The organism is Luteimonas sp. RIT-PG2_3 (genome assembly GCF_054902115.1).
In genome coordinates this window covers 1-114,750 of record NZ_JBUBPF010000002.1, presented here as the reverse complement: position 1 = coordinate 114,750, position 114,750 = coordinate 1, and the positions used below count along the sequence as shown (strand labels likewise).

Genomic DNA, 114,750 nt, shown 5'->3' with positions numbered 1-114,750 from the left:
GTCGGGCGGCAACTTCCACGCCGAACCGGTCGCATTCGCCGCCGACATGCTGGCGATGGCGGTCTGCGAAATCGGTTCGATCAGCGAACGCCGCACCGCGATGCTGGTCGATCCGGCACTGTCGGGCCTGCCCGCGTTCCTGACCCCGAAACCCGGCCTCAATTCCGGCTTCATGATCCCGCAGGTCACCGCCGCCGCGCTGGTGTCGGAGAACAAGCAGCGCGCCTATCCGGCCAGCGTCGATTCGATCCCGACCTCGGCCAACCAAGAAGACCACGTCTCGATGGCCGCGCACGGCGCGCGCCGGTTGCTGGAGATGGCCGCCAACGCCGCGCATGTCGTCGGCATCGAACTGCTGGCCGCCGCGCAGGGCTGCGACTTCCATGCGCCGCTGCGCTCCAGCGCCGCGCTCGAAGACGTGCGCGCGCAGCTGCGCCGCCAGGTACCGACGCTGCAGGACGACCGCTATTTCCACCCCGACCTGCTCACCGCCACCGCACTGGTGCGCAGCGGCGCGCTGACCCGCACGCTGCAGCCGCTGCTGCCGGAGCTGCAGGCATGAACGCGCAGCACGCGCCACTGCAGCACGACTGGCTGGAGATCCGCCGCGGCGACGCCCCGCTGATCGTCAGCTTCCCGCACACCGGCACCGACCTGCCCGACAGCCTGCTGCCGGACTACGTCTCGCCGTGGCTCGCACGCCGCGATGCCGACTGGTGGATCCACAAGCTCTACGACTTCGCGCACGACATGGGCGCCACCACCCTCCGCACCGCGATCTCGCGCTCGGTCATCGACGTCAACCGCGACCCCAGCGGGGTCTCGCTGTATCCCGGCCAGAACACCACCGGCCTGTGCCCGACCAACACCTTCGACGACACCCCGCTGTACCTGCCCGGGCGGGCGCCGGACGACGCCGAGGTCGCGCGGCGGCGCACCACCTGGTTCGACCCCTACCACGTCGCACTCGCGCAGGAGATCCGCCGCCTGCGTGCGCTGCATCCCGGCATCGTCGTCTACGACGCGCATTCGATCCGCTCGCGCATCCCGCACCTGTTCGAAGGCGAACTCCCGCAGTTCAACATCGGCAGCAACGACGATGCCAGCTGCGACCCGGTGCTGACCGATGCCGTCGAGCGCATCTGCGCCGGCAGTGGGTACAGCCACGTCCGCAACGGCCGCTTCAAGGGTGGCTGGATCACCCGCCAGCACGCCAACCCCGCCAATGGCGTGCATTCGATCCAGATGGAACTCGGCTGCCGCGGCTACATGCCCGAACCCGGTGTCGTCACCGAGGCCAACTGGCCCCCGGCTTTCGACCCAGCCTACGCCGCCCCCCTCCGCAACACGTTGCAGCAGGTACTGCACGCCTGCCTGTCATTCGCCTCAGCACAAAGGACGTCCGCATGACCCGCCTCGATGCCAGCCGCACCATCATCGCCCCTACCGGCAGCACGCTCACCGCCAGGAGCTGGCTGACCGAAGCGCCGTTGCGGATGCTGATGAACAACCTGCATCCCGACGTCGCCGAGCGCCCGCATGAACTGGTCGTCTATGGCGGCATCGGCCGCGCCGCGCGCGACTGGGAAAGCTACGACAGGATCATCGAGACCCTGACCACGCTGGGCGACGACGAAACCCTGCTGGTGCAGTCCGGCAAGCCGGTCGGCGTGTTCCGCACCCATGTCGATGCGCCGCGCGTGCTGATCGCCAACTCCAACCTCGTCCCGCACTGGGCGACCTGGGAACACTTCAACGAACTCGACCGCAAGGGCCTGGCCATGTACGGCCAGATGACCGCCGGCAGCTGGATCTACATCGGCAGCCAGGGCATCGTGCAGGGCACCTATGAAACCTTCGTCGAGATGGGACGCCAGCATTACGGCGGCAACCTCAGCGGCAAGTGGATCCTGACCGCCGGACTCGGCGGCATGGGCGGCGCACAGCCGCTGGCCGCATCGCTGGCCGGCGCCAGCAGCCTCAACATCGAGTGCCAGCAGCGTTGCATCGACTTCCGCCTGCGCACGCGCTACGTCGACGAACAGGCCAGCGACCTCGACGACGCACTCGCGCGCATCGCCCGCTACACCGCCAGCGGCGAAGCCAAGTCAATCGCCCTGCTCGGCAATGCCGCCGACATCCTGCCCGAACTCGTGCGCCGCGGCGTACGCCCGGACTGCGTGACCGACCAGACCAGCGCCCACGATCCCGTGCACGGCTACCTGCCGTCCGGCTGGACCGTCGAACAATGGCTGGCGGCGCAACAGTCGGATCCCGACCGCGTCCGCGATGCCGCCAAGGCCTCGATGCGCACCCACGTGCAGGCGATGCTGGACTTCCACGCCCGGGGCATCCCGACCGTCGACTACGGCAACAACATCCGCCAGATGGCGTTCGATGAAGGCTTGAAGAATGCCTTCGATTTCCCCGGCTTCGTTCCCGCCTACGTGCGCCCGCTGTTCTGCCGCGGCATCGGCCCGTTCCGCTGGGTCGCCCTGTCCGGCGACCCCGAAGACATCTACAAGACCGACGCCAAGGTCAAGGAACTGATCCCCGACGATGCCCACCTGCACCGCTGGCTCGACATGGCGCGCGAGCGCATCAGCTTCCAGGGACTGCCCGCCCGCATCTGCTGGGTCGGCCTCGGCCTGCGCGACAAGCTGGGCCTGGCCTTCAACGAAATGGTCCGCAACGGCGAACTGAAGGCGCCCGTCGTCATCGGCCGCGACCACCTCGACTCCGGCTCCGTTGCCTCGCCCAACCGCGAGACCGAAGCCATGCTCGACGGCAGCGACGCCGTCTCCGACTGGCCCCTGCTCAACGCCATGCTCAATGTCGCCAGCGGCGCGACCTGGGTCAGCCTGCACCACGGCGGCGGCGTCGGCATGGGCTACAGCCAGCACAGCGGCGTCGTCATCGTCTGCGACGGCAGCGAAGCCGCCGACAAGCGCATCGCCCGCGTCCTCTGGAACGACCCCGGCACCGGCGTCATGCGTCATGCCGATGCCGGCTACGAGATCGCCAAGGCCTGCGCAAAAGAGCAGGGGCTCAACCTGCCGATGGTGTGAGTGCGGGCGGCAGCACGCGTCAGGATGCCGGCTCCCCTACGGGGAGGCGGCACCTCGAACGGGACCACGATGCTGACCGGCACAGGCTGGAACCGAAGGCGGGCTTCAGCGATCCAACGGACTGAGCACCCCGCGCGCGCCGCGATTGAGCACATGGGTATAGATCTGGGTAGTGGTCACGTCCTTGTGGCCGAGCAGCTCCTGTACCGTCCGGATATCCGCACCCGCCTCCAACAGATGGGTCGCAAAGCAGTGGCGCAACGTATGCGGTGTCACCGGCTTGTCGAACCCGGCCTCAAGCGCGGCACGGCGCACCGCTGCCTGCAAGACCTTCTCGTCGATATGATGGCGCCGGCGCACACCATCGCGAGGGTCCAGCGAGATGCGCGTCGCTGGAAACACATACTGCCAGGCTGTCTCGGCCGCTGCATTCGGGTACTTCCGGGCAAGTGCATGCGGCAAGTACACCCGTCCCAGTCCGCACGCCAGGTCACGCGCGTGCAGCAGGCGTACCTCGACCAGCTGCCGCGACAAGGATTGACGCAGTGCGCCGGGCAGCACCGTCATCCGGTCTTTGCCGCCCTTGCCATCGCGGACCGTGAGTTCATTGCGCTCCAAGTCCACATCCTTGACGCGCAGACGCGCGCATTCCATCACGCGCAATCCGCTGCCGTAGAGCAGACCCGCCATCAGCGCTTCCCGCCCCGCCAGACGCTCCAGCAAGCGTGACACCTGTGCCCGCGACAGCACCACAGGCAAGCGTTGCGGCCGCTTGGCCCGGACCACGTTCTCCATCCATGCCAACTCCAGCCCCAAGACCTCCCGATACAGGAACAGCAGCGCCGACAGCGCCTGGTTCTGGGTACTGGCGGCCACGCTGTCCCGCGTCGCCAAACCTGAAAGAAACGCCTCTACCGCCTTGCCGTCAAGATCGCGCGGATGGCGCGGCAACCAGATCCGGATATACCGGCGAATCCAATACACATACGCTTGCTCGGTCCGCAAGCTGTAATGTTTGAGCCGCATCCGGGCCCTTACCTGCTCCAACAACCGCGGTTCGCGTCCCTGCACAGCTTGAGCCGATATTCGGGTCTGCTCGCCGTCATAAGACATATCGGGGCCTCCTTGCCGCCTATATCGTCATTTTGAAGACGACCTCCTGCCGCTGTCATGGGATAACGCCATGATGTCGTTCGGATTTTCCCGCGTTGACGAGCGACCGCCCGCGAAGCAAACTCCGATAGCACCCCGGCTTGGGGTCTACTAGTAGTTAGGCGTGTGGCTTTTCACTGGTTCGGCATCGCGGCTTGCGGCCTAGCGCCAGCCAGCTGAAACTTGGCGAGTCACCGCATCGGAGCGTCCACGTGGCAAGCCCAGCATCGGAAGCATCGCAAGACAATCAGCTTGTCGACTTGCCAGCCCTGCTGGCAACCTTCGTTGGGCTATCCAGGCCTAACAATTTGCTCAAGCCGAAGCCGCTTCGCGGCTCGGCTTAGCTCAGGTGTTAGGGTCCAATGGGAGCACTCGACCACTCCGTAGCAACACTTCGATTCTTCGGTGATGACCTCGTCCCCGAGAGAGTCAGTGCATTGCTTGGTGCTGGTCCGACCGAGTCGTGCTGCAAGGGCCAGGAAATTGTGGGGCGCAACACCGGGGCTGTGCGCATAGCTAAGACCGGCAGCTGGCGCCTGAGCGTGGCACGCCGCGAGCCCGAGGACTTGGAGGCACAGATCTTTGAGATCCTCGACCAGCTCACTCACGATCTTGGCGTTTGGGAGTCCCTGACCTGCTATGAGCCGGATCTGTTCTGCGGCATCTTTATGACAGGCAGCAATGACGGTTTGCCTCTCTCGGCAAAAGCACTGCTTGCCCTGGGCCAGCGCGGCATTGCACTTGGATTGGACATTTATGATGCTGGTAACCAAGAGCCGGGCGTTGGGCCCTAACAATTCATTCAAGCCGAACCAGCTTCGCCGGTCGGCTTAACTCAGGCGTTAGACCCCAATGGCGACAGTATCGGCGCACCAGCACAGCTTTCTTCCGGACGCTTGGCCATTTCAATTGGCAGAGAACACGCTTGCCTATACGTCCAATCGCGTACTGGATGACGCAGCGCCTATTGTCCTGGTATTTCATGATCATGACAGCGAGTGGCAGTTCTTACACGGCGAGACCGGGGCAACTGATGAGTGCAAGATCATCTGTATGGGCTGCGCCTATGAACTTGATCGCTCCATTGGGATTCTTGCGGATCTTCCGCCGGGCACAATGGCGTACAGAAACTCCACATACGATTCTTGGCAGAGTGAACCGTATGCAGACGAAACCTCAGTTGAGGTCTAACAATTCATTCAAGCCGAACCCGCTTCGCGGGTCGGCTTAATTCGGGCGTTAGACCTGCCATGAGAACAATCTGCAATTTGGTAGTTCTCTTTCTTGGCATCACGCTTGGCGCATGCGCTGCTGCCGCGCCACTCCCGACCTGTTCTTCTGGGCTTACTCCTGCATCGACGGTTCCACCAAAGCTGCCGCCCCGGCTGCACAACGAGTTCTCTGGCAAAGCCCAAGTCTCGTTTGTCATTAGCTCCGCTGGTCAAGTGCAGTCACCCGTTATCGTCTCAACGGAGTGGCATCCTGTCGGTCATAGCGCCGGTCAACCCATCGGATACAACGAGGCCATTCTTTCTGCCGTTGCCCAATGGCGCTATCCGCGCAGACAGCATGCCTGCCGCCATCAAGTTCCGGTAGAGTTTCAAGTAGGCAGGGCTGGACCCACGGCTGGCAGGTCTAACAATTCATTCAAGCCGACGCCGCTTCGCGGCGCGGCTTAATTCAGGCGTTAGGCACCGCATGGAAGATCAACGCGACTTTTGGGAGTGGTTCGAACGGAACGAAGCCAAGTTCCGTGACATACAGTTGCCGCGTGATGAAGAACTGCTCGATGAGATACAAGAAGCTTTGCATGCCTACTGCTCGCATCTGTGGTTTGAGACAGGACGAGCGGACGATGGCTGCAATGAACTGATCGTGTCAGCTGAGGGACGGACAAGCTACTTCTCGGCAGTCCGTTCCTTGGTCGCATCCGCTCCGCCTATTCCTGGATGGAGATTCATTGCGTTCAAGCCAGCTCAAGGCTTTGATTTTGACACCTCCTACGCAGGAATAACTCTCAGCCCAAAGGCAACTTGGTACATGCCTCTCCAATCATCGGCTGACCCAAGTGCCTTGGGGCTTCGAATTGGCTACGCTCATTACGATCCAGCGCAAGAGCAAGAGTTTCTTGCAGGGACATTCATCATGCTGGAGTGTGCGCTTGGAGAGCTCGCGCTTGCCGAGCAAGTCCAGCACATTGAGGTTGTGGCACTGCCCTCCAGCCCAGAGTCCAGCGGATACTCACTCCTGCCGGAGCTTGCTCAGCTGATTTATGAGGGCGGCGCCTAACAATTCATTCAAGCCGAAGCCACTTCGTGGCTCGGCTTAATTCAAGCGTTAGGGGGCTTGGAGAGTGTCATTGTCGCTGAAGCCGCTGAAATCAGTGGCGCACAACGTCTGCCATCAGTTCGCCAGCACGCTCAATTACTGGGCTGGCGATTACGGCATTAATCACTTCGCGCGCTCGGTCGTTGCTGCCGGCGGCTCCGTCGCCGTGGATCTCCTTGCTGGCACGTCGCGGCCGCCCTTGGCCGGAGAAGGCGCCTTGGGCGTGCGGCAGCTGGCTTCTGCTCTTCCGGTCTTGTTGGCCAAGGAAGGCTTCGAGACCAGCCTGCTGTCCTCCGCCGTCGCCAACTACTGGGTTCGCGGCCCGTTGCCCGAGCCCGGCGGCAACGTAGCGTACGATTGCCGCGTAGAGTTCAGTACGGCCGGGGGGCGCTTGTACGTGGTTGAGCTGTCCGAGCTCAACACGCCGTAGCAGCCCCCTAACAATTCATTCAAGCCGAACCCGCTTCGCGGCTCGGCTTAACTCAGGCGTTAACCGCTAAATCGCATGATCACGAAAGAGCAAGCCCGAGAACTCGTTGCTACCTCAGTCTGTAGCAGGCCAGAATGGCTTCCCGAGGACGATGAGATCGTCATCCTTGATGCCCACACCATCGAAAAGCCATGGGGATGGGTGTTCTTTCACACCTCAAGAAAGTGGCACGAGACCCGAGACACTAATTATGCCATTGCGGGTAACGCACCCATCCTAGTCGAGAGGCTCACTGGCAGGCTCCTCGTTACTGGTACCGCGCAGGGGATTGAAAGCTACATTAAAAACTATGAGCGCACAGGCAACCCGCACGGCTAACAATTCATTCAAGCCGAACCCGCATCAGGTTGGCTAGCTGCGTCGGGTTCTGGGTATCATCGGCTTCGTAACCGCCCCGCCGCGGGTCGGCTTAATTCAGGCGTTAGGCGGCATTGACAGATCTTTGATGGCTGGATAAATGGCAAAAATTCTCTTGGAGCGATTTACCAACTTGCACGGAACGGCTTGGGTAAGATCCCACGGCATCGGATCCGAGTGTTTTGCCCTCTGCAGCTCAGAAGTTCACCCGGACGCAGACGGCATTGACGAGGGCATTGGCCAAATCACCTGCCCGGACTGCATTGCGGTAGTCCAAGCGTGCCGAGCAATTCTTGATGCAGACTTGGCGCCCGAGGACAACAATGAGCTCTTCAACAGGCGGCTGGACAATCGCTGATGCCGCCTAACAATTCATTCAAGCCGAACCCGCTCCGCGGGTCGGCTTAATTCAGGCGTTATGTGGCAAGGACAGTTTATGGCCCACCCAAATCTAGTGAAGAAAATGCAATTTGCGGCGAAAGTTCTTTCCGTTTTGATCATGGCAGCATCCCCTTGCGTTCTCGTTCAGGCAGCCCACGCAGATCAAACCGCTCCCGCCTATGCCAACACATTGCGCCGGGCGGTGGTCTTTGAGAACGGTTCTGACAGAAAGCTATCTCTTGCCGAGCGCATGGAGCGATGGAAGGTCCCAGGCATAAGCGTCTCAGTCATCAACAACTGCGAAATCGTCGATAGCCATGGCTTCGGCATCACTGGCAAGAACGGCATCGGCGTACGAAGCGATACGCTTTTTCAAGCCGCATCGGTGACAAAGCCGGTCGCTGCATTGGCCGCTCTACGACTGGTGGAGCAGGGGCTGCTCTCGCTCGATAGTGATGTGAACGCTGAACTTCAAAGCTGGAAGGTGCCTGCAAGTCCATTCGTTGATGGGCACCCGGTTACGCTGCGTGGCATTCTCAGCCATAGCGCCGGCTTGGTTCCTGGCGGATATGGCGGGTATCCCCATGGCGAACCTGTGCCAACACTGATCCAGACTCTTGACGGAGTCACGCCGGCACGGCCGAAACCGGTTCAGGTCGCTTATGTGCCCGGCTCGGACTGGCGCTACTCGGGGGGCGGCTACTTGGTTGCCCAACTTTTGATGACCGAGAAAACAGGCAAGAGCTTTGAAAGGATCATCGACAGTGAGGTCTTGGTCCCGGCGGGCATGGCCCAGAGTGGTTTTGCGGAGCCTTCCGTAGGTGGGAATGTGGCGTCAGGCCATGTTGCGGATGGCACGATGGTTCCGGTTGGGTGGCATGTTTATCCGGAACTGGCGGCTGCCAGCTTGTGGAGCACAGCACCCGATCTGGCGAGGTTCGGCCTAGCTGTGCGAAGGCTGTTAACGAAGAGCCCGATGCCATGCTTGAGCCGGCGCTCGCCAGCCAGATGGCGAATGCACATATCGGACCGCGCAGCATAGGATTTGTAGTGGGCGGCGAGGGAAAGTCCCGTCATTTCGGACACGATGGTGCGAATGAAGGCTACAACTCGTCCCTCATCCTCTATCCCGAAACATGCCAAGGTGCAGCCATCATGGCCAACTCGGACAACGCGAAGCCTCTCATTGCGGAGCTTCTTCGCAGCATCGCCGACCACTATCACTGGCCTGACACCATGCCCTCGACAGTGATGAAGCGCGATCAGCAAGATCCTGCCGTTGCTGCGAATTTCGAGGGCACCTACCGCTTCACTGATATCGCCGGTGTCGCGCCTTTCAGGATCAGCTCGGCCAAGGACGGCAGCCTCATCTTCGACCGAGGAGACGGACATCGAGAACCACTGTATGTGTCAAACGATGAACTGGTAGGCCCCGATAGCGGAATCATCATCAAAACCATTTCATCGCAAGATGGGGCAGCCGAGGTCATCACCTATTCCCGGATCGGCGGCCGTGGCACTGCCGAGGCTAAGCGTGTGGGGCAGGAGCACTGATTGCAGGCGAGATGCCGCGGAGCAGTTCACTCAAGCTGACATTGCTTCGCGTGTCAGCTCAACCCAAGCTTCTGGCCTTACAATCAGCACAATGAAAACTCCACTCCATATTGGCATCGTTGCATGTTCTGCCGAAGGTGCCGCACTTTGCTATCGCACCATCTGCGCAGAAGGTGCGCCCCTGTTGGGGCCGCACGCCCATCCCGAGGTCTCTTTGCACTCGGCCTCTCTTGCCGAGTACGTGGCATGTCTGGATGCCGGCGATCTTGATGGCGTCGCAGCGCTGATGCTTGCTTCAGCCCGGAAACTTGCCGCCGCAGGGGCAGACTTCCTGATCTGCCCGGACAACACCATCCACCAGGCGTTCGCACAGGTTGCCGCAGCATCTCCGCTGCCCTGGCTGAACATTGCACAGGTTGTGGCTTCCGAGGCCGCTGCAAAGGGCTACGGCCGCCTTGGCCTTACAGGGACCAAGTGGCTGGTTGCCAGCAATGTCTATCCTGAGCAGCTGCACGCACAGGGACTGGAGTACGTGCGCCCAACCGACGCCGAGCGCGACGAGATCGGTCGTTTGATCATGGATGAGCTGGTCTATGGCGTCTTCAAACCGGAAACTACCGCTTATTTTCAGCAAGTGATCCAGCAGTTGAAGCATCGCGGCTGCGACGCAGTCGTTCTTGGATGCACGGAGATCCCGCTGATCATCAACGACGGCAACTCCGCGCTTCCGGCATTGGACTCGACGCGACTTCTCGCTCGTGCGGCATTGCGCAAAGCGGTCGAGAACGCGCGGTAGAGCCCAGCCATTTGTTCACGCCGACTCCGCTCGCGGCCTAGCTCAACGCAGGTGCTGGATGGATCTGACAGAAAAGTGGGATTGAAAAACATGAGCCACTACATCCTCGCTGCCGTCGCTTTCAGCCTCATGTTGGTGACGAACTCACTGCCTGCGCAGAACGTCTCGCAGCCAGCCGCGGATCGAGCGCTTCCGGATGTCGCGTTGCCGCCTGAGCTGGATCGAGTGCTTCGCGACTATGAGCACGCATGGCGCACGGGAGACACGACGGCCCTCGCGTCACTGTTTGCGGAGGACGGGTTCTTGCTGCAGAGTTATCGTGCTCCAATCCAGGGACGCCCGGCCATCCAGGCAGCCTACGAAGGCGAAGACGGCGGCCCACTGCGACTACGCCCGCTCGCCTTTTTCGCCGCAGACACGATCGGCTACATCATCGGTGCGTACAGCTATGGCAGCAAATCCGGTGACATGGGAAAGTTCACCCTGATTCTGCATCGTGCGCCCGGCGAGCCGTGGCTGATCTTTTCGGACATGGACAACTTGAACGCAAAGCCGCAGCAGAATACTCCGGACACCTCTTCACCAGCCGAGAGGCCGGCGGCGGGCCCCTGAGTCGTATCCGCGCGCCTTCATCCGCCGAATAGGTCATGTATGGACTCCTCTCGTGATCCCGCTGGGATCGTCGGCCCCGACAGGAAGATTCTCGACGACCTGACTGTTTGGATGGTCAGCCGGTCCGCTGGCCTGATGTTTGACGTTGGATATTGCTGCAATCGTTCCAACGCTCCGATAGAGTTGGCTGACCGCGAGCATCGCGCCCGGACGCTTGCTGGTCGGTATGGGTGTTGCCTCCTGCAATCGACCTGACAAGGCGCAGGAGCCGACGGGTAACGCCTGCTGGATTGCCGTGGTTCCTGCACCAGGGCGTTGTCGGTGCCCATGCCGGCTTCCAGGCATGCAAGCGGGGAGCGTCGAAGATGTGCGTTGCCGGGCGTCACTACCAGGAGCCGTTGCGTGACCAGATGGATACTTGCCGCTCTTTCTCTGTGCTGCACCTGCCTCTCCGCGCACGCGGAGGGTCTCTACAGTCAACACTATATTTCCTGCATGGACAGTTCAGGCGATGCAACGACAGACGTGCATGACTGCCTCGTCCACGAGCATGCCCGGCAAGATGCCAGGCTGAATGATGCCTACCGGAATCTCACTGCGCATGTCACCGGAGATCGCAGGAAAGCACTGCTTGCAGCGCAGAGATTGTGGATTCAGTATCGTGACGCGAACTGCAAGGTCTATGCCTATCCGGATGGCGGGGTCGCGGCAGAGATCCATGAGGCATCGTGCAGGCTGGAAATGACCGTCCAACGCGCCAACGAGCTTGAGAACCTGTTCTCTGTCTGACGGTTCATTCAACCGAACCCGCTTCGTGGACTGGCTTGACCCAGAGGACAAGGCACATGCCATTTTCACGGTTTCGTTCAGACCCCGGAGGATTCTTCGCAGCGCTGTTGCTCCTGTCCGCACCTGTACATGCAACGCGCCAGTGCCCGCCTGGATTCGGCCAGAAGGATCCACTCGTCGATGTCATTGGCTGGCTGGTCGTTGCCATGGCTGTCATCGCCGGCGGCCTGCTGCTTGTCTGTCTTGCCCGACGTTCACGTGGCCTGCGCTGGCCGTCACGCCTTGCGATTGTCACGCTTGGATTTTCCGGGATGGTACTCGTATGGGCAGGAGGATTCGCTTTGGCGTTCGTCAATTTCTTCTTCAAATGTTGAGATTGCACCCTGCCAGTGCATTCAAGCCGACGCCTCTTCGTTCCGTTGCTGCTTCTTGTGGGCGAGTTACTGAAGTCACCAGGTGATACATGCCGCTGATCAGGACGGGAGCAGGTGGATGCCTGGGAAGTCCAATGCTTCATCCGACGCGACGCCACTCCCGGAGTCGGCCTGGTCGAGGCAATCGTCGCGCACGAGACCCATGACCCGTGCCTACGGAACATATGCGGGCCTGGCCTTGCTGCTATGCCCGATGCCCGCCTTGGCATCGGACTATTCGCAGCTACCCGTCGTGCTGTATGGCATCTTCGGCGTCATCTTTGCCGTCGTGTTTGCTGCCATTTGGTTTCTGACGAAAGGCGTCCCACAGCGATGGCTCCGCGTGCTGTTCCGCTGCGCCGCCGCGGCATCCTTCTGGGCCCCCATCGACCTGGGCACTGGCGACGCTTCCGCATGGTGGCCGGCATGCTGCTTCTTCCTGGATCCGCCCAATGCGACCGAGGCACCCGCTTCCATACTGGTCACCACCCTCCTTCTCTGGCTGTTCATCCTCTGCCTGCCCGCTGCCGCCAGTGATCCTCGGGGGACCTAGCGATCCGGCCGATCCCGGCCTGCGCCAGTTCGGCGCTTGGGCCTGGTCCTGAGGTGCAAGCCGGCCAGGGTTGACACCGATGGCGACGCCTGACCTCCCACTGTCGAAAGCCAGCGTCCCGACTCGTCGTGTCGATACAGGCCGGGTTGCCTGTACATCAATCGAAGGCGCGACCCGGACGATACGGAGACTGAAATGAGACAGCTCAAGATCATTGAACACATCTCGCTGGACGGCGTGATCCAGCACTCCGCGGATGGGGACGACTTCCCCTACAGCGACTGGACCGCACCTTATCGGACCCCGGCCGGCCGGGACGCGGTACTGGCGGCGCATGGCGAACGCTTCGACCTGCTGCTGGGCCGGCGCACCTACGACATCTGGTCGGCCTTCTGGCCCAAGGCTCCGGGCAGTCCGATCGCGGATCGCCTCAACGCCGCAACGAAGTATGTCGTCACCCATCGTCCGGACAGTCTGGACTGGGGGCCGTCCGAACGTCTGGGACCAGACATCGTCGAAGGGATTCGGCGCATCAAGTCGCAGGATGGCCGGGATCTGGTTCTCTCCGGCAGCTCCACGCTGACGTCAGCGGTGCTCGAGCATGGGCTTGCGGATGAGGTCGTGCTGATCGTCTCGCCTGTGCTGTTGGGAACGGGGAAGCGCTTGTTCGCGGAAGGAACCCCGGCGCAATCGTTCGTGCTCGTCAGCACGCAGGCGACGCCGGCCGGCGTCATCCTCAGTACGTACAAGATCGCCGGCCCGCTGAAGGCGGGATAGACCCGCACTCAATGCCTCTGTTCAACTTCACGGGTCATCCAGCTAGAGTCTGCGTTCTGACTCGATGACAGCCTTCCCATGCAGATCGACCTGTCGAACTGACGCCCGCCCCCACTTGCACACCATCGCACTACGATCGATTGCCATCATGGTGCTTGTACCAAGCACGTTGGCAGCATGTTTCTGGTCGATTCCCGGCACGATGTTCGTGGTTGACGCATTGCAGCGACATGAGCATCTGCGCGCCAGCGTCGCCCTGTCGATCACCATGGCAGCGGGCTGGTTCGGGCTGATCACGGCCTGGCGTCTCTATTACGATTTTCTTCGCGGGCGACTGACGGTCAGCCGTCCCGTCGCATGGGCGGGCTTGATCTGCGGCAGCCTTGCGTCATTGGCGCTTATCATGACGACGGGCGGTGCGCTTGCGTTCCGCATCGTGTGTTTTGGCTGGCCCTTGCTTGCGGTTGCGTGCTTTTCCGTCGCCTTGTGGCGACGACCCGTGCAATCCATCCACCCGATCAAGCCGCAGCCGCTTGGCGAGCAGACTTGATCTCCACCACAGGCCCGGAGTCCATCCCATGCAAACCGTCAAAGGCACCTGCCACTGCAAGGCCGTCGAGTTCGAGGTCGACCTGCTGGACGGGTTCGAGAACATCCGCCGCTGCAACTGCTCGATCTGCAGCCGCAAGGGCGCCATCATGGCCGGCGTGACGCTCGATCGCCTGCGGGTCACGCGCGGCGAGGACAAGCTCAGCCTGTACCAGTGGAATACCAGGATCGCGAAACACTACTTCTGCAGCATCTGCGGCATCTACACACACCATCAGCGGCGCAGCGTGCCCAACGAGTTCGGATTCAACCTGGCCTGCATCGAAGGCATCGACCTGTCGTCGATTGGCGCCATAGGCGCGAGCAATGGCGCTGCCCAGAGTGTGGTGGCCGCGACGCCCTGAGCCGCGTCTGGCCCCTCACCCCGCCAGTACCCGCTCCTGCGACACGGCAATGAAGGTGGGCGAGCCATTGGGTTCGGACACCGCACCCGACGCGATCGCGACCGCCCGACCCGATGCCGTGACGCGAGCCGAGCCGTGGGTCCGGATCGACGTGCAGGGCGGCGGGCCCTGGGTCGGGTCGAGCTGGCAATGATTCACCAGGACATGGTCGCCGACGCACAGGATCGGCGCGCCGGACAGCAGGACGCGGGCATTGCCCGGGATCGGCATGCCGGTGCCCGCGTGTGCGCACATCGGGACCGTCGTGGCGGTCAGCACGGGCGTCCCCATCAAGTGATGTCCAGTGCGCCGTTGTTGATCGACACGGTCGGGCCGCGCAGTGCAATCCGCGCGCCCCTGCCGTTGTCGACAACGACCCCTGCCGGGCCGATCTCGATACCGGCCCCGTCGCGGGTGCGCAGCGACAGCGTGTCGGGCGACGCAGGCTGGCGCAGGGCGTCCGGAGTCTGCGACGCATCGCTCCAGAACACGCCACACCAGATGGGCGCGTCGAGGTCGCCGCCCTCGAATTCGATCCAGACATGGCTGTCGATCTCCGGCATGGCGGGCAGTCCGCCGGGCGGCAGGCAGGGCAGCGCCCAGCCCGAGGGCGTGAGGCCGAGGACGTCGGGCACCACGGCCTGCAGCCGCCCGCGCTGCTCGGGGTCGAGGTTGTTGACGACGGTTCCGCGGTACTTGCCGTAGTGGGGCATGGGGCATCCTCCGGGGCGATGCCTCGATGATGCCCAATCGCCGGGAGGGCTGCACGCCGGCAGGCCGATCCTCCGTCCCGCGCCCCGGATGCGTTCCGCGCCTGCTGCCCCGGGCTTGGAGGCCCGTTATCGGGGCTGTCATCGCGCTCCGTTACAATGCGCGGCCCAGCGCAGGCCGACGATGACGGCCGCCCCGCCACACAGGACGTTGCCATGACCGCCACCACCTGGCTGCACGAGAATTTCGAACCCGCCGGCTCTTCGATCGGCTTCCGCGTGACCCGCAAGCTCGACGAGGTCCAGTCGCCGTTCCAGAAGATCGAGATCTACGAGAGCACAGACTGGGGCAACGTCATGCTGATCGATGGCGCGATGATGCTGACCACGCGCGACAACTTTCTCTATCACGAGATGATGTCGCACCCGGCGCTGTACACGCATGCCGATCCCAGGAACGTCGTCATCATCGGCGGCGGCGACTGCGGCACGCTGCGCGAAGTGCTCAAGCATCCGGGCGTGCAGAAGGCCGTGCAGTGCGACATCGACGAGCAGGTCACGCGGATGTCGGAGAAGTACTTCCCCGAACTCTGCGACTCAAACGGCGACGCGCGCGCCGAGCTGCTGTTCGACGACGGCATCGCCTACATGGCCAACTGCGCCCCGGGCAGCCTGGACATCGTCATCGTCGATTCGACCGATCCGGTCGGCCCGGCCGAAGGCCTGTTCAACAAGGCGTTCTTCGCGAGCTGCTTCCGCGCGCTGAAGGAGGACGGCATCCTGGTGCAGCAGTCGGAATCCCCGCTGGTACTGCTGGACCTGATCAAGGAAATGCGCGCCGAGATGGGCAAGGCCGGCTTCACGACGTTCCAGACCTTGCCGTTCCCACAGCCGTGCTATCCCACCGGCTGGTGGAGCTGCACGCTGGCGCGCAAGGGCCAGGGCTTCGATTTCCGCAGCGACGATGCCGCCGCGAAGTCGTTCGCGACCAGGTACTACACCGCCGACATGCACAAGGCCGCGCAGGTGCTGCCGCCGTTCGTGCAGGAAGCGCTCGCCGGCTGATCAGCAGATCGGTACACCCGGTGATGGCCGGATGAAACAAACGGGCCGCGCAGTCCTTTGCGACTGCGCCAGGCCCTGCACTGGCAAAAACGTGTTACCAGCCTTCCGCGGCTGATTCGCACTTGCCCGAGCACCGCACGTCACGCGACCCCATGACGGACTCTGCCATATCGCGTTCCTTGCGAATCTGGGCGACGGTCTTGCAGACATTCTGGGCACGATGACTGCCCGTGGTGCGCTCGCGGCGACAGATCATGCGCTCGTCTTCCGCCTTGTTGACGATCGCGCTGATCGCCTCCAGCGAGTTGAACAGGGTCACCTGGTCCAGCTGCGACAGTTCGCTCGTCAGTTCCCTGCCCTCGAGCAGTCCTTTGACGATGTCCTGCTTTGCAAACAGGTCCTGGCGGACTTTCTGGTCCATGTCCTTGTAGCGCCCCTTTCCGGCAAGGGCATCTGCACGGATGTCCTGCTGCTGCGTCAGGATTGCACGCGCGCTGGTGTTGGCGGGGAGATCGTTGGCAATGGCGGGCGACAGCAACGCCAGGGTAAGAAATGCCGCCAGAATGAACTGCTTCATTGTTTGCTTCCTTTCGTGTCTGACCCTAAAGCCTAAATCCATTCCCGGCCAGGCGCCACTTCGTGCCGGGCAGGTAGAGCTACGGCGCCCTCGAGAGCTTCCGTGGAGATCCAAGCAGGATTTACAGTCGAGGCGGGGTAGCGTCATGGCCACCGAATCGTGGAGGCCGCGGGATGGGGTCACGCATCCTTTCCCCTCACGACACCCCAAACAAACGCAGCAGCGCGGCCGCCAGCGCACCGATCACCACGACGCCGAGGAACGGCACGCCGCGCCACAGCGCGACGGCCGCCGCCAGCAGGGCGCCGGCCCGCGCATCCAGGGCGATGCCATCGCCCGCGCCGAAGGCGTTGCTGGCCGTCAGTGCCGCCAGCAGGCCCACGGTCAGCACCGCGGTGACGCGCGTCATCCGCGGGCTCTCCAGCCAACGCGCCGGCACCAGGTAGCCGGCACACTTGATCAGGTACGCCGCCAGGCTTGCCAGCAGGATCCAGCTCCAGAGCGACATCAGCCGGTCTCCCCTTCGGAAGGCGACACCCGGCGCGCCTCCGGCGGTGCCCACCAGCCCCAGACGCCGGCGACCAGGGCGGCGACCAGGATCGGCACGCCGGCAGGCACCAGCGGAATCGCGATGACCGTCGCCAAGGCGCAGACCACCGCGATCGCCACCGGCTCGCGCGAACGCAGGCGCGGCCACAGCAGGCCGAGGAAGGCGGCCACTGCCGCACCATCGAGGCCCCATTGCCGGGGATCGCCGATGACGTCGCCGATCAGTGCGCCGATCAGCGTGAACAGGTTCCACAACACGAAGATGCCGACACCGGCGGTCCAAAAGCCACGCCGCTGCTCGTCGGGATCGACCTGGCCAGACGCCGTCGCGGTGGATTCGTCGATCGTGACCTGCGCCGCCGCCAGACGCTTCCAGCCGCGTGGGCGCAGCATGCGGTTGACCTGCATGCCGTAGACGATGTTGCGCACGCCCAGCAGGCTGGCCGCACCGAACGCCGCGGCTCCAGTACCGCCGGCAGCGACGACGCCGATGAAGGCGAACTGCGAGCCGCCGGTGAACATCAGCAGGCTCAGCGCAACGGTCTGCCAGACATCCAGGCCGGAAGCGACCCCGAGCGCGCCGAACGAGATGCCGTATAGGCCGGTCGCGCTGGCAATGGAGAGGCCGATTTTCTCAGCCGGCGTGCGTGGTCTGGAAAAATACATCCGCCCATGATGCCAGCGCCGCAGTCCGGGCGTACAGCTCAGAATCTGTTCCCGATCTTTCGCGAGCGCCGGCAGATGGTGTGTGGCGGAGCACAGAAAGCGCAGTGTATGTGCGGATACATGAGCATTTGTAGCCACCGTCCGTGGTGGCCACCCTTCGGGCCATCGCTGCCGCGATGTCAAGAACCGCTCCTGGCGGTTCTTTCGAGCACCGTACACGCGCCAGCTGGCTGGCGCAGCAAGATCGTGAACGGTTCTCAGTACACGGTCGGGATCACCAGTTGCTGCGGCACCGGGTTACGCAGGTAATCGGGATGGTGCACGCGCGCCGGCAACTCGACCGGTTCGTGCACGATCTCGCCGCAGGGAATCTGCGCCAGCAGGTGATGGATGCAGTTCAGCCGCGCGCGCTTCTTGTCGTTGCCCTCGACGATCCACCACGGCGCTTCGGGAATATGGGTGCGCTCGATCATCTCTTCCTTGGCCTTGGTATAGGCCTCCCAGCGACGCCGCGACTCCAGGTCCATCGGCGACAGCTTCCATTGCTTCAGCGGATCGTGGATGCGCATCTGGAAACGACGGTGCTGCTCGTCGTCGGTGATCGAGAACCAGTACTTGATCAGGATGATGCCGGAGCGGATCAGCATCTTCTCGAATTCAGGCACGCTGCGGAAGAACTCCTCGCGCTCGTCATCGCTGCAGAAACCCATGACCCGCTCGACGCCGGCCCGGTTGTACCAGCTGCGGTCGAACAGCACGATCTCGCCGCCGGCCGGCAGGTGGGAGACGTAACGCTGGAAGTACCACTGCGTGCGCTCGCGCTCGCTCGGCGCGGGTAGCGCGGCGACGCGGCAGATGCGCGGGTTCAGCCGCTGGGTGATGCGCTTGATCGCACCGCCCTTGCCGGCGGCGTCGCGGCCCTCGAACAGCACCACCACCTTCAGCTTGCGATAGACCACCCAGTCCTGCAGCTTGACCAGCTCGCCCTGCAGGCGCAGCAGCTCGCGGAAATAGTGGCTGCGCGAATAGCCCGAGGCATCGCCGCCGCCGTTGCGGTCGACCAGCGCGTCCAGGCGGACGTCGTCGACCTCCATCTCGAGTTCTTCATCGAGGTCGTCCAGGATCTCGGCCTGCAGCAGGCGGGTGTATTCCGCCATGTCGGTGTCGCGATTCATGGTCATGCGATGACGCGTCCTGCCGGGATCCAGCGCGACATCATCGACAGCGCATGTGACAGTCCGATGACAGCCCGGATCCGCAGCCCGGGCGGCCAGGCAAGGAGATGGCTCGGCACAGGCGACCGCACGGTCGCAGCAGGGTCGGGGCGGGCCTGGCGTGGCGGTCCGGCGACAATGCGCCGGCCGCATCGCGTCCGCTACAGCGCGTCGCCGTCCATTTCGCCGGTGCGGATCCGCACCACGCGCTCCAGGTCGTAGACGAACACCTTGCCGTCGCCGATCTTGCCAGTGCCGGCCGCCTTCAGGATGGCCTCGGTGACGGTGTCGACCTGCTCGTCGGTCACCGCGACCTCCAGCTTGATCTTGGGCAGGAAGTCGACCACGTACTCGGCGCCGCGGTACAGCTCGGTATGGCCCTTCTGGCGCCCGAAGCCCTTGACCTCGGTCGCGGTGATCCCGGCCACGCCCGCCTCGGCAAGCGCTTCGCGCACGTCGTCGAGTTTGAACGGCTTGATGATCGCCATCACCATCTTCATGACAGGTGTCTCCAGTAGGGCAGGGCCAGCATACCGGGCGGCACTGGCGGGTGCTGTAGGATAGCGCCCCCGGCCGTCGGGTTTCCCCTACGACCGGCCGCGGGCCGCGCCGACTGTCCCTACACGACGATCGCGCGAAGCTGTCACGCATCATCCGCAGGAGCCACGCCATGATCGACCTCAGCCATATCGACGATCTCGCCCGACGCCTCAGCGGCCTGGTGCCACCGGGCCTGCGTGAAAGCCGCGAGGAGATCCAGGAGAACTTCAAGGCCGTGCTGCAGTCCGGCCTGGCCAAGCTCGACCTGGTGACGCGCGAGGAGTTCGACGTCCAGCGGGCCGTGCTGCTGCGCACGCGCGAGAAGCTGGAAGCGCTGGAACGGCTGGTCGAGGATCTCGAATCCCGGCAGGCCGGCACCGCCGACACACCCGCCCAGCACTAGGCGCACGCCACCATGGGACTTGCGCTCGTGCACGGACGTGCACGCGCAGGCGTGCGCGCGCCGGCGGTGCAGGTCGAGGTGCACCTGTCCGGAGGACTGCCGTCGATGTCGATCGTCGGCCTGCCCGAAGCCGCGGTGCGCGAAGCCAAGGACCGCGTGCGCGCCGCGATCCAGTGCGCGCAGTACGAATTCCCGGCCCGGCGGATCACCGTCAACCTCGCGCCAGCCGACCTGCCCAAGGGGGGCGGCCGCTTCGACCTGCCGATCGCGCTCGGCATCCTCGCCGCAAGCGGCCAGATCCCGGTCGAGGCCCTGGCCAACCATGAGTTCATCGGCGAACTCGGACTGACCGGCGAACTGCGGCCCGTGGATGGCGTCCTGCCCGCGGCCCTGTCGACGGCGCAGGCTGGTCGCCGGCTGGTCGTCGCACCCGCCAACGGCGAGGAAGCCGCGCTGGCCTCCGGCCTGGAGGTGCTGACGGCGCGCACCCTGCTCCAGGTCTGCGCGATGCTCAACGGCGCCAAGACCCTGCCGACCGCCGTCGCGCCCCGCTGCCTGCCGGTTCTCGGGCCGGACATGCGCGATGTCCGCGGCCAGCCGCATGCCCGTCGCGCGCTGGAGATCGCCGCCGCTGGCGGACACCACCTGTTGCTGGTCGGTCCACCCGGTTGCGGCAAGACCCTGCTGGCCTCGCGCCTGCCGGGCCTGCTGCCCGAGGCAAGCGAGGCCGAGGCGCTGGAAGCCGCTGCGGTCGCGTCGGTCAGCGGTCGCGGCGTCGACCCCGCGCGCTGGCGCACCCGCGCGTTCCGCGCGCCGCACCACACCGCCAGCGCGGTCGCCCTGGTCGGCGGCGGGGCCGAACCACGCCCCGGCGAGATCTCGCTGGCGCACCATGGCGTGCTCTTCCTCGACGAGTTGCCGGAGTGGGATCGCCGCGCCCTCGAAGTGCTGCGCGAGCCGCTGGAGTCGGGCGTCGTCACCATCTCGCGCGCTGCCCGCCAGAGCGAATTCCCGGCCCGCTTCCAACTGGTCGCGGCAATGAACCCCTGTCCCTGCGGCTGGGCCGGCGACACCTCCGGCCGCTGTCGCTGCACACGCGACCTGATCCAGCGTTATCGCGCGCGCATTTCCGGTCCCCTGCTCGATCGCATCGACCTGCACGTCTCCGTGCCGCGCCTGCCGCCGGCCGACCTGCGACCGGACGGCCCCGATGGCGAAGCCAGCGCCGACATCCGCGCACGCGTCGCACGGGCGCGCACGCTGCAACTGCAGCGCAGCAACTGCATCAACGCCGCCCTCGACCAGCCCGCGACCATGGCGCATTGCCGGCTGGCCCCGACCGACCAGGCCCTGCTCGAACGCGCGATCGACGCGCTGCAGCTGTCAGCACGCTCGATGCACCGCATCCTGCGGGTAGCACGCACGATCGCCGACCTGGCCGACAGTCGCGACCTCCAGACCCCGCACCTGACGGAGGCGCTGGCGTATCGAAGGATGGAACACGAAGATTCCTGACCGCCGGACTGATAAACCCACACCAACGGATAAGGGTCCGTCGCGCCGCTGTTGTCGTGGCAACCCCTGCCGTCAGTCACCCGCCTGTTTAACGATCTTCAAACATTCGGCCATTCAGGCCTCTGTAGCGTGGCTGCACCGCCCTTGCCCTTGGATCACCCATGCAGCGCACCCTTCTTGTTTCCGGCCTTGCCCTGGCGCTGGCCGCCTGCAGCAACCCGTCGTCCACCGACACCTCGGCCACCGCCAACGCCCCGGCCGCCAAACCCGTCACGCTTGAAGACGTCGAACTGATCCCGCGCGAAGCGCTGTTCGGCAACCCGGAACGCGCCGGCGTGCAGCTGAGCCCGGACGGCAAGTACATCAGCTGGATCGCACCGGTCAACGGCACCCAGAACGTCTGGATCGCGCCCGCCGACAACCTCGACGCCGCCAAGGCGATCACCAACGATACCGCCCGCGGCATTCGCAATTATTTCTGGTCCTACCAGCCCGACACCCTGCTGTACCTGCGCGACAACGGCGGCGACGAGAACTTCCATCTGCACGCGGTCAACCTGACGACCGGCGAGAGCCGCGACCTGACGCCCTTCGAGAAAACCACCGCCCAGGTTGCAGGCGTCAGCCACCGCAATCCGCAGACGATCCTGGTCGGCATGAACGACCGCGACGCGCAATGGCACGATCTCTACAGCGTCGACCTGGTCACCGGTGCGCGCACGCTGGTCGAGAAGAACACCTCGCAGATCGCGGGCTATGTCGTCGATGGCGACTATGCATTGCGCTATGCGACGCGCAGCCGTCCCGATGGCGGCATGGACGTGCTTCGTCGCAACGGCACAGCGTGGGAGAAGCAGGACGACGTGCCGTTCGAGGACGTCATGACCACGAGCATCACCGGGCTGACCGATGACGGCAGTACGCTGTACCTCAGCGATTCGCGCGGCCGCAACACGGCGGCGCTGTTCGCAGTCGACACCGCGACCGGCAACAAGACCCTCGTGCACGAGGATGCCCGCGCCGACATCGGCGGCGGCATCAGCGACCCGCGTACCGGCAAGCTGCAGGCGGTCTCGGTCAATTACCTGCGCGAGGAGTGGAAGACGCTCGACGACAGCATCAAGGCCGACCTCGACAAGCTCAAGGCGATCGGTCCCGGCGAGGCCTCGGTCAATACGCGCACGCTCGACGACAAGACCTGGATCGTCGCCTACTCGGCGGCCGAATCCCCGGTCGAATACTACCGCTACGACCGCGCCGACGGCGGCAAGCTGACCAAGCTGTTCTCCGGCCGGCCGGCGCTGGACGGCAAGCCGCTGGTCCCGATGTGGCCGCAGGAAATCACCTCGCGCGACGGCAAGACTCTGGTCAGCTACCTGACTCTGCCCAAGCATGCCGATGCCAACAACGACGGCAAGGCCGACGCTCCGGTGCCGCTGGTGCTGCTGGTCCACGGCGGCCCCTGGGGTCGCGACAGCTATGGCTACAGCGGCTACGACCAGTGGCTGGCCAACCGCGGCTACGCCGTGCTCGGCGTCAACTTCCGCGGCTCGACCGGCTTCGGCAAGGCGTTCACCAATGCCGGCGACGGCGAATGGGCCGGCAAGATGCACGACGACCTGATCGATGCCGTGCAGTGGGCCGTCAAGGAAGGCGTGACCACGCAGGACAAGGTCGCGATCATGGGCGGCAGCTATGGCGGCTACGCGACGCTGGTCGGCCTGACCTTCACCCCCGACGCGTTTGCCTGCGGTGTCGACATCGTCGGCCCGGCCAACCTCAACACCCTGCTTGCGACCGTGCCGCCGTACTGGGCCAGCTTCTTCGAGCAGCTTGCGCGCCGCATGGGCGACCCGCGCACCGAAGCCGGCAAGGCCTGGCTGACCGAGCGCTCGCCGCTGACCCGTGTCGATGCAATCAAGAAGCCGCTGCTGATCGGCCAGGGTGCCAACGACCCGCGCGTCAAGCAGGACGAGAGCGACCAGATCGTCAACGCCATGACCGCGAAAAACATCCCGGTCACCTACGTGCTGTTCCCCGACGAAGGCCACGGCTTCCATCGCCCGGAGAACAACAAGGCGTTCAACGCAGTGGCCGAAGGCTTCCTCGGCCAATGCCTGGGCGGTCGCGCGCAGCCGATCGGCGACGAACTCAAGGGCTCCAGCATCACCGTCCCGACCGGCGCCGACGGCGTCCCCGGATTGGCCGATGCGCTGAAGACCCACACCCAGGACGTACGCAAGTAGGGCGCGTCTCGCGCCTCTACAAAGCAATCGCGTAGCGCGGGTCTAGACCCGCCACACGTTTGGCAAATGAGAAGGGGCGGCCAATGGCCGCCCCTTCCGGTTCCGCCCTGCGCCTGTATCAGGCGGCGGCTTTCTCGTCGGTGTAGAACTGCTCTTCTTCGGTCGAGCCGGTCAGCGCGGTGACGCTGGAGGCGCCGCCCTGGATGACGGTGGTGACGTCGTCGAAGTAGCCGGCACCGACTTCCTGCTGGTGCGAGACGAAGGTGTAGCCCTTCTCGCGTGCGGCGAATTCCTTTTCCTGGACCTGCTCGACGTAGTGCTTCATGCCTTCGCCGCGGGCGTAGTCGTGGGCGAACTGGAAGCTATTGAACCAGTTGATGTGGATGCCGGCCAGGGTGATGAACTGGAACTTGTAGCCCAGCGCCGACAGGTCGTCCTGGAAACGGGCGATCTGGCGGTCGTCGAGATTCTTCTTCCAGTTGAAGCTCGGCGAGCAGTTGTACGACAGCAGCTTGCCGGGATGCTTGGCCAGCACGGCCTGCGCGAACTCGCGGGCGAAGCCGATGTCCGGCGTGCCGGTCTCGCACCAGACCAGGTCGGCATAGGGCGCATAGGCGATGCCGCGCGAGATCGCCTGCTCGAGGCCGTTGCGGACCTTGTAGAAGCCTTCCGCGGTGCGCTCGCCGGTGACGAAGGGCTTGTCGTTGGCGTCGAAGTCGGAGGTCAGCAGGTTCGCAGCCTCGGCGTCGGTACGCGCCAGCACGATCGACGGCACGCCGAGGACGTCGGCCGCCAGGCGCGCAGCAACCAGCTTCTGCACTGCTTCCTGCGTCGGCACCAGCACCTTGCCGCCCATGTGGCCGCACTTCTTGACCGCTGCGAGCTGGTCTTCGAAATGCACGCCGGCGGCGCCGGCCACGACCATGTTCTTCATCAGCTCATAGGCGTTGAGCACGCCACCGAAGCCGGCCTCGCCATCGGCGACGATCGGCAGGAAGAAGTCGATCGCGTCGGCCTGGCTGGCCTTGCCGTCGCAGATGTTCTTCCACTGGATCTCGTCGGCACGCTGGAAGGTGTTGTTGATCCGGCGCACCATCGTCGGCACCGAGTCATAGGCGTACAGCGACTGGTCGGGATACATGGTCTCGGACGTGTTGCCGTCCGCAGCGACCTGCCAGCCCGACAGGTAGACCGCTTCGAGGCCTGCCTTGGCCTGCTGCATCGCCTGGCCCGCGCTGATCGCGCCGAACGCGTTGACGTAGCCCTTCTTGGCATCGCCATTGATGAGGGCCCACAGCTTCTCGGCGCCGCGCTTGGCCAGCGTGTGTTCGGGCTGCACGCTGCCGCGCAGACGCACGACGTCCGCCGCCGAGTACGGGCGCTGGATGCCGTTCCAGCGGGGGTTGGTGTTCCAGTCCTGCTGCAGGGCGTCGATCTGTTGCTGTTGCGTGCTCATGGCGAAGTCCTTCGGAATTGGGATGTTGAAATGGGGAATCTGGAACTGGGAATTCGAAAGTCGGAATTTGAAGCTGGGAATCTGGAGCCGGGAAGGCGCATGGGCGTGAAGCGCCCGGGATGCCGGAACCGCTTTGTTCCGATGCCCGATGCCCGGCTTCCTACTGCCCGCCTTCAGATGCGTGCGTACGCAGGCAGTGTCAGGAATTCCTCCAGCGTCTCGCGGTGCGTCAGGGCTTCCAGCATCGCGATCGCTTCGGGGACGCGGCTGGCGCCGGGGATGGCCTGGCCGGCCAGGCGCGAGGGCAGGTTCAGCAGCACGCGGTCGAACAGCGCATCGTCGATGGCAGTGCCGTCGTGCAGGTGCAGGCAATGCTGGCCGGCGCCGCAGTCGGTGTCCTTCGAGCGCTGCAGCCACTGCCACAGCTGCGTGCGCGCGATCTCGGCGGTGGCGGCGTCCTCCATCATTCCGTGGATCGGCACGCAGCCGTTACCGTCGAGCCAGGCGGCGAGGTAGCGCACGCAGACTTCGACATTGCCTTCGAAGCCCAGGCGCGTGATCGTGCCCAGCGACGGCTTCAGCAGGTCGTCGCGATGCACGACGACTTCGTCTCGGGTCACATGGTGCTGGTGCGGCGACGGCATGCGTTCGTCGAAGATCTGGCGCGCGACCGGGATCAACGCCGGATGCGCGACCCAGGTACCGTCATGTCCGGCGGCGACTTCGCGCAGTTTGTCGGCACGCACGCGGGCCAGCGCCTTGTCGTTGGCCTCCTCGTCGCCGCTGACCGGAATCTGCGCGGCCATGCCGCCCATCGCGTGGGCGCCACGGCGATGGCAGGTCTGGATCAGCAGTTCCGAGTACGCGCGCAGGAAGGGCTCGGCCATGGTCACCTGCGAGCGCTCGGGCAGCACGCGGTCGCGATGCGCACGCAGCGTCTTGATGTACGAGAAGATGTAGTCCCAGCGGCCGCAGTTCAGGCCTGCGATGCGGTTGCGCAGCGCGTGCAGGATCTCGTCCATCTCGAACGCGGCCGGCAGCGTCTCGATCAGCACGGTGACCTTCATCTGCCCTTCGGGCAGGCCCAGCGCCGCTTCGATGTGGGTCAGCACCTGCTGCCACAGCGCGGCTTCCTCGGACGACTGCAGCTTGGGGATGTAGAAGTACGGGCCGCGATCGCGCGCCGCCAGGGTCCTGGCGTTGTGGAACGCGAACAGGCCCAGGTCGAACAGCGACGCGGACATCGACTCGCCATCGACCAGCACGTGCTTCTCGTCCAGGTGCCAGCCGCGCGGGCGCACGATCAGCACGGCCTGCTCGTCGCGCGGCTTCAACGCGTAGTGCTTGCCATTGCCTTCGAAGGTCAGTGTGCCGGCGACGGCTTCGCGCAGCGCACGCTGGCCGGTCAGCAGGTTGCTCCAGGTCGGGGCGGTCGAGTCCTCGAAATCGGCCATGTAGCAGTTGGCGCCGGAGTTCAGGGCATTGATGACCATCTTCGGGTCGACCGGCCCGGTGATCTCGACGCGGCGGTCCTGCAGCGCGGCCGGCAGCGGGGCGACGGTCCAGTTGCCGGCGCGGATGGCGCGGGTGTCGGCGCGGAAGTCGGGCAGGGCGCCGGCATCGAACTCGGCCTGGCGCTTGCGACGAGCGGCCAGCGCGGCCTGGCGCAGCGGCTCGAAGCGGTTGTGGAGCTCGGCCAGGAACACCTGGGCGGACTCGCCGATCAGGTCGGCGGGCGTGCCTGCCGGCAGCGACAGGGTGGGCTGGGGGTTGAATTGTTCCAGGGCGGCGGACATCGGGGTGGCTCCTGCGTCTGTATTGCGGTGCAGCAGACACTCCTCTCATGCCTAGTATTTGACAAGACAGTTTTTTCAATGTAATTCATTAATTTAACTTATATTTGATGAAACCAATGCCTGCCGGCGACGCCGCCCTGCCCCGATTTGCCTACAAAAGCGACCGTTTGAAGCCGTTGCGGGCCTTCTGCCAGACCGCTCGCCTGGGTTCGGTCTCACGGGCGGCGGAGGCCCTGTACGTCAGCCAGCCGGCGATCACGCTGCAGCTACAGGCGCTGGAGCGGGAGCTGGGGGTGCGCCTGTTCGAGCGCGTGGGCCGCCGCCTGACCCCGACCCGCGAGGGCGATGCGCTGTACGAGCTGGCGCGGCCGCTGGTCGACGGGCTGGACGCGTTGCCGGCGGCGTTCCGCCAGCAGGTGCAGGGCTTCGACGCTGGCGAACTCAACATCGCCGCCAACAGCACGACCACGCTGTACCTGCTGCCGAAAATCGTCGCCCACTTCCGCCGCCAGCATCCCGACGTGCGCCTGATCCTGCACAGCGCGATCAGCGCCGACGGCACCGACCTGCTGCGCGAGAACGCGGTCGACCTGGCCTTCGGTTCGATGGTCGATGTCCCCGGCGACCTGAGCTACGCCCCGGTCTACCGCTTCGACCAGGTCTTGATCACGCCACCGGACCATCCGCTGGCGGCGCTGGAGACGCTGAGCCTTGCCGACATCGCCGCCCACGACCTGATCCTGCCGCCCAAGCGCCAGGTCACCTGGCGGCTGGTCGACCAGGTGTTCCAGCAGCACCGCACGCCCTACCGGGTGGCGCTGGAGGTCGGCGGCTGGGAAGTCATCAAGCAGTATGTGGCGATGGGCATGGGCGTCAGCATCATTTCCTCGATCTGTCTCAACGAGGCCGACCGCGACGTGCTGGCGATGCGCCCGCTCGACAAGTTCTTCCCGGCACGCAGCTATGGCGTGGTCATGCGCAAGGGCAAGCTGCTGTCACCGCAGGCGCGGGCGTTCGTCGACCTGGTGCAGCCGGACCTGTTCGTGCGCCGCGACTACTACGACAGCGGGCACTCGGAACGCTGAGTCGACCTGGATCGGGTTTGCCGGATGGCTCAGTCGGTGTCGGCCTGCAGTGCAGGCCGCATCCAGGCCATGCCGATACTGGCCGGCGCGGTCGGCACGAAGCCGAACTGCGCGTACAACGCGTGTGCCTGGCAGTCGGCGATCAGGCTGACGTAGCCGCTGGGCGGCACCTGGTCGCGCAGATAACCGGCGATCTCGCCCATGATCCGTTTGCCCAGTCCCCGGCCCTGGTGCGCAGGCGACACCGCGATGTCGACGACCTGATAGAAGCAGCCGCCATCGCCGATGACGCGCCCCATGCCGACCGGCTCATCGCCGGCAAGCACCTGCACGGCGAACAGCGATGCCGGCAGGCCGCGCGCAGCCGCTGAAGCCGTCTTGGGGCTCAGGCCCGCGTCGACACGCAGGCGGCGATAGGTTTCGACATCGGGAATCTCGTGGATGACACGATACATGGCGCATTCCTGCCTTTGGATTTCGGTGCTGCGACGACGCCGCAGCGACCGGACCGGCATCGCCACGCCTCAGGCCATCGCACTACGTCACGATGCGCATCGACGCAGCGCGCGACGCCCTCGGGCATCGCGCGCCTATCGGCATCACTTCAGGCCACGATGTTCCAGCAGCGGCTCGACGCTCGGGTCCTGTCCACGGAATTCGCGATAGGCGACGGCGAGGTCGCGCGAATGGCCGATCGACAGGATCCGGTCGCGGAAGATCTGGCCGTTCTCGCGGGTCAGTCCGCCACGCTCCTTGAACCACTGGAAGGCGTCGTGATCGAGCACTTCCGAGCCGAAGTAGGCGTAGTAGCCGGCCGCGTAGCCGCCGCCCCAGATATGGCTGAAATAGCTGGTGCGGTAGCGCGGCGGGACCGCGGCCAGGTCAACCTTGTACTGCGCCAGCGCCTGCTTCTCGAACGCGTCGACATCCTGCTTGGCGCCGCCGGCCGGCAGCATGTGCCAGGCCAGGTCGAGCAGCGCGGCCGACAGGTATTCGGTGGTCGCGTAGCCCTGGTTGAACGTGCGCGCCTTGACGATCTTGTCGACGAGGTCCCTGGGCATCGCTTCGCCGGTCTGGTAGTGCTTGGCGTAGTTGGCGAACACCTTGGGATCGAGCGCCCAGTGCTCGTTGAACTGCGAGGGGAACTCGACGAAGTCGCGCGGCACGTTGGTGCCGGCCAGGCTCGGGTACTTGGTCTTCGAGAAGAAGCCATGCAGCGCGTGGCCGAACTCGTGGAACAGCGTCGTGGTGTCGTCCCAGGTCAGCAGCGCGGGCTGACCGGCGGCGGGCTTGGTGAAGTTCTCGACGTTGTAGACCACCGGGATCGTGCCGGTCAGCGCATCCTGCTCCACGAAGTTGCCCATCCAGGCGCCGCCCTGCTTGCTGTCGCGCTTGAACGGATCCAGGTAGAACAGCGCCAGCTGCTTACCGTCCGCATCCATGATGTCGAACACGCGCACGTCCGGGTGATAGACCGGGATGTCCTTGCGCTCCTTGGCGATGATGCCGTACAGCTGGTTGGCGGCGAAGAACACGCCGTCGTGCAGCACGCGGTCGAGCTCGAAGTACGGCTTGATGCGGGCTTCGTCGAGATCGAACTCGGCGCGGCGCACCTGCTCGGCATAGAAGTCCCAATCGGCCGCCCCGGCGGTGAAGCCGCCCTTCTGCGCGTCGACGACGGCCTGGATCTTGGCCAGCTCGGCGCGCGCACGCGCGGTCGCGGCCGGCACGGTGTCGGTCAGCAGTTTCAGCGCGACCTCGGGGGTGCCCGCCATCTGGTCGGCGATGCTGTAGGCGGCATAGTTCGGGAAGCCCAGCAGCTGCGCCTTGCGCGCACGCAGTTCGGCCAGGCGCTGGATCGTGGCGCGGGTATCGTTGCCGTCGCCCTTCTCGGCGCGGCCGGTCGAGGCCGCCATGACCTGCTCGCGCAGCGCGCGGTCTTTCAACGAGCCCAGCACCGGCTGCTGGGTCGTGTTCTGCAGGCTCAGCAACCATTGGCCGTCCTTGCCGGCCGCCTTCGCGGCGTCGGCCGCCGCAGCGATGGCCGCGTCGTCGAGGCCTTCGAGCTGCGCGACATCGGTCACCCACACGCCGCCGGCATTGCCGGCTGCCAGCAGCTTGTTGCCGAACGCCGTCGACAGCGAGGACTCCTCGGAGTTGAGCTTGCGCAGCTCGGCCTTGTCGGCATCCGACAGCAAGGCACCGGCGCGTTCGAAGTTACGCTGGTAATGCTCGATCAGCATCTTCTGCTCGGCATCCAGGCCCAGCAGCTCGCGCTGGTCGTAGAGCGTCTTGACGCGCGCGAACAGTTTCGGATCGAGGTGGATTGCGTCGCTGTGTTCGGCCAGCTTGGGCGACAGCGCTTCCTCGGCCGCCTGCAGGGTATCGTTGGTATTGGCGCCTGCAAGCGCGAAGAACACGCTGGTCGCGCGCGTCAGCAAGGCACCGCTGCGCTCCATCGCTTCGATGGTGTTGGCGAACGTCGGCGCTTCGTCGTTGTCGGCGATCTCGCGGATCTCGGCCAGGTGCCGCTTCATACCTTCTTCGATCGCAGGCTGGTAGTCGCCGTCCTTGAGCTTGTCGAATGCCGGCGCCTGGAACGGCAGCGTGCTTTCGGAAAGCAGGACGTTGTCGCCGGAGGCCGGCGCAGTGGTCTGGGAAGCGGGCATCGTGGACTCGGTTGAGGTGCGGTCAGCGCAGGCGGCAAGCGCCAGCGCGATGGCGGAGGTCAGGATCAGCTTTCGCAGCATGGGAACGCTCTCGATGGATGGCACGGGTGGCCGGCCGGGAAACGCCAAGCATGACGCATGGGCCCGTTAACGAGGAGTGTCGATGCGGGTGGCAAGTGGAAACCCGCCAGTTTCGGCACACCCTTGCGCGCCCCGTAGCGCCTCAGGTCGTGCCGCGGTTCTTGCCGATCCAGGGCGCGTACCAGGTCCGCAGCGCCTGCATGTCGGCTTGCATGTCGTCACCGGGCTGGAACAGCGGACCGATGCCGATGACCTTGTCCGGATAATGGAAATACGCCGTCAGGATGGGCACGTCGGCGGCCTTGGCGATCTTCCAGAAGCCGCTTTTCCAGCGTTCGACGCGCTTGCGCGTGCCTTCCGGCGTCAGCGCGTACCACATGCGGTCGGCGCCGCGGATCAACGCCCCGGCCTGTTCCACGGTGCCCTGTGGCGAGCTGCGATCCAGCGGAATCACGCCGAGCCGGCGCAGCAGCGGGCCCAGCGGCCACCAGAACAGCTGGGCCTTGCCGAGCACCCGCACCTCGAATCCCATCGCGAGCTTGGCTGCGAATCCCCAGAAGCCGTCCCAGTTGGATGAATGCGGCGCCACGATCAGCACCAGCCGGGGCACGTCGGGCAGCGTGCCGACCACACGCCAGCCGCCCAGGCGCAACGCGGTGCGCCCCAGCCAGCGGGTGAATGCATTGGGCTTGACCCTCGGCGCATTCGGCGGAAGCGCCGGCACCAGGTCATCGACATCTCTACCGCCACCCCCAACCTCGGTCATGCGCCTCCCAAGCCTGCCGGCCCCTCAATCCCAATCGCGCTTGCTGCGCTCGCGCTTGATCGTACTACGCTCGCGTTTCTCGCCGAGGCGGCGCTCCTTGGCGCCCCGCCCCGGGCGCGTGGCGATCCTGGGCTTGGGCGCATGCAGGCCGGTCGCGATGAAGCCGGCCAGGCGCTCGCGGGCGTCCTGGCGGTTGCGGTCCTGGGTGCGGAAGCGGCTGGCCTGGATGACCATCACCCCGTCGTCGGTCATCCTGCGGTCGCGCTTGGCCAGCAGGCGCGCACGCACCGGCTCGCTCAGCGTCGGCGAGCGCGCGACATCGAAACGCAGCTCGACCGCGGTCGCGACCTTGTTGACGTTCTGCCCGCCCGGACCGCTCGCGCGCACGAAACGCTCGACCAGCTCGTGCTCGGGAATGACGGGCGCTTCGATGGCGGGCGCTTCCATGACGTGGTCTTCCGGGGGTCTGCAATGGCGATCGGCGGATCACCTTCGCCGCGTAGTGTAGGGCCAGCGCACCGCAGGGCCAGCGCTGCGCCGGCCAGCGCAGCGTTCGAGCCGCCTGCATCGGCGAGCCCGAGGCCTGCCGCTACAATCAGGCTTCACCAGACGTCCTGGAGGGACATCGATGAACAGAATGATCGCGTCGCTGCTGCTCGGCGCAACACTGTGCCTGGGTCCGGCCGCTGCATTCGCCGCGCCACCCACAGCCGAGCAAGTCGACAGGCTGCTGACCGTGATGCGCGCCAAGGACACGGTCGCGGCGATGCTGCCGCAGATCGAGGCCTCGCAACGCCAGATGGTCCAACAGCTGACCGCCGGGCAGGAACTGTCCGCCGACCAGCGTGCGCAGCTCGACCAGACGCTGCAACAATCGTCGGCCGCGGTGACCCGCGCGTTGTCGTGGGAGAAGCTGGAACCGCTGTACCGCACCCTCTATACGCAGACGTTCGAGGGCAGCGAGATCGACGCAATGGCCGATTTCTACAGCACGCCCGCAGGACAGAGCATGCTCGACAAGATGCCGCTGCTGATGCAGAACACCATGCAGGCCGTGCAGTCGTTGATCGTGCCGATGCTGCAGGAGCTGGAACGCGACATCCGCAATGCGGCGGCCGCCGAGGCCAATGACAAGAAGTAACGTTTTTCCTGCGGGTCCGGCGCGCCGCGTCCGGCGTCAATCCAGCCGGAAGCCCTCGAACAACGCCAGCGCCCGAGTGAATTCGGCATCGAGCGGCGCGGTGGCGACGATGCGCTCATCACGATGCGGATGCTGGAACGCCAGCCGGCGCGCATGCAGCAGCATGCGGTGGATGCCCAGCATGCGGAAACTGCGGTTGTGGCGGCCATCGCCATGGCTGGTATCGCCGATCAGGTGATGCGAGGCGTGCTTGAGATGACGGCGGATCTGCCGGAAGCGGCCGGTTTCCGGTTGCGCGCCCAGCAATGCGTAGCGCGAGGTCTCGAACCCCTGCGACGGCAATGACAACTCGGCCGATGCCAGCCGGGTGAAGTGTGTGATCGCCGGCTTTTTCTCGGGCTTGCCGGGACCACCATCGATGGCATGGTCGATCGTGAACGCATCCTCGGGCCAGCCGCGGCAGACCGCCAGGTAGGCCTTGTCGACATCGCGTGCCATCAGCGACTTGCCCAGCAGCGACGCGCTCTCGCGGTCGAAAGCCAGCAGCAGGCAACCACTGGTCGCACGGTCGAGCCGGTGCACCAGATGGATCGGACCACCGAACTGCGCCTTCAGTCGATCGGCCAGGAAATCGGTCTCGCCACGCGCCAGCCGGCTGTCGTGCGCCATCAATCCGGCCGGTTTGTTGACCACTGCCAGCCATTGATCGCGAAAGAGCACCTCAACGTCGTCGACAGGCACGTCCGGCATGCGGTCGGACGTGATGTTTTTGCTATGTTGGGCGCCAATTTCCATGTTCCAGGGATCTGTTTCGATGAGATTTCGCCATTCTATGGGCTTGGGCGCCCTGCTCGTGCTGTCGCTGGTGCTTCCCGTTCACGCCAAGGGACCGCAAGCCGCGACGCCGGTGGCATCGGCCGAAGGCATCTCCGAGTACGCCCTCGACAACGGCCTGCGGGTCGTACTGTTCCCGGACCCGAGCAAGCCGGTCACCACCGTCAACGTGACCTACCTGGTGGGATCGCGGCATGAGAACTACGGCGAGACCGGCATGGCGCACCTGCTGGAACACCTGGTGTTCAAGGGCACGCCGACGCATCCCGACATCACCGGCGACCTGAAGAAGCGCGGCATCCGTTTCAACGGCACGACCTGGCTGGATCGCACCAACTATTTCGCCAGCTTCGCCACCGATCCGGCGACGCTGCAGTGGCTGCTGCAGATGGAAGCCGATCGCATGGTGCATTCGCATATCTCGCGCAAGGACCTCGACAGCGAGATGACCGTGGTGCGCAACGAAATGGAATCGGGCGAGAACAATCCGTTCCGGATCCTGTTGCAGCGGCTGATGTCGACCGCCTACATCTGGCACAACTACGGCAACTCCACGATCGGCGCGCGCGCGGACGTCGAGAACGTGCCGATCGAGCGGCTGCAGGCGTTCTACCGCAACTTCTACCAGCCCGACAACGCGGTGCTGGTGATCGCCGGCGATTTCGATCCCGAAGCAACGCTGACGTTGGTTGCCGACAGTTTCGGCAAGCTCGCCCGGCCGACCCGCAAGCTGCAGGACACCTACACCCGCGAACCCGCGCAGGACGGCCAACGCAGCGTCAGCATCCGCCGGGTCGGCAAGACCCCCTACCTCGCGCTGGGCTATCACATGCCGGCCAGCCGCCACGCCGACAGCGCCGCGCTCAGCGTGCTGGGCGAAGTGCTCGGCCATACCCCGAACGGCCGCCTGCACAAAGCGCTGGTCGATGCCGGCAAGGCCACCAGCGTGGCCAACATCGAGTTCGCGATGGACGAGCCCGGCTACTTCATGGTGTTCGCCGAAGCCCCGGCCGAGTCGGACCTGGACGCACTGGAAGCGTCGATGGTCGACATCGTTGAACATAGCGCACGCAAGCCGATCACCGAGGCCGAAGTTGCCGAAGCGCGCCAGCGCATGCTGACCAACTACGAAGTGTCGATGCGCGACCCCAACGCGATCGGCGTGGCGCTGTCGGAAGCCATCGCACAGGGCGACTGGCGCCTGTTCCTGCTCGGCCGCGACCGTGTCGAGCAGGTCACGCTGGCCGACGTCGCGCGCGTCGCCGCAACCTACCTCAAGCCCGAGAACCGCAGCACCGGCCGCTTCATCCCGACCGACAAGCCCGATCGCGTGACCATTGCCGAAGCGCCCAGCGCGGCCACGCTGCTGAAGGATTATGTCGGCAAGGAAGCGGTGGCGGCCGGCGAGGCGTTCGATCCCTCGCCTGCCAACATCGACCAGCGCACACAGTCGTTCACGCTGGACAACAAGGCCGAGCTGTCGGTGCTGTCGAAATCCACGCGCGGCCGCTCGGTGCAGCTGCGCATCGACCTGCGCCTTGGCGACGAGGCCTCGCTGACCGACCGCGATACCGCGGCCAGCCTGCTGGCCGACATGCTGATGCGCGGCACCCAGGGCCTGGACCGCTCGGCGATCTCCAGCCGCCTGGTCGCGCTGAAGTCCGAACTCGACATCGGGGGTGGCCCCACCCAGGTCTCGGTGGTCGCCAATACCGACCACGACAACTTCCCGGCCCTGCTGGAACTGGTCGCGACCCTGCTGAAGCAACCGACCCTGCCCGACAACGAATTCGCGCAGTTGCGCACCCAGGCCATCACCGACCTGCGCAGCAGCATGACCGAGCCCAACGCCATCGCCAGCCGCGCGATGGGGCGCTACTACAACCGCTGGCCTAAAGGACATCCGTACTACGCGACCACGGTCGAGGAAGACCTGGCGGCGCTGCAGGCGGTGAAGCTCGACGACCTGCGCGCGTTCCACAGCAGCTTCTACGGCGCCGCCGGTGCCAGCATCGCGGTGATCGGCGATGTCGATGCCGCGCAGGTGCAGGCGCAGGTCGCCAGGCTGTTCGGCGACTGGAACGCCGCCAAGGCGTTCACGCGGATTCCGTCGCCCTACTACGGCAAGCCCGCGGTGCGCGAAGCGATCGAGACCCCGGACAAGCCCAATGCGATGTTCCTGGCGACGCTGCCGATGCCGGTGGGCCAGGACCATGCGGACTATCCGGCGCTGGTGCTGGGCAACTACATCCTCGGCGGCGGCTCGCTGAAATCGCGCCTGGCCGACCGCATCCGCCAGCGCGAAGGCCTGAGCTATGGCGTCGGGTCCAGTTTCAGTGCCAGCGCGATCGACGAGTCCGGCAGCTTCTTCGCCTACGCCATTGCAGCGCCGGAGAACGTCGCCAAGGTGGAGGCCGCCTTCCGCGAGGAAGTGGCGAAGATCGTGGCCGAAGGCGTCACCCAGACCGAGTTCGACGAGGCGCTGGACGGCATGCTGAAGGCACGTCGCACTTCGCGCGCCAACGACGGCGAGCTGGTCGCGCTGCTGGCCAGCAACCTGTACCTCGACCGCACGATGGCCGACGCGGCGAAGTTCGAAGCCGACCTGCGCGCGCAGACGCCCGACAGCGTGCGTGCCGCGCTGGCACGCCACCTGAAGCCGGCGGAGATCTCGGTCTTCGCGGCCGGCGATTTCGTCGGCGCGGCCAGCCGGGCGGGCGGAAAGCCGGCCACCGAGGGCGGCACCCGCTGAGTCGCCCCACGCGGGTACAACACCCGCGTCGAAGGCCTGCGGTCCTGCCCACTGTCGTGGGCGGATCGCAGGCCGCATGTGCGGCCCTCATGCCGCTCCCCTCTGCAGGAATCCCCCGATGACGCTGATCCGCGATGCCGTCGCCGCCGATCTGCCGGATATCCTGGCGCACAACCGTGTCGAGCAGCAGCAGACTAGCGTGCTGGACATGGCGCGCCTGCAATGGCTGGTGGGGCTATCCGACTACTGCAGGGTTGCGGTCGTCGATGGCAGCGTTGCCGGCTTCCTGATCGCGCTGCGCGAGGGCAAGCCCTACGACAGCCACAACTACCGCTGGTTCGTCGAGCGCTTGGGCGGATTCCTGTATGTCGACCGCATCGTCGTCGCTGCGGGCTACGCCGGCCTGGGCATCGGCAGCCAGCTGTATCGCGACATGTTCGCGTTCGCACGTGCGCAGGGCCTGGACACGATCACCTGCGAATACAACATCGAACCGCCGAACCCGGCGTCGCGCGCCTTCCACGACCGCTTCGGTTTCAGCGAGGCCGGGACGCAGTGGCTGGACGGCGGCAGGAAGCAGGTCTCGCTGCAGACCGCAAAGACCTGACAGTGCGTTGAGTCTGCATGCACGGACGCGGACGCAGGCATGGACCGCATCGATGCGTGGCGCAGGCGTCATCATCAGGTGACAAGGCGTCATCAAGCGCGGCCGCGCGAGGGCGATAACATCCGCTCCCTGCCGTCGCGCCCCGTTGCCTGCGGCCTCTCCCGCATCGGCATCGCCCATGAGCCAGTCTCCCGCTCCCTCCCGCCGCAAGCTGTTGACCACGTTGCTGCTGCTCATCGTGGCGGCAGCGCTGTTGCTGGTCACCGTCGTGCTGCCGGCCGAGTACGCCATCGACCCCACCGGCATCGGCAAGCGGCTGGGCCTTGACGGGTTGCGCGAAGGCCCGACGCGGACGCTGCGGTTCACGGACAGCGTCGGCGGCAACGAGCGCTACCGCGAGGTCGCGATCCCGGATTTCGGCAAGCCGGTGCCGCTGCCCAATCCGGCCGTGTTCCAGGGACACGCGGCCGCGCCGCGCACCGACACGCTGACGGTCACGCTGGGTCTGGACGAGGAGACCGAGATCAAGACCGTGCTCGACGGCGGCCAGGTCATCGTCTTCGACTGGCAGGTCGAGGACGGCGCCGTCTATACCGACTTTCATGGCCACGATCCGCAGGCCGGCAAGGACTACTGGGTCCGGTACGAGGAGCTGCAGGACGGGGGCAAGCGCGGCAGCGGTTCGCTGGTCGCGCCGTTCTCCGGCGAGCACGGCTGGTACTGGCTCAACGTCAGCGACCATCCGATCGTGATCCAGCTGCGCGTCACCGGTTACCACCGCAACCTCGTCGACTACGGCAAGAAGGCGCAATGACACTGGCGCGCCGGACGATGGCCCGCTGGACAATAGCGCGCTGGCTGGCACCGGGGCTGCTGCTCGCCAGCTTCGCCGCCTTCGGACACGGCGTGGAAGGCCAGGACGCCGCGTTCCTCGAACGCATTTCCGGTTTCCATCCGCTCCCGTTCGCGTATCTGGGCGCCAAGCACATGGTCACCGGATACGACCACCTGCTGTTCCTGTTCGGGGTGGTGTTCTTCCTGCAGCGCTTCCGCGACGTGGCGATCTACGTGACGTTGTTCGCGGTCGGCCACAGCCTCACGCTGCTGCTCGGCGTGCTGGCCAGCGTTCCCGCCAATCCCTGGCTGGTCGATGCGGTAATCGGTCTGTCGGTGGTCTACAAGGGCTTCGACAACCTCGGAGGCTTCCAGCGCCTGGGCATCCGCATCGATCCACGCGCGGCGGTGCTGGCCTTCGGGCTGGTGCACGGGTTCGGCCTGGCAACCAAGCTGCAGGCGTTGTCGCTGTCGCGCGATGGCCTGGTCGGCAACATCCTGGCGTTCAATGTCGGCGTTGAGTTCGGCCAGTTCGCCGCGCTGGCGGTGATGCTGGTCGGGTTGGACCTGTGGCGGCGGACCGCCTCGTGCCAGCGCCATGCCTACGCCGTCAACAGCCTGTTGATCCTGGCCGGCCTGCTGCTGTTCGGCGTCCAGCTGACCGGATACTTCGCCAGCTGAGCCACGCCCCGCCGTATCATCGAGGACCCGCCGCCACGCCCTCGACCATGCCCCTGCTTTTCTCCTACGGCACGCTGCAGCAGGACAACGTCCAGCTGTCCACCTTTGGCCGCCTGTTGGCCGGCCGCCGGGACCAGTTGCTCGGTTTCTCGCAGTCGATGGTGCTGATCGAGGATGCCGGCGTCGTCGCCACCAGCGGCAAGACCCATCATCCGATCGTCCGCGCCAGCGCGGACAGGTCGCAGCGCGTGGACGGCATGGTGTTCGAGATCAGCGACCAGGAACTGGCCGATGCGGACCGTTATGAAGTTACCGCCTATCGCCGCGTGCTGGCCGACCTCGCCTCCGGCGAGCAGGCCTGGGTGTATGTGGATGCACGCCATGAGGCGCAGACGGCCTGAGGGCGCGGCGCATCGCGCCTGAGCGTTGCTGCGCCGACAACGTGAACGCTCCTGCTCGGAAGCGACGCCCGCACGCACTGATCGCTACTGCGTCGCCGGCAGCACCCGCAGGCCGCGCAGCCCGGCGACGCCATCGACGACGTCGGTGAACAGCACATGGGCGATGCCGCCATGCACCGCGAGCTTCGGGAAGCCGGTGCCGCGCCCCGTGCCCTTCAATTGCGCCAGTTCGATGCGCTCGTATTCCTGCGCCAGGTCCAGGCTGCGGCGCGACAGCCACAACGACTGCTGGCCGTCGCTCTCGCGCACCCACAGGATCCAGGCCTGCTGGCTGTCGAGCGCGACATCGACGCGTCCCTGCACCGCCTCGCCACGATCGAGTTCGACCGGCGGCGCGAACGAGGCGCCGGCATCGCGGCTCAGCGCAATCCGCACCAGCGGCGTGTCGCCAGCGACGGTGTACCAGGCGACGACGGCCGCATCGCCCTGTGCGGCGATCGCGGGTCCGTTGACCGGGCAGGCCGGCATCTTCCAGTCGTCGGCATGCACGCGCAGCGGCGGCGTCCAGGCCTTGCCATCGAAGCGCGTGACCAGGATGTCGCGGATCTCGTCCTGGGTGCGCCCGCGGTAGACCAGCAGCGCTCCCTGCGCGGTCGCCGCGACATCGGTCTGGCAGCAGTCGCAGGTCATCGCGTCGAGTTCGGCATCGCCACTGCGCTGCAGTTGCCCATCCAGCACGGTGGCCCGCAGCGTCATCGCGCCCGCATGCGCGGCGTGATCGCCCTGCGCGGTATCGCCGGTAGGCCTGGAGGTCGCGGCAGGCTTGGTGTTGCGGCCGTCCAGCCACGCCATGCCGATGCCGCTGTCGCCCTGCGGCCACATCGAGACGAACCCGTGCTCGGTCTCGGAGCGGTCGTCGTACGGAATCTGCGGCGGGCTCCAGTTGGAGCCGCCATCGCGCGACCGGCTCAGCACGACGTCGTAGGCGTAGGGCGCTTCGGCGTTCTTCTGCAGCCAGTGCGCCCACAGCGCGCCATCGTTGGCCGACACGATGTGCGGCGTGTCGGCCCAGTTGACGAACATGCTGTTGCCCACCGCGATCGTCGTCGGCGCGTGCATCCAGCGCTGCAGGCCCGGGTCGTAGCTGGAGAACTGCAGGATGTGCCGTCGCCCGCGCTGGGAGTTGATCCAGCTCATCAGCAGGCGGCCGTCGGGCGTGGACGACAGGTCGGCCGACGCCGAACCCGGCTGCAGCACCGGCATCACCCACTCGCCAACCACGCTGGGCGCGGCGACATCGGCGCGCAGGGCGGGCGCTGCGGGCGCGCTGGCCTGCTCGGGCTCGCCGCCGCAACCGGCAAGCGCCGCCATGGCGGCAAGGGCAATGAATGTGCGTCGCAACATGACACCCTCTGCAAACTGTATGACGTGTTCATAGCGTAGCCCAGGCAAGCCCCGCCGGGATGTAGGCTGCTGAAATGACTATGCTGCTGACCAGTTACACCGACCCCATCGAGGCCCGCATCGTGCTGGGCCTGCTGCAGTCGGAAGGCATCGACGCCTCGCTCGATGGCGAGCACATGGCGCTGGCGAACTGGGAATGGCGCATTGCCACCGGCGGCATCCGGCTGCGCGTGCCCGAGGCGCAATGGCAGCGCGCCCGCGCACTGCTGGACGCGCATGAATGCGGCGACTACGCGATCGACGACGACTCCGGGCCTGCCGGCAGCGCGGCCGTCGTCGAAGACGAAACCCCGTCCAGCCGGCTGGCCTGGCTGTCGCTGTTCCTGCTCGGGCTGCCGCTGCCATGGCGCCGCCGCCCGCGTCCCGGGACCTCAGGCTAGGGCCAGTCGGAAGCGTTCCCGGCTGCGCTTGTCAACGGGTTCCGCTATCGCGCCGGCATTGCCACAATCGCCCGTTCGCGGCGGATGGCCGTGCAGTCGATGGACGCAATGCAAGCAATCACTCCAGCGCCGGTGCGCAAGCCCGACTTCAGCAGGATCTCCGCCATCATCGCAGACGAGATCGGCGCGAAGCGCGAGCAGGCGGTCGCCGCGATCGCGCTCCTCGATGAAGGCGCGACGGTGCCGTTCATCGCCCGTTACCGCAAGGAAGTCACCGGCGGTCTCGACGACACCCAGTTGCGCAACCTGGAGACGCGGCTGACCTACCTGCGCGAGCTCGAGGAGCGACGCGCCGCGATCCTGACCAGCATCGACGAACAGGGCAAGCTCAGCGACGCGCTGCGCGGCGACATCGAAGCCGCCGACAGCAAGGCGCGGCTCGAGGATCTGTACCTGCCGTACAAGCCCAAGCGCCGCACGCGTGCACAGATCGCGCGCGAGGCCGGACTGGAGCCGCTGGCCGACGGCCTGCTCGATGATCCCACGCGGGTCCCCGAGACCTTCGCCGAAGGCTTCGTCGATGCCGACAAGGGCGTGGCCGACGTCAAGGCTGCCCTGGAAGGCGCGCGCGCGATCCTGATGGAGCGCTGGGGTGAGGATGCCGCGCTGCTCGGCGAGCTGCGTGACTGGCTGACCGGCAACGGCGTGATCCGCGCCAAGGTCGTCGAAGGCAAGGAAGCGGCCGGCGAGAAATTCCGCGACTACTACGACCATGCCGAAGCACTGGGCAGGATTCCGTCGCATCGCCTGCTGGCGCTGTTCCGCGGCCGTCGCGAGGAATTCCTGACGCTGGACCTCGACCCGGGCAGCGACATCGAGCAGGGCAATGCCTATGCCGAAGGCCGCATCGCCCTGCATGCCGGCATCGCCAGCCAGGGCCGCAACGCCGATGCCTGGCTGCTCAACGCCTGCCGGCTGACCTGGCGCGCGAAGCTGCACCTGCACCTGACCATCGACCTGTTCGGCCAGGCGCGCGAGAAGGCCGAGGCCGAAGCGATCGACGTGTTCGGCGACAACCTCAAGGACCTGCTGTTAGCGGCGCCGGCCGGACCCAAGACCGTGCTCGGCCTCGATCCGGGCATCCGCACCGGTTGCAAGATCGCGATCGTCGATGCCACCGGCAAGGTCGTCGCAACCGACACGATCTATCCGCACGAACCGCGTCGACAATGGGACCAGTCGGTGCACACACTGCGCCGGCTGTGCGCCGAGCATGGCGTGCAGCTGATCGCGATCGGCAACGGCACCGCCTCGCGCGAGACCGACAAGCTGGCCGCCGATGTCATCAAGCTGGCACCCGAACTGAAGCTGCAGAAGATCGTCGTCAGCGAAGCCGGCGCGTCGGTGTACTCGGCCTCGGAACTGGCCGCGAAGGAATTCCCCGGGCTCGATGTCTCGCTGCGTGGCGCGGTCTCGATCGCGCGCCGGTTGCAGGATCCGCTGGCCGAACTGGTCAAGATCGATCCCAAGGCGATCGGTGTCGGCCAGTACCAGCACGACGTCGACCAGTACCGGCTCGCGCGTGCGCTCGACGCCCGGGTCGAAGACTGCGTCAACGCGGTCGGCGTGCACGTCAATACCGCATCGAGCGCGCTGCTGGCGCGCGTGTCCGGCCTGTCGTCCACGGTCGCCGAGAACATCGTCGTGCATCGCGACGCCAACGGCCCGTTCAAGCGTCGCAAGGACCTGTTGAAAGTCGCGCGGCTGGGCGACAAGACCTTCGAGCAGTGCGCGGGCTTCCTGCGCATCGCCGACGGCGACGAACCGCTCGATGCCTCCGCGGTGCATCCCGAGGCCTATCCGGTGGTCGAACGCATCGCCAGCGGCAGTGGCCGCGACGTCAAGGCGATCGTCGGCGACAGTGGCTTCGTACGCACGCTCAAGGCCGAGCAGTTCACCGACGAGCAGTTCGGACTGCCGACCGTGCGCGACATCCTGAAGGAACTGGAAAAGCCCGGCCGCGATCCGCGACCCGAGTTCAAGGCCGCACAGTTCGCCGATGGCGTCGAGGACATCAAGGACCTGCGCGTGGGCATGATCCTCGAAGGCGTGGTCAGCAACGTCGCCGCGTTCGGCGCCTTCGTCGACATCGGCGTGCACCAGGATGGGCTGGTCCACATCTCGGCGCTGTCGGACACCTTCGTCAAGGATCCGCGCGACGTGGTCAAGGCCGGCGACATCGTCAAGGTCAAGGTGCTCGAGGTCGATGTCGCGCGCAAGCGCATCGCACTGACGCGTCGACTCGACGACGTACCCGGCGAGAAGCCGGCGCGCGGGGAGCCCCGCACCGAGCAGCGCGGAGACAACCGTGGCGGCGTCCGTTCCGGCCCCCTTCGTGGCGGGCGCGACAGCGGACGCCCGGCGCAGGGCAAGCCAGCGGCATCGGCGGCGCCGGCCAACAACGCGCTGGCCGACGCCTTCGCGCGCGCGCGCCAGAAGTAGTCGCAGTCCCGCCCTCGCGCGCTGACGCAGGCGAGTGGACGCCGACACCCGCCCGCCTGCTATTGTCGGCGCAGCGTCCACCAGGCCCGTCGTCGGGCCACGCCGCCACCGGCCCGGGAGCCCCGTCATGCCTACGCTTGAAACCCTGCACCGCCATGCCAGGACGATCGCCCTGGTGGCGATCGCGATCAGCGCACTGACCTGGGCGGTGGACCTCGCCGGGCTGGTCTACAAATGCCCCTACTGCCGCGTGCAGCGCAGCATGATCGGCCTGCTGGGCCTGTTGCTGCTGCTGCCCGATCCGCGCCACTGGGCAGCCCGCTATCTCGCGGCCGTGTTCGCGATCTTCGGTCTGGTCGTTGCCTGCATGCAGCACTTCAACCACTGGAAGCGCATCAACGCCGGCGAGTTCACGTTCTCGTCGATGTGGTACGCCGACCCCTTCGTGCTGTCGGGCGCGGCGATCTTCATCATCACCGGACTGGTGTTACTGATCTTTTCGTGGCGGCCGCCAGCGACCCTGCAAACCGACTGACGTCGTCGCACGGCACAGCCGCGTCCGGTATGCGCGAGCGCCTAGGACCGCTGGCGCAATGCTTCGCGATAACGTCGACTGCAGGGTACCTGAGTGCCATCGCGCAGGTGGATGCGCGCATCACCGCTGTCGAGCGGTTCGATCGACGCGATCTGCGACAGGTTCACCAGGTGGCTGCGGTGCACGCGGACGAAATGCGCCGGATCCAGCCTGGCCTGGAGCTCGGTCAATGTGCTGCGCAGCGGATAGACCCGGCCACGCATGTGCAGGTTGGCGTAGTTTCCGGCGGCCTGCACCCACTCGATGTCGCTGGCGGCGACCAGGAACTCGCGGCCCAGCTTGCGCACCAGGAATCGTTCCGGCCGCTCCAGCGACTCCAACGGCGGACCGGCATCGGGCGCGGCCAGCAGCGAAGCCTCGCCCTGCAGCCGCCGCACCAGCAGCCGGTAGACGTGCAGCAGCACGACGATGCCAAAGAACGTGCGGGCATCCTTGATGTACTCGTAGCCGAATGCCCAGTCGAAGACATAGGCATCGCCATGCCACAGGTAGACCAGCTTGCGCATGCTGACCATCAGCAGCACGTGCAGCATCGACCAGGCCAGGCTGGCGAACACATAGAGCGGGATCCGCCGCTGCCAGTTGTCGAAATGCACCGCCCAGCGCGCGGTGAACCAGATCACCAGGGGGGCCAGCAAGAGCACCGACAATGAGCTGCTGACTTCCCAGCTCGCGACCTGCCACGCTGCGAAATCGAGCCCGGCGCGATCGATATCGATCCGCGCGGTGGCGGTATTGCCGATCGCCGCCAGCAGGCAGTTGACGATCCAGTAGCCGACCTCGACCGGGCGGCGGATCGCAAGGTAGCGCTCGGGGCCGCTGACCGGGGCAGCGGAAGACACATCGGACATGGGCGCATTCTACTTGGACATGCCCGGATGCCCGCCCGTTTCGTCCCGGCAGGCCCTCCACTCGTCCCCAGCACACCGCCACAGGGCCCTTCGTGGCCCACAACACGTGATCCAGGCGTGACGCTGGCGCACCCTCCAGACCGGAAGTCGCCGTGTCACGTCGCCACGACATCGACGCCCTGCGCGTCATCGCATTCTCGCTACTGATCCTCTACCACGTCGGCATGGTCTACGTGGTCGACTGGGGCTTCCACATCAAGAGTCCCGACCTGCTGGCCTGGGTCGAGTGGCCGATGGTGCTGGTCAACCGCTGGCGGATGTCGCTGTTGTTCCTGATCTCGGGCATCGCGCTGGGTTTCGTGCTGGCGCGGCAATCGCCGACGCGGCTCGCCGGCAGGCGCACCTGGCGCCTGCTGCTGCCGTTGGCCTTCGGTATCGTCGCGATCGTACCGGTGCAGGCCTACTGTGAGGCACGAATGCTCGGCACCATCGAGCCGGGCTACGGCGCGTTCCTGCTGCGCTACCTGCAGTTCCGCCCATGGGCCCAGGGTGCGTTCACCGGTGCCGAGTACGGATTCACCTGGAACCACCTGTGGTATCTGCCATACCTGTGGGTCTACAGCCTGATCGCACTGGTGGCGTTGCCGATGCTGCGTGCGCTGCGCGGTGAAGCAGTGCGAGACTGGTTGACCAAGGATGGCCGATGGCTGCTCTGGGCGCTGCCCCCGCTTTGGATGCTGGTCGCGCTGTGCTGGCTGAAGCCGCGCTTCCCGAGCACGCATGCGCTGGTCGACGACTGGTACAACCATGCCGAGTACTTCCCGATCTTCGTGATCGGCCTGCTACTGGCAGGCAGTACGACGATGTGGACTGCGCTACAGCAACATCGCCGGCGCTTGCTCGGCCTGGCGGCCCTGGGCGCCGGAATCTACATGGGGTTGCGGCTGATGGGTCGCATCGTGCCGGCTGAGAGCTTCACTGCCCTGCTTCCGTATACCGGCTGGAAAGCCATCTCCAATGTCGCACACGTGTTGTACTGGTGGACTGCGCTGCTGTCGTTGCTGGCCTGGGGCTTTCACGCACTGAACCGGCCGTTGCCCCGGCTGGCCTATGCGTCCGAAGCGGTCTACCCGTGGTACATCCTGCACCAGAGTCTGATCGTGCTGGCCGCCTACTGGCTGATCCCGCTGGGCTTGGGACCGGTATGGGAGCCTTTGCTGGTACTGGCGATCACGGTCGCTGGCTGCGCCCTGCTCCACGAGTACCTGATCCGGCGCTCACCGTGGCTGAGGCCGTTGTTCGGGTTGTCTCGCAACCGATCACCCGGGCAGTCCTCAGCAGCTTGACCAGACCCGGCTCCCCTCGCTGCCGGCGCACGCTTGCGGGGCACGATCCCGGGCTCGCGGTATGCAAGCTACGCAAAACCGTTGTGCCAATGCGACTAGACCTCTGTCCGGCGTCCGCCGTTGCATCCGCGTGCGGGGATACCCTCACGCCACCCGGCTGCGTCGCGCGCGCTCCAGGTGCACCAGCAGCAGCGAGATCGCCGCCGGGGTCATGCCGGGGATGCGCTGGGCCTGGCCGATGGTCTGCGGTCGCACGCGTTCCAGTTTCTGGCGTACTTCCGCCGATAGCCCGCGCACTCCGGCGTAGTCGAAGGCCGAATCGATGCCGGTGTCTTCATTGCGCCGCTGGCGCGCGATCTCGTCGCGCTGCCGCTGCAGGTAGCCGGCGTACTTGGTCTCGATCTCCACCTGTTCGGCCACGGCCGGGTCGTCGACGGCAGGCGCGAACGACGCCAGCGAGGTCAGCCTGGCGTAGTCGAGTTCGGGACGGCGCAGCAGGTCCAGCGCGCTGTTCTCGCGACTGAGTTCGATGCCCAGCGTCTGCACGGCTTCGCGACCAGCCGCGTTATTGGGCGATGCCCACAGCGCGCGAAGGCGCGTGGTCTCACGTTCGATGGCCTCGCGCTTGCGGTCGAGCGCCTGCCAGCGCGCGTCATCGACCAGATCGAGCTCGCGCCCGATCGTGGTCAGCCGCAGGTCGGCATTGTCCTCGCGCAGTTGCAGCCGGTACTCGGCGCGCGAGGTGAACATGCGGTAGGGCTCGGTGGTGCCGTGCGTGATCAGGTCGTCGATCAGCACGCCGATGTAGGCCTGGTCGCGACGCGGCGACCACGCCTCCAGCTGACGCGCGTGGCGTGCGGCATTGAGGCCGGCCACCAAGCCCTGCGCTGCGGCTTCCTCGTAACCGGTGGTGCCGTTGATCTGTCCGGCGAAGAACAGGCCGGCCACGGCCTTGGTCTCCAGCGAGGTCTTGAGTCCGCGCGGATCGAAGAAGTCGTATTCGATCGCATAGCCGGCGCGGGTGATGTGCGCCTGCTCGAAGCCGGTGATCGAACGCACCAGCGCAAGCTGCACGTCGAACGGCAGCGAGGTCGAGATGCCGTTGGGATAGATCTCGGTGACATCCAGGCCTTCGGGTTCGACGAAGATCTGGTGACTGGCCTTCTCGGCGAAACGCACGACCTTGTCTTCGATCGACGGGCAGTAGCGCGGACCGATGCCCTCGATCTGGCCGCTGTACAGCGGCGAACGATGCAGCGCGTTGCGGATGATCTCGTGCGTGCGCTCGGTGGTGTGGGTGATCCAGCACGACACCTGCGCAGGATGGTCGTCCTGGCTGCCCATGAACGAGAACACCGGGCGCGGCGAGTCGCCGGGCTGCTCGACCATCACCGAGTAGTCCAGCGTGCGACCGTCGATGCGCGGCGGCGTGCCGGTCTTCAGGCGGTCGACGACGAACGGACGCTCGCGCAACCGCGCCGCCAGTGTGATGGCCGGGGGATCGCCGGCGCGGCCGGCGGCGTACTGGGTTTCGCCAACATGGATCTTGCCGGCCAGGAAAGTCCCGGCCGTCAGCACCACCGACGGCGCGTCGAAGTGCAGCCCGGTCTGGGTGATCGCGCCGCAGACGCGGTCGCTCCCGCCGCCATCGGGCCGGATCACCAGGTCGTCGACGGCCGACTGGAACACGGTCAGGTTGGCCTGCGATTCCACCGCGCGACGGATGTGGCTGCGATACAGCGCACGATCGGCCTGGCAGCGGGTCGCGCGCACGGCTGGCCCCTTGGAGGCATTGAGGCGTCGCCACTGGATGCCGGCAGCATCGGCCGCCTTGGCCATGACGCCACCAAGCGCGTCGATCTCGCGGACCAGATGGCCCTTGCCGATGCCGCCGATGGCCGGATTGCAGCTCATGGCGCCCACGGTTTCGATGTTGTGGGTCAGCAGCAGCGTGCGCGCGCCGGACCGCGCGGACGCCAGCGCGGCCTCGGTGCCGGCGTGGCCGCCACCAATGACGATGACTTCATAGCGATGGAAGGAGTCGTTCATCGGGAGATCCAGGGCGGGAGGCGATGCGGCGATCGCCACGGGGCCGGCATGCAGTGCCGGGGCGCCATGCTGCCATGCGTGCGCCCTTATGGCACGCTTCATGCTTTAAGTTCTATCGCACCCGGTGCGGCGAACGTCCAGGGGCGTGGCTGGAATTGGAACAGGGCTGGCCAAGCACAACCCGGGGAAGCACAGGGGCCGGATGTCGGGGGACATCCGGCCCCTCTTTTTTGCATGTGTGTCCGCTGTCGCGGCTGGCGGGCCCTGGACGGGGCCATGGATCGGCGCCCTGGAATCGGGGTCCAACAGGCCATCGCTCCACCGGGGGCATCGCGCCCGCGCTGCGGGCAGTGCCGGTAGACACACGCGGATGGGTGCCGACGCCCGACGAGAGCGGAACAGGGGGGATCCGGTATCCCCCGCCGGGTGTCGACATAGTGGTGGATGCTACCAGTTACGTCGCAATGCGACGCAACCGGTCACCTCAGGGCGTGCATTATCCACAAACTGTGCGGCGATGGGAGTCTCAGGGGGGCTTCTGTCCCCGCCCTCCGACAAGCGGCATGCGACGGCGACGACTGGATGTCCCGCAAGACAGCCCTCGCGGGCATCGCCGGACACGCCGGCAGACACGGCCCGGTCACGCTGGCGGGCATGGGCTGGCCCCCGTCGAACACGGCCACCCGCCTTTCACTCGCTCCGTTCCTAGCAGACGACGCAGCAGGCGCCTTACGGCTCCTGCTGCTGGACCGAGCGTGCGGCGTCGCGCAAGTTCGCGCGCTGTGGCGGCGCCGGGCGCGACTGCGGCGGCGGTGCGGGACGCGCCTGCACCGGCATCGCCGGACGCTGGCCGGCGTCCATCGGACGCTGCGGCATCGGCCGACGATAGCCTTCGCCGGCCTGCTGCGGGCGACCCATCGGCGGACGCATCGGCCTGCCCTCGCCGCCGACCATCTGCGGCGGACGGCCCGGCTGCGACGACGGGCCCGGCGGCCGGTACGGCCTGGCCGGCAGGTTGCCGCCGGTCACCGGACCGGTGTGCACCGGCGGCTGCGGATACTCGGGGCGCGGCGGACGCGGCGGGCGCGGGCGATACGGGCGGTAGTACGGGGGATAGCCATAGCCGTAGCCGGGGCCATACCCGTAGCCGCCATAGCCGTAACCCGGGTAGCCGTAGGGGTAACGCGAGTAACCGCCATAGCCGAAGCTGCCGTAGACACCGCCGGGATAGCCGTAGCCGACGCTGCCGTAGGGCGCGCCGTAACCGGAGTAGGTGGAATAGGTCGGGCTGCCGTAGTAGTAGTCGCCGCTGCCACCACGGTACTGGTAATCACTGACGCAGCCCGACAGCGCGAGGGCTGCGGCGGCGGCGGTGAGCAATTTGCGGATCATTGGACTACCCCCTGTTGCTGGCAACAACGGCAGACGGATTGCCTGTCGATGCGCCCCCAGCATCCGCCCAGTGCATTGAATCCGTGCTTAATCGTGCCGGCGTCCCACCGCCTGTCGCATCACGGATGCGCGTGGCTTGGGCTAGTCTCTCGACATGTCTGAACACGTCATCCCGGAAGCGCGGGCCACCTCCGGACCGGTCACGCCCGAACCGTCCAAGCGTCCTGCGCAGCGACGTCCGCCCCTGTTGGCCGACGTCCTGTCCGCCGCCGCGCGCATCGCACCGCATGCCAGCATCACGCCAGTCATCGGCGCGCGCAGCATCGATGCCGAGGCCGGATGCACGCTGCACTTCAAGGCCGAGCCGCTGCAGCGCGGCGGCGCGTTCAAGTTCCGCGGCGCCTGCAATGCGGTGTGGTCGCTGACCGATGCGGAAGCCGCCCGCGGCGTGGTAACGCATTCATCGGGCAACCATGGCGCCGCGCTAGCGCTGGCGGCGCGCTCACGTGGCATCGCCTGCCATGTCGTGGTGCCCGAGAACGCGGTACGCAGCAAGCTGGCGGCGATCCAGGCCTATGGCGCCGAACTGCACACCTGCGCCCCGACGATCGCGGCGCGCGAAGCCGCCTGCCACGCGCTGGCGCAGGCGACCGGCGCCGAAATCGTGCATCCCTATGCTGACGCGCGCGTGATCGCCGGCCAGGGCACGGCGACGCTGGAGCTGCTGGGCGCATGCCCGCCGCTGGATGTCCTGGTAGTCCCGGTGGGCGGCGGCGGCCTTGCCGCGGGCGCGGCGATCACGCTGGCAGGGCTGTCGCCAACCACGCGGCTCGTGCTGGCCGAGCCCAGCGGTGCGGACGATACGTTCCTGTCGCTGCAACGCGGCGAACGCGTCGCCGGGTCGGCGCCGTCGACCGTCTGCGATGGCCTGCGTGGCCTGCTCGGCGCGATCAATTTCGAGATTCTGCGCGACCATGGTGCCGAGGTCATCGTCGTCGATGACGCACGCACGCTGGCGGCGCAGAAGCTGTTGATGCAGCGGACCAAGCTGATGGTCGAGCCGTCGTCGGCGATCGCGCTGGCCGCGGTGCTGCAGGATGTATCGCGCTTCGCCGGCATGCGCGTCGGCGTGATCCTGTCGGGCGGCAACGTCGACCTGGATGCCTGGCCATGACCGTGCGCGTCAAACGATCGCGCTCGCGGTGGCGCCGGTTCCTCGGATGGGTCGCCAGGCTGATGCTGGTCGCGATCGCCTGGCTGGGCGGCGTGGCCGCGTGGATCGTCTGGGTCGGCGACAACGACCAGGCCGCACCGGCCGACGCCATCGTGGTGCTCGGCGCAGCCGCCTATGACGCCGCGCCATCGCCGGTGTTCAAGGCGCGCATCGAACACGGCCTGGACCTGTATCGCCGAGGTTACGCCGGCACGCTGATCTTCACCGGGGGCTACGGCGGCAGCCGCGCGCGGTTCGCCGAATCGCAGGTCGCGCGGCGTTACGCGCTGCGCCGGGGCGTCCCCGACAGCGACATCCTGATCGAGTCGCGCTCGCAGACGACCTACCAGAACCTGCTCGAAGCGCGCCGCCTGCTGCAGGACCATGAGCTGGGCAAGGTGATCCTGGTCAGCGACCCGCTGCACATGGCGCGCGCGCTGCGGCTGTCGCGCGAACTGGGCATCGATGCGCTGGCCTCGTCGACGCCGACGACGCGCTTCCGCAGCTTCAGGACGCGCTGGGAATTCCTCGCCAAGGAGGTCTACTTCTTCCACCGCGACCTGTTCAGCGATCGCCGTTGATGGCATAGTGGTTCGATACTCCCCCCCACTATCCGATACGCCATGACCGCAACCGTTCCGACCGCTCAGGCCAACGCGATCGCCCTGATCCAGGCGTACTACGACGCCTTCAACCGCGCCGACTGGGCCGGCATGCTGGCGCGGCTCAGCGACGATGTGGTCCATGACCTCAATCAGGGCCCGCGCGAGACCGGACGCGACGCGTTCACCGCGTTCCTGCAACGCATGGACCGCAGCTATGTCGAACAGCTGCGCGACATCGTCGTGATCGCGTCGGCCGATGGCACGCGCGCCGCGGCCGAATACGTCGTGCATGGCCGCTACCTGGTCGCCGATGCGGGTTTGCCCGCGGCCCATGGCCAGACCTACGTGCTGCCCGGCGGCGCATTCTTCGACCTGCGCGACGGCCGCATCGCACGCGTCAGCAACTACTACAACCTCGAAGACTGGCTGGCGCAGGTGCGCTGAGCTCCCACCGCTGGATCGCGTGGGGCGGGTCTCGATCCGCCGGAACCTGATGCCACAAGACAGGCGGGCCGAGGCCCGATGCAACGTGGTTGCACCCTTATCGCGCGCCCTGCGTCATTCGAGGGTGTTGCTGTACTGGCTGAGGCCCTGGCTGAGCAGGTAGCGGGTGGCGGCGGCGCGTTGCGGGAGTTCGAAGCCGCGCAGGGCATCCAGCAGCCAGCGTGCCGACTGGCAGCGCGCGTTGCGGCTGGCCGCGTCGTTGCCATCGGCCGCCATGCCGGCGGCAAAGTTCTCGTTGAGCAGCATCGCCTTGATGCCGGCGGACTTCAGCGTCTGCAGGCCGAGGTCGGGATCGTAGGCCTGGCGCTGTCCCTGCAGCCCGGCCATCGCAATCCCGGTCAATGCGTTGACGAAGCGCTGGCGGCTATCCTCGCCGAGGTTCGCGGCGACGCGCTGCAGTCCGGCGGGGCTGCGATCGGCATCGGATTCGAACAGGCTGCACAGTTGCGCTGCGTCGCGCTCGGACTGCGAGGCGGTGTGCACGGCGTCCAGCAACACGTCGACATCGCGATCGGGCGCACGCATCAGCAGGTCGTTGGCGACCGGCACGACCTGCGACGGGTCGAGCATCGAAGGATCGAGCCTGGACGTATCGATTCCCGAAAGATCGACTCCTGAAAGATCGATCCCGGAAAGATCAACACCGGACAGATCGAGCTTCGACAGGTCGATCGCGGACAGGTCGACGCGCTGCGACTGCGCCGTAGCCGGGACGATCGTCGCCAGCGAGACCGGCACGGCCATCATGACCGCCAGCAGCAGGCGCTTGGAGCAACGGGATGTTCGGTTCGGCAACGACATCGGCACACCGGGACGGCAGGAGGACAGCGCCGAGTCTAGACAGCCCTCGATGAACCCCATCGTGTCGCGGCATCGCATCCATGCACAGGTACGTCCCGACGCAGCCCCCGTTCACACGCCCATGTACCTGCCCGGGCGGTGGTTGAACATCAGCACCAGATTCAGCATGCACACGCCCAGTGCGGAATACAGCACCCGCGACGGCGGCAATACCGACAGCGCGGCCAGCATCACCACGGCGTCGAACCCCATCTGCAACTTGCCCGCGCTCCAGCCGCGCGACTGCTGCAGCCACACGACCATGATGCCGACGCCGCCGAGGCTGGCACGATGGCGGATGAACGACAGCACGCCCATGCCCAGCAGCGCGCCGCCGAACACCGCGGCGTACAGCGGGGTGATGAATTCATAGCGCGCCAGACGCGGCACCAGATCGGCGACGGTGCCGGTCACGCCGACCGCGAGGAAGGTCTTCAGCGTGAACTCCCAGCCCATCCTGCGCAGCGACAGCCAGTAGAACGGCAGGTTGGCGACGACGAAGACCACGCCGAAGCTCCAGCCGGTCAGGTAGTGCAGCAGCAGCGACACGCCGGCCATGCCGCCGGCCATCAAACCGCCGGTGACGAAGATCGACATCCCCAATGCGCTGACAATGCTCGCCAGCACCAGGCCCTGGATGTCTTCGACCAGGCTGTGGCGCGCAGGTGCCAGGGAGAGCGCCGCCTGCGTGCTCGCGTCGGGCGCGGGCGCGGGCGCGACAGGGCCTGCGGCAGAAGGCTGCTGTGATGGAGGGAGCGAGTCGTGCACGCGGGTGTCGGGACGGTGGCGCCGCCCCGGATCATCAGGAATGTTGCGACGCAGCATACACCGCCGCGGCCGATCGCTCTCAGCCCTCGCGCTGGCGCCTGCGGATCGGGATCGCGTTCGCCGGGAAGCTGGCGATCTCCGCGCCCTGGTCGCGGATCGGTGCGCCGGGCTCCGGCGCCCAGGCCATCGCGGTGATGATCTCCCAGCTCGCGGGCAGTTGTCCGTCGCCCCGGCGCTCGCGCTCGTAATGGCCTGCCGCCGCTGCGAAGCGCGCACGCCCGGTCAGGCCGCGACGGCGCTGGTCCAGCGCATTGGTAGCGCCGATCGCGCGCAGTTCGTGCATCAGGGCCTGCATGTCGGGATAGCCGCGCACCAGCACGTCGCGGTCGAGCACGGGATCGCGGAAGCCGGCGCGCATCAGCGCATCGCCGAAGTCGCTGATGCCGGCGAACGGGCTGACGTGCGGCACCGCATCGACCTCGGCGAAGGCATTGTGCATTTCATGCAGCGTGGCCGGACCGAAGGTGGAGCACAGCAGCATCCCGCCGGGCTTGAGCACGCGACGGAAACCGACGAACACACCCGGCAGGTCTTCGATCCACTGCAGGCACAGGTTCGAGAACAGCACGTCGACGCTGTTGTCGGCCAGCGGCAGCGCGCGCGCGTCGGCATTGACGTGATCCAGCGCGCGTTGCCGCGACAGCGTCTCGCGCAGGCTCCAGCCGCCGCGCGGGCGCGATTGCTGCAGCATCGCCAACGACAGGTCCATGGCGATCACCTGCGCCTTGGGCCAGCGCTTGCGCATGCGCTCGGCGGCCGTCGCCGGACCGCTGCCCAGATCGAGCACGACCTCGGGCTTGCGATCGTCCAGGTAATCCAGCGATGCGAACAACCAGTCCTCGACCTCATGCTGCAAGGCGGCGGCAGCGGCATAACTGGACGATGCGCGCGAGAACGCGCGGCGCACTTGGCGGCGATCGAACAGCGGCGGGTCGACCTGCGCCGGGCTCATGCCGGCGTCCCCGCTGCAGGCAGCGATGCGGAGAACGCCAGCAGCCGTTCGGCCAGGGCCTCGGCATGGGTCAGGAACGGCGCGTGCCCGGCATGCTCCAGCGTGGCGGCACTGGCCCGTGGCGACAGCGCCGCCGCGGCGCGCATCGCGCGCGGATCGACCAGGCGGTCGCGACGACCGGAGATCCACAGGCTCGGCATCGGCAGCGTGGGCGTCGCCTCGCGCAGGTCGACGGTCTCCAGCAGTTCCAGGCCATCGGCCAGCACATGCGCGGCAGGTTCGCCGCGCGAGAAAAGTTCATTGCGCAGCGTCCGCATCTCGCCACGGGCGTCGTCGGAACCGAAGGCCTCCAGCGCGACGAAGCGGTCCAGCGTTTCGCGATAGTCCTCGCGCAGGCCGCGCGCGAAACCCCGGAAGATCTCCGGAGACATGCCATGGGTCCAGTCCTCGCCGCGCACGAAGCGCGGATTGGCGCACAGCATCACCAGGCCTTGCACGTGGCGGGGGCGCGTGGCGGCCGCCTGCAGCGCGAACAGGCCGCCCAGCGACCAGCCCAGCCAGACCGCCGGCGGCAGCACGTCGGCCAGGTGCGCGACGACCGGTTCCAGCGCCAGCGGCAGCGTGCTGTCGTGGCTGTTGCCATGCCCCGGCAGATCCACCAGGTACAGCGTGTGCGCGGCGCGCAGATGTTCGACCAGCGGCGAGAACACGCCGGCATGCATCGCCCATCCATGCAGCAACACCATCGGCGGGCCCTGGCCGGTGATGTCGATATGCAGTGTGTCTTCCAAGCCGGCCATGCCGGTCACTCCTTGCTCGATGTCATGCGCCGCGATCGCTGCGCAGTTCGCGGGTCTTGCGGGTGCTGCCCGCGGCAGGTCGCGCGACGAGCCACGCGAAGGCGACGATGCCCAGCATCACCAGTCCAGCGCCCGCCAGGGCCGGGCCGTGCGGCCAAGCCTCCTTCAGCCACCAGACGCCGATCAGCGTCGCGAACAACAGTTCCGCCGCCTGCATCGCCTCGGTGGCGCCGAGCGCGACCGGGTTGTCGCGCACCATGCCGGTCGCCTGGAAGAACAGGATCGTCGCGACCACGCCGGCCGACAGCGCGACGCCCGCGGCCAGCACGACCTGCGATGTCGATGGCGGCCCCGCGACCTGCCATGCGATGGCGGCCAGCAGCCACCACAGCGGCTGGCTCGCCAGCGTCATGCCGAACACGCGCTGGGTCGCGTTCAAGGATTCGCCGGTCTGCTCCAGGTGCAGCAGCAACAGCCGATTGCCGATCGGATAGGCCACCGCCGAACCGAGCACGCAGGCCAGTGCCAGCCAGGCCGCAAGGTCGAGCCCGCCACTGGAATGGCCGAATTGCATCAGCAACACGCCGGCGATGATGACGACCGCCACCAGGACGCCTGCGCGCGGGATGCGCGCGCGTGCATCGCGATACAGCAGCGGCGCGCACAACATGCCGGCGATCACGGTGAACTGGAAACTGCCGGCGACCAGCCACGAGGGTCCGCTCGCCGCGGCATACGACAACAATGCGTAGAACAGCACGAAGCCGATCGCGCTGTAGCGCAACCAAGCCCAGGGATGCGCGCGCATCGCCCGCCAGACCGGCGCGATACCGCCCTGCCAGGGCATCAGCGGCAACAGCAGCGGCAGCGTGATCAGGTAGCGCAGCGAGGCCGTCCACGCCCAGTGCCCGCCGCCGGTCGCGGCGATCCGGTTCAGCACGTAGGTCATCGTGAAGAACAGCGCCGACAGCAAGGCGATACCCACCGCCAGCAATGCGCGCCGGCGGGCCGATCCGGCGTCGTTCATGGGCTGTGCGCGTCCTCGGTCAGCCCGGCCTGCCGGCCGCTCGGCGCGTGTCCGCCATTGCGGTCGGCGTGTTCGGCGGCCGACGCCAGGGCGTCCACCAGCGCATCGACCTGTTGTTCGGAATGCATCGCCGACAACGCGATGCGCAGCCGCGCGGTGCCTTCGGGCACGGTCGGTGGACGGATCGCGGTGATCCAGTAACCGGCCTGTTCCATCGACTGCGCGATCGTCAACGCGCGCTGGTTGCCGCGGCACAGCACCGGCTGGATGGGCGTCTCCGAGGGCATCAGTTCCAGTCCCTGGTGCAGCGCGCGTTCGCGGAAGCGCTGGATCAGCTGCTGCAAACGATCGCGACGCCAATGCTCGCGGCGTGCCAGGCGCACCGCCGCCAGCGTAGCCGCAGCGACCGCCGGTGGCGACGCCGTGGTGTAGATGTAGGGACGCGCGGTCTCGGCCAGATGGCGGACCAGGTCGGCATGGCCGGCGACGATCGCGCCGTAGCCGCCCAGTGCCTTGCCCAGCGTCACCAGTTGCAGCGGCACCGCCGAGACGTCGAGGTTGGCCTCGGCGACGACGCCGCGTCCCTGGGGGCCGACGACGCCGACACCATGGGCATCGTCGACATACAGCAACGCGCGCTGGACCTTGGCGATGATCGCCAGTTCGCGCAACGGCGCGACATCGCCGTCCATGCTGAAGACGCCATCGGTGGCCAGCATCGCCGCGCCTTCGGGTGCCGCACGCAGCTGCCGCAAGGCGCCTTCGGCATCGGCATGCGGATAACGCCGCAGCCGGCAGCCGGACAGGCGCGCGGCATCGATCAGGCTGGCGTGGTTGAGGCGGTCCTGCACGCAGACGTCGTCGTCGTCGAGCAGCGCCTGCATCACCGCGAGGTTGGCGAGGTAGCCGCTGCCGAACAGCAGCGCAGCGGGAACCTGCAGCCAGTCGGCGATCTCGTGCTCAAGCGCCTCGTGCAGGGCGTGGTGGCCGCTGACCAGATGCGACGCGCCGCTGCCGACGCCCTGGCGTCCGGCGGCATCCTGCATGGCGTCGATGACCGAGAACTGTTGCGACAGGCCGAGATAGTCGTTGCCGCTGAAGTTCAGCAGCCAGCGCCCGCCGATCTCGCAGCGCACGCCGTCGCGATGACTGACCGCGCGCCGCGTGCGGATCTGCGCGCGCTGTTCGCGCAGCGCGCGCTGCGCGGCGACCCGCGCCAGCAGATCGATGCGACGCGGCTGGCGGTCACCGCTCACGCGGCCACCTTCGCTGCGGCACGATGCGCGGCCCGCGAGGTCATGCCGCGCAGGCGCAACCGTGGTCGGCGCAGCCGGTGTCGACGATGTCGGCATGCACTGTGCCCGGATGGTCGTGGTCGCCGGCATCGACGGTGACCTGCATCGGACGCAGGCCCAGGCGCGAGAACAGCGCCATGTCGCGCTCGGTATCGGGATTGCCGGTGGTCAGCAGCTTCTCGCCGTAGAAGATCGAATTGGCGCCGGCCATGAAGCACAGCGCCTGCAGCTCGTCGCTCATCTCCTCGCGACCGGCCGACAGCCGCACCATCGAATGCGGCATCAGGATCCGCGCCACCGCAATCGTGCGCACGAACTCGAACGGATCCAGCGCCTGCGTCCCGTGCAGCGGCGTGCCTTCGACCTGCACCAGCCGGTTGATCGGTACCGAGTCGGGATGCGCGGGCAGCGTGGCCAGCGTGCGCAGGAAGCCGGCGCGCTGGCGACGCGTCTCGCCCATGCCGACGATGCCGCCGCAGCAGGTCTTCATGCCGGCGTCGCGGACGTGCTCGAGCGTGTCCAGGCGATCCTGGATCTCGCGGGTGTGGATGATCGAGTCGTAGAACTCGGGATCGGTATCGATGTTGTGGTTGTAGTAGTCCAGCCCGGCAGCCTTCAGTGCCGTGGCCTGGGTGCCGCTGAGCATGCCCAGCGTCGCGCAGGTCTCCAGGCCCAGCGCCTTCACTTCCTGGATCATGGCGGCGACCTTGGGGATGTCGCGATCCTTCGGCGAACGCCAGGCCGCGCCCATGCAGAAGCGCGAGGCGCCGGCCGCCTTGGCCTGCCGCGCCTTCTCGACGACCGCTTCGGTGCTCATCAGCTTGGTCGCATCGACGCCGGTGTGGTAGCGCTGTGCCTGCGGGCAGTACGCGCAATCCTCGGGGCAGCCGCCGGTCTTGACCGACAGCAGCGTGCTGACCTGGACTTCGGCGGGATCGAAACGCGTGCGATGCACGATGCCGGCACGGTGCAGCAGCTCGGGGAACGGCAGGTCGAACAGCGCTTCGATCTCGCTGCGGCTCCAGTCGTGGCGCGGGATCGCGGCCAGTGCGGCGTCCATGAACGCGTGCGGGGGCGTGGCTTGCGGATCGCGTGACGACAGATCGCGGGCTGGGCTGACAACAGACATGGGGCTTTTCCGACAGGCCGCTCGGGCCGGATGCGGCAGTCTGGAAAGCATGTCGGTTCCTGTCAACCAAAGACCGTCCGGAAAAGTTGACCGCTGGTGGCGACGCGCCGGTCGCTGGCTGTGCCCGCCGCGTTGCCTGGCCTGTGGCGAGGCCGGCAGCAGCGGTGCGGCGTTGTGCCGGACCTGCATGGACCTGCTGCCGTGGAACCGGCATGCCTGCGCCCGCTGCGCGGTGCCGCTGCCGGCCGGATCGGCGGGCCAGGCCTGCGGCGACTGCCTGCAGCATCCGCCACCGCTGACCGAGGTGCACGCGGCCTTCGTCTATGCCTTTCCGGTCGACCGCCTGCTGCCGCGGTTCAAGTTCCATCACGACCTCGCTGCCGGCCACCTGTTCGCCACCGCGATGCACCAGGCGCTGGCCGCGGCGCCGCGACCCGACGCCCTGATCGCCGTGCCACTGCACCGTACGCGGCTGCGCAGCCGGGGCTACGACCAGGCGCTGGAACTGGCGCGACCGCTGGCAGCCGCGCTGGCACTGCCGACCCTGTCCGACGCGCTGCGTCGCCAGCGCCCGACCCTGCCGCAGTCGCGACTGGACGCTGCGGCCCGCCGCCGCAACCTGCGCGATGCCTTCGTCGTCGGTCGCAATCGCCTGCCGGCGCATGTCGCGCTGGTCGACGACGTCATGACCACCGGCGCCACCCTGCACGCCGCCGCCCGCACGCTGCGGCGGGCCGGCGTCGCCCGCGTCGACGCCTGGGTCTGCGCACGCGTGCCGTGAGCATCGGCCGCGGACGCGCGCCGCCGCGTCATACAACGGCCGCCGCGCCCTCCCGGCGGCGCGACATCATCGGAGTCGGCAGCGTCAATCGAAGTCGTCGGGATTGCTGCTGTAGTTGACCGGGACCGTCACCAGGACCTGGCCACCAACCGCCACGTTCAACTGCACGCTGATCAGTTCCTGCGCCCCGATCGTGCCGCCGCTGGCCTGCGCGCAGGTACTGCCGGCACTGGCCGAACAGGTCCACGGTGCCCGCAGCGTGACCCCGGGCGGCAGGTTGTCGGTCAGCACCGCGCCCACCACGGCATCCGGCCCCGGATTGGCGATGGTGATGACGTAGTTCGAGGTGCCGCCCGGACTGACCGCCGTGGTGTTGTTGCTCTTGCTGATCGCCAGGTTGGCCAGTCGCTGTCGCTGCGTGACTACGCAGGTCACCGTCAACGCCGACGTCGTCCCGGTCGGCACGACCAGGTTGAACTGGTCGCCGGCGCCCTGCGCGTACTCGACGTTGTTCTGGTCGCTGCAACGCCAGCTCGGCACGAAGTGCGCGGCCACGGTCCCGGTGGCGGCCACCGCGGCCAGGTCGTAGGTGTCGCCATGGATGGCGTCGACGACCTCGATCTGCCCGCCGCTGGCGGCCGTGGGCAGCGAGGCGAGCACCTGCCCGGCGCGCGCGATGCTCATGTCGAAACGTCCGGGATGCGTCGGCGGTGCCACGTCCAGCAGCAGGCGCAGCAGCGTCTGGCAGTATGAGAGGAAGCCTTCGACGGTGACCACGGCCTCGCCGACGCGGACGCCCAGCAGGCCCAGCACCGGGTCGACCAGGTTGCCGAGCACGAGCGACAGCACTGGCGACAGCACCGGCCTGACGACATCGGCCAGCACGCCCAGCAGCGCGTTGATGATGCCGTTGACCACGTTGGTCAGCACCGACAGGTCGACCGGGATCAGGCCCAGGATCAGGCCCTGGACCCGCTGGGTGACCAGGCTGACCTCCAGCGCCCCAAGCAATGACGTGACCAGGTTGCCGACGCAGACCGTGCCGCAGGCGAGCGTGACCGTGCGTGGATAGGCCGGCAGCATGTTGACGGGCTGCGCCAGCGGCTGCCCCTGGGCACTGGCACGCAGCCGCACCGACAGGTCGACCTCGAGCTTGATCAACGAGAACCCGGCCAGCGCCAGGTCCGCCGTCAGGGCCAGCGTGGTCGCGGGCATCGGCTGCACGATCGCCGGCGTCAGTACCTGGGTGCGATTGAAGAACACCGCATCGCTGATGCGACCGATGTACAGGTCGACGACGCCCGGCTGCACTTGCAGGTTGACGGCCTGGTTGACCAGGTTGAGTCCGGTGATCGTGCCTTGCGCACGCGCGACGTCGGCGTAGACCTCGACGTTCAACACGCCGGCCGACAGCTGGATGTTGCTCAGGCCCAGCGTCAGCCCGTTCAGCGCATTGAGCAGCGGCTGCACCGGCAAGCGGTTCAGCAGGCCCAGGTCGAGCTTGATGCGGATCGCGGCGGTGTGGAACTGCGAGCCGGTCGGCCCGCAGACCTGCACCGGAGGCTCGACGACCTGCGCCCACAGTTCCACCCGGGTCACGCCGGTCAGGCCCAGGGCGGCGGTGTCGACGACGATCGGCGTCGGCGTGGTCAGCACGTTGCGATAGTTGTACAGCTGGACCGAGCCGGTCAGCAGGTCGAGCACGTCCAGGTTGACGCCGGCCAGCGAACCGTCGGGCAGGTCGATCCGCAACAGCTCACCGAGCCGGATCGTTCCCGTCAGCGGGCCCAGCGGCACGTTGAGCACGTTGAGCGCATTGACCAGCGCGGTGTTGCCGTCGGCTTGCGCGACCTGCACCATCGCCGCGCGCAGCTGGCCCAGCGTCACATTGGACGCGAGCACCTGCTGGGTGCTGCTGGCGCCGAGCTCGTTGCGCAGCTGCAGCAGCAACAGGTTGAGATTGATGTCCGAGGCCGCCAGGGCGTTCCAGTCGGCGACCGACAGATTGACGGTGCTGCCAGGCAACAGGGCCCGCAGCAGCAGGTTCAGCAGGGGTCCCTGCTGGCTGCTGACCGAGGCCAAGCGCGGCCCCGCGTTGACACAGGCACCGGTCTGGCAGGCCTGCGCGCTTGCGGTGCCCTGCACCGCCGCAAGCATCAGCAGCAGGGCCAGCCAGGCCGCCTGCCACAGGTGCCACCCCTGCCATCCACCCCGAAACGTCGTCCCCGCCGATCCAGCTGCCCCGTTCTCCATGACAGGCCCCCCGACCTGGTAGGTCCGCGCGGGATGGCGTGGACCTCCTGATGTATTCTTCGACAACCCACCCCTTCCGACTCTGCCCGCAGTCACAGTTCGGGGATGCATTCAGCCGATCTGGCCCGTCGGCGGGCGCCATGCCGGCGGGCGACGGGCATGCGCGGAAGAGGACAGGCAGGGGCGGGCGTCGACCGGGCGTCGATCAGCGCAGCACGTAGTCCGCGGCGATGCCGGCGAAGATCGCCATGCCCACCCAGTGGTTGTGCAGGAAGGCCCGGAAGCACGCCGCGCGATCGCGGTGGCGGGCGATGACGAACTCCCAGACCACCAGGCCTGCGGCCACGGCCAGGCCGGTCCAGTAGACCGCGCCCAGGCCGGCGGCGCGCCCGGCCAGCAGCAGCGCGACGAAGGTCAGCGCGTACAGCACGGCCTGGGCCACCAGGTCGAGGTCGCCGAACAGGATCGCCGTGGACTTGGAACCCGCGCGGAGATCGTCCTCGCGGTCGACCATCGCGTACCAGGTGTCGTAACCGGTGGCCCAGAAGATGTTGGCCACGTACAGCACCCACGCGACCGGCGGCACCTCGCCCTGGATCGCCGCGAAGCCCATCGGGATGCCCCAGCCGAACGCCATGCCCAGGTAGACCTGCGGCAGGTAGGTATGCCGCTTGAGGTAGGGATAGCTGGCCGCCAGCAGCACGCCGACGAAGCTCATCAGGATCGTCAGCCGGTTCATCGTCAGCACCAGCGCGAACGCCAGCAGCATCAGCACCGCGAACACCAGCAGCGCCTCGCGTCCGCGCACCGCACCGGTCGCCAGCGGGCGGTCCTTGGTCCGTTCGACCAGCGGATCGAGCCAGCGGTCGGCATAGTCGTTGATGACGCAGCCCGCCGAACGGGTCAGCCAGACACCGGCACTGAACACGAACAGCGTCCACAACGGCGGCGTGCCGTCGGCCGCGATCCACAGCCCCCACCAGGTCGGCCACAGCAGCAGCAGCCAGCCGATCGGCCGATCGCCCCGCGCCAGCTTCCAGTACTGCCCCAGGCGCTCGCGCCAGCGCGGCACGATGGGCGCCGCAAAACGTTCGTAACCATGACTCATCGGGAAAGCCTAGCAGGCTTTGCCGAGCCCCAAGTCGCACGCACTCGCATCCCTCGTGGCGATCGTGGACAATAGCCGGCCGCTCCGCCCCGATCGCTCCGCGACGCCCGGCCGAGCGCGCAGCAACACCACGCGCCTGTAGCTCAGCCGGATAGAGTAGTGGCTTCCGAAGCCATTGGTCGGGGGTTCGAATCCCTCCAGGCGCGCCATCTTCCCATTGCGTCAATAACTTACGACGCTTTCGCGCAACCCGTCCTTGGCGACCCGTACGAGGCGCGCGCGCGCCCCAGACCGCAGCAACAAGAACCCGAACGTAGCGATGGCGCGCGATCCGGGTGATACGGCATGCCGCATGGACGAGCGCGCACGGGCCGCTTCAAGCACCCGCCATCCGGCGCTCCCCGTCGCAGACGCTCGCGCAACGGCGGCCGCGGAACGAAGCGCCGCCCCAGAGGACTGGATACAGGCGGAGCTGACGACCGCTTCCAGCCTTGGGCAGACCCGCAGCCGCTGGTGCCGAGACAGCGTGCGGACGGCATCCGGCTGCTTCGAGCGCTCGATGCCACGCCTCGAACTGGCCAGATTGCGGCGGTTACCACGTAATCGACAAAGCGGTCGTCGATGGGGCCGACGGGAGCGAGGCTGTCCGTCCGCCGACCGGGACGGGGCGCTTGCCTCCCCCACCGGGGATCCACCGTCTCATTCCACCACAAGGGGTTGATGATGCAGCGGCCGTACCGGAACCTCGGTTTCTTCTTCCTGCTGCTGCTCGTCCTCGTCATTGCCGGCTTCACCCCGCCGGTGGCCGGCACGCCCTTCTTCGGTTACTTCAGCAGCCTCGCCCGCTTCGAGACGATTCCGGCCGTGATCCATGGGCACGCGCTGGTCGCGGTGGCCTGGTTCGCGCTGATGGTCGTGCAGCCGTTCCTGATCCGGACCAACCGGCTCGCCCTGCATCGATGGCTGGGCAAGGCCTCGGTCGTGCTGGTCGCCCTGTTCCTGTTCACCGCACTGCAGGTGATGAAGCACTTCTACACGAAAGCCATCGTCGCGATGCCGCGGGACACGGTGCTGTCGCTGCTTGCACAGTCGTTCACCGCGCTGACGCTGTTCGTGCTGTTCTATGCGCTGGCATTGCGGGCGCGCCGCAACCTGCATCAGCATGTGGCCTTCATGGTCGGCGCCGCGCTGGCGGCCGCGACGCCCGGACTGGCCAGGCTGGGCCTGCATGTCGTCGGCGGGCTTCCGGGCATCCTGACGGTCGTGGTGCTGATCTATGCAACGCTGGCCGGCTTCCTGCTGTACGCGAAGATCCGGTGGCACCAGCCGGTGACCAGCAGCCCTTACCTGCCGGTCATGCTGCTGTTCCTGGCCGCGCATGCGATGGACTTCATCGGCAGCAGGACCCGCGCCTGGCTGTGGCTGGCCGACCGGATGGTGTCGATCTGGTGACCTGCCCGGCTGGCAATGCGCGTTGTTGCTTGAACATGGACGGATCATTTCGATCCATACGGAGAGCGAGTCATGCGGAAGGGAATACTTGTCGCCTTGCTGATGGTTGCATCCTCGCTGTCTCCGCTCACGGCAATGGCCCAGGCGACGGCGCCACGATCCAGCGATCCAGCGGCGCCTGAGCGGGCGGTCCTCGCACTCGCCAACGCACTGGTCGGCGCCATTGTCGACAGGGACGTCGCCACGCTGGAGCGCCTGCTTGCCGATGACTTCGTCGACGTGTCTCCGGACGGCACCACCAGCACCCGGGCGCAGTTCATCGCCGAGTACCAGGACCCACCGGCGACCGCGACCACGTTCGCGTCTGCCTCGTTTGCTGCGGATGATGCCGTGGTGCGTGTGCATGGCACCGTGGCGCTGATGACCGGCCGCAGCGTATGGCGCGGTCAGACTGCGAAAGGGCAGGTCTTCAACAGCGTGCTGGCGACCACACTGGTGGCCCTCGAGGACAACGGCCGATGGAAGATTGCGGCCACGCATTCCAGCCTGGTTCCGGCACAGGCTGCGACAGCGGATCCGTCGACCTGACACCTCACGCAACCCTGCCCGGGGTTTCGGCAGGCCAGGTCGCATCGACCGAACCTGAAAAAGCGCGACGAGCCGGCACAACGCCGGTCAGAAGCTGTGCGTCACCACCAGCACGGCGGTCGCGACCGACTTGCCGGCATTGCGGATCGCATGCACGACGTCGACGGCGTAGCGCGCGCTTTCGCCATGGCGGACGCGGCTGCTCTCGCCGGCGACGACGACGTCCATCGCGCCGGTCAGCACGCTCAGGTGCTCGCGCGAGCCGGGCTCGTGCGGCTGCGATTCAAGAACGCCGCCGGGCTGGATCGTCAGCTCGTACCACTCGAACTGCCCGGCCAGCTCCAGCGAGCCGAGGATGCGCAACTCGCATTTGCCGTCGGGGCTCTTCAGCGACGGAGTGGCATGGGCGCTCAGCAGCGAGATCGACGGGGTGCTGACACGACCGCCTTCGAGCAGCTCGGACATCGGCACGCCCATGGCGTTGGCCAGCCGCCAGACGAGGGCCACGGTGGGGTTGGCCTGGTTGCGCTCGACCTGGGACAGCATCGACTTGGACACCCCGGCCTTGCGCGACAGCTCGTCCAGCGACAGTCCGCGGGCCTGCCGGAGCGCCTGCAAGGCCGTGCCCACGCGGGGCGGCTCGGGGCTGGAGGGGGTGGCTGCACTGTTCATCATGACGGATTTGGTGTCCAATATATCGAATTGCGTTCGATTTAACGCACGCATGCAGCCTGCCACAAATCCGCCGGGGTCACCATGAGCATCGCGTTCCAGCAGCATCTGCAGACCGAACTGCAGGCCATCCGCGACGCCGGCCTGTACAAGGCCGAGCGCATCATCACCACGCCGCAGGGCGCGACCGTGCGCACCACCGAGGGCCGCGAGGTCATCAACCTGTGCGCGAACAACTACCTGGGCCTGTCGTCGCACCCGCAGGTCATCGAGGCCGCGCACGAGGCCTTGCGCACGCACGGCTACGGACTGAGCTCGGTGCGCTTCATCTGCGGCACCCAGGACCTGCACAAGACGCTCGAAGCGCGGCTGGCCCGCTTCCTCGGCACCGAGGACACGATCCTCTACGCGGCCGCGTTCGATGCCAACGGCGGCCTGTTCGAGCCGTTGCTGGGCGAGCAGGACGCGGTCATCAGCGATGAGCTGAACCATGCCTCGATCATCGACGGCATCCGCCTGTGCAAGGCCAAGCGCTACCGCTACAAGCACAACGACATGGAAGACCTGGCGCGCTGCCTGGTGCAGGCCAAGGCCGATGGCGCGCGCTTCAAGCTGGTGTTCACCGACGGCGCGTTCTCGATGGACGGCACGATCGCCCAGCTCGACAGGATCCGTGCGATCTGCGACGAGCACGACGCGCTGCTGGGCATCGACGAATGCCATGCCAGCGGCTTCCTCGGCAAGACCGGCCGCGGCACCCATGAGCATTGCGGCATCTACGGCAAGGTCGACATCATCACCGGCACGCTGGGCAAGGCGCTCGGTGGCGCGTCGGGCGGCTTCACCAGCGGCAAGCGCGAGGTCATCGAGCTGTTGCGCCAGCGCTCGCGGCCGTACCTGTTCTCCAACACCGTCGCGCCGAGCATCGTCGGTGCCTCGATCGCAGTGCTCGACCTGCTGGAATCCTCGACCGCGCTGCGCGACAAGCTCGAGGACAACACGCGTTACTTCCGCAAGGCGATCACCGAGGCCGGTTTCGAGATCAAGCCGGGCACGCATCCGATCGTGCCGATCATGGTCTTCGATGCGGTCAAGGCGCAGCAGCTCGCCGCGCGCCTGCTGGAGCTCGGCATCTATGTGGTCGGCTTCTTCTTCCCGGTGGTACCGCGCGGCCAGGCGCGCATCCGCGTGCAGATGAGCGCGATCCACGACCGCCACCACCTGGAACAGGCGGTCGCCGCGTTCACCCAGGCCGGCCGCGAACTGGGGCTGCTGGCATGAGCGCCGCCACAAAAACACCGCGCATCCTGATCGTCGGCGCCAACGGCCAGATCGGCACCGAACTGGCCGCCGCGCTGGCCGAGCGCCATGGCAACGCTGCCGTCGTCACCAGCGACATCGCGCCGGAGGGCCGCGTGCCCGGGCTGGCGCACGAGAAGCTCGACGTCACCGATGCGGCGGCGCTGGCCGACGTGGTGGCCCGCCATGGCATCACCCAGATCTACCAGCTCGCCGCCGCGTTGTCGGCGACCGGCGAGACCAAGCCGATGTGGGCCTGGGACCTGAACATGATGGGTCTGCTGAACGTGCTGGAGCTGGCGCGCGAGCGCAAGCTCGACCGCGTGTTCTGGCCGAGTTCGATCGCCGCGTTCGGCCCGTCGACGCCGCAGGACGACACCCCGCAGCGGACGGTCATGGAACCCACGACGGTCTACGGCATCTCCAAGCTCGCCGGCGAAGGCTGGTGCCGCTGGTACCACGCCAACCATGGCGTCGATGTGCGCAGCCTGCGCTATCCGGGACTGATCAGCTGGAAGACACCACCCGGCGGCGGCACCACCGACTACGCGGTCGACATCTTCCATTCGGCCTTGCGCGATGGCCGCTACACCTGCTTCCTGGAAGCCGACCAGGCGCTGCCGATGATGTACATGGACGATGCGCTGCGCGCGACCCTGGAATTGATGGAAGCGCCGGCAGCGTCAATCGGCGAGCGCGGCAGTTACAACCTGGCCGGCATCAGCTTCACGCCGGCGCAGATTGCCGAGCAGATCCGCCAGCGCGTGCCGGGCTTCACGATCGACTATGCGCCCGACTTCCGCCAGCAGATCGCCGCCAGCTGGCCGCGCTCGATCGACGACAGCGTCGCGCGTCGCGACTGGGGCTGGACGCCGCAGCACGACCTGGGCTCACTGGTCGACACGATGCTCGACAACCTGCGCAAGGCCGGCTGAGCGGGCGCAGGTGCGCGCGCGTTTCCCTGGCGCGGTCAGTAGGTCCCCACAAGGTTCAGGTACCAGCCCTTGTGGTCGTAGTCGAAGTTGGTCAGGTCGTCGCTGAAGTCGGTGAAGTTGTAGCCGACGCCGACGCGGAAGTTGCGCCCGATGTCGCGGTCGATGCCGATCAGGGCGCCCTGGCGGTCTCCGCCCTGCCGGACGCTGAGCCGGCGGTACTCGGCCAGCGCATGCCACTGGCCGGCGAACTCCCGGCGCACCTGCGCGGCGATGAAGGTCGCCGCCGAATCGGCCCACTCGCCCTGCAGCCGGCCCATGCGCACCTCGCCTTCGCGGCGCATCAGCTTGCCGGCGAACTCCCAGCGGCCGTCGGGCGCCCAGATGCCCTCCAGCGACAGGACCTGGCTGCGCTGGTCGTAGTAGGCGACGTTGGTGCCGGTCTGTTCCAGCGATGACACGTCGTACAGATAGGTGTGCTTGCCCAGCAGCGCGTAGCGCGTGGTGTTCCACGGCCGCAGGGCGAAGCCGAGGTTGCTCTCGATGAACTTCGCACCGGCCTGCGGATTGAGTGCGTCGTCGGTCCTGGAATAGTTCACGCGCGCGGCCACGCGCAGGCTCTCGTTGATCTTGTGCATCAGCCGGTGCGTGGTCACCCATTGTTCGCGCTGCTCCAGGCCGCTGTCCTCGCGCCATTCCAGCTTGCTCTGCCACTGCGTGGCTTCCGAGGTGCGGCCGCCGTTGAGGCTGATCGCGCGCCGGTCGACGCTGCCGGTGCCGCGGTCGAGCTGCGCGTCCTGCAGCGTGAAGCCGAGGTTCCAGCCGACGCCGGGGAAGAAGTCCATGCCGAAGGTATGCGCCAGGCCCGATTCATTGGGGGCCTTCAGGTACTGGCTCTCGTTGAACAGGTTGACCTGGTTCGACAAGCGCCAGCGCTGGCCGAGCGTCCAGCCGGTGTTGAGGTTGCGGTTGAACAGCGGGTCGTAGTCGCTGCGGTCGGTCGAGAACGTGTAGGCGCCATACAGCGCGTGCTCCGGCGTCAGCCTGTACTCGGCGTTGACCTGCGCGGAGTCCCCGCGATCCCCGGTGCTGACATCGGCACCGATCGTCGACAGGTCGCCGAACTGGTACTTGGCGCCAAGCCGGAAGGCATCGTTGCTGATGTAGCGGCCGTCGTCGTCGTCCAGCGTGACCTGTGCGGTGCCGGTCACGTCCAGCGCGCTGCCGAAGCGATGCTTGTACTGCAGCGCGCCGAGCGTGCCGGACACATCTCCGGTCGAACGTTCCTCGTCGACACGGCGGATCTCTCCGCCCAGCGTGGCGCGGTCGTTGATGCGCCATTCGGCGGTCAGCTGCGACTGCGCCAGTGCCTCGCCGCCGCGTTCGGCGCGGCTGTAGCGGGCATACAGGTTCAGGGCCGGCGAGAACTGGCCCAGCACTTCGACACCATGCTCTTCGATGTCTTGCCCCAGGTCGAAGCGCGAGACCGAGAAGCCGGCATCGACGCGCCGCCACCAGCCGCCCGCCGACCAGTCGAGCCGGGTCCAGCCCAGTTCCTTGAAGTTGATGCGCGCTTCCACCGCGCTGGCTTCGCCTTCGCGCGCACCGATGCCGGAGTTGATCTCGCTGAAGCTCAGGCCGCCGTTGTCGGAATAGAAGATCGGCGCGCTGGTGGCTTCGGTGCGGGTGTGTTCGAGCTTGAGATAGGTGCCGCGCCCGGCCTGCAGGGTCAGGTCCGCGCCCTGCACGGAATAGTTGTCGCCGGCGCGGTTCTCTTCGATCCAGGTCGCGCCGACGCCGACGTGGTCGCCGAACCAGTGCTTGCCACGGAAGCCCGCGGCGATCTCGTCGGCGCTGAAGCCACTGGGAATGTATTCGTAGTCGACCAGCAACACCTGTGCGAAGCCGTCGAGCGGGGTGTCGGTGGTCAGCGACGGCACGTGCTCGCGGACCACGGTCGCCAGCGGGCGCGTCAGCAGGATGCGGCCCTGGAACGCATCGAGTTCGTAGTCGGCGCCCTGCATCAGCTCGACGCGGTTCTCGACGCGGCCAGTCGTGGTATCGCGCACTTCCAGCACCACGCGGTCGGAGCCGGGCAGGATGTCGGTGTGCTTGAGGTAGTACAGGCTGCCGCCGGTGCCGAGGAATTCGCTGTGCCCGGGCGCGGTCTGCGCTTCCGACGCGAACGCGCGCAGCTCGCTGCCGGCTTCGCCAAAGACGGTGGCGCGGCGCGAGCGCCAGTTCAGGCCAGCGCCATACAACGCGCGCGTGTACTGCGCGTACTCGGTACCGGTGATACCGGTGTTGAAGTTGCCCCACAGGGCCTGGCTCTTGTCCCAGTCGACGCGGACGTAGAGGCGGCCCTGGGTATCGACGTCGCGCCAGGTCGTCGAGTCGTCGCCGTAGACCGGGTAATAGGCATCAGGATCGAGACGGCGGAAGATGTCCTGCGGATCGGCGTTCCAGAATCCGCTGAACAGCTGGCTGATTTCGCGTTCCTGGGTATCGGCCTGCGCGGTGACCAGGTACTTGCCCTGGATCTTGCCCTTCAGGTAGAACGCCAGCCGGCCTTCGACGAGGAAGCTGTCGTCGTAGCGGTCGTCGCCGGCCAGCGGCTGGATCGAACCGGATGCGCTGTTGCCGGACAGGGTGACATCGGCGATCGCGACCGCGAAGGCATAGCGGCCGCTGACGTCGATATCCAGTGTCTGCACGATCGGCGGGTCTTCCTCGCCGCTGAGCCGCAACTCGAAACGATGGCGACCGACCGGCACGAGGTATTCGGCCAGCAGCTTGCGCTCCAGGTCGACCGGATGGTTGCGGCCGTTGATCGTCACCGAGGTGTTGGCGGGGATGTTGCGGCCCTGGATGCGGATGCGCGAGCCGTAGATCGCGATGTTCTGCTGGCGCAGGCTGTTCTCGCCGAACACACTGTCGAGCAGGCGCTGGCTTTCGGCCTGGTCGACGCCCATCGCGGTGCCGTAGCGGCGCTCGGTGGCATCGCGCAGCAGTTGCCGGCCACGTTCGGCTTCTTCCGGCTTCACCAGTTGCATGCGGCGCGGGTAGGTCTCGTCGACGCTGCCGTCGGCACCGTGCGCGCGCACGATGTAGATCAGCTCGTCGCCGGTGCGTGCGACCAGCCCCGTGGGCAATGCGCCATCCCATTCGGTGTCGACGACCGCCGCGACCGGCAGAGGCACCGCCGCGACCGGTGAGACCAGGTCGACGTCGCTGGCGCGGTAGATCAGGATCTCGGCGCGTTCGATGAAGGCAGAGTAGTTGCTATAGGCGTGGAAGCGCACGGGCCGGGTCACACGCGTGCCGTCGAACGGCAACAGGCTGGGCGCGGTGATATTGAATTCCGGCAGGCCCAGCGTGGGATCTTCGGTCGCCCAGATCACGCCGCCATTGCCGAGCTGCACGCTCCACTTGCCGACCGCGACCGCCTTGCCGGGCTGCTCCGACAGCACGCTGACGCGGCGGTCGGCCTGCAAGGCCTGTGCGGACGAGGCATCGGTAGTGCCGTCGGTCCGGGGTTGGCGCTCGCCGCGTGTGCGGATACGCATGACGATGCCGTCGGCGGAGCGGCACTGCGCGGTATCGCATTCGATCCCGGAGGCAGTCGGGGGGTTGGGGTTGGGGTTGGCCGGCGTGTTGGCGGCTTCTGCTTGGGTGGGCGTGGCAGGCGCCACCGTCGCGGCGGGCGCCATCGTCTGCTGTGCCCGCACTGCCTGCGCCGGCAGCAGGACCGGCAGCAGGCTGGCCAGCAACATCGCCAGCAGCAGGCGATGGGCGGAGGGGCAGGTGCGCTGAGTCGTCTTCATGATAGCCACCCCCTATCGCTCACGGATGCCGACAGGGGCTGTCGGGCTTGCATCGATGTCGACCCGCAGGCGACTGCGTGCCTCGGGGCTGAGTTGGGCGGCGATCGCCGCGTGGATGGCCTTGGCACGCTGCAGGCCCAAGGCATCGTTGTAGGCCAGCGCGCCGCGGCGATCGGCATGTCCGACGATGCCGACCACGCCGCCGCCCATCGCTTCGATGTCGGCCGCGATGCGGGCGATGACGGCCTTGAATTCCGGCCTGATCTCCGCGCGGTCGGTGTCGAACAGCACCGCGCCCAGCAGAGGCGTTGGTGCCAGCGACAACAGCGTGCTGTCGGCATCGGCAAGATCGCTGCGCAGGCTGATCGTCAGCATGCCGGCCTGCTCGGGTGTCAGCGCCGCCAGCAATCGCGCCTGCACCGCCTTCGCGCGGTCGTAGGCCAGTTCCGGGCTTTCGCCGTTGGCCGAGATCACCACCTCGCCGCCGCCATGCGCGCGCAGGTTGTCGACGACGCGGTCGACCAGCGGCAGGTACGGGTGGCGCACCTCCGCGCTGCCTTCTGCGAACACCACCTGGCCCAGCTCGATCTCGACCTCGCGCCGACCGCCCTCGACCAGACCCGGCGGCAGCTTGACGCCGAAGTCGAAGCGCACCGGCAGGCCCGGCGTCACGCGACGCAGCAGCGGATTGGCAGTGGTCATCGTGCTGCCCGGCGGCAACGTGCTGGGGTCGACCTTCAGCACGAAGTTGCTTCCGCGTCCGGCGCCGCCCGGCGTCACGCCGGCCAGGTGGTAGCGGCCGAACTGGTCGGTTTCGATCAGCAGTCCTTCGACCGAGGCGATGCGCACGCCGGGAATGCCGCGCTCCTCGACGCCGGCATTGGCGATGACATAGTCGACGCGATAGCCATCGGCAAGCTGGCTGACCCGGCGCTCGACGATCGGCTCGGCGCTGCCCAGCCCCTTGCCGGCTTCGCCGCCGTCGCGCGCGATGCGGGTATGGCCGGCCGCGTCCATGTGCACGCGGATGCCCTCGGCGGCGGTCAGCACGAAGTCATCGGTGAACGCCAGCGTGCGCAACTGCTGGCTGACCACGATGCGCCGCGCGCCTGCCGGATCGGCATCGGACTGGCGCCCCGCGATCGTGCCGATCGACAGGCCATGCAGCATCGGCGCGCTTGCATCCGGCACCGGCACCGGTCCCTGCCCGCGATCGAGCGTGGTCGAGTGGGCGACATAGGCCGATGCGGCAAACCCGCCCCGCAGGTGGACCTCGCCCAGGCTGGCGCTGTCCTGCCAACCGTCGCCGTCGCGGTCATCGAATACCGTGCCGAGGATCAACGACTCGTCGAGCATCGGGTCGCCGACCATCTGCACGTCCGCCGTCGCCAGGTTGGAGACAACATTGCCGTTGTCGAGCACGTAGGCGCTGTTGGTGTGGATGCCCGCACGCACGCCGGCGCCGACCCGCAGCAGGTAGCTGATGCTTGCGGTCTCGCCGGCGGCGATGTCCAGCTGGTCGATACGGATCGGATGGCTGCCGGCCAGCCGGCCAACACCGTCGCGATCCTCGACCACCAGCGAGTCGGCGACGTAGTGGAAACCCGCGGGCGGTGTGTCGACCAGGGTGCCGTCGACGACATCGATCAGGCCGGTGTTCTCGGCGATCACGGTGTAGCGCACCAGGTCGCCGACGACAACATTGGCGGGCATCGCACGCTTGACCAGCCGCACGCGGGCCTGGTCGGCCTCGACAGCGAGGGTCGCCGATGCTTCGGCGGTGACCGTCACCGTTGCGCTGCCCATCTGCGCGCTCGCGGTCGCGGTGACGTCGTTGCGCAGCTGGCCGCCGTCGCCGACATCGGCCGCGATGATCGTATGCGTATACCCCTCGCAGACGGCCACGGCCCCCGGCACCAGTGTCGTCGGCGCGCAGGCCAGCGTGGTCGGCGCGGCACCGGCCAGGCTGTCGAGCACGACCAGGTCCTGCAGCATCGTGTTGCCGGTATTGGTGACGGACACCGCATAGGCGATGACATCGCCGACATTGCCGACGCCGGGCGTGCCGTCGTCGACGCTCAGCGTCGCGGTCTTGCTGGCGACCATGCCCGGCAGCGCGACGTCGGTCGAGGTGGTGCAGGCATTGCATTCCGGATCGGGATCGCCGCCAGGCGGATTGCTGGCGACCACCGCATTGCTGACGGCGCCGGTCGCCTGCGCGCCCACGGTCGCGATGTAGCTGACCTCATGGGTGCCCACGGGCGTGCCGGCCGGCAGCGTGCAGACCAGCGCGCCGCTGCAGGTGAAGCTGCCGGCGCTCGTCACTCCGCCGAAGTCGAGCCCGCCGCCCAGGGTGTCGGTCAGCGTCAGGGGCTGCGTCGTCGCCGCATCGGCCACGGTCACCGACAGCGTGTAGGTCAGCGTTGCACCACGCTGCACCGGCGCGCTCGCATCGACGCGCTTGGACACCATGATCGTCGATACCGCAAGCGGCGTGGTGACGGTGGGATTGCAGGCCAGGCTGGTATCGCCGACGGGACAGACACCCGGCACCTGCGTGGTGACGGTCGCGGTATTGGCGACCTGGCCATTGTCGACATCCGTCTGGGTCACCACATGGTTGCCGACCAGGGTGCAACTGGCACCCGCGGCGAGCGTGGCGCAGGTCTGACTTGCACCCAGCATCGGATCAGCCACGGTGACACCGGTCAAGGTCACCGTGCCAGTGTTGGTGACGACGATGCTGTAGCCGATCGTGGCACCCAGCGCATAGGGCCCACTGGTGGTGACCGTCTTGGCCGAGGCCAGCGAAGAAGCCTGCACAATCGGCGTAACGACCTCGGGATGACAGACCGGGCTGGCATCGCCAGGTGGGCAGACGCCCGGTGTCTGCGTGGTGATGGTCGCGGTGTTGGCGATCTGGCCGTTGTCGACATCGGCCTGGGTCACCACGTAACTGCCGACCAGTGAGCAGGTGGCGCCCTCGACCAGCGTGGCGCAGGTCTGGCTGACGCCCAGCATCGGATCGGTCACGACCACGCCGGTCAGCGTGGCGGTTCCCACATTGGCGGCTTCGACGAGATAGTCAATCGTCGCACCCAGCGCATAGGGTCCGGTCGTGGTGACGGTCTTGGACGACACCAGCGTCAGCGCACGCACGATTGGCCTGAACACGACCGAGTAGCAGTTGGACTCGCCGAACACCGGGGGTGGCGGCGTCGCGTCGATCGCGAACACCGGGCAGACCGCGGACTGTGCCGAGCCACCGCTGACGAACTCGCCGGCGTCGAGATCCGCCTGCTGGATCGTGTACGTGCCGGTCAGCACGCAGGTGCCGCCGGGGGCCACCAACGCGCAGGTGTTCGTTGCCGGTGTCGTGATGTCGTTGCGGACCTCGACATTGATCAGATTGCCGGCGGCGCTGGTATTGGTTGCCGTCACCACGAACGTCACGACATCACCCACCGTGGGGGTGCCGCTGCCATCGTTGTCGGCGTAGCTGGTCGCCACGTTGAACAACGACAGCGACAAGGCGGTGACCGGCGTCGCCAGCGTCGCCGTGCAGCCTGGGTCGGGGCTGCCGGCTGCGCAGACCGGGCTTGTGGCGGTGGCATTGATCGTGACCGTGCCGGCCGTGGTATCGGCCTGCGATACCGCGTGCGTGCCCACCAGCACGCAGGTCGCACCGGGAGCGACGCTGGCACAGACGAGGCTTGAGGGCGCCAGCTGCGGCGCGGTGATCTCGACATTGGCCAGCGTTGCATTGCCGGTGTTGGTCATCGTCACCGTATAGGTCAGCACGTCGCGATAGCTGACCGTTCCGCTGCCGTCGCCGTCGGCGTTGCCGGTCAGCACGACCGTCAAGGTCTGCGATGGTGCGGCACCGACGATCACCGTGGCGGTCGCGCCGCCGCAGGTCGGGGGCGCCGTCGCCGGCAGGGCGCAGATCGTGTACGCGTAGGGATAGCTGCCGGCGCTGGTGCCGGCGGCGACCACGATGCTGCCGTCGGCGGCCATCGTGATGCTGCCGGTGGCAGGCGTTGGCGCGGTGCCGGGCGTCAGCGTGACATTGCTGCCGACCACGGCCTGCAGGCCATTGCTGAAGTCGTTGGCGACCACGCTGGCGCTGGTGCCACCGCCTGCCGGGAGATTGAAGCTGTCGTCGTTGGCGACGACCGTCGCCGCCACCGCCGTGGTGATCGGCGCGAAGCAGGCCGATTCGCCGAAGGCCGGTGGCGGTGGCGTGGTACCAACCGCGAACACCGGGCAAACCGGCGCCTGCGCCGAGCCGGCGCTGACGATCTGCCCGGCCGCGACATCGGCAGCCTGCACGGTGTAGCTGCCCACCAGGATGCAGGTCGCGCCGGGGGCCAGCGTCGCGCAGGTGGTCGTCGCGGGCACGGTCCTGTCGCTGCGCACATCGACATCGACCAGGTTGCCGTTGCTGCTGGTGTTGGTCGCCGTCACCGTGTAGGTCAGCACGTCGCCGACGGTGATCGTGCCGCTGCCATCGCCGTCGGCGTTCGCGGTCACGGTATGGCTCAGCGACAACGACAATGCGGTCACCGGTGTCGACAGCGTCGCAGCACAACCGGCAGACGTGCTGCCGGCGGAACAGATCGGGCTGGTCGCCGAGGCCGTGGTGGTCACCGCGCCCGCGGTGGTGTCGGCCTGCGACACCGCATGCGTGCCGACCAGCACGCAGCTCGCACCCGGTGCGACGCTGGCGCAGCCGATCGTCGCCGGCGACAACGCGGGTGCGCTGACGACGACATCGTCGAGCGGCGTGTTGCCGGCATTGGTCATCGTCACCGTAAAGGTCAGCACGTCGCGGTAGCTGACCGTGCCGCTGCCGTCGCCATCAGCGTTGCCGGTCAGCGCGATCGTCAACCCCTGCGCCTGCGCGGCACCGACGATGACGCTGGCGGTCGCGCCACCGCAGGTCGGGGGCGCCGTCGCCGGCAGTGTGCAGATCGTGTAGGCATAGGGATAGCTGCCGGCGCTGGTGCCGGCGGTGACCGTGATGGTGCCGTCGGGTGCCATCGTGATGCTGCCGACCGCAGGCGTGGGCGCGGTGCCGGGCGCCAGCGTGACATTGTTGCCGATGAGCGCGGCTTGCCCGTTGGTGAAGTCGTTGGCGACCACGCTGGCCGTGGTGCCGCCGGTGGCCGGCACGACGAAGCTGTCGGCATTGGCGGTGATCGTCGCGGCGACCGGCGTGGCGATCTGCGCGAAGCAGGTCGATTCGCCAAAGGCCGGCGGCGGTGGCGTGGTGCCGACCGGGAATACCGCGCAGACCGGCGCCTGCGCCGAACCGGCAGCAAGGATCTGGCCAGCGGCGACATCGGCCTGCTGCACGGTGTAGGTGCCCACCAGCACGCAGGTCGTGCCGGGCGCCACCAGCGCGCAGGTTGCCAGCGCCGGTGCCGTGCGGTCGCTGCGCACTTGCACATTGGCCAGGTTGCCGCCGGAGCTGGTGTTGGTCAGCGTGACCGTATAGGTCAGCACATCGCCGACGCTGACCGTGCCGCTGCCATCGCCATCGGCATTTGCGGTCAATGCAGTGGCCAGCGACAACGACAGTCCGATCACCGGGGTATCGAGCGTGGCCGCGCAACCGGGATCGGTGCTGCCGGCGGCGCAGATCGGGCTGGTGGCGGAGGCGGTCATGGCGACCACGCCGGCCGTGACATCGACCTGCGACACCGCATGTGTGCCTGTCAGCGCGCAGCTCGCACCGGGCGCGACGCTGGGACAGCTGTTGCTCGCCGGCGACAGCAGCGGTGACGCGACGACGACATCGTCCAGCGGCGCGTTGCCGGTATTGGTCATCGTGACGGTGTAGGTCAGCACATCGCGATAGCTGACCGTGCCGCTGCCATCGCCATCGGCGTTGCTGCCGAGCACGACCGCGAGCGTCTGCGATTGCGCGGCGCCGACGACCACGGTCGCGGTCGCCGTGCCGCAGGTCGGCGGTACGGTCGCCGGGATCGAGCAGATCGTGTACGGATACGGATAACTGCCGGCGGTGGTGCCGGCGGTGACGGTGATGCTGCCGTCGGGCGCCATCGTGATACTGCCGGCCGTTGGCGTCGGTGCCGTGCCCGCTGCCAGCGTGACATTGCTGCCGATGACCGCCTGCACGCCGTTGCTGAGATCGTTGGCGACCACGCTGGCGGTCGTGCCGCCCGCCGCGGCGACGGTGAAGGTGTCGGGATTGGCGACCACGGTCGCCGCGACCGGCGTCGTGATCGTCGGATTGCAGGCGGGCGAGGTATCGCCGGCCGGGCAGACGCCCGGCGTCTGCGTGGTGATCGTCGCGGTGTTGGCGATCTCGCCGTTGGCGACATCGGCCAGCGTCACGACGTGGTTGCCGGTCAGCGTGCAGCTGTCGCCGGGCGCAACGGTCGCGCAGGTCTGGCTGGTGCCCAGCATCGTGTCGGCGACGACCACGCCGCTCAGCGTCACGGTGCCGGTATTGGTCACCGAGATGCGGTAGCCGATGGTCGAGCCGGCTGCGTAAGGACCGGTCGTCGTCACGGTCTTGGCCGAGGCCAACGACTCGCTCTGCGCCAGCGGCGTCGTCACCACCGCATAGCAGGTCGATTCGCCAAAGGCGGGAGCTGGCGGCGTGGTGCCGACCGCGAACACCGGGCACACCGGCGACTGCGCCGAACCGGCGGCGAGAATCTGGCCGGCATCGACATCGGCCTGCTGCACCACGTAGGTACCGGCCAGGACGCAGCTTGCGCCGGGCGCCAGCAGCGCGCAGGTCGTGGTGGCGGGACTGGTGGTGTCGCTGCGGACCTCGACATTGGCCAGGTTGCCGCCGCTGCTGGCGTTGGTCGCGGTCACCGTATAGGTCAGCACGTCGCCGACGCTGACCGTGCCGCTGCCATCGCCATCGGCGTTGCCGGTCAACGCATGGGTCAGCGACAACGACAATCCGATCACCGGCGTGGCGAGCGTCGCCGCGCAGCCCGGATCGGTGCTGCCGGCCGCGCAGATCGGACTGGTGGCGGTCGCATCGGTGGTGATGACGCCTGCGGTGGTCTCCGCCTGCGACACGGTGTGCGTGCCGGTCAGCACGCAGCTGGCGCCCGGCGCCACGCTGGCGCAGCTGATCGTGGCCGGCGACAGCGAGGGCGCGCTGACAATGACGTCATCGAGGGGCGCATTGCCGGTGTTGGTCATCGTGACGATGTAGGTCAGCACATCGCGATAGCTGACCGTGCCGCTGCCATCGCCATCGGCATTGCTGCCGAGCACGACCGCCAGCGTCTGCGATTGCGCGGCGCCGACGACCACGGTCGCGGTCGCCGTGCCGCAGGTCGGCGGTACGGTCGCCGGGATCGAGCAGATCGTGTACGGATACGGATAACTGCCGGCGGTGGTGCCGGCGGTGACGGTGATGCTGCCGTCGGGCGCCATCGTGATACTGCCGGCCGTTGGCGTCGGTGCCGTGCCCGCTGCCAGCGTGACATTGCTGCCGATGACCGCCTGCACGCCGTTGCTGAGATCGTTGGCGACCACGCTGGCGGTCGTGCCGCCCGCCGCGGCGACGGTGAAGGTGTCGGGATTGGCGACCACGGTCGCCGCGACCGGCGTCGTGATCGTCGGATTGCAGGCGGGCGAGGTATCGCCGGCCGGGCAGACGCCCGGCGTCTGCGTGGTGATCGTCGCGGTGTTGGCGATCTCGCCGTTGGCGACATCGGCCAGCGTCACGACGTGGTTGCCGGTCAGCGTGCAGCTGTCGCCGGGCGCAACGGTCGCGCAGGTCTGGCTGGTGCCCAGCATCGTGTCGGCGACGACCACGCCGCTCAGCGTCACGGTGCCGGTATTGGTCACCGAGATGCGGTAGCCGATGGTCGAGCCGGCTGCGTAAGGACCGGTCGTCGTCACGGTCTTGGCCGAGGTCAGCGACTGCACCTGCGTGATCGGCGTCGTGATCGTCGGGTTGCACGCGAGCGTGGTATCGCCCACCGGACAGACGCCCGGCGTCTGCGTCGTGATCGTCGCGGTGTTGGCGACCGCGCCATTGTCGACGTCGGCCTGGGTGACGGTATAAGTACCGGTCAGCGTGCAGCTGGCCCCCAGCGCCAGCGTTGCGCAGGTCTGGCTGGTGCCCAGCATCGTGTCGGTCACGACGACGCCGGCCAGCGTCACCGTGCCGGTGTTGGTCACGGCGATGCTGTAGCCGATGGTCGCGCCCACGGCATACGGGCCGGTCGTGGTCACGGTCTTGGCCGAGGTCAGTGCACCGGCCTGCGCGATCGGCGTCGTGATCGTCGGATTGCAGGACGGCGTAGTGTTGCCGGCCGCACAGACGCCCGGCGTCTGCGTGGTGATCGTCGCAGTGTTGGCGATCTGCCCACTGTCGACGTCGGCCTGGGTCACCACATGGTTGCCGACCAGGGTGCAGCTGGCGCCCGGTGCCAGCGTCGGGCAGGTCTGGCTGGTGCCCAGCAGCACGTCGGCGACGACGACACCGGTCAGCGTCACCGTGCCGCTGTTGGTGCCGACGATGCTGTAGCCGATCGTCGCGCCGAGCGCATAGGGACCGGTCGTGGTCACGGTCTTGGCCGACGTCAGCGCGGACACCTGCGTGATCGGCGTGGTCACCGTCGGGTTGCAGGCTGCGCTGGTATCGCCGGCCGGGCAGACCCCCGGCGTCTGCGTGGTGATGGTGGCGACATTGGCGATCTGGCCGTTGTCGACGTCGGCCTGCACGACCACATGCGCGCCGGTCAGCGTGCAACTGGCGCCTGGCGCAACGGTTGCGCAGGTCTGGCTGGTGCCCAGCATGACGTCGGCGACAACGACGCCGGCCAGCGTCACGGTGCCGGTGTTGGTCACCGCGATGCTGTAGCCGATCGTCGCGCCGAGCGCGTACGGGCCGGTCGTGGTGACCGTCTTGGCCGACACCAGCGATTGCGATTGCGCCACCGGCGTGGTCAGCGATGCGAAGCAGTTCGACTGGCCGAAGTCCAGCGCGGGTTGCGGCGCGCCGACGGCGAACACCGGACAGATCGGCGACTGCGCCGAACCGGCGCTAACGATCTGGCCGGCATCGATGTCGGCCTGCTGCACGACATGGGTACCGACCAGCACGCAGCTGGCGCCCGGCGCCACCGATGCGCAGGCGGTCGTGCCCGGAACGGTCCTGTCGTTACGGACGTCGACATTGGCCAGGTTGCCGGCGGTGCTGGTGTTGGTGGCCGTCACCGTGTACGTCAACACGTCGCCGAGCGTGACCGTGCCGCTGCCATCGCCATCGGCATTGGCGCTCAGGACGTTGGTCAGCGACAACGACAGCGCCAGCACCGGCGTATCCAGCGTAGCCACGCAACCGGGCGCGGTACTGCCGCTCGCGCAGATCGGACTGGTGGCGGTCGCGCTGGTGGTGATGACGCCTGCAATGGTGTCCGCCTGCGACACGGTATGCGTGCCGGTCAGCACGCAGGTCGCGCCAGGCGCGACGCTGGCACAGCTGATCGTCGCCGGCGACAGCGAGGGCGCGCTGACGGCGACGTCGTCGAGCGGTGCATTGCCGGTGTTGGTCATGGTCACCGTGTAGCTCAGCACGTCGCGATAGCTGACACTGCCGCTGCCATCGGCATCGGCATTGCCGGACAACGCAATCGTCAGCGCCTGCGATTGCGCGGTGCCGACCACGACGGTCGCGGTCGTGCTGGCGCAGGTCGGTGGCGCCGTCGTCGGCAGCGTGCACAGGGTGTAGGGGTACGGATAGCTGCCGGCGGTGGTCCCCGCGGCGATGACGATGGTGCCGTCGGGCGACATCGCGATGCTGCCCACGCCTGGCGTCGGCGCAGTGCCGGCCGTCAGCGAGACATTGCTGCCGATGACCGCCTGCAGGCCATTGCTGCGATCGTTGGCGACCACGCTGGCGGTCGTGCCGCCGACCGCGGCCACGTTGAAGGTGTCGGGATTGGCGACGACCGTCGGCAGCACCGGTGTCGACACGCTGCTGCTGCAGCGCGCTTCGGCCGGGCAACCGGCATCGCCACCGCCACTGATCGTGGCGGTATTGGTCAACCCCGGGGCCGCCGCGGCAATCGTCGGCGTCACCGGGATGACGAAGCTGCGGGTGTTCGCGCCGGCGACATTCGACAGGCCGGCGGCGATCGTGCAGACCACGGTCTGGCTGCCCGCGGGCGTCAGCACGCAACCCGCCGGCAAGGTGCCGATGGCCAGGCCGGTCGGAACGGTATCGGTCACGGTGGCGGCCAGCGTCGTTGCCGCGGCGCCGCCATTGGTGACCGTCAGGGTGTAGCTCGCGGCAGTGCCGACGACGAAGCTGGCGGCGCTGGCGGTTTTCACCAGCGCCAACTGCGAGGAGACCAGGGCGTCGGTGTCCGCCGCCGACCAAGCGCAGACGCCGCCCGCCGCAGGTGCGGCGCAGGTCATGGTGTTGGGCAGGGTGGCGGTCGCGGTGTTGGTCACCGATTGCGCCCGCACCTGCGGCACGGCGAACACGGTGGCCAACAGCAGGGCCGACAGGATGGCGAACCGCAACCACGCGGGCAGCGACGGCGTCAGCCAACGGCTTCGCCATTGCGCAGATGTGGATGGGTCCCTGGCCATCATGCTGCCCCCCTGCCGCATGCCCTGAGCGACGCGCTGCCGTGTCCGCAGCGCCCGTTCCCTCTCATCAATCACCCGCAAGTGGCCCGGAGGCCACTCCTGCACCTCGTCAGAGGCTGTGATTCCGCCACCGATGGAATCGCTCCCGGCAACGGCCTGGCATTAACGAAACAAAAACTTTATTTCCCCGACGCCGACCCTACTCCGTTCGTCGGGGCAGTTCGGGGCAACCGGGCACAGTTCGACGTGCAGAAAACTGCGCATTTGCACGAAAAAGACATTTTTCATCCATGCGAACGCGCGCCAGGCAATCCCGTCGAATTTGTCGGCCATCACAGATCCGCGATGTTGTGCCAACCATTCGAGACCTGTGGCTCAGCATCGCGCCGCTGCCGGGACACCTGAGGTCAACAAGTGACGCATCTGGGCGGCTTGCCCGGCGCCACGGATCGCGCTGGCGCGGTGGAGGTTGCGCCGGCGATCCGGGCCCCTGCCGGAGACGCGATCGGGCCACGGTGCAGCGCGCGGGAGATCGGCTGGGTCCAGCGGCCGCCTACGCGCGAGGCGCGCGGGGCCCGCACGGACCGCCACCCCGGCCCAGCGATCGCGATGGCCTTCCTGCCAGCGGCAGGCGGGCCACATCGCTCGCGTCAGGCCTCTCGCGTTCGGCCCCGACGCGCCCGCCAACGCGGGACCGGACGGACCGGGTCAGGCCTGGGCAGGGGGTGACCGCGGGCCACTGTCAGCGACAACGCTGACTTTTTTGGCGATGGCTTTATACTTCATGGCTAGCTGTGGCCCGTCGGCCACGTGCCAAGGGTATGACGTGCGCAATTACGATCTCGAATTCCTCAAGCATTTCTCGATGGTGATCGGCTTCCTGGTGGTGGTGACCGGGGGCCTGATCCTCGCCGCCTACCTGCTGCACGGCGTGATTCCGCCGGAAGTCAGCCCCGCCGCCCAGCGCCAGACGCAATCGCGCATCAGCCCGGCCGGGTCGGTCTACGCGGGCGCCACCGGTGCCGCCTCGCAGGCCGCCGCCGCTGCGGCTGCCGCTGCGGCCGCTGCCTCGCAGGTCGCCTACGGCGGCACGCTCGATGGCGCGGTCATCTACCAGAACCTGTGCACCGGTTGCCACACCTCCGGTGCCGGCGGCGCGCCGACCCTGGACCATGCGCACTGGGATGCCCGCATCGCTCAGGGCAAGGACACCCTGTACAAGCATTCCATCGAAGGCTTCACCGGCGCTGCCGGCGTGATGCCGGCCAAGGGCGGCAATCCGGCGCTGACCGACGAGCAGATGCACGCGACGATCGACTGGATGATCGCCAACCTGAAGTAAACCTCCAGTATTCTGGTCGCGCCGCGTCTCGGCGCACCTGCACGACGCCGCCTCCGGGCGGCGTTGTCGTATCTGGCCCCCGCGCCAGGCGCCACCACAGGCGCCTGCGGCCACCCTGTCCTGATCGGAGTCGCCATGTCCCTGCCTGTCCTGCCGCGCCTGCTGCTGGCCGCCGCGCTCGCCATCGGCCTGGCGACCGCCTGCGGACAGCCGGCGTCGCGCGCCGACCTGCCCGCGACCACCGCGGTCGCCATCGGCGTCGTGCAGGGCCGCGAGGCGCACAGCCCGCTGCTGGGCCAGCCGGTGACGATCGAGGGCGTGGTCACGGCCGACTTCAGCGCCGACCTCGGCGGCTGGTTCGTGCAGGATGCCGGCGACGGCGACCCGACGACGTCGGATGCGTTGTTCGTGCTCGCCGACGGCGATACCTCGCCGCAGGCCAGGCGCGGCGACCGTGTGCGTGTCAGCGGCACCGTGGTCGAGCATGGCCGCGAGGATGGCCGCTCGTTGACCGCGCTGCGGCCGAGCGCCATCGCGGTCACCGGCCAGGGCACGGTCGTGCCACTGGCGATCACCGAACCCCCGCAGGACTGGGAAGCGCTGGAAGGCATGCTGCTGCGGATCGACGCGCCGCTGACGATCACCGGCCAGCACGACCTGCAGCGTCGTGGCGTGCTGGTCGCCAGTTTCGATGGCCGCCTGTTCATGCCGACCGAAGTCGCCGCGCCCGGCGAGGCCGCGCGCCAGGTGGCGCAGGACAATGCCCGCCGCAAGCTGCTGCTCGACGATGCCAGCGCCGCCGAGCGCCCTGCGCGGATCTGGTACCTGCCCGATGGCGCGTCGTCCGCGCCCCCGCGCAGCGGCAGCGTGGTGACCGCGGCCGAAGGCATCCTCGACCAGCGCTGGGGCGAGTACCGCCTGCAACTGACCGCACCGCTCGCGATCGAGCCGGCGCCGCGCCCGCAGCCGCCGACGGTCGCCGGCAATGTCCGCATCGCCGGCTTCAACCTCGAGAACCTGTTCAACGGCGATGGCCGCGGCGGCGGATTCCCGACCCCGCGCGGCGCGCGCACGCCGGCGCAACTGCAATGGCAGCTGGCCAAGCTGGTGGCGACGATCCAGGCGCTGGACCCCGACATCGCCGCGCTGATGGAGCTGGAAAACGACGGCTACGACCGCCACGCCAGCATTGCCCAGCTGACGGCCGCCCTCAATGCCGGCGGTGCCGACTGGCGCTTCGTCGAGACCGGCCAGGGCCCGGGCACCGACGCGATCCGCGTCGGCCTGCTCTATCGCGCCTCGCGCGTGCGCCCGACTGGCGCACCGGCGGTGCTCGAAGGCGGCCCCTTCGACACGCGCAGCCGCGTGCCGCTGGCGCAGGCCTTCCGTGCCGGCAACGGCCCGGCCTTCGTGGTCGTCGCCACCCATCTCAAATCCAAGGGCTGCAACGAGGCCCAGGGCGACGACCGCGACCAGGGCGACGGCCAGGCCTGCTGGAACGCGGTGCGCGTGGACTCCGCGCAACGCCTGAAGCACTGGCTCGACAGCGATCCCACGCGCGCGTCCAGCAAGCTGGTCGCGATCATCGGCGACTTCAACGCCTACGCCCAGGAAGACCCGATCCGGGTCTTCCTCGAAGCGGGCTGGCAGGACGCGTTCGCGCCTCCGCCCGGTCAGGTGCCCGCGCACAGCTTCATCTTCGACGGCCAGGCCGGCCGGCTGGACCATGCGCTGCTGAGCCCGGCGCTGGCGCAGCGGATCGTGGGCGCGGCGAAATGGCACAGCAATGCCGACGAGTCCGACAACGTCGGCTATCAGGACGCCATCGACGAACAACATCGCAGCTCGCCGTGGCGCAGTTCGGATCATGATCCGCTGCTGATCGGGTTCGACCTGCGCACGCGCTGATCGGCCGCAAGCAACAAGCAACAGGTATCGCGGCCGCTGCATCATTGCGTTCCGCCGCGCGGCACGGCGCGCGGCTGCGGGATCGGGCTCCAGCGCCTATCATGGAACGCATGCAGAGTCCCACGTCTCCCGACACCCCCTTTCCCGACAGCAATGCCACGCTGACCCTGCCGGGTCCGGCCGGCGGGCTGGAAGTGGCCGTCGAAGTCCCCGATCCCGCCGGCGAGATCCGTCCGCTGGTCATCGTGGTCTGCCACCCGCTGCCGACCGAGGGCGGGACGATGCACAACAAGGTCGTCACGATGGTCGCGCGCAGCCTGCGCGAACTCGGCGCGACCGCGGTGCGCTTCAACTTCCGCGGCACCGGCGCATCCGAGGGCAGCTTCGACAACGGCGAGGGCGAGCTCGACGACCTCAGGGCGGTGTTCGCCTGGGTGCGCGCGCAGCGGCCACAGGCGGCGGTCTGGCTCGCGGGCTTCAGCTTTGGCGCCTATGTCTCGTTGCGCGCAGCCAACGAACTCGACCCCGGCATGCTGATCTCGATCGCGCCGCCGGCGGGACGCTGGGATTTCGACGCCATCGCGCTGCCGACGATGCCGTGGCTGGTGATCCAGGGCGAGGACGACGAGATCGTCGACCCGCAGGCGGTCTACGACTGGCTGGAAAGCGCGGGCGCGCAGGCCGAGCTGGTGCGCATGCCCGAGACCGGGCATTTCTTCCATCGCAAGATGATCGACCTGCGCGGCGCGATCCGCCACGGCGTGCGTCCCTACCTGCCGGAAGCGACCTCCAGCCCCACCGATGCGTGATCCGGCCGTGGCGGCGCTGCCGTCGGAACACTACCGCGCCGGTGCCGCGCGCGGCGACTGGGGCAACGACCCGGCGCAGCACGATGCGCTGGCCGCACTCGACCGCATCCACGCCGCACTGCTGCAACCGGCGCCGCGCGGCGGACTGCTCGGTCGCCTGCTGGGGCGCTCCGCAGGCGATGGCGATGCCCCGCCCGGACTGTACCTGTGGGGCGGCGTCGGGCGTGGCAAGACCTTCCTGATCGACCTGTTCTACGAACACCTGCCGCTGCCACCGCTGAAGAGCGATGGCATCGCCGGCCCGCAGGAGGCCGCGTTCGACGCGCGCCTGGGCGGCAAGCGCCGCACGCACTTCCACCGTTTCATGCGCGAAGTCCACGAGCAGCTGCGCGTGCACGCCGGCCAGCGCGACCCGCTGGCCCAGATCGTCAGCGAATGGCGCCGCCAGCTGCGCGTGCTGGTGCTCGACGAGTTCTTCGTCAGCGACATCGGCGACGCGATGCTGCTGGCGCGCCTGCTCGAGCGCATGTTCGCCGAAGGCATCGTGCTGGTGACCAGCTCCAACGCTGCGCCGGCCGACCTGTACAAGGACGGCCTGCAGCGCGCGCGCTTCCTGCCTGCGATCGCGCTGCTGGAGCAGCACTGCGAGGTCGTGTACCTGGACAGCGATACCGACTATCGCCTGCGCGCGCTGACGCGTTCGCCGGTCTATCGCACGCCGCTGGACGCGCAGTCCGACGACTGGCTGGAACAGCGTTGGCACGCGCTCGGCGGCGACGATGCGCATCGCGATGCCGGCATCGAGCTCAACGGCCGACGCATCGCGGTGCGCGCGCGCTGCAAGGGCATGGCCTGGTTCGATTTCGACGCCCTGTGCGAAGGCCCGCGTGGCGCCAGCGACTACATCGAGATCGCGACCGAATTCCACACCCTGCTGCTGGGCGGCATTCCGGCGCTGGGCGACACCCGCAACGATGCCACCCGCCGCTTCATCACCCTGATCGACGAGCTCTACGACCGCCACGTCAACCTGGTCTGTACCGCCGATGCGCCGCCGCCCGCGCTGTACACCGGCGAGCGCCTGGCCGCAGCGTTCGAGCGCACGGCGTCGCGCCTGATCGAGATGCAGAGCGCGGATTACCTGGCGCACCCGCACCGCGGTTGATGCCGCCTCGGCACCGCGCGTAGCCAGTCCCCCCTCCTTTGAACAAACGCAAAAAAGCCGGACACCTGCGTGTCCGGCTTCTGCTGTCGCGCGTGTCTCGAACTCAGCGCACGATCTTGCCGTTGATGATCGGGTAATAGACCGACGGCACGTCTTCCGAGATATCCACTTCGACCAGGCTGGTGTCGGAATGGTTGATGGTCAGCTCCCAGCGACGACGCTCGCCGGCGACATAGGCCTCAATGTCCGGGAACAGCTTGCGGATCAGCTCGCCGCGCGAGATGCCCAGCGACTTTGGCTCGGCCGGCGACACGTTGACGATGGCGAAGTCGTAATCGCCATTGAACTGGTGGCTGCTCAGCACGTACACGGTGCTGCTCAGGGTCACGCCGGCCTTGATCTGCTCGTCCATGATCGGACGATGCCACTGCTTGTACAGCGCCAGCCATTCGTCGTGCTTGCCCGGCGGAACCTTGTAGTAGCCGATGCCCACGCGCGGCTTGTCGGGCAGCTGACGGCCGACCAGGGCCTGCGCCGAGACGGTCTGGATGCCGACGACCAGCAGGCCGACGGCGACGATGAAGCCGAAGAATGTCTTTTTCATGAAAGGTGCTCCTGGAGCGTTCTGGTGGGTGTACTGAGGGTGGTCAGAGGTTGATGGTCACGCCGACGAAGAACTGGCGGCCGTAGATGTCGTAGGTGCTGGCCTGGGTGGCGCCCGGCGTACCGCCGACCTGCGGCGGCTCCTTGTCCAGCAGGTTGTTGATGCCGGCGCGGAACGAGAAGGTGTCGTTGAGCTTCCAGTTGCCGAACAGGTCGAAGTAGCTGTATGCGTCGATGCCCGGCGTGGTCGAGGCCGGATTGGTGACCTTCGACGAGTGCTGCATCGCGCCGAGGTAACGCCAGCGCAGGCCGACGCTGACCGGGCCCTGTGCGTAACGCACGTGGCTGACGGCCTTCCACTCGGGGACATAACCCACGGTGTCGGCGTAGTCGTAGACGATGCCGCCCTTCAGCGTCTGCACGTCGTAGTTGTCGACCCAGCTGACCACCGAGCCCGCGCTCAGGCCGGCGCCGTTGCCCAGCTCGCCTGCCCAGTCGAGCTGCAGGTCGATACCGTTGGTTTCCAGGCTGCCCATGTTGTAGGTGGGCTTGTAGATGTTGTCGATGCGACCGGTACCGGCATTGCGCTGGATCTGCGAGCAGTAGAAGTTGCTTTCCGAGTACGCCGGATTGGAACCGTCCTGGTTGAAGCAGGCCGCCAGCACCTGGACCGAGGTCAGCGTGCCGATGACGTCGGTGACCTTGATGTCGAAGTAGTCGACCGCCAGCGAGAATCCGCTGCCTTCCGGACGCCAGACCGCACCAAGCGTGTAGGTATCGGCCGTCTCCGGCTTCAGGCCGGTGTTGCCCGAGATCGTCGCCAGCGATTCGCGCTGGGTGTCGATGTAGTTGCCCAGCAGTGCAGCCGGCACGCCTTGCGCCAGGCACAGGCTCTCGATCGCCGCCGCATTGGCGCCACGGCGCAGCGGGCTGCCGGCTTCGCACTGGTCGCCCTGTCCATTCGCCACCAGGCCATAGCTGTTGGATTCGGTCTGCGCGGCCACGTACAGCTCGCCGACGCTGGGCGCACGCACCGCGCGCTGGTAACCACCGCGCAGGCGCAGGTTCTGCGTCAGCGCCCAGTTGAAGTCGACCTTGTAGGTGTCGACGCCACCGGACAGGTCGTAGTCGGAATACCGGTACGCCAGGCCGAGGTCCAGCGAATGCGCGAACGGCTTGTCGTACAGCAAGGGCACCAGGGTTTCGAGGTACAGCTCCTTGACGCTGGTGCTGCCGCCGCTGGCGCCCTTGGACGGCACGCCGACGATGCCGCCGCTTTCGATCAGGTGGTCGGGCTGGAAGTCGTAACGGTTGCGGCGCCAGCCCAGGCCCGCGGCAAAGCGCACTTCACCGGCCGGCAGGTCGAACAGACCGCCCTGCAGGTTGGCTTCCAGCACGTCTTGTTCGAACACGGTCTCGTTGTGGGTCCGCGCGACCAGGTACTTGCTGCACTCGGGCGACAACGTGGTCAGCCCGAACGGGTTGTAGCCGCCGGCGCAAAGGCTGGCGCCACCGTCGGCGGCATTGATCAGGGTGTTCAGCGACTGGCTGATGACCGCGCCGTTGCTGACCTCGCCGACGCGGGTGCGGCCCTTGCTGGCATACACGTCCCAGGAGCCATTGACGGCATCGAGGCGACCCTTGGCACCGGCCAGGAACTGCCAAGTATCGAAGTCGCGCTCGAAGGTGCGCGGACCGGCTTCGCCGAAACGCTTGTGCAGCGTGAAGTTGGCATTGGGGTTGGTGCGCGATGCCAAGATGGTGCGCAGGTCGTCAGGGATGAACGGATTGGACACCGGCACGCTGATGCCGGTGTTGCCGGCTTCGGCGGTGACATAGCTGCTGAGGCTGGACCAGTTGAACTGGCCGTAGGCCTCGACGTTGTCGGTGACGTCGAAGGTCGCGCGACCGAACGCGGTCTGGCGTTCCAGCGGCACCTGGATCAGCGAGTCCTGGTTGAGGTTGTTGAGCTGGGTGCCGGTGTTGTTGAGCAGGCTGTCCGATCCGCGCCAGTTGAACGGGCCTTTGTTGGCCAGGAACAGCGTGTCGTCGTCGTTGAATCCCAGGTAGGTCGTGGTTGTGACCGGCACGCGGCCCGGCGCCGCGCCGTACTGCGCGAACACCGCATCCACGGCGGCCTGCGTCGGCAGGTTGGCGCCGAACTCGTAGGTGCCGGTCTGGATGCGGAAGTCGGTGCCGCCCGGATTCTTGCGGAAGAACTCGCGTGACATGTAGTCCACGCCCTGGCGCTCGCTCCACGAGAACGACAGCACCGCGTTGCCGCGACCGTCGGCGAAGTTGCCGCCGAAGGTCAGTGCGATATCGGTGGCATCGCCATCGCCCTTGCCGTACTGGCTGAACTGGGTATCGAGCTGCACGCCTTCGAAATCGTTCTTGACCTGCAGGTTGACGACGCCGGCGATCGCATCGGAGCCATACACCGCCGACGCGCCACCGGAGATGATCTCCACGCCCGAGATCAGCGCGGTCGGGATGCTGTTGACGTCGACCACGTTGTCGGTGGTGGACGGCTGCAGGCGGCGGCCATCGAGCAGCACCAGGTTGCGTTGCGCGCCAAGGCCGCGCAGGTTCAGCGTTGCCTGGCCGGTGCCGCCCCAGCCGGCATTGGTCTTGTTGGCGCCCAGGCCGACCTGCGGCAACTGGTTCAACGCTTCTTCCACCGTCAGCGCACCGGTGGACTCGATGGTCTCTTCGGTGACCGTGGTCAGCGGACTGCTGCTGTCGTAGTCCAGCCGCGCGATACGCGAGCCGGTGACGCTGACCGCGTCGAGCTGCACGGCGGTGCGATCGGCGGACGGCTCGGCGGCGGCGTCCGGACGCGCCTGCGCCAGCGCCAGTGCGGGCAGCAGCAACTGCGCCACGACCAGCGACAGCGCGCTCCGGCGCAGCAGGCGCTGATCGCGGGTCAGGAAGGCCTTGCGCCCGGCGACAGCCGCGGGCGCTGTGATGATCGGATCCAACATGGAACGTGTCCTCGCAAGGTGGTCGTGTAATGCCTGGTCGGCGGTCGCCCGCCTCCCACTTGCACCCATGAAACCCACTCCTGCGCGTCCGGCGCTGTCGGGAAATCGATCCCCTTTCATGTGCGATGCATCAGGCCGCCACGCGGCGACCGAGCGGAAATCTGCCAGTTCGCTGCGGATCCGTTAAATGATTTGCAGGCGCCTGCTGAGTCCTTTTTGTCCAAAGACGACCTGGTCATATCGCGGCGCAGGCAAGGGGTCCCCGCAGGTCATCGCCACCGTGGCCGGACGCCCCGGGCCGCGCGCACGGCCGCCGCGGCGGGGCGTCGCCTGCCGCGGCCTGCTTATGACCTTTTCGGCATATGCAGGCGACACACCGTCATCTGCCGGCGGCGGCACGGACGTCATGCCGGGGCTAATCTGAATCCGGCCCGACTCCACCTGCGCTCCGGCGCCACCGGTCCGGCCCGCTTCCCCCACTCCCCCTGCATGACATGACGCTCACCCAGCTGCGCTTTTTCACCACCATCGTCGACGCCGGTCTCAACATCACGGTCGCCGCGAAGAAGGTCCACGCCACCCAGTCCGGCCTGTCCAAGCAGATCAAGCGGCTGGAGGACGAGTTGGGCTTCCTGCTGTTCACCCGACGCGCGCGCAGCCTGACCGCGCTGACGCCGGAAGGCGAGCAGGTGCTCGAGCACGCCCGTGCGCTGCTCGACCACGCCAGCAACATCCGTGCGCTCGGCGCCAACCTGCGCAGCGACAGCCAGGGCGAACTGCACATCGCGACCACGCATACCCAGGCCCGCCACGTGCTGCCGAGTGCGCTGTCGCGTTTGAACAAGCGCTTCCCGTCGGTGGCGGTGCACCTGGCGCCGGGCGGCGACAGCGAATCGCTGGCGCGCCTGAAGGCCGGACAGACCGACATCGCCATCGTCAGCAGCGGTGGCGGCACGCCCGAGGCCGACATCGCCCTGCCGCTGTACCACTGGGACCGCGTGATCCTGGTGCCGGTGCAGCACCGCCTGGCGCGACTGGGCCGCGCGATCACGCTGGAGGACCTGTTCCACTATCCGCTGGTCAGCTACGAGTCCACGCGCAGCCCGGACTCCTCGCTGCGGCGCGCGTTCCAGGCCGCGGGGCTGGCGCCGAACATCGCGATGACCGCACGCGACGCCGACCTGATCAAGACCTACGTCCGCAGCGGTCTGGGCGTCGGCATCCTGGCCGAGATGGCATTGAACGACGACGAGCCCGATCTGGTCGCGATCCCCGCCGACACGCTGTTCCCGGTCTGCACGACCTGGTTGCTGCTGCGCCGCGACCGCGTGCTGCGCGACCACACGCGTGCATTGATCGCATCGCTACTGCCGCAGCTGTCGCGGCATGACCTGTCCGAGGCGCTGGCGACCGGCACACCACCCGCCGACACCAGCGTGCCGCACTGGCGCGATTTCAGGGATGCACCGGTCCGCGCGCGTGCCTCAGTGCGCTGACCCGGGCGTGCCCAGCCGCAACTGCGGCTGCAGGTCGTGGCAACCGGAACAACTGCGCTCCAGGTCGGCCCAGGCCTCTCGCGTCGCATCGGCATCTCCGCTGGCGGCGACCTGGGCCACGCGCTCGGCGTAGGCGCGGTTCTCGACCGCCAGCGCCTGGATGTCGGCCAGACCGCTGCGTTGCCAGTAACCGGTTTCCAGATCCAGCAGCGGCAGCATCCGCGTCGCGGCATCGCCCACCCGCGACAGGTCCGTGGCATCGAAGCCATCGAGCACTTCGTACTTCAGGTCCTGCGCGGCATTCATGCGTTCACGATGCGCCAGCACGTCTTCGTTGCCGACATCGGCCGATGCGGCCAGCGCTGCGAACATCGCGGCGACAGTCGCCACAGCCAGGGCCATGCGGCGACGCGCCGGCCTGTGCGATGACGGTCTGTGCGATGACGGCCTGCTCGATGAAGGCTTGCCTGATGGCAGCATGCGCGCGCGCTGGAGATCGTTCACGGGTCGTGCCCTGTGCTGCATGGCGAAGCACGCATGGTGTGCCGCGCCTGCGCGATCGGCCAGCGACAACGCGGACTTTGCAATGCCCGTCTTGTCATAACGCGCCGCATGCAGTGCCTCTTAGACTCGCAGCCACCCCGTTCATCCCCATCCAGAGTCGCCCAGGTCCTCCGCCATGACACCCAAGCAACGCCTGTTGTTCCCCCTCGCCGCCGCCCTGCTGCTGGTTTCCACCGTGGCGTCCGCACATCATTCGTTCGCGGCGATGTTCGATGCCAACAAGCCCATCCGCCTGACCGGCAAGCTGACCAAGATCGAGTGGACCAATCCGCACAGCTACTTCCACATCGACGTCGTCGATGCGCGTGGCGCTGTGCATAGCTGGGCGATCGAAGGCGCAGGTCCCGGCGCGTTGTCGCGTCGCGGTTTCGGCAAGGGCGACATCAAGATCGGCGATGTGCTGGTCATCAACGGCTACCTGGCCAAGACCGGCGCGCGCATCGTCGACGGTCGCCTGGTGACCCTGCCCGATGGCCGCGTCATCAACGGCGGCACGCCAGGCGATGGCGGCCCCGGCGACCCGGCACGCACGCCGGCAGCTGCGCCTGCGACGCCCGCGCGCTGATTCCTGTCGAGACGGCCTGGGCGGATCCTCCCGATGTCACTGCTTCATGATGCGTCCGAGCACCTTTACGACGCCGGCTTCAGCGTCGCCATCCGCGAATCGCTGTACCTGTTTCCCGCGCTGAACATCCTGCACGTGGTCGCGATCGTGCTGCTGGCCGGCACCATCGCGATCGTCGACCTGCGCCTGCTCGGCGTGCTGCTGCGCGGCGTGCCGATCAGCCGGCTCAGCCGGCAGGTGCTGCCGCTGACCTGGCTGGGCGCGGTGGCGATGTTCGTCACCGGCTTCCTGCTGTTCGCACCGCAGGCCTCGCGGATCTACACCAACCCCGCGCTGCAGGCGAAGCTGGCCCTGCTGGTGCTGGCCGGCATCAATGTCCTGGCCTGGCATGCGTCGCTGTCGCGCAACCTGCAGGCCTGGGACGCGCTGCCGCGACCGCCATGGCAGGCGCGCCTCGCCGGTTCGGTGTCGCTGCTGCTGTGGACGTCGATCATTGTTGCCGGCCGCCTGATCGCCTTCATCGTCTAGCGCGGAGCGCGTGGCGCGTCACGCCAACGCCATCGCACCCACCCCGTCCTGCCACCGGAACCCTGCCGTGTCGTCCCTCTACGAAGCCTTTGCCTGGTTGTCGCAAACGCCGGTCAGCCAGACCTTCAATGGCGCCAACTACCTCTACTTCGGCCTGATCATGGCCGCGCATCTGCTGGGCCTGACCCTGCTCGGCGGCACGGCGCTGGTCATCGACCTGCGCGTGCTCGGCATCGGCCTGCGCGCGGCCCAGACCCGCAACGTCGCACAGGCGCTCAAGCCCTGGTTGTGGGCAGGTCTGGCACTGGTGGTCGCGACCGGCACCTGGATGCTGGTCGCCGATCCGCTGAAGTACTACGTCAATCCCGCGTTCCGCATCAAGATCGTGCTGCTGGTCGCGGCGCTCGGCCTGCAGTTGTGGATCCATCGCAAGGCGCTGCGCGACGATCGCAGCGGATTCGCGTTCCGCGGCCTGGCCGCGTCGGCGCTGCTGCTATGGCTGGCCGCAACGATCGCCGGACGCGTGATCGGATTGATCTGAGCCGACGCGCGCCAAGCGCGCGGCGCCGCGACGAAGTTCCCTGCTCCCGCCGACGAGGCATGCCATGACCCACGGACGTCATCCCTCCGATCACAGGCGCCCGACGCCCCTGTGGGTGTCCGGCCTGCTCGCGCTGGCGTTGGCCAGCGAGCTGCACGCGGCGCCCCTGGGCGCAGATCAGGTGCTGACCCAGGATCCGGCGCTGATCACCGCGTCCGAGCGCTCCGGCTTCGTCCGCACCGGCCGCTACGCCGAAGTCGCGCAGTTGAACGCGGCCTTCGCTCGCGCCTATCCCGATGCGGTCCGCGCCTTCGCGTTCGGCCACAGCGCCGAAGGTCGCCCGCTGCATGCGCTGGCGGTCTCGCGCAGCGGTGCTTTGACGCCGGAGCTGGCGCGCGCACGCGGCCTGCCGGTGCTGCTGATCCAGGGTGGCATCCACGCCGGCGAGATCGACGGCAAGGATGCCGGCTACCTGGCGCTGCGCCAGCTGTTGGCCGGCGATGCCGGCGTGCCGGTCGTCGATGCACTCGACAAGCTGGTCGTGGTGTTCATCCCGGTCTACAACGCCGACGGCCACGAGCGCTTCGGTCGCTGGAACCGGCCCAACCAGCGTGGCCCGGAAGAAAGCGGCCTCCGCAACACCGCGCAGAACCTCAACCTCAACCGTGACTTCATCAAGGCCGACGCGCCGGAGACGCGGGCACTGCTGGGCCTGATCAACGCCTGGGATCCGATCCTGCATGCCGACCTGCACGTCACCAATGGCGCGCAGTTCGAACACGACGTCTCCGTGCAGCTCGAACCCCTGCGCTCGGGCGACACCACCCTGGCCAGGCACGGCAAGGCACTGAGCGCATCGCTGCTGGCGCGCCTGTCGGCGCAGGGCTCGCTGCCGTTGCCGTTCTACCCGACGCTGGCCCGCCGCGACGAGCCCACGTCCGGCTTCGTCGACAGCGTCTACACGCCGCGCTATTCCACCGGCTACCTGCCGCAGCGCAACCGCTACGCACTGCTGCTGGAAACGCATGCCTGGAAGGACTACGCGGTACGCGTGCGCATCACCCGCAACCTGATCGTCGACCTGGTCGAACAGACTGCGCGACATGGCCGCGACTGGCTGCAGGCGGCGAAGGCGGCCGATGCCCGTGCCAGCGCCCTGGGCGGCCACGAGGTCGTGCTCGACTGGAAGGCGACCGAACGCGCGCGCGACATCGACTTCCGTGGCTACGCCTACACGCAGACGCCGTCAGCGATCACCGGAGGCGTACTGATCCGCTACGACGAGCGCAGGCCGCAGGTCTGGCGGGTGCCTTTGCGCGACGAACTGGCACCGTCGGTGACCGTGACCCTGCCCCGCGGCGGCTATCTGGTGCAGCCCGCGCACGCCACCCAGGTGGCGGCGCTGCTGGACCTGCACGGGATCGCGTATCGCCGTCTCGATGCCGCCATCGCCGATGTCGCACTGGAAAGTTTTCGCGCCACCGACGTCAAGCTCGACGCGGTGCCGACCGAAGGCCGCCAACGCGCCACCGTCGTCGGCCGCTGGGCGCCGGAACAGCGGACGCTGGCGGCCGGCACGCTGTTCGTGCCCAGCGGCCAGGCGCATGCGCGCCTGATCGCGACGCTGTTCGAACCCGCCGGGCCGGACTCGCTGCTGGCCTGGGGCCAGTTCAACGCGGCGCTGCAATCGGGCGCCTACCTGGAACCCTACGTCGCCGAGGACATCGCGCTGGAACAGTTGCGCGATCCCGAGGTCGCCCAGGCTTTCACGCAACGCCTGGCGAACGATCCCGAGTTCGTGCGCGATCCCCGCGCACGCATCGCGTTCTTCTCGAAGCGGCATGCGTCATGGGATCCCGACGACCGCCTGTATCCGGTGTTCCGCACGGTGCAGACCTGGTAAACGACAGCAGCGCGTCGACAGCACCGCGCTATGCGCGCGGATAAAAGGAAAGAGGAAAGGGAAACCGCGGGAGAGCGATTCGGCCGATCAGCGCGTCAGCGCCGGGGACGGAACGTCACCCGCCCCAGGTGCCTGCACCCCAGGATCAATCCGGTCAGGCTCAACGCTGTGCCAAGCGCAAGTCCGAGCAACAGCAGCGCCTCGCGCAGGCGCGGATGCTGCAGCAACCACGGCAAGTCCCAGCTGTGCAGTCCCTGGTAGAGCCAGCGATCCAGCCGCGTCGTCCGGTCGCTGATGCCGACGATCTCGGCGCCTGGCTCGGACACGTAGAACCAGGTCCGCGCCGGATCCGACAGTTCGACCTTGTAGACCGGAAGCGGCTTCGGATCGCGATGCGGATGCTGCAGGTAATGGACGTCGTACCGATCCAGTCGTGTCTGCGCAAGCAGGCGGCTGCCGCTGGCCTGCGTCGCATGCGCGATCAGCCGGGCAACATCGGGCGATCCTTCGACCGTGGCATCGGCAGACTGCCAATCGACCCTGCCATCGCGGCGGCCGATGCGATACCACGGTTGCCCGCCCAGCCAGACCAGGCCGATCTCGATGACAGGGTTGTCGCGCACGTGGCCACCATCGACGATGCCGGCCTGCGCCGTACTCCATGCCGGTGGCCGCAGGGCCGTGGTCCAGCGGGCCGGCGTATCGCTCCATGCGCGGCGCCATTCCAGCAGCGTGGTATTGGGCGGCGCATCGAACGGTCCCATCGACATCCAGCCGCTGAACAGCCAGGTCAGCACCAGCAGGCCGCCGGTCCATCCCAGCAGGTGGTGCCACCAGAACAGGCCGCGATAGGCGCTGAACTGGCGACGACGGCGCCAGGCATCGACGCTGCGCCAGACACCGATCACCAGCCCGCTGAGTGCGACCACGCAGGAGATACCCGACAGCCACAGCACGACGCTGCTCCACAGCGGTCCGTTGCTACGCAGCGGCAGCAGGTAGATCCAGTGCATGACCGCGCCGGGCCAGCCCCAGAACGATTCCGCGGCACTGACATCGCGCACGACCTCGCCACTGACCTGCGACACGTACAGCGTGCGGCCATCGTCGGCGCGCAAGCGGTGCAGCGGTGGGCGCAGGTCGCGGATGCCGTTGATGGTCCACTGGTCGACATCGACCAGGCCGTCGTGGCGCAGGACGGGCGTGCGTCCACTGGCGCGCGCCTGGAAGGCGCTGGTGATCGCCAGCGCGGCGTTCGCGTCGACCTGAGTCGCGTCGACCTCATCTGGCATCGCACCGCCATCGGCGGCGATCACGTGCAGCCCGCCCTCGCCATCGAGCAGTCGCCAGACCGCCCGATCACCGAGCATGCCCAGCCGCGCGTTCGCCGGGACGCCTTCGATGCCGGCCCGCCTGGCCGCGACGTCGGGTGGGATCAGCGTGTCCGCTCCTGGCACGCCCGTCGATGACGCTGTCGGCGCCAGCGCCTCCAGGCCAGCACGACGCTCGGCATCGGACAACCGCGGGAACGCCACGAACACCATCACCGCACCCGACACGAACCACAGCAGGATCGGAAGCGACAGCACGATGCCGAACCAGCGGTGCCAGAGCTGGAGCTGGCGCTTCAGCAGGCGCATGCCGCCGCCCCTGCATGATCGCGTGCCGGCATGCCAGTGCCGTCCACCCCGCAACGCAACCTTGCCACGCCCGTCAGAACGTGTAGCTGTAGTTGACGTGCAGCGTGCGCGGCACGCCAAGGCGGCGGACCAGGGCGAAGCCAGTGCCGCTGTCGAGGTTGGTACGCGACAGCCGCGTCGCATAGTCGCGGTCGAAGGCATTCTCCAGCCGCAGGTTGATGCGGTGCCGGCGCGCGGCATCCAGCCAGGCATGCGCGGCCAGGTCGGTCACCGCCTGCCCACCATAGTTGCGACGGCCATAGCCGGCCACGGTCTGGTAGACATCGCCGGTCCAGTGGACGGCGACGCTGGCGCCGAACGGTGCATCCGGCGCGTACTCGAGCTTGGCCTTGGCGAACCGCACCGGGGTGCGCTGGCGTTGCAGGTCGCTGCCCTCGTCGCGCGAGCGCGTCCAGGTGTAACTGCCTTCCAGCCGCAGGTCCTGCCCCAGCGGCGCGACCACGGCGGCCTCGGCACCGCGCACGGTGACCTTGCCGGCGACGTTCCCGTAGCGCCCGTTGGGATAGTCGGGATCGTCGTAGCCGATGTCGATCAGGTGGTCGATGTCGCGCGCGAACCCGGTGAGCTTCCAGCCCCAGGCCTGCGCGCCCGTGCCGACGCGCCCGCCCAGCGACAGGTTGAGGTTGACGCTCTCTTCCGGCTGCAGCAGCGGATTGCCGACATAGTCGTCCGGCGGATAGCCCACGTAATACAACTGCTCGGCGCTGGGCAGCAGGAACGCGGTCGACGCCAGGCCTTCGATATACAGCGCGGGCGAGACGTCGAAGCGGCCGCTGAGGTTCCAGACCGTCGCGTCCTTGCCGCCGCTGCCGCGGTTGTAGCGTACGCCGGCCGCGGTCGCGAGCCGGCCGAACGCGCCCGGCGCGCTGCGCACATGGCCGAACACCGCGTTGACGGTTTCGGTATCGCCGGCGATCGGGAAGACATCGTCGCGCGCGCGGTAGTTCTGGTAGTCGTAGCCGACGTGGTATTCGAAGCGGCCGCCGGGCGCGATGCGCGCCAGTCCATTGACGCCGTAGTCCCGGAAACCCCAGTAGGTGCCCGGCGGATAGATCACCAGTTCCTCGCCGGTCAGCGGGCGGTTCTGGATGTTGGCGTAGGTCGTGTCCCAGTCGTGCAGGTAGGCCTTCAGGAAGTACTGCACGCGCGAACTTGCGGCATACGCCAGGCGCAGGCTGGCCACGTCCTCATCGCGGTCGTTGTAGCTGCGCCGGGTGCGCGATGGCGCATTGTTGTCGAGCAGCGCCTCGGTATGGTGGTAGAACAGGTCCAGCTTGAGCTTGTCGCTGAGGTCGTTGCCGTACTTCAGGCCGACATTGCTGACGGTGTAGCTGCGGTCGCGATCGGTGGCGCTGGGCTCGTAGTGGTCGAACTGGCGATAGCCGTCGCCGGCGTCGCGCGAGGCATAACCGAGGAAGCGGTGGCGACCGACCTGGCCGTGGCCGCTGACATGGATGCGGGTGCCGTCGTTGCTGTCGTAGCCCAGGCCGACCTGGCCGCCGGGCGTGTCGGTATAGGCGCGCGTCACGATGTTGATCGCGCCGGCCACCGCCTGCGTACCGTAGAACAGGCTCTCGCCGCCCTTCAGCACTTCGATGCGTTCGACCGCGCTGGCCGGCAGCGTATCCGGGCTGGTGCTGTTGAAGATGCGGTTGTTGATGCGGACGCCGTCGATCAGCCACAACACGTCGCCGGTCCGCGAGCCCTGCAGCGAGACATCGACGTAGTCGTAGGCACCGCTGCCGGGCGACACATACAGGCCGGGGACTTCGTACTGCAGCGCACTGCTGACGTCGATGTAGCCAGCGGCCTCGATGCGCTCGGCGGTGATGGTCTCGACCGCATGACCGTAGCGCGCCAGCTCCTGCGGCAAGGTCTCCTCGAGGTTGTGGCCGACGACGACGACGGTATCGAGGTCGTGCGCGCTGGGCCCACCCGGCGACGACGATTGCGCGGATGCCGATTGCGCGGACGATGCCTGCGCCAGCGCAGGACTGCCGGCGACGGCCAGCAGGCCGAGCAGCAGGCCGCGGAGCAGCGCGATCGCCAGTCTCGCGTGGCCCAGTCTCGCGTGGTCCGGCAGCATGCCCGTGGTATTCGCGTGGGAGTCGTTCTGGTGCAGAAGGTGGTTGGACAGCGTGCTCATGGGTTACCAGCGATAATCGAGTTTGAGGGACCAGAAGCCACCTTCCGGACCAATGGCGCCGTTGTTCTGCCAGTCGTAGATCGCCTGCGCGGCCAGCAACGGCCCGGGTGTCTGCGTCGGCCTGGCTTCGAACAGGTTGTTGCCGGCCAGCGAGACCTTGAGGGCGTCGGAGAAGGCGTAGGCGATGTCGAGGTCGGTGGTCCACAGGCCGCCGATGTCGTAGGCGTACTGGGTGATGCCGGCCCAGGGACCGGTCGTCGGCGGCACGCTGACCGTGCCCGAGCGCTCCAGTGCGCCCCAGTAGTTCTGCCGCAGGTTCAGCTCCCACGGGCCGTGCTTCCAGTTCGCGCCGAGGATATGGCGCTCGCGCGGGACCGAGTTGCGCAGGTTGATCGCCGCGCTGGTGTCGAGCAGGGTGATGCCGTAGTCGGCCAGCACCGGCGGCGCGGTCGCGATACGTGTCAGCTCGATCCTGTTGAAGTTGGCCGCGTACGACAGCGCCAGCCGACCGCCGTTGTCGAAGCCGAACACCTTGTCGATGGTCACCTCGACACCGCGGGTGCGGGTATCGGACGCGTTGACCAGGTAGCTGATGCCGTCGCCGCGCAGGATCTGCCCGTTGGTCAGCTGCTCCGACAGCGACGGCGTCGCGGTCGCCGGACCCAAGGGCCGTGCCGCGGTATTGAAGTTGGCGATCTGGGTGATCTGGTCGCTGACCTCGATCTGGTAGGCATCGACCGCGACATGCACGCCGTCGAAGGGCTCGGCGACGATGCCGAGGCTGTAGTTGCGCGAGGTCTCGGGCTTCAGTGCGCTGGCGCCGAGGGCGCGCGCCTCCGGCGAGTTCACCGATAGCACGTAGTTGGTACTGGTATTGGCATTGCCGACCGAGCGGTACGACAGCGCCGCCAGCGCCGGTGCGTGGAAGCCGGTATTGACGGTGCCGCGCAGCGCCAGGCGCGGCGTCAGGTCGAAGCGCGACGACACCCGCCAGGTGTTTTCGTTGCCGAAGTCGGAGAAGTGCTCGTAGCGTCCCGCGAGGTCCAGCGTCCAGCGTGCGTTCAACGCCAGCGCCAGGCCCAGGTAGACCGAGCTGCTGTTGCGGGTCACGTCCTGCGCGTCCGCCGGACGATACGCCGGCAGCGCCTGGGACACCGCCAGCGAGTTGCCCAGCAGCTGGCCCGCATTGGGACCATCGAGCACGCGCTGGCCGCCGTGCGTATAGCCGGCCGGATCGCCGGCACCGAGTTGATAGTGCTCGCGGCGATGCTCGGCGCCGATCGACAGGTCGGTCGGGATCGAGAACAGGTCCACTTGCCGGCTCAGGTCCAGGTTGCTGGTCCAGGCGCGGTAGTCGTGGTCGCCGATGAAGAAGCGCGTCGGGCTGGCCAGGCCATAGGTGACGTTGACCGAATTGCTGACGTTGACGTCGATATGGTCGCGGCCGTAGACCGTGCTCAGGTCCCAGTCCCAGCCATGCCAGTCGTCGCCGCGCACGCCGACCAGGCCGGAGTAGTCGGTCTCGTCGATCTCCTCGACCGGCGTATAGCCGTCGGGATAGAGCGCGCGGACGTTCTCGTTGCGGTTGGGCGTGCGGAAGTTCTGCGGCGCGCTGGAATCGCGCTGGGCGTAACTGAAGAAGCCGTAGGCCTCGACGGCGTCGTTCAATGGCAGGCCGATGTCGGCGGCAAACGTCGACAACGTGAAGGGCGCCTTGCCGCGGTTCTTCCAGGCGTTGTTGTCGCGCGTGGCCTCGCGCGGATTGGGCGTCGCGCCGGCCGGCAGCTGCGGATACGAACTCAGCGGACCCGAGGGCAGGATCTCGACGCCAGCCGAATTGAGCGGAAAGTAATACAGCAGGTTCGGATTGACCGGGCTGTTGCGGACGACGATCTTCTGCTCGTCGCGCTGGCCCGAGATCCGCAGGTGGCCGGCCGCGCCCAGCGGAAAGCCCTGGCTGGCCTGCAGCACCGTGGTTTCGCCATCGCCTTCGAAGAACTGGCCATAGCGCGCCGAGGCGTTGCCGCCTTCGGCGGCGTCGTCGGTGATGATGTTGATGACGCCGGCGATCGCGTCCGAACCGTAGATCGCCGACGCGCCGTCGCGCAGCACTTCGATCCGCTGGATGGCGCCGCTGGAAATCGTCGACAGGTCGACCGGTGCGGTCGCGCTGAATCCGCCGGCCCCGAGGAACGCGGTCGAATGCCGGCGCTTGCCGTTGATCAGCACCAGGGTATGGCCGGGATTCTGGCCACGCAGCTGGCCGGCGCGCACCATGCTGCCGACATTGGGGGTCGGCACGTTGGGCACGAAGAACGACGGCAGGTTTGCACCGAGCTGCTCGAGCAGGTTGGCCTTGTTGGACAGCTCGATCGCATTGCCGGTCACGATGTCGATCGGCGCGACCGCATTCTCGACGGTGCGACCGGACGCGCGCGTGCCGGTGACGACGACGTTGTCGAGCGTGGTGGCACGGTCGGCGCTGTTGGCCACGCTGGCATCGGCGGTGTCGGCGGCGGCGCTGGCGGCATTGGACGTGGCGTCATTGGAGGTGCCGGCGTCCGCCGCCTGGGCGAAGCCGGCCACCGACAGCAGGATCGCGAGCGCCAGCGGGCGACGCGGGAAACGGAGAATGGCGCGATGGCGAGGTGACGCGGGAGAAGAGCGCATGTCGGTCTCGGGAGATTGGGGATGAACCCACGACGGCGACGACGGCCACGGACGCATGGGCGCAACGCACCCGTCCGTCACGGCGGGCGCCGGCGGTGTGGAGGTCGAACAGGGCGGGCCGTGTGCGCACGGCCCGGATCGGATCAGTGGCGCATCAACGCGCGCGCCAACATCGATCGACGGCGCACTGTCGGCGCAGCAGGTGACTCATGGTCATCGCGGCATCAGCCCTTGGGGGCCGGCTCGGCCAGCAGGGCGTCGACGGTGGCGTTGAAGCGCTGCACGAAGCGTTCGTACGGCTCGCCGGTCTCCGGGCTGCTGAAGCCGGTGTAGATCTCGCGCACGCGGCCCTGGCGGTCGAGCAGCACCAGCGTCGGATAGGCGACCACTTCATTGAGCCAAGGCAGGCGCTGGCCGGCGCTGGCCTTGTCGAGGCCGCCGCCGAACAGGATCGGATAGTCGATGCCATAGAACGACTGGTAGCGCGGCAGCGTGCGCGCGGCCAGCGCGGCATCGTCTTCCTGCTCGAAGGCGATACCGACCGCTTCGACGCCGCGCTTGCGGTTGTCGCGGATCCACGGCACCAGGAACCGGGTCTCGTCGACGCAGTTGGGGCACCAGGTCCCGAGGATCTGCACCGCGACGACCTTGCCGCGGAAACGCGGGTCCTGCAGCGACACGGTCTTGCCGGTCGCGTCCGGGAAGGCCAGCGACACCGGACCATCGGTGGTCGCGCGGGTCAGCGCATAGGGATCGGGCAGGGTCACGCTGTCGTCGCGGCGCGCCTGGAAGGTCTGCGTCGCGCGCGCGGTCAGCACCTGCCCGGAGATCTCGTCCCTGGCATCGGGCGACCAGGTGCCGCGATACAGCGACGGCGCCGGACCGGTGAAGCCCGACAGCAACAGCGTATGGCCGACGAGGTTGCCTTCCAGCGCGCGCGAATCGCCGGTCGGCGACAGCAGCACGCCGGTGACGTGGTTGCCCTGCTGTTTCAGCACGGCGACGCGCTCACGGCTCTTGCCGTCGGCCGCCACCGTGGTGAAGCGCCACTTGCCGTTGACGTCGATGCCGACATCGGCGCGGCTGGCCGGCACAAAGCGCCAGTCCTGCCCCCGCGTCGCGGTGAACGCGAGGTCGCCGACCTCGCGACCGGCGATCAGGTGGTGGTAGCGACCCTGCAGGCGACCATCGGGCTGCAGGGCCAGCTGCAGTTCGGTGTCGTGGTTGCGGAACGGCACCACGTAATCCGCTCCGCCGCGATGCTCGATCCGGAACGCTTCCTTGCGCGGTGCGTTGAGCAGCACCAGCCGCGCCTGGTCGAGGTCGCCGGCGGTGATCTCGAAATTGAACGGCAAGGGCTCGCCCTGCACGCTGAACTCGCCGCGCCACTGCCCTTGCAGGCCGGCCGGCAGGCGCCCGGCTGCGTGCGCGGCTGCGTGCGCGGCAAGCGGCAGGACGGCGGTCGCCGCGACGATCAACCACTGGGCGGCGACGAGCCAACGGGTTGCGGACACGCGCATGGTGCGATTCCTTGGTAATGCTCGAAAGAGGGGTGTCGCCGCTGGCATCGCGCGATCGCACGGTGCAGCGGCATGGCGGCGATGTGGCGATGTGGTGAGACTAGAAACCTGGAATCCTAGAAGCCGTAGGCCTCCGGACCCGGCGGCACCTCGGGCAGCGGCGCGTCGTAACCGAAGCCGCGGGTCCCGTCGGGACCGATCACGCCGGCACCGGGGCCGAGATGATCGGCTTCAAGGTTGTTCTCGTTGCAGGGATACTCGCCCAGGCCCAGGCCCGGATCGCCGAGCACCCAGGTCCGCTTGAACACGAACGGGCGCGTGTAGTACTTCAGGTCGGTGACCGTCATCTCCAGCTGCAGGTGGTGATGGTCCGGACGCGTCCAGCGCTCGACCACCGTGGTCTGGTCGCTGGTCGGGTTGCCGTTCTCGTCCAGCCAGATGAAGTCCTTGACCGAATCCTTGAGGCCGCGCGTCTCGATGACCAGGGTGTCGCCATCCCACTTGCCGATGCCGTGGCCGAAGTACAGCGGCTCCAGTTGCGCGGCGTGCTTGAGGTCGGCGCCGATATCGACCCAGCGATGGGTGTTGTAGTGGTAGATCGTCGCCAGGCGCTCCGGCGTATGCAGGATCTCGAACGGCAGGCCGCTGCCGTTGTGGCGTGGAATGCCGCCGAGGATGCAGATCGATTCCGGATCGCGGGTATGGTTCTGGCTGTACAGCAGTGCACGCTTGCCCTGCTCGGAGAACGGCAGGATGAAGTCCGGCTCATCCTTGCCGAGGTTGCCGCCGGGCTTGCCGGGCGTACGGATGCCGCGCCAGTAGCCGGTCAGGTCGGGCTTGCCGTCCTGGCCGCGTGGCGTCGCCACGCGCGGCCCCTTGTACGGGCTGCCCTGGATGTCGGCGGCGGTCAGTTCGAACGGCACGGATGCCGGCACGGCACCTGCCGCGGGTGGTGCCTGCGCGGGCGCCTGTGCAGCCGCCTGCGACAGCGCGAGGACGAGCAGTGATCCCGTGGCCAGCGCGGCCATGCTGAGCTTGGAGGTGAAAGGCATCGGTGTTCCCGGAGCGGTGTCGTGGCGTGGTGGAAGACGGCGTGATCGGTGCGCTCAGCGCGGTTCCGGCAGGTCCGAGGGTTTCGCGCGGTTCTTGCGGAACAGCCAGTAGCCGGTGCCGCGCGAGGCCTGCACCGAGCCCAGCGGCAGGTCGGGCACGAGCTGGTTGTCGGGCCCGTAACCGCGGTTGCCGTTGCTGCCGATCTTTCCCGGACCCGGCTCGAGGTGGTTGACGACCCACCAGGTGTTCCACTCGCAGGAGAACTCGCGCAAGTGCTCGCCCTGCGCGCCGTGCACGAAGCTGCGGCGATAGGTCACCGGCTCGCGGTAGTAGGTCGGGTCGGTATAGGTCAGCTCGAGGTTGAGGTGATGGAAGTCGGGACGCGTCCAGCGTTCCACGACGACCGCCTGGGCGCTGATCGGGTTGGCGTTGTCGTCCAACCAGACATTGCCGTCCGCACTGTCCTGGAATCCCGACGAGGTGATGACCAGGGTCTCGCCGTCCCACTCGCCGATCGCGTTGCCCAGGTAACGCGGATCCTGCTCGGGATCGCGCGCGCGTCCGTCCAGCCACACCCAGCGATGCCAGCTGAGCTGGTGGAAGGTCGCCAGGCGCTTGGGCGTATGCAGGATCTCGAACGGCAGCACGCTGGTCAGCAGGCGCGGGATGCCGGTGATCAGGCAGCGCGCTTCGGGATCGACGGTCTTGAAGTTCGCTTCCAGTACCTGCTGTCCCTGCGCGGTGTACGGCAGGGCGAAGCCACGGCGATCCTTGCCGAGGTTGCCGTCGGGCTTGCCGGGCTCGTGCAGCAGTTTCCAGAAGCCGGTGAACGTCGGCTTGCCATCGGCGCCGCGCGGCGTCGCCACCGCCTGCCCGCGATAGGGCTTGCCGAGGATCTGCTCCGCCGAACGCACGGTGATGCTGTCCTGCGATTCGGCCTTGAACTGCGCATGCCCGGCCAGCGGCAGGCCTGCGGCCAGCAGCAGCGCGACGCTGAGTATTTTCGGGATCGAGACGGACGACACGGGCTGGATCGACATGCAGCGCAACCTTGTGGACGGACGGGTAGTGGTGGAGTGGAGCCGAGCGGACTGGTCGCGCGCCGCTCAGCCGGCGGCCAGCGCTTCGATCGCGGTCTCGATGTCGGCCAGTTCCTGAGCCGACAGCGGCGTGTAGAAGCCGGCAACGGTCAGGGTCACCGTGGCCGGACCGGCGGAGTCGTTCTTGAACAGCCAGCCGTGGATGCCATCGAACGGCACGGTGAACGCGCCGCTGTCGGACAGGCCACCGCCCTTGCGGAAACTGGCCTCGTGATAGCCCGGGGCCGGCGGCGAATGCCCATGCAGGTCGGCATGGAACTCCTCGGGATTGGCGATGCCCGACACCGTCCAGGCATAGACGACATGGCTGCCGGCGACCGCACGCAGCTTCTGCTCCAGCTCATGGCCGGCCTCGTCGCCGGATGGCAGCGCGATGACGAAGGTGTCGCTGCGATACGGCACGGCCGTCGCCCGCACGTCGATCTCGCCGGTGCTGGCCTGGCGGTCGAGCGGTGTCTCGAATGTGGACGCAGTGCCGACGGTTGTCGTGCCGGCGGGTGTCTCATCTGCGGGCGTCGCATTCGTCGGCGGTGCGCTCGCCGCCGCCGCTTCCGCGGCAGCCTCCTGCGCACCCGCGGGTGCGGGACCCGCCAGCGCCAGGATCAGCGTCGAGGCGATCACCGCGCCCAGCACGATGCCGGCCACGCCCCACTGCCAGCCTGGCCGGCTGGGCCTTGCAACGGCTGCATCCGGGCTTGCCTGATCGGAGCCGGCCTGATGGGTCTGTTCACTCATGTCGATGGAGTCCTGTGGCGTGGGCGTCTGATCGCGTTGCGGAGGGAGGCGTCAGCGCGTGAAGAGCTTCGTCAGGCCTCGAGCGCAACCGTCGGCACGATGTTGGGCAGGATCTTCTCGATGTCCGGCGCGCCGACTTCGCCGGGACGCTTCATGCCGTAGGCGTTCACCGGCTGCGAGCGGTTGACCCACAGCGTGTAGTACAGATGGTCGGCACGCGGGTCGTCCGAGTTCGGATGCAGCAGGATGGTCAAACCCAGGCTGTTGAGCTGCAGCCACGGCACGACGACCGGTAGCAGGTCGTTGGTGAACCCGAAGTAGAACGACGGGGTGACGTGCGGGCCGCGCGGCTCGAGGTTCCAGTTGCCCAGCTCGACCGGGAAGCGTTCGGCCACCCACTTGCGCAGGCGATCGGCCTTCACGTAGCTGTCCTCGTCGAAGTAAACGTGGGCGTGATAGCTGTAGATGTCGGTGTAGGGGCGCGGCTTGTCGGGCAGGCCGGTGGCGCCATCGCGCGGGCGCACGCTGACCGGTCGCGTACCCGGCTCGTTGGCGGTGCTGTAGCCCCAGGGGCTGCGGCCTTCATCGCGCGGCGGCAATACCGCACGGAACGCGGGATCGCCCAGCGCTGCGGTCTGGGCAGGCGTCGCGGCCTGGACACCCCCCGCGAACGTGGCGGCGGTCACGCCACCGGCGGCGAGTCCGGCGTTGACGAGGAAGCGCCGGCGCGTCGGCGCGAGCAGGTCGGCCCAGGCCTGGTCCTCGTCGTTGTTGCGCAGGCAGCGCCCGTGGCGATCGACGAAGTCGGGCGCAGGCGCCGCGGGGATCGACATGCCGGGATGGTCGAGGGTGTGGTCGTGGTCGTCGTGATGGCTCATGGCGTCGTCTCGCTTCACGCTGGTGGCAGGAAAAAGTTTGGAAAGTGCGGGATGGGAAGTGCGGGTCAGGAGCTACCCGTCAGAAGCGGTAGGTCAGGCGTGCGTACCAGTAGCCGCCGAGCAGGCCGACCGGGCCGGAGTTGTCGTAGGCGTACTGGTATTGCGCGATCGACGCCGCGGTGCGGTAGGCGTCGGGTGTCTTGCTGGGGTACTTGTCGAAGACGTTGTCGGCGCCCACCTCGATGCCCAGGCCGTTGCCGAAGTCGTAACCGGCGTTGACGTCGGTCAGCCAGCTGTCGGGCACCTGGTAGTGCAGGCCGTTGCCGATGCGGTTGAGGCTGCCGAAGTGCTTGATCCGCGCGCCGGCATGCCAGCCGTTGAGCGACCAGGCGACGCCGAGGACTTCCTTGCGGCGCGGGGCGCGATCGGTCAACGCCAGCTGCGCGGATTCCGACAGCAGATCGATGTGCGGCAGCGCCTGCAGCTCGGCCGGCACCAGCGATACGCGGGTCAGGTCGGTCTTGTTGTAGTTCGCCGCCAGTGTCCACCGGAAGCGGCCGAGGCGGGCGGTCTCGGTGGTCGCTTCGATCGTCAGGTCGACGCCGCGCGTGCGGGTGTCGCCGGCATTGGTGAAGTAGCGCACTTCGTAGGCGTCGGTAGGCGTCAGCCCGGCGCCGGCGATCAGCCCGTCGATGATCGCCACCTGCTGCGGCGTCAGCGCGCGCCCGCTGGGATCGACCGGGTTGGCCGGATCGCGCTTGTCGTAACCCACGCCCGGCGACAGTGCGATGCGGTTCTCGACTTCGATCTGGTACAGGTCCAGCGCGACGTTGATGTTCGCGCGCGGGCTCCAGTTGAAGCCGATGCTGATGTTGTCGGACTTCTCCGGCGCCAGCGCCTTGCCGCCCAGTGCCGCCGCCTGCGGCGAGCCCGCGGGCGCCAGCCGGTTGGTCTCGCCGACGCTGTCGGACGTCGTCGAGTACGACTGCGTGACCAGCGACGGCGCATGGAAGCCATTGCTGACCGTGGCGCGGATGCCGAAGCGGTCGTTGACGTCGTAGCGCGTGCTGAGCCGTCCGGTCGAGACCGAACCGAAGTCCGAGTGCCGCTCGTAGCGCGCGGCGGCATCGACGAACCAGCCTTCGACGAGATCCGTCGAGGCGCCGACATAGACCGCCGTGCTGTTGCGGTCGGTCTTCAGCGCATCGACCGGCAGGTAGCCGGTGATCGCATTGGAGCCGGCGCCGAAGTAGGCATCGGGCTCGCCGGCCTTGAGCTCGAATTTCTGCTCCTGGTACTCGGCGCCGACCGCGACCTCGATGGCCGAGGCGAACAGCGTGTTGTCGACGCCGCGGCGCAGGTCGAGGTTGGTCGTGCTCTGCTCGAAGACGTGCGCGCCGGCGTAGAAGTCGGTGGTGCCGCCCGGATAGGCCAGGCTGTAGTTCGCGGAGCTGTTGACGTAAACGTCCACGTCGTCCTTGCCCAGCGACGTACTGGCATCCCAGTCCCATTCGCCCAGCGAACCCTTCAGGCCGAACGTGGCCTCGTAGTCGGTTTCGTCGGTGACCTCCCACGGCGTGAAGCCATCGGGATAGACCTGCAGCAGGCCGGGGTTGTTGATGAACAGCGTATTGGCGGGGCGCAGGTTCTGCGGCGATGACGCGTCGCGCTGCGACCAGGTCGCAAAACCATAGAACGACAGCGCGTCGCTGAAGGTGTAACCGACATTGGCCGCCAGCGATTGCGTGCGGTACTTGGGCACGCCGCTGTTGATCCACGGCCGGTCCGGGCGGCTGGCCTCGCGCGGGTCCGGCGACGCGCCGGCCGGCAGCGCATTGCGCGCGCCCAGCCGCACCGGCTGTCCGGTGAGGTTGTTGATCGCCGGATACAGCAGGTAGGTCGACTGCAGCGGCGAGCTGCGGATCGCCAGCGATTGCTCCGTGTGCTCGGCCGACAGGTAGGCGAAGCCGTCATTGCCCAGCGGCAGCCCGATGCCGGCGCGGACCTTGTCGACGCCGCCATCGCCTTCGTACGACTCGCCGCGCTCGATCGACACTTCGCCGCCGGACGCGTCGGACTTCAGGATGATGTTGATGACGCCGGCGATCGCATCGGATCCGTACAGCGCCGATGCGCCATCGCGCAGCACTTCCACGCGGTCGATCGCACCGACCGGGATCAGTCCCAGATCTACCCAGACCGAACCGGCGAAGCCGCCGTCCTGGGTCACCGCCGTGGTGTGCCGGCGCTTGCCGTTAACCAGTACCAACGTGTAGCCCGGATCGAGATTGCGCAGTTGTCCACCGCGCACGATGCTGCCGAGGTCGGGCTGGATGTTGGCCGGCACGTTGAACGACGGCAGCAGGTTCTGCAGCGCTTCGAGCAGGTTGGCCTTGCCGGTGGCATTGAGCGCGACCGCGTCGACGACATCGATCGGCGCGGCACTGTTCTTGACCGTGCGACCGCTGGCGCGGCTGCCGGTGACGACAACGGTATCGAGCGTGGACGACGCGCGGCGCGCCTCGGCGTCGGCCTCGGCCTCGGCCAGCGCATCGGTCGCGCCGATGCCCTGTGGCTGCTGCGCCAGGACCGGCGCGGCCAGGGCCTGTGCGATCAACAGCGCCAACAGCGGGCGACGAAGGGGTCTCCGGGCAACAGCCGGAAGCGTGCGGGTCTGCATCAGAAGTCCTGCCAGATCGGTGGGTGCGAAGTGCGCGGGCGCCGGCGAAAATCCGCTGCGGCGCAGCACGCATCCTGTTGGCAGCGACTCTAGGATCGCGTCATCCATCCGTCCATGCAGATGGAGATGGTTTCTTATGGCGGTTGTTCCTCAACAGATGACGGCGTGCCGTCCCGGTCATCTTTGCCGGTGGCGCGATGCCCGCCGATCTCCTGCGTGGGAACGTGGTGCGTGGATGCGGTCGCTGGCCTGTGCAGCAGGCAGCAGGCACGCGTAGGTACGACGCTTCACGTCGCGTGGCGTCGTGTCGCGCTGGGGCGTCAGCGCGCGACGTAGACGCTCGGCGGTTCGCCGAAGGTCCGGTGGAACATCGCGGTGAACGCACTCGGGCTTTCATAGCCGACGTCGAACGCGACCGAGGTGATCGAGCGGCCCGCCGCCAGCAGCGACACCGCTTCCATCAGCCGCACCTGCTGGCGCCACAGCGCGAAGCCCATGCCCAGCTCCTGCTTGAAGATGCGCGTGAACGTGCGTCGGCTCATGCCGACCAGCGTCGCCCAGGTATCGATGTCGCGACCATCCGACGGCTTGGCCAGGATCGCCTTGCAGACCCGGGTCAGGCGCGGATCGCTGGGCATGCCGACGTGGTACGGCGCGTTCGGCATCTGCCGGATCTCGTCGAGCAGCAGCCACATGATCCGGCCCTCGCGGCCTTCGAGATCGTATTCGCCGGGGAAGCGCACGACCTCGAGCACCAGCGCGCGCAGGAAGTCGGAGACCTCGACGACGCGACAGGTATCAGGACTGCTGTCGTAGACCGGATCGATGTATAGCGTGCGCAGCGACACCGCGCCCCGGCACGAGACTTCGTGCATCATCCCTGCCGGCAGCCAGACCGCGCGCCGCGGCGGCACCACGAAGCTGGTCTGCGAGGTCACCACCGACATCACCCCGGCCGAGGCGTACAGGAACTGCGCCCGCTCATGGCAGTGCACGGGATCGGTGAAGCCGGGCGGATACTCGTCGTCGAGCCCGATCACCGGCCTTGCCTTCAGCGGATAGTCCAGGCTGTGCTTCATCGCGCGAGCGTCATCCAATGCCCCAATCGGGGCCGGGTGGAGTGGCGATGACACCGCAATCGCCCGGACGGCGCAACTGCGTGGCGCGCGCACGCGGGCATCTGGCCCGAACACGCGGGTCTTAGGCCTGTCCCGGCCAGCTGTCGCGCGTGCCGCCGCGCTACCTTGTGCGCCATTCCCGAGGAACCTTTCTGCGCGTATCAGCGCGGACATCGACGCGCATGAGCACCGCACACCCGCACGCCACCTGGGTCGACGATGTCGATCCCGACATCCGCCTGTTCCAGCAGCGCATGAACGCCGGTTACGCCGCCTTCCCGGACTTCGCCCGCCTGCCGCTGCCGCAGATGCGCGCGGCCGCCGAGCAGGTGCGCGCGCCCTGGGTGCAGGGCGGACCGCAGATGGCGCAGACCCGCGAGCTGCGCGTGGGCACGCTGCAGACCCGCATCCGCATCCACCTGCCGCAGGCCTCGGCGACGCAGGCCGCGTTGCCGGCCCTGGTCTACCTGCACGGCGGCGGCTGGACCTTGTTCAGCCTCGACACCCATGACCGGCTGATGCGCGAGTACGCCGCGCGCGCCGGCATCGCGGTCGTGGGCATCGACTACAGCCTGTCGCCGGAAGCCCGTTTCCCACGTGCGATCGATGAAACCCTCGACGTGCTGCAATGGCTGCGCGCGCATGGCGGCGAACACGGCATCGACGTCGCCCGCCTGGCGATGGGCGGCGATTCCGCCGGCGCCAATCTGACCGTCGCCACCCACCTGCGGCTGCGCGCGCTCGGCTTGCCGCAAACCTCTGCGATGCTGCTGAACTACGGCGCGTTCACCGACCAGGACTCGCCGTCGATGACGCGCTACGACGGCGCACGCTACATGCTCGAGACCGGCGAGATGCAGTGGTTCTGGAACAACTACCTGCACGACGACGCCGACCGCAGCAACCCGCAGGCGTTGCCGCTGCTGGCCGAACTGGAAGACCTGGCTGTGTTGCCGCCGGCCTTTCTCGCGATCGCCGAATGCGACATCCTTGCCGACGGCAATCACGCCATGGCCGCGCGCCTGGCCGAGGCCGGTGTTGCGGTCAAGGCCCGCAGCTATGCCGGCGCCACCCACAGTTTTCTTGAAGCGGTCTCGATCTCCCCGATGAGCGACCGCGCCCTCGACGAAGCAGCCAACTGGCTGAAAGCACACTGGAGCCAGGCATGAGCAGTCCGTTCGCCCCCCGCAACGAGGCCGCCGTCCTCGACCTGATCCGCGCCTATCCGCTGGCCTGGGTGGTCTCCGGCGGTGCCGGTTTCGACGCGACGCCACTGCCGCTGCTGCCCGAGCTGGATGCCGACGGCAAGCTGGTGTCGTTCCTCGGCCATTTCGCGGTGTCCAACCCGCAGGTCGAAGCCTTCCGCGCCGACCCGCAGGCCCTGCTGCTGTTCAAGGGACCCGACGGCTACATCAGCCCGCGCCTGGTCTCCAACCCGACCTGGGGCCCGACCTGGAACTACGCGGTCGCACGCTTCCACGTCCGCATCGAGTTCGTGGCCGAGGACAACGACCTGGCCCTCGACGCACTGGCGGCGTCGCTGGAGGGCGGCCATCCCGACCCGTGGACCACGGCCCGCATGGGACCGCGCTACACCCAGCTGCGCCAGTACATCATCGCGTTCCACGCGCACATCGACCACAGCCGCACGACGTTCAAGCTCGGCCAGGACGAGCAGCCGCATACCTTCGAGGAGATCGTGGGTGGGCTGGAAGACGATGCGCTGCGGCAGTGGATGCGGGCGCAGCGGGATTGAGTTGCGTGGGTGGTGGTGGGCGGTTGAGGCCATAGCCCTGCACGGTCGGCCATAGCGCACACGCTACCGCCCGTCCTGTGGGAGCGCCCATGGGCGCCATGTGGATCGCGCTTGAGTCTTGGGTGCTCGCTCGAAGATCAACCACAAAGGCTTCCACTCGCCTGCGGCGGCCGCGCTTCAGCCTGGCAGCGAACGCGAAGAGCACAAGCTTCCGTCCGCTGGCGCGGCCGGGTTCATTTCTTTTTAAGGCCAAAAAAGAAACGAACCAAAGAAAAGGGCCTTCCCCGAGCAAGCAGCCCCACCTTTCATTCGTTCCGGGATTTTTCGACTCGCCATCCATGGCTCGATCGAATAACGCCGCACATCCATGTGCGGCGCCCTACGGGTCTGCAAGCAATACTGGCGCAGCACGGAATTCCCGAAGCCAAAGCTTGGGCGATCTATTGATCTCGATGGGCCGAAGGTCCATTCGGCGCTTGCCTTGCTTCTTCGCGACAGAGACTAACCGCCGCGGTTTGCAGACCCGGAGGGCGGCGGGCATGGATACCCGCCGTTTTTCGACCAGGAACGAACACCACGTGGGGCTGCTGTTGTCGAGGAAGCGTTTTTCTTTGGTTCCGTTTCTTTGACTCGCGCCATCCATGGCGCTCGCCCCTTCGGGGCCAGCTTCGCTGTTCGCGTGCGCGTCCCAAAAGAAATGAACCCGCTCGCCGCAGGCGAGTGGAAGCCTTTGTGGTTGATCTTCAAGCGGGCAGCCAAGAGCCAAGCGCGAGCCCCATCGCGTCGATGAGCGTTCCTATACCCCAACGCACGCCCCAAAAGCGACGGCGCCCATGGGCGCTCCCACAGG

The 114,750-nt window shown here is 67.5% G+C and carries 96 protein-coding genes and 1 tRNA gene (1 of these 97 only partly in view); 52 read left to right on the top strand and 45 right to left on the bottom strand.

Translation table 11 applies throughout. The annotated features are described in order from the left end of the window. The 3 genes in view from hutH to hutU are tightly spaced (each overlapping or abutting the next) and all read left to right on the top strand, a layout consistent with a single transcriptional unit that may run on beyond the window. Positions 1–562, top strand: partial view of a histidine ammonia-lyase gene (gene hutH, locus ACYX7E_RS03390; RefSeq protein WP_462079151.1) — the end only. 983 nt of this gene lie to the left of the window's left edge; 562 of the gene's 1,545 nt are visible here — the last part of the coding sequence; the start codon falls outside the window, past its left edge; it ends in the stop codon at positions 560–562. Beyond that, on the top strand, positions 559–1,410 hold the full coding sequence (hutG, locus tag ACYX7E_RS03385) for an N-formylglutamate deformylase (RefSeq protein ID WP_462079150.1): 852 nt from the start codon (positions 559–561) through the stop codon (positions 1,408–1,410). The genes hutH and hutG overlap by 4 nt, the downstream gene beginning before the upstream one ends. Then, positions 1,407–3,068, top strand: a complete 1,662-nt coding sequence (gene hutU / locus ACYX7E_RS03380; RefSeq protein WP_462079149.1) for a urocanate hydratase — start codon at positions 1,407–1,409, stop codon at positions 3,066–3,068. The genes hutG and hutU overlap by 4 nt, the downstream gene beginning before the upstream one ends. A 105-nt stretch (positions 3,069–3,173) precedes the next feature. On the opposite strand, the gene ACYX7E_RS03375 is transcribed toward hutU, so the two are convergent. Continuing rightward, a complete protein-coding gene (locus tag ACYX7E_RS03375; RefSeq protein ID WP_462079148.1) occupies positions 3,174–4,181 on the bottom strand; it encodes an integron integrase in 1,008 nt (335 codons plus the stop codon). A gap of 401 nt (positions 4,182–4,582) precedes the next feature. On the opposite strand from ACYX7E_RS03375, the gene ACYX7E_RS03370 reads away from it, so the two are divergent. The 14 genes from ACYX7E_RS03370 to ACYX7E_RS03305 all read left to right on the top strand — a co-directional run bounded on the left by ACYX7E_RS03370 (position 4,583) and on the right by ACYX7E_RS03305 (position 14,223). Then, positions 4,583–5,014, top strand: coding sequence for a DUF4279 domain-containing protein (locus ACYX7E_RS03370; RefSeq protein ID WP_462079147.1), 432 nt, complete (start codon positions 4,583–4,585; stop codon positions 5,012–5,014). 904 nt (positions 5,015–5,918) lie between these two features. Beyond that, on the top strand, positions 5,919–6,509 hold the full coding sequence (locus ACYX7E_RS03365; RefSeq protein WP_462079146.1) for a hypothetical protein: 591 nt from the start codon (positions 5,919–5,921) through the stop codon (positions 6,507–6,509). A gap of 70 nt (positions 6,510–6,579) precedes the next feature. Next, the gene (locus tag ACYX7E_RS03360) at positions 6,580–6,978 is read left to right on the top strand and encodes a hypothetical protein (protein ID WP_462079145.1); all 399 of its coding nucleotides are present in this window, start codon (positions 6,580–6,582) and stop codon (positions 6,976–6,978) included. Positions 6,979–7,053: 75 nt separating this feature from the next. After that, positions 7,054–7,356: a YrhB domain-containing protein gene (locus ACYX7E_RS03355; RefSeq protein ID WP_462079144.1), complete on the top strand. Its 303-nt coding sequence runs from the start codon at positions 7,054–7,056 to the stop codon at positions 7,354–7,356. 475 nt (positions 7,357–7,831) lie between these two features. Next, positions 7,832–8,818: a serine hydrolase domain-containing protein gene (locus ACYX7E_RS03350; protein ID WP_462079143.1), complete on the top strand. Its 987-nt coding sequence runs from the start codon at positions 7,832–7,834 to the stop codon at positions 8,816–8,818. Next, positions 8,758–9,330 (top strand): hypothetical protein, encoded by a 573-nt coding sequence (locus tag ACYX7E_RS03345; protein WP_462079142.1) that lies wholly within the window; start codon positions 8,758–8,760, stop codon positions 9,328–9,330. Before ACYX7E_RS03350 ends, ACYX7E_RS03345 begins: the two co-directional genes overlap by 61 nt. 91 nt (positions 9,331–9,421) lie before the next feature. Beyond that, positions 9,422–10,126 (top strand): aspartate/glutamate racemase family protein, encoded by a 705-nt coding sequence (locus ACYX7E_RS03340; RefSeq protein WP_462079141.1) that lies wholly within the window; start codon positions 9,422–9,424, stop codon positions 10,124–10,126. Positions 10,127–10,216: 90 nt separating this feature from the next. Continuing rightward, positions 10,217–10,738, top strand: coding sequence for a YybH family protein (locus ACYX7E_RS03335; RefSeq protein ID WP_462079140.1), 522 nt, complete (start codon positions 10,217–10,219; stop codon positions 10,736–10,738). Positions 10,739–11,233: 495 nt separating this feature from the next. Further along, positions 11,234–11,527 (top strand): lysozyme inhibitor LprI family protein, encoded by a 294-nt coding sequence (locus ACYX7E_RS03330; protein ID WP_462079139.1) that lies wholly within the window; start codon positions 11,234–11,236, stop codon positions 11,525–11,527. Positions 11,528–11,583: 56 nt separating this feature from the next. Further along, positions 11,584–11,901, top strand: a complete 318-nt coding sequence (locus tag ACYX7E_RS03325; protein WP_462079138.1) for a hypothetical protein — start codon at positions 11,584–11,586, stop codon at positions 11,899–11,901. Positions 11,902–12,103: 202 nt separating this feature from the next. Next, positions 12,104–12,493 (top strand): hypothetical protein, encoded by a 390-nt coding sequence (locus ACYX7E_RS03320; RefSeq protein WP_462079137.1) that lies wholly within the window; start codon positions 12,104–12,106, stop codon positions 12,491–12,493. Between the two features lie 195 nt (positions 12,494–12,688). After that, entirely contained in the window at positions 12,689–13,270 is a 582-nt protein-coding gene (locus ACYX7E_RS03315) for a dihydrofolate reductase family protein (RefSeq protein ID WP_462079136.1), read from the top strand. 115 nt (positions 13,271–13,385) lie between these two features. Beyond that, the gene (locus tag ACYX7E_RS03310; protein WP_462079135.1) at positions 13,386–13,820 is read left to right on the top strand and encodes a hypothetical protein; all 435 of its coding nucleotides are present in this window, start codon (positions 13,386–13,388) and stop codon (positions 13,818–13,820) included. A gap of 28 nt (positions 13,821–13,848) precedes the next feature. Then, a complete protein-coding gene (locus ACYX7E_RS03305) occupies positions 13,849–14,223 on the top strand; it encodes a GFA family protein (protein ID WP_462079134.1) in 375 nt (124 codons plus the stop codon). Between the two features lie 15 nt (positions 14,224–14,238). Here the strand turns inward: ACYX7E_RS03305 and ACYX7E_RS03300 are convergent, their stop codons facing one another. Next, positions 14,239–14,553 (bottom strand): hypothetical protein, encoded by a 315-nt coding sequence (locus ACYX7E_RS03300; RefSeq protein WP_462079133.1) that lies wholly within the window; start codon positions 14,551–14,553, stop codon positions 14,239–14,241. After that, positions 14,553–14,975, bottom strand: coding sequence for a phage baseplate assembly protein V (locus ACYX7E_RS03295; protein WP_462079132.1), 423 nt, complete (start codon positions 14,973–14,975; stop codon positions 14,553–14,555). Before ACYX7E_RS03295 ends, ACYX7E_RS03300 begins: the two co-directional genes overlap by 1 nt. A gap of 213 nt (positions 14,976–15,188) precedes the next feature. Here ACYX7E_RS03295 and speE point away from each other — a divergent pair, with 213 nt between their 5' ends. Next, positions 15,189–16,037 (top strand): polyamine aminopropyltransferase, encoded by an 849-nt coding sequence (speE, locus tag ACYX7E_RS03290; RefSeq protein WP_462079131.1) that lies wholly within the window; start codon positions 15,189–15,191, stop codon positions 16,035–16,037. 94 nt (positions 16,038–16,131) lie between these two features. Here the strand turns inward: speE and ACYX7E_RS03285 are convergent, their stop codons facing one another. The 5 genes from ACYX7E_RS03285 to ACYX7E_RS03265 all read right to left on the bottom strand — a co-directional run bounded on the left by ACYX7E_RS03285 (position 16,132) and on the right by ACYX7E_RS03265 (position 19,543). Beyond that, positions 16,132–16,614: a hypothetical protein gene (locus ACYX7E_RS03285; RefSeq protein WP_462079130.1), complete on the bottom strand. Its 483-nt coding sequence runs from the start codon at positions 16,612–16,614 to the stop codon at positions 16,132–16,134. Between the two features lie 196 nt (positions 16,615–16,810). Next, on the bottom strand, positions 16,811–17,122 hold the full coding sequence (locus tag ACYX7E_RS03280) for an AzlD domain-containing protein (protein WP_462079129.1): 312 nt from the start codon (positions 17,120–17,122) through the stop codon (positions 16,811–16,813). Then, positions 17,122–17,829, bottom strand: a complete 708-nt coding sequence (locus ACYX7E_RS03275; RefSeq protein WP_462079128.1) for an AzlC family ABC transporter permease — start codon at positions 17,827–17,829, stop codon at positions 17,122–17,124. The genes ACYX7E_RS03280 and ACYX7E_RS03275 overlap by 1 nt, the downstream gene beginning before the upstream one ends. 257 nt (positions 17,830–18,086) lie before the next feature. Continuing rightward, positions 18,087–19,010 (bottom strand): polyphosphate kinase 2, encoded by a 924-nt coding sequence (gene ppk2 / locus ACYX7E_RS03270; protein ID WP_462079127.1) that lies wholly within the window; start codon positions 19,008–19,010, stop codon positions 18,087–18,089. A 194-nt stretch (positions 19,011–19,204) separates the two neighbouring features. Further along, the gene (locus tag ACYX7E_RS03265; protein ID WP_462079126.1) at positions 19,205–19,543 is read right to left on the bottom strand and encodes a P-II family nitrogen regulator; all 339 of its coding nucleotides are present in this window, start codon (positions 19,541–19,543) and stop codon (positions 19,205–19,207) included. Between the two features lie 170 nt (positions 19,544–19,713). On the opposite strand from ACYX7E_RS03265, the gene ubiK reads away from it, so the two are divergent. The 3 genes from ubiK (at position 19,714) to ACYX7E_RS03250 (ending at position 23,747) form a co-directional block, all read left to right on the top strand. Continuing rightward, a complete protein-coding gene (gene ubiK / locus ACYX7E_RS03260; RefSeq protein WP_462079125.1) occupies positions 19,714–19,986 on the top strand; it encodes a ubiquinone biosynthesis accessory factor UbiK in 273 nt (90 codons plus the stop codon). Between the two features lie 12 nt (positions 19,987–19,998). Beyond that, entirely contained in the window at positions 19,999–21,501 is a 1,503-nt protein-coding gene (locus ACYX7E_RS03255) for a YifB family Mg chelatase-like AAA ATPase (RefSeq protein ID WP_462079124.1), read from the top strand. A gap of 161 nt (positions 21,502–21,662) precedes the next feature. Then, the gene (locus ACYX7E_RS03250; protein ID WP_462079123.1) at positions 21,663–23,747 is read left to right on the top strand and encodes a S9 family peptidase; all 2,085 of its coding nucleotides are present in this window, start codon (positions 21,663–21,665) and stop codon (positions 23,745–23,747) included. Between the two features lie 118 nt (positions 23,748–23,865). On the opposite strand, the gene aceA is transcribed toward ACYX7E_RS03250, so the two are convergent. Together aceA and aceB are read right to left on the bottom strand one after the other, a co-directional pair. Then, positions 23,866–25,203 carry an isocitrate lyase gene (aceA, locus tag ACYX7E_RS03245; protein WP_462079122.1) on the bottom strand — a complete coding sequence of 446 codons (1,338 nt, stop codon included), beginning with the start codon at positions 25,201–25,203 and terminating at the stop codon, positions 23,866–23,868. 173 nt (positions 25,204–25,376) lie between these two features. Continuing rightward, entirely contained in the window at positions 25,377–26,999 is a 1,623-nt protein-coding gene (gene aceB, locus ACYX7E_RS03240) for a malate synthase A (protein ID WP_462079121.1), read from the bottom strand. A gap of 116 nt (positions 27,000–27,115) precedes the next feature. On the opposite strand from aceB, the gene ACYX7E_RS03235 reads away from it, so the two are divergent. Continuing rightward, positions 27,116–28,084, top strand: a complete 969-nt coding sequence (locus ACYX7E_RS03235) for a LysR family transcriptional regulator (RefSeq protein ID WP_462079463.1) — start codon at positions 27,116–27,118, stop codon at positions 28,082–28,084. Between the two features lie 29 nt (positions 28,085–28,113). Here the strand turns inward: ACYX7E_RS03235 and ACYX7E_RS03230 are convergent, their stop codons facing one another. From ACYX7E_RS03230 to arfB, 4 genes are all read right to left on the bottom strand, one after another. Continuing rightward, positions 28,114–28,539: a GNAT family N-acetyltransferase gene (locus tag ACYX7E_RS03230; protein WP_462079120.1), complete on the bottom strand. Its 426-nt coding sequence runs from the start codon at positions 28,537–28,539 to the stop codon at positions 28,114–28,116. Between the two features lie 144 nt (positions 28,540–28,683). Next, a complete protein-coding gene (gene dcp / locus ACYX7E_RS03225) occupies positions 28,684–30,834 on the bottom strand; it encodes a peptidyl-dipeptidase Dcp (protein ID WP_462079119.1) in 2,151 nt (716 codons plus the stop codon). A 142-nt stretch (positions 30,835–30,976) separates the two neighbouring features. Next, positions 30,977–31,600 (bottom strand): lysophospholipid acyltransferase family protein, encoded by a 624-nt coding sequence (locus tag ACYX7E_RS03220; protein WP_462079118.1) that lies wholly within the window; start codon positions 31,598–31,600, stop codon positions 30,977–30,979. Positions 31,601–31,624: 24 nt separating this feature from the next. After that, positions 31,625–32,047: an alternative ribosome rescue aminoacyl-tRNA hydrolase ArfB gene (gene arfB, locus ACYX7E_RS03215; protein WP_462079117.1), complete on the bottom strand. Its 423-nt coding sequence runs from the start codon at positions 32,045–32,047 to the stop codon at positions 31,625–31,627. 181 nt (positions 32,048–32,228) lie between these two features. On the opposite strand from arfB, the gene ACYX7E_RS03210 reads away from it, so the two are divergent. Beyond that, positions 32,229–32,741 carry a DUF2059 domain-containing protein gene (locus ACYX7E_RS03210; protein ID WP_462079116.1) on the top strand — a complete coding sequence of 171 codons (513 nt, stop codon included), beginning with the start codon at positions 32,229–32,231 and terminating at the stop codon, positions 32,739–32,741. A gap of 36 nt (positions 32,742–32,777) precedes the next feature. Here the strand turns inward: ACYX7E_RS03210 and ACYX7E_RS03205 are convergent, their stop codons facing one another. Next, positions 32,778–33,491, bottom strand: a complete 714-nt coding sequence (locus ACYX7E_RS03205) for a pseudouridine synthase (protein ID WP_462079115.1) — start codon at positions 33,489–33,491, stop codon at positions 32,778–32,780. A 64-nt stretch (positions 33,492–33,555) separates the two neighbouring features. Here ACYX7E_RS03205 and ACYX7E_RS03200 point away from each other — a divergent pair, with 64 nt between their 5' ends. The 5 genes from ACYX7E_RS03200 to ACYX7E_RS03180 all read left to right on the top strand — a co-directional run bounded on the left by ACYX7E_RS03200 (position 33,556) and on the right by ACYX7E_RS03180 (position 38,850). Then, the gene (locus ACYX7E_RS03200) at positions 33,556–36,327 is read left to right on the top strand and encodes a M16 family metallopeptidase (protein WP_462079114.1); all 2,772 of its coding nucleotides are present in this window, start codon (positions 33,556–33,558) and stop codon (positions 36,325–36,327) included. Between the two features lie 118 nt (positions 36,328–36,445). Beyond that, positions 36,446–36,934 carry a GNAT family N-acetyltransferase gene (locus ACYX7E_RS03195; RefSeq protein ID WP_462079113.1) on the top strand — a complete coding sequence of 163 codons (489 nt, stop codon included), beginning with the start codon at positions 36,446–36,448 and terminating at the stop codon, positions 36,932–36,934. A 178-nt stretch (positions 36,935–37,112) separates the two neighbouring features. Beyond that, positions 37,113–37,748, top strand: coding sequence for a hypothetical protein (locus ACYX7E_RS03190; RefSeq protein WP_462079112.1), 636 nt, complete (start codon positions 37,113–37,115; stop codon positions 37,746–37,748). Continuing rightward, positions 37,745–38,449 (top strand): HupE/UreJ family protein, encoded by a 705-nt coding sequence (locus tag ACYX7E_RS03185; RefSeq protein WP_462079111.1) that lies wholly within the window; start codon positions 37,745–37,747, stop codon positions 38,447–38,449. Before ACYX7E_RS03190 ends, ACYX7E_RS03185 begins: the two co-directional genes overlap by 4 nt. A gap of 47 nt (positions 38,450–38,496) precedes the next feature. After that, a complete protein-coding gene (locus tag ACYX7E_RS03180) occupies positions 38,497–38,850 on the top strand; it encodes a gamma-glutamylcyclotransferase family protein (protein ID WP_462079110.1) in 354 nt (117 codons plus the stop codon). Between the two features lie 84 nt (positions 38,851–38,934). Here the strand turns inward: ACYX7E_RS03180 and ACYX7E_RS03175 are convergent, their stop codons facing one another. Continuing rightward, entirely contained in the window at positions 38,935–40,254 is a 1,320-nt protein-coding gene (locus ACYX7E_RS03175; RefSeq protein ID WP_462079109.1) for a sialidase family protein, read from the bottom strand. A gap of 74 nt (positions 40,255–40,328) precedes the next feature. Here ACYX7E_RS03175 and ACYX7E_RS03170 point away from each other — a divergent pair, with 74 nt between their 5' ends. The 3 genes from ACYX7E_RS03170 (at position 40,329) to ACYX7E_RS03160 (ending at position 43,731) form a co-directional block, all read left to right on the top strand. Then, positions 40,329–40,694: a putative signal transducing protein gene (locus ACYX7E_RS03170; protein ID WP_462079108.1), complete on the top strand. Its 366-nt coding sequence runs from the start codon at positions 40,329–40,331 to the stop codon at positions 40,692–40,694. Between the two features lie 108 nt (positions 40,695–40,802). Next, positions 40,803–43,196, top strand: a complete 2,394-nt coding sequence (locus ACYX7E_RS03165; protein WP_462079107.1) for a Tex family protein — start codon at positions 40,803–40,805, stop codon at positions 43,194–43,196. Between the two features lie 127 nt (positions 43,197–43,323). Then, on the top strand, positions 43,324–43,731 hold the full coding sequence (locus tag ACYX7E_RS03160) for a hypothetical protein (RefSeq protein ID WP_462079106.1): 408 nt from the start codon (positions 43,324–43,326) through the stop codon (positions 43,729–43,731). Positions 43,732–43,772: 41 nt separating this feature from the next. On the opposite strand, the gene ACYX7E_RS03155 is transcribed toward ACYX7E_RS03160, so the two are convergent. Beyond that, positions 43,773–44,642, bottom strand: a complete 870-nt coding sequence (locus ACYX7E_RS03155; protein WP_462079105.1) for a LytTR family DNA-binding domain-containing protein — start codon at positions 44,640–44,642, stop codon at positions 43,773–43,775. Positions 44,643–44,794: 152 nt separating this feature from the next. On the opposite strand from ACYX7E_RS03155, the gene ACYX7E_RS03150 reads away from it, so the two are divergent. After that, positions 44,795–45,988, top strand: a complete 1,194-nt coding sequence (locus ACYX7E_RS03150) for an acyltransferase family protein (protein WP_462079104.1) — start codon at positions 44,795–44,797, stop codon at positions 45,986–45,988. Between the two features lie 144 nt (positions 45,989–46,132). On the opposite strand, the gene mnmG is transcribed toward ACYX7E_RS03150, so the two are convergent. Together mnmG and ACYX7E_RS03140 are read right to left on the bottom strand one after the other, a co-directional pair. Beyond that, a complete protein-coding gene (mnmG, locus tag ACYX7E_RS03145; protein WP_462079103.1) occupies positions 46,133–48,037 on the bottom strand; it encodes a tRNA uridine-5-carboxymethylaminomethyl(34) synthesis enzyme MnmG in 1,905 nt (634 codons plus the stop codon). A gap of 729 nt (positions 48,038–48,766) precedes the next feature. After that, positions 48,767–49,429: a hypothetical protein gene (locus tag ACYX7E_RS03140; RefSeq protein WP_462079102.1), complete on the bottom strand. Its 663-nt coding sequence runs from the start codon at positions 49,427–49,429 to the stop codon at positions 48,767–48,769. A 154-nt stretch (positions 49,430–49,583) separates the two neighbouring features. On the opposite strand from ACYX7E_RS03140, the gene ACYX7E_RS03135 reads away from it, so the two are divergent. From ACYX7E_RS03135 to ACYX7E_RS03125, 3 genes are read left to right on the top strand one after another with little or no spacing between them, the layout of a single operon-like run. Beyond that, on the top strand, positions 49,584–50,603 hold the full coding sequence (locus ACYX7E_RS03135; protein ID WP_462079101.1) for a pyridoxal-phosphate dependent enzyme: 1,020 nt from the start codon (positions 49,584–49,586) through the stop codon (positions 50,601–50,603). After that, positions 50,600–51,223, top strand: a complete 624-nt coding sequence (locus ACYX7E_RS03130; RefSeq protein ID WP_462079100.1) for a YdcF family protein — start codon at positions 50,600–50,602, stop codon at positions 51,221–51,223. Before ACYX7E_RS03135 ends, ACYX7E_RS03130 begins: the two co-directional genes overlap by 4 nt. Positions 51,224–51,265: 42 nt before the next feature. Next, positions 51,266–51,691, top strand: a complete 426-nt coding sequence (locus tag ACYX7E_RS03125) for a ketosteroid isomerase-related protein (RefSeq protein ID WP_462079099.1) — start codon at positions 51,266–51,268, stop codon at positions 51,689–51,691. 114 nt (positions 51,692–51,805) lie between these two features. Here the strand turns inward: ACYX7E_RS03125 and ACYX7E_RS03120 are convergent, their stop codons facing one another. The 7 genes from ACYX7E_RS03120 to bioB form a co-directional block, all read right to left on the bottom strand. After that, entirely contained in the window at positions 51,806–52,552 is a 747-nt protein-coding gene (locus ACYX7E_RS03120) for a pentapeptide repeat-containing protein (protein WP_462079098.1), read from the bottom strand. Positions 52,553–52,663: 111 nt separating this feature from the next. Then, positions 52,664–53,359, bottom strand: coding sequence for a YitT family protein (locus ACYX7E_RS03115; protein WP_462079097.1), 696 nt, complete (start codon positions 53,357–53,359; stop codon positions 52,664–52,666). A gap of 79 nt (positions 53,360–53,438) precedes the next feature. Continuing rightward, entirely contained in the window at positions 53,439–54,371 is a 933-nt protein-coding gene (gene bioC, locus ACYX7E_RS03110; protein ID WP_462079096.1) for a malonyl-ACP O-methyltransferase BioC, read from the bottom strand. After that, the gene (bioH, locus tag ACYX7E_RS03105; RefSeq protein ID WP_462079462.1) at positions 54,368–55,150 is read right to left on the bottom strand and encodes a pimeloyl-ACP methyl ester esterase BioH; all 783 of its coding nucleotides are present in this window, start codon (positions 55,148–55,150) and stop codon (positions 54,368–54,370) included. Before bioH ends, bioC begins: the two co-directional genes overlap by 4 nt. A gap of 43 nt (positions 55,151–55,193) precedes the next feature. Continuing rightward, positions 55,194–56,198: a multidrug resistance efflux transporter family protein gene (locus ACYX7E_RS03100; RefSeq protein WP_462079095.1), complete on the bottom strand. Its 1,005-nt coding sequence runs from the start codon at positions 56,196–56,198 to the stop codon at positions 55,194–55,196. Then, positions 56,195–57,583 (bottom strand): 8-amino-7-oxononanoate synthase, encoded by a 1,389-nt coding sequence (bioF, locus tag ACYX7E_RS03095; RefSeq protein WP_462079094.1) that lies wholly within the window; start codon positions 57,581–57,583, stop codon positions 56,195–56,197. Before bioF ends, ACYX7E_RS03100 begins: the two co-directional genes overlap by 4 nt. Further along, positions 57,495–58,553, bottom strand: coding sequence for a biotin synthase BioB (gene bioB, locus ACYX7E_RS03090; protein WP_462079461.1), 1,059 nt, complete (start codon positions 58,551–58,553; stop codon positions 57,495–57,497). Before bioB ends, bioF begins: the two co-directional genes overlap by 89 nt. 118 nt (positions 58,554–58,671) lie before the next feature. On the opposite strand from bioB, the gene ACYX7E_RS03085 reads away from it, so the two are divergent. After that, positions 58,672–59,403: a double zinc ribbon domain-containing protein gene (locus tag ACYX7E_RS03085; protein ID WP_462079093.1), complete on the top strand. Its 732-nt coding sequence runs from the start codon at positions 58,672–58,674 to the stop codon at positions 59,401–59,403. Between the two features lie 84 nt (positions 59,404–59,487). Here the strand turns inward: ACYX7E_RS03085 and ACYX7E_RS03080 are convergent, their stop codons facing one another. Beyond that, entirely contained in the window at positions 59,488–61,656 is a 2,169-nt protein-coding gene (locus ACYX7E_RS03080; RefSeq protein ID WP_462079092.1) for a hypothetical protein, read from the bottom strand. 205 nt (positions 61,657–61,861) lie between these two features. After that, a complete protein-coding gene (gene ubiA / locus ACYX7E_RS03075; protein ID WP_462079091.1) occupies positions 61,862–62,764 on the bottom strand; it encodes a 4-hydroxybenzoate octaprenyltransferase in 903 nt (300 codons plus the stop codon). Between the two features lie 132 nt (positions 62,765–62,896). On the opposite strand from ubiA, the gene ACYX7E_RS03070 reads away from it, so the two are divergent. The 3 genes from ACYX7E_RS03070 (at position 62,897) to ACYX7E_RS03060 (ending at position 64,804) form a co-directional block, all read left to right on the top strand. After that, positions 62,897–62,973: transfer RNA gene (locus tag ACYX7E_RS03070), tRNA-Arg, on the top strand. A 514-nt stretch (positions 62,974–63,487) separates the two neighbouring features. Beyond that, complete coding sequence (locus tag ACYX7E_RS03065) at positions 63,488–64,216, top strand: hypothetical protein (RefSeq protein ID WP_462079090.1); 729 nt, start codon at positions 63,488–63,490, stop codon at positions 64,214–64,216. Between the two features lie 72 nt (positions 64,217–64,288). Next, on the top strand, positions 64,289–64,804 hold the full coding sequence (locus ACYX7E_RS03060) for a nuclear transport factor 2 family protein (RefSeq protein ID WP_462079089.1): 516 nt from the start codon (positions 64,289–64,291) through the stop codon (positions 64,802–64,804). An 87-nt stretch (positions 64,805–64,891) separates the two neighbouring features. Here ACYX7E_RS03060 and ACYX7E_RS03055 read toward each other — a convergent pair whose 3' ends face one another. Beyond that, positions 64,892–65,479, bottom strand: coding sequence for a helix-turn-helix domain-containing protein (locus tag ACYX7E_RS03055; RefSeq protein ID WP_462079088.1), 588 nt, complete (start codon positions 65,477–65,479; stop codon positions 64,892–64,894). An 81-nt stretch (positions 65,480–65,560) separates the two neighbouring features. Between ACYX7E_RS03055 and kbl the strand changes: the two genes are divergently transcribed. Both kbl and ACYX7E_RS03045 read left to right on the top strand, forming a co-directional pair. Continuing rightward, positions 65,561–66,757 (top strand): glycine C-acetyltransferase, encoded by a 1,197-nt coding sequence (gene kbl / locus ACYX7E_RS03050; RefSeq protein WP_462079087.1) that lies wholly within the window; start codon positions 65,561–65,563, stop codon positions 66,755–66,757. Further along, positions 66,754–67,710 (top strand): NAD-dependent epimerase/dehydratase family protein, encoded by a 957-nt coding sequence (locus ACYX7E_RS03045; RefSeq protein WP_462079086.1) that lies wholly within the window; start codon positions 66,754–66,756, stop codon positions 67,708–67,710. The genes kbl and ACYX7E_RS03045 overlap by 4 nt, the downstream gene beginning before the upstream one ends. Before the next feature lie 35 nt (positions 67,711–67,745). Here the strand turns inward: ACYX7E_RS03045 and ACYX7E_RS03040 are convergent, their stop codons facing one another. The 3 genes from ACYX7E_RS03040 to ACYX7E_RS03030 form a co-directional block, all read right to left on the bottom strand. Beyond that, the gene (locus tag ACYX7E_RS03040; protein ID WP_462079085.1) at positions 67,746–71,531 is read right to left on the bottom strand and encodes a hypothetical protein; all 3,786 of its coding nucleotides are present in this window, start codon (positions 71,529–71,531) and stop codon (positions 67,746–67,748) included. A gap of 12 nt (positions 71,532–71,543) precedes the next feature. Next, positions 71,544–82,067: a DUF7507 domain-containing protein gene (locus ACYX7E_RS03035; RefSeq protein ID WP_462079084.1), complete on the bottom strand. Its 10,524-nt coding sequence runs from the start codon at positions 82,065–82,067 to the stop codon at positions 71,544–71,546. Between the two features lie 231 nt (positions 82,068–82,298). Continuing rightward, the gene (locus ACYX7E_RS03030; protein ID WP_462079083.1) at positions 82,299–82,469 is read right to left on the bottom strand and encodes a hypothetical protein; all 171 of its coding nucleotides are present in this window, start codon (positions 82,467–82,469) and stop codon (positions 82,299–82,301) included. Between the two features lie 493 nt (positions 82,470–82,962). Between ACYX7E_RS03030 and ACYX7E_RS03025 the strand changes: the two genes are divergently transcribed. The 4 genes from ACYX7E_RS03025 to zapE all read left to right on the top strand — a co-directional run bounded on the left by ACYX7E_RS03025 (position 82,963) and on the right by zapE (position 87,360). Beyond that, a complete protein-coding gene (locus tag ACYX7E_RS03025) occupies positions 82,963–83,478 on the top strand; it encodes a c-type cytochrome (RefSeq protein ID WP_462079082.1) in 516 nt (171 codons plus the stop codon). 135 nt (positions 83,479–83,613) lie between these two features. After that, a complete protein-coding gene (locus tag ACYX7E_RS03020; protein ID WP_462079081.1) occupies positions 83,614–85,386 on the top strand; it encodes an ExeM/NucH family extracellular endonuclease in 1,773 nt (590 codons plus the stop codon). A gap of 110 nt (positions 85,387–85,496) precedes the next feature. After that, complete coding sequence (locus ACYX7E_RS03015; protein WP_462079080.1) at positions 85,497–86,195, top strand: alpha/beta hydrolase; 699 nt, start codon at positions 85,497–85,499, stop codon at positions 86,193–86,195. Continuing rightward, positions 86,188–87,360 (top strand): cell division protein ZapE, encoded by a 1,173-nt coding sequence (gene zapE, locus ACYX7E_RS03010; protein WP_462079079.1) that lies wholly within the window; start codon positions 86,188–86,190, stop codon positions 87,358–87,360. Before ACYX7E_RS03015 ends, zapE begins: the two co-directional genes overlap by 8 nt. Before the next feature lie 103 nt (positions 87,361–87,463). Here zapE and ACYX7E_RS03005 read toward each other — a convergent pair whose 3' ends face one another. Continuing rightward, positions 87,464–87,964, bottom strand: coding sequence for a hypothetical protein (locus tag ACYX7E_RS03005; RefSeq protein ID WP_462079078.1), 501 nt, complete (start codon positions 87,962–87,964; stop codon positions 87,464–87,466). 43 nt (positions 87,965–88,007) lie between these two features. Further along, the gene (locus ACYX7E_RS03000; RefSeq protein ID WP_462079077.1) at positions 88,008–90,947 is read right to left on the bottom strand and encodes a TonB-dependent receptor; all 2,940 of its coding nucleotides are present in this window, start codon (positions 90,945–90,947) and stop codon (positions 88,008–88,010) included. A 494-nt stretch (positions 90,948–91,441) separates the two neighbouring features. Between ACYX7E_RS03000 and ACYX7E_RS02995 the strand changes: the two genes are divergently transcribed. Then, complete coding sequence (locus tag ACYX7E_RS02995; protein WP_462079076.1) at positions 91,442–92,443, top strand: LysR substrate-binding domain-containing protein; 1,002 nt, start codon at positions 91,442–91,444, stop codon at positions 92,441–92,443. Here the strand turns inward: ACYX7E_RS02995 and ACYX7E_RS02990 are convergent. Next, positions 92,432–92,845, bottom strand: a complete 414-nt coding sequence (locus tag ACYX7E_RS02990) for a cytochrome c (RefSeq protein ID WP_462079075.1) — start codon at positions 92,843–92,845, stop codon at positions 92,432–92,434. The two genes, ACYX7E_RS02995 and ACYX7E_RS02990, sit on opposite strands and share 12 nt — an antisense overlap. A gap of 277 nt (positions 92,846–93,122) precedes the next feature. On the opposite strand from ACYX7E_RS02990, the gene ACYX7E_RS02985 reads away from it, so the two are divergent. From ACYX7E_RS02985 to ACYX7E_RS02970, 4 genes are all read left to right on the top strand, one after another. Then, on the top strand, positions 93,123–93,572 hold the full coding sequence (locus ACYX7E_RS02985) for a DUF6152 family protein (RefSeq protein WP_462079074.1): 450 nt from the start codon (positions 93,123–93,125) through the stop codon (positions 93,570–93,572). A 33-nt stretch (positions 93,573–93,605) separates the two neighbouring features. Next, positions 93,606–94,100 (top strand): DUF6644 family protein, encoded by a 495-nt coding sequence (locus tag ACYX7E_RS02980; RefSeq protein ID WP_462079073.1) that lies wholly within the window; start codon positions 93,606–93,608, stop codon positions 94,098–94,100. A gap of 67 nt (positions 94,101–94,167) precedes the next feature. Beyond that, positions 94,168–94,641 (top strand): DUF6644 family protein, encoded by a 474-nt coding sequence (locus tag ACYX7E_RS02975; RefSeq protein ID WP_462079072.1) that lies wholly within the window; start codon positions 94,168–94,170, stop codon positions 94,639–94,641. A 64-nt stretch (positions 94,642–94,705) separates the two neighbouring features. Beyond that, positions 94,706–96,544, top strand: a complete 1,839-nt coding sequence (locus ACYX7E_RS02970) for a M14 family zinc carboxypeptidase (RefSeq protein ID WP_462079071.1) — start codon at positions 94,706–94,708, stop codon at positions 96,542–96,544. A 95-nt stretch (positions 96,545–96,639) separates the two neighbouring features. Here the strand turns inward: ACYX7E_RS02970 and ACYX7E_RS02965 are convergent, their stop codons facing one another. The 10 genes from ACYX7E_RS02965 to ACYX7E_RS02920 form a co-directional block, all read right to left on the bottom strand. After that, positions 96,640–98,184 (bottom strand): PepSY domain-containing protein, encoded by a 1,545-nt coding sequence (locus tag ACYX7E_RS02965; RefSeq protein WP_462079070.1) that lies wholly within the window; start codon positions 98,182–98,184, stop codon positions 96,640–96,642. Positions 98,185–98,257: 73 nt separating this feature from the next. Continuing rightward, complete coding sequence (locus tag ACYX7E_RS02960) at positions 98,258–100,390, bottom strand: TonB-dependent receptor plug domain-containing protein (protein ID WP_462079069.1); 2,133 nt, start codon at positions 100,388–100,390, stop codon at positions 98,258–98,260. A gap of 3 nt (positions 100,391–100,393) precedes the next feature. Continuing rightward, positions 100,394–103,060 carry a TonB-dependent receptor plug domain-containing protein gene (locus ACYX7E_RS02955; RefSeq protein WP_462079068.1) on the bottom strand — a complete coding sequence of 889 codons (2,667 nt, stop codon included), beginning with the start codon at positions 103,058–103,060 and terminating at the stop codon, positions 100,394–100,396. Positions 103,061–103,284: 224 nt separating this feature from the next. Next, entirely contained in the window at positions 103,285–104,580 is a 1,296-nt protein-coding gene (locus ACYX7E_RS02950; RefSeq protein WP_462079067.1) for a TlpA disulfide reductase family protein, read from the bottom strand. A 116-nt stretch (positions 104,581–104,696) separates the two neighbouring features. Beyond that, positions 104,697–105,632: a hypothetical protein gene (locus ACYX7E_RS02945; protein ID WP_462079066.1), complete on the bottom strand. Its 936-nt coding sequence runs from the start codon at positions 105,630–105,632 to the stop codon at positions 104,697–104,699. Between the two features lie 54 nt (positions 105,633–105,686). After that, a complete protein-coding gene (locus ACYX7E_RS02940) occupies positions 105,687–106,673 on the bottom strand; it encodes a hypothetical protein (RefSeq protein WP_462079065.1) in 987 nt (328 codons plus the stop codon). A gap of 66 nt (positions 106,674–106,739) precedes the next feature. Then, positions 106,740–107,468 (bottom strand): hypothetical protein, encoded by a 729-nt coding sequence (locus tag ACYX7E_RS02935; RefSeq protein WP_462079064.1) that lies wholly within the window; start codon positions 107,466–107,468, stop codon positions 106,740–106,742. Positions 107,469–107,539: 71 nt separating this feature from the next. Then, complete coding sequence (locus ACYX7E_RS02930; RefSeq protein WP_462079063.1) at positions 107,540–108,364, bottom strand: DOPA 4,5-dioxygenase family protein; 825 nt, start codon at positions 108,362–108,364, stop codon at positions 107,540–107,542. A gap of 61 nt (positions 108,365–108,425) precedes the next feature. Continuing rightward, a complete protein-coding gene (locus ACYX7E_RS02925; protein ID WP_462079062.1) occupies positions 108,426–110,972 on the bottom strand; it encodes a TonB-dependent receptor plug domain-containing protein in 2,547 nt (848 codons plus the stop codon). A 374-nt stretch (positions 110,973–111,346) separates the two neighbouring features. Further along, positions 111,347–112,105, bottom strand: a complete 759-nt coding sequence (locus ACYX7E_RS02920) for an AraC family transcriptional regulator (RefSeq protein ID WP_462079061.1) — start codon at positions 112,103–112,105, stop codon at positions 111,347–111,349. Positions 112,106–112,326: 221 nt separating this feature from the next. On the opposite strand from ACYX7E_RS02920, the gene ACYX7E_RS02915 reads away from it, so the two are divergent. Both ACYX7E_RS02915 and ACYX7E_RS02910 read left to right on the top strand, forming a co-directional pair. Continuing rightward, positions 112,327–113,313, top strand: a complete 987-nt coding sequence (locus tag ACYX7E_RS02915; protein WP_462079060.1) for an alpha/beta hydrolase fold domain-containing protein — start codon at positions 112,327–112,329, stop codon at positions 113,311–113,313. After that, a complete protein-coding gene (locus ACYX7E_RS02910) occupies positions 113,310–113,900 on the top strand; it encodes an FMN-binding negative transcriptional regulator (protein WP_462079059.1) in 591 nt (196 codons plus the stop codon). The genes ACYX7E_RS02915 and ACYX7E_RS02910 overlap by 4 nt, the downstream gene beginning before the upstream one ends. Positions 113,901–114,750 lie beyond the last annotated feature (850 nt).

Excerpts from the sequence above, each read along its gene's own strand:
- ACYX7E_RS03315 (WP_462079136.1), top strand. The coding sequence starts at position 12,689 with ATGAGACAGCTCAAGATCATTGAACACATCTCGCTGGACGGCGTGATC.
- ACYX7E_RS03125 (WP_462079099.1), top strand. The coding sequence starts at position 51,266 with ATGACCGCAACCGTTCCGACCGCTCAGGCCAACGCGATCGCCCTGATC.
- ACYX7E_RS03340 (WP_462079141.1), top strand. The coding sequence starts at position 9,422 with ATGAAAACTCCACTCCATATTGGCATCGTTGCATGTTCTGCCGAAGGT.
- ppk2 (WP_462079127.1), bottom strand. The coding sequence starts at position 19,010 with ATGACCATGAATCGCGACACCGACATGGCGGAATACACCCGCCTGCTG.
- ACYX7E_RS03175 (WP_462079109.1), bottom strand. The coding sequence starts at position 40,254 with ATGTTGCGACGCACATTCATTGCCCTTGCCGCCATGGCGGCGCTTGCC.
- ACYX7E_RS03205 (WP_462079115.1), bottom strand. The coding sequence starts at position 33,491 with ATGCCGGACGTGCCTGTCGACGACGTTGAGGTGCTCTTTCGCGATCAA.
- ACYX7E_RS03210 (WP_462079116.1), top strand. The coding sequence starts at position 32,229 with ATGAACAGAATGATCGCGTCGCTGCTGCTCGGCGCAACACTGTGCCTG.
- ACYX7E_RS02985 (WP_462079074.1), top strand. The coding sequence starts at position 93,123 with ATGACACCCAAGCAACGCCTGTTGTTCCCCCTCGCCGCCGCCCTGCTG.
- ACYX7E_RS03055 (WP_462079088.1), bottom strand. The coding sequence starts at position 65,479 with ATGATGAACAGTGCAGCCACCCCCTCCAGCCCCGAGCCGCCCCGCGTG.
- ACYX7E_RS03265 (WP_462079126.1), bottom strand. The coding sequence starts at position 19,543 with ATGAAGATGGTGATGGCGATCATCAAGCCGTTCAAACTCGACGACGTG.
- ACYX7E_RS03250 (WP_462079123.1), top strand. The coding sequence starts at position 21,663 with ATGCAGCGCACCCTTCTTGTTTCCGGCCTTGCCCTGGCGCTGGCCGCC.
- ACYX7E_RS03350 (WP_462079143.1), top strand. The coding sequence starts at position 7,832 with ATGGCCCACCCAAATCTAGTGAAGAAAATGCAATTTGCGGCGAAAGTT.
- bioC (WP_462079096.1), bottom strand. The coding sequence starts at position 54,371 with ATGAGCCCGGCGCAGGTCGACCCGCCGCTGTTCGATCGCCGCCAAGTG.
- ACYX7E_RS03190 (WP_462079112.1), top strand. The coding sequence starts at position 37,113 with ATGAGCCAGTCTCCCGCTCCCTCCCGCCGCAAGCTGTTGACCACGTTG.
- aceB (WP_462079121.1), bottom strand. The coding sequence starts at position 26,999 with ATGTCCGCCGCCCTGGAACAATTCAACCCCCAGCCCACCCTGTCGCTG.
- zapE (WP_462079079.1), top strand. The coding sequence starts at position 86,188 with ATGCGTGATCCGGCCGTGGCGGCGCTGCCGTCGGAACACTACCGCGCC.
- ACYX7E_RS02915 (WP_462079060.1), top strand. The coding sequence starts at position 112,327 with ATGAGCACCGCACACCCGCACGCCACCTGGGTCGACGATGTCGATCCC.
- ACYX7E_RS03235 (WP_462079463.1), top strand. The coding sequence starts at position 27,116 with ATGCCTGCCGGCGACGCCGCCCTGCCCCGATTTGCCTACAAAAGCGAC.
- mnmG (WP_462079103.1), bottom strand. The coding sequence starts at position 48,037 with ATGAACGACTCCTTCCATCGCTATGAAGTCATCGTCATTGGTGGCGGC.
- ACYX7E_RS03305 (WP_462079134.1), top strand. The coding sequence starts at position 13,849 with ATGCAAACCGTCAAAGGCACCTGCCACTGCAAGGCCGTCGAGTTCGAG.
- ACYX7E_RS03180 (WP_462079110.1), top strand. The coding sequence starts at position 38,497 with ATGCCCCTGCTTTTCTCCTACGGCACGCTGCAGCAGGACAACGTCCAG.
- ACYX7E_RS02940 (WP_462079065.1), bottom strand. The coding sequence starts at position 106,673 with ATGTCGATCCAGCCCGTGTCGTCCGTCTCGATCCCGAAAATACTCAGC.
- ACYX7E_RS02945 (WP_462079066.1), bottom strand. The coding sequence starts at position 105,632 with ATGCCTTTCACCTCCAAGCTCAGCATGGCCGCGCTGGCCACGGGATCA.
- aceA (WP_462079122.1), bottom strand. The coding sequence starts at position 25,203 with ATGAGCACGCAACAGCAACAGATCGACGCCCTGCAGCAGGACTGGAAC.
- ACYX7E_RS03120 (WP_462079098.1), bottom strand. The coding sequence starts at position 52,552 with ATGTCGTTGCCGAACCGAACATCCCGTTGCTCCAAGCGCCTGCTGCTG.
- ubiK (WP_462079125.1), top strand. The coding sequence starts at position 19,714 with ATGATCGACCTCAGCCATATCGACGATCTCGCCCGACGCCTCAGCGGC.
- hutG (WP_462079150.1), top strand. The coding sequence starts at position 559 with ATGAACGCGCAGCACGCGCCACTGCAGCACGACTGGCTGGAGATCCGC.
- ACYX7E_RS03200 (WP_462079114.1), top strand. The coding sequence starts at position 33,556 with ATGAGATTTCGCCATTCTATGGGCTTGGGCGCCCTGCTCGTGCTGTCG.
- ACYX7E_RS02950 (WP_462079067.1), bottom strand. The coding sequence starts at position 104,580 with ATGCGCGTGTCCGCAACCCGTTGGCTCGTCGCCGCCCAGTGGTTGATC.
- ACYX7E_RS03375 (WP_462079148.1), bottom strand. The coding sequence starts at position 4,181 with ATGTCTTATGACGGCGAGCAGACCCGAATATCGGCTCAAGCTGTGCAG.
- ACYX7E_RS03160 (WP_462079106.1), top strand. The coding sequence starts at position 43,324 with ATGCCTACGCTTGAAACCCTGCACCGCCATGCCAGGACGATCGCCCTG.
- ACYX7E_RS03140 (WP_462079102.1), bottom strand. The coding sequence starts at position 49,429 with ATGATCCGCAAATTGCTCACCGCCGCCGCCGCAGCCCTCGCGCTGTCG.
- dcp (WP_462079119.1), bottom strand. The coding sequence starts at position 30,834 with ATGCTGCGAAAGCTGATCCTGACCTCCGCCATCGCGCTGGCGCTTGCC.
- ACYX7E_RS02935 (WP_462079064.1), bottom strand. The coding sequence starts at position 107,468 with ATGAGTGAACAGACCCATCAGGCCGGCTCCGATCAGGCAAGCCCGGAT.
- ACYX7E_RS03335 (WP_462079140.1), top strand. The coding sequence starts at position 10,217 with ATGAGCCACTACATCCTCGCTGCCGTCGCTTTCAGCCTCATGTTGGTG.
- ubiA (WP_462079091.1), bottom strand. The coding sequence starts at position 62,764 with ATGAGTCATGGTTACGAACGTTTTGCGGCGCCCATCGTGCCGCGCTGG.
- ACYX7E_RS03325 (WP_462079138.1), top strand. The coding sequence starts at position 11,584 with ATGCCATTTTCACGGTTTCGTTCAGACCCCGGAGGATTCTTCGCAGCG.
- ACYX7E_RS03320 (WP_462079137.1), top strand. The coding sequence starts at position 12,104 with ATGACCCGTGCCTACGGAACATATGCGGGCCTGGCCTTGCTGCTATGC.
- ACYX7E_RS03230 (WP_462079120.1), bottom strand. The coding sequence starts at position 28,539 with ATGTATCGTGTCATCCACGAGATTCCCGATGTCGAAACCTATCGCCGC.
- kbl (WP_462079087.1), top strand. The coding sequence starts at position 65,561 with ATGAGCATCGCGTTCCAGCAGCATCTGCAGACCGAACTGCAGGCCATC.
- ACYX7E_RS03365 (WP_462079146.1), top strand. The coding sequence starts at position 5,919 with ATGGAAGATCAACGCGACTTTTGGGAGTGGTTCGAACGGAACGAAGCC.
- ACYX7E_RS03370 (WP_462079147.1), top strand. The coding sequence starts at position 4,583 with ATGGGAGCACTCGACCACTCCGTAGCAACACTTCGATTCTTCGGTGAT.
- ACYX7E_RS03185 (WP_462079111.1), top strand. The coding sequence starts at position 37,745 with ATGACACTGGCGCGCCGGACGATGGCCCGCTGGACAATAGCGCGCTGG.
- ACYX7E_RS03280 (WP_462079129.1), bottom strand. The coding sequence starts at position 17,122 with ATGTCGCTCTGGAGCTGGATCCTGCTGGCAAGCCTGGCGGCGTACCTG.
- arfB (WP_462079117.1), bottom strand. The coding sequence starts at position 32,047 with ATGGAAGCGCCCGCCATCGAAGCGCCCGTCATTCCCGAGCACGAGCTG.
- ACYX7E_RS03085 (WP_462079093.1), top strand. The coding sequence starts at position 58,672 with ATGTCGGTTCCTGTCAACCAAAGACCGTCCGGAAAAGTTGACCGCTGG.
- ACYX7E_RS03220 (WP_462079118.1), bottom strand. The coding sequence starts at position 31,600 with ATGACCGAGGTTGGGGGTGGCGGTAGAGATGTCGATGACCTGGTGCCG.
- ACYX7E_RS03015 (WP_462079080.1), top strand. The coding sequence starts at position 85,497 with ATGCAGAGTCCCACGTCTCCCGACACCCCCTTTCCCGACAGCAATGCC.
- ACYX7E_RS02920 (WP_462079061.1), bottom strand. The coding sequence starts at position 112,105 with ATGAAGCACAGCCTGGACTATCCGCTGAAGGCAAGGCCGGTGATCGGG.
- ACYX7E_RS03155 (WP_462079105.1), bottom strand. The coding sequence starts at position 44,642 with ATGTCCGATGTGTCTTCCGCTGCCCCGGTCAGCGGCCCCGAGCGCTAC.
- ACYX7E_RS03300 (WP_462079133.1), bottom strand. The coding sequence starts at position 14,553 with ATGGGGACGCCCGTGCTGACCGCCACGACGGTCCCGATGTGCGCACAC.
- ACYX7E_RS03065 (WP_462079090.1), top strand. The coding sequence starts at position 63,488 with ATGCAGCGGCCGTACCGGAACCTCGGTTTCTTCTTCCTGCTGCTGCTC.
- bioB (WP_462079461.1), bottom strand. The coding sequence starts at position 58,553 with ATGGACGCCGCACTGGCCGCGATCCCGCGCCACGACTGGAGCCGCAGC.
- ACYX7E_RS03060 (WP_462079089.1), top strand. The coding sequence starts at position 64,289 with ATGCGGAAGGGAATACTTGTCGCCTTGCTGATGGTTGCATCCTCGCTG.
- hutU (WP_462079149.1), top strand. The coding sequence starts at position 1,407 with ATGACCCGCCTCGATGCCAGCCGCACCATCATCGCCCCTACCGGCAGC.
- ACYX7E_RS02995 (WP_462079076.1), top strand. The coding sequence starts at position 91,442 with ATGACGCTCACCCAGCTGCGCTTTTTCACCACCATCGTCGACGCCGGT.
- ACYX7E_RS03170 (WP_462079108.1), top strand. The coding sequence starts at position 40,329 with ATGACTATGCTGCTGACCAGTTACACCGACCCCATCGAGGCCCGCATC.
- ACYX7E_RS03135 (WP_462079101.1), top strand. The coding sequence starts at position 49,584 with ATGTCTGAACACGTCATCCCGGAAGCGCGGGCCACCTCCGGACCGGTC.
- ACYX7E_RS03285 (WP_462079130.1), bottom strand. The coding sequence starts at position 16,614 with ATGAAGCAGTTCATTCTGGCGGCATTTCTTACCCTGGCGTTGCTGTCG.
- ACYX7E_RS02970 (WP_462079071.1), top strand. The coding sequence starts at position 94,706 with ATGACCCACGGACGTCATCCCTCCGATCACAGGCGCCCGACGCCCCTG.
- ACYX7E_RS03020 (WP_462079081.1), top strand. The coding sequence starts at position 83,614 with ATGTCCCTGCCTGTCCTGCCGCGCCTGCTGCTGGCCGCCGCGCTCGCC.
- ACYX7E_RS03000 (WP_462079077.1), bottom strand. The coding sequence starts at position 90,947 with ATGTTGGATCCGATCATCACAGCGCCCGCGGCTGTCGCCGGGCGCAAG.
- ACYX7E_RS03005 (WP_462079078.1), bottom strand. The coding sequence starts at position 87,964 with ATGAAAAAGACATTCTTCGGCTTCATCGTCGCCGTCGGCCTGCTGGTC.
- ACYX7E_RS03345 (WP_462079142.1), top strand. The coding sequence starts at position 8,758 with ATGCTTGAGCCGGCGCTCGCCAGCCAGATGGCGAATGCACATATCGGA.
- speE (WP_462079131.1), top strand. The coding sequence starts at position 15,189 with ATGACCGCCACCACCTGGCTGCACGAGAATTTCGAACCCGCCGGCTCT.
- ACYX7E_RS02955 (WP_462079068.1), bottom strand. The coding sequence starts at position 103,060 with ATGCGCTCTTCTCCCGCGTCACCTCGCCATCGCGCCATTCTCCGTTTC.
- ACYX7E_RS02965 (WP_462079070.1), bottom strand. The coding sequence starts at position 98,184 with ATGCGCCTGCTGAAGCGCCAGCTCCAGCTCTGGCACCGCTGGTTCGGC.
- ACYX7E_RS03165 (WP_462079107.1), top strand. The coding sequence starts at position 40,803 with ATGCAAGCAATCACTCCAGCGCCGGTGCGCAAGCCCGACTTCAGCAGG.
- ACYX7E_RS03355 (WP_462079144.1), top strand. The coding sequence starts at position 7,054 with ATGATCACGAAAGAGCAAGCCCGAGAACTCGTTGCTACCTCAGTCTGT.
- ACYX7E_RS02960 (WP_462079069.1), bottom strand. The coding sequence starts at position 100,390 with ATGAGCACGCTGTCCAACCACCTTCTGCACCAGAACGACTCCCACGCG.
- ACYX7E_RS03130 (WP_462079100.1), top strand. The coding sequence starts at position 50,600 with ATGACCGTGCGCGTCAAACGATCGCGCTCGCGGTGGCGCCGGTTCCTC.
- ACYX7E_RS02980 (WP_462079073.1), top strand. The coding sequence starts at position 93,606 with ATGTCACTGCTTCATGATGCGTCCGAGCACCTTTACGACGCCGGCTTC.
- ACYX7E_RS03330 (WP_462079139.1), top strand. The coding sequence starts at position 11,234 with ATGGACAGTTCAGGCGATGCAACGACAGACGTGCATGACTGCCTCGTC.
- ACYX7E_RS02910 (WP_462079059.1), top strand. The coding sequence starts at position 113,310 with ATGAGCAGTCCGTTCGCCCCCCGCAACGAGGCCGCCGTCCTCGACCTG.
- ACYX7E_RS03100 (WP_462079095.1), bottom strand. The coding sequence starts at position 56,198 with ATGAACGACGCCGGATCGGCCCGCCGGCGCGCATTGCTGGCGGTGGGT.
- ACYX7E_RS03195 (WP_462079113.1), top strand. The coding sequence starts at position 36,446 with ATGACGCTGATCCGCGATGCCGTCGCCGCCGATCTGCCGGATATCCTG.
- bioF (WP_462079094.1), bottom strand. The coding sequence starts at position 57,583 with ATGCCGGCGACCACGACCATCCGGGCACAGTGCATGCCGACATCGTCG.
- ACYX7E_RS03030 (WP_462079083.1), bottom strand. The coding sequence starts at position 82,469 with ATGGCCGACAAATTCGACGGGATTGCCTGGCGCGCGTTCGCATGGATG.
- ACYX7E_RS02990 (WP_462079075.1), bottom strand. The coding sequence starts at position 92,845 with ATGGCCCTGGCTGTGGCGACTGTCGCCGCGATGTTCGCAGCGCTGGCC.
- ACYX7E_RS03255 (WP_462079124.1), top strand. The coding sequence starts at position 19,999 with ATGGGACTTGCGCTCGTGCACGGACGTGCACGCGCAGGCGTGCGCGCG.
- ACYX7E_RS03045 (WP_462079086.1), top strand. The coding sequence starts at position 66,754 with ATGAGCGCCGCCACAAAAACACCGCGCATCCTGATCGTCGGCGCCAAC.
- ACYX7E_RS03295 (WP_462079132.1), bottom strand. The coding sequence starts at position 14,975 with ATGCCCCACTACGGCAAGTACCGCGGAACCGTCGTCAACAACCTCGAC.
- ACYX7E_RS03275 (WP_462079128.1), bottom strand. The coding sequence starts at position 17,829 with ATGTATTTTTCCAGACCACGCACGCCGGCTGAGAAAATCGGCCTCTCC.
- ACYX7E_RS03080 (WP_462079092.1), bottom strand. The coding sequence starts at position 61,656 with ATGGAGAACGGGGCAGCTGGATCGGCGGGGACGACGTTTCGGGGTGGA.
- ACYX7E_RS03040 (WP_462079085.1), bottom strand. The coding sequence starts at position 71,531 with ATGAAGACGACTCAGCGCACCTGCCCCTCCGCCCATCGCCTGCTGCTG.